This is a genomic window from Bradyrhizobium sp. Kon37 (genome assembly GCF_055807535.1).
This window is the reverse complement of record NZ_JBVVOY010000001.1, coordinates 277,299-391,587: the sequence shown is the minus strand read 5'-3', so window position 1 is coordinate 391,587 and position 114,289 is coordinate 277,299. Positions and strand designations below refer to the sequence as shown.

Sequence of the window (114,289 nt, the reverse complement as noted above, 5' to 3'; positions counted from 1 at the left end):
CATCACCGCGACGCGGTGACTGATATGGGCGACCACCGCGAGATCATGCGCGATGAAGAGGTAGGAGAAGCCGTGCTCGCGCTGCAGGTCAATGAGGAGGTTGATCACTTGCGCCTGGATCGAGACGTCGAGCGCGGAGACCGGCTCGTCGCAGACGATCAGCCGCGGCCCCAGCGCCAGCGCGCGGGCGATGCAGATGCGCTGGCGCTGGCCGCCGGAGAATTGGTGCGGGAAGTTGCGCATCTGTTCGGGGCGCAAGCCAACCTGCTCGAACAGGTTGGCGGTACGCGCCTCCAGTGCTTTGCCGGTTGCGAGCCCGTGCACGAACAGCGGCTCGCCCACGATGTCTCCGGCAGTCATCCGCGGGTTGAGCGAGGCGAACGGATCCTGGAACACGATCTGCATCGAACGACGATGTGGGCGCAGCGCGGACTTGGAGAGATGGGTGATGTCTTCGCCCTCGAGATGGATCTGGCCCGAGGTCGGCTCGACCAGCCGCAGCACGCTGCGCGCTACCGTCGACTTGCCGCAGCCGGATTCGCCGACGAGGCCCAGCGTCTCGCCGACCCCAACCGAAAACGAGACGCCGTCGACTGCATGCACTGTGCCGACTTGCCGGCGCAACACGCCGGCGCGCACCGGATAGTGTTTCTTGAGATCGGTGACTTCGAGCAGCGCCTCGGTCATGCCACCTCCGCAACTTCGGCCGCGCGCCAGCATGCAGCGAGATGGCCACCGCCCCAATCGGTGAGCGGCGGATATTCGGCCTCGCAGCGCTTGATCGCGAGCTTGCAGCGCGGCGCGAAGGCGCAACCCTTCGGCAGTCGCACCAGCGACGGCACCGTGCCGGGAATTTCGTTCAGCCGTGCCGGCGCGGCGACGCCCGGTGCCGGCACCGCCGGGATCGATGCCATCAATCCGCGCGTGTAGGGATGTTTCGGTGCGGCGAACAGTGCCTCGACGCTCGCTTCCTCGACCTTCCGTCCCGCATACATCACGATGACGCGCTGCGCGGTCTGCGCGACGACACCGAGATCATGCGTAATCAGCACGAGCCCGGTGCCGAGCTCTTTCTGAAGGTCCAGGATCAGCGCCAGGATCTGCGCCTGGATGGTGACATCGAGCGCAGTCGTAGGCTCGTCCGCGATCAGCAGCGCCGGCCGGCACGCCAGCGCCATGGCGATCATGGCGCGCTGGCGCATGCCGCCGGACAGTTGATGCGGATATTCCCGCGCGCGCCGAGCCGGTTCGGGGATGCGCACCAGGCGCAGCATCTCGATCGCGATGTCCCGGGCCTCCTTGCTCGACATGCTCCGGTGCAGCCGCACGGCCTCGACGATCTGGTCGCCGATCCGCATCACCGGATTGAGCGAGGTCATCGGCTCCTGGAAGATCATCGAGATGCGGTTGCCCCTGACGGCGCGCATCTCTGCTTCGTCCAGCGTCAGAAGATCAGTGCCTTCAAGCGTGACGGAGCCGCCGACGATGCGGCCGGGGGGATCCGGCACCAGCCGCATCAGCGACAGCGCGGTGACGCTCTTGCCGCAGCCGGATTCGCCGACGATCGCCAGCGTCTCGCCGCGCTTCACCGTGAAGGACACATCGTCGACGGCCTTGAACAGACCGGAGTTGGTGAAGAACACCGTCTTCAGGTTCTTCACCTCGAGCACGAGATCGGATTTGTCAGCCATCAGCCGCGCTGCCGTGGATCGAGGATGTCGCGCAGGGCGTCGCCGAACAGATTGGCGCCGAACACCGCGAGGCTGATGGCGATGCCCGGGAAGATCACCAGCCATGGCGCCGTGCGGACATATTCGGCCGCCGACTCAGAAAGCATGCGGCCCCACGATGGGTACGGCTCGGGAATGCCGAGGCCGAGGAACGAGAGCGAGGCTTCGGTGAGGATGGTCGAGCCGAGCTGGGCGGTCGCAAGCACGATCAGCGGCGCCAGCGTGTTCGGCAGCACGTGACGGAGCGCGATGCGCACCTCGCTCATGCCGATCGACTTGGCGGCCTCGATGAATGGCAGCTCGCGCAGCGCCAGCGTGTTGGCACGGATGACGCGCGAGACGGTCGGGATCAGCGGAATGGCGATCGCAATGATGACGTTCGGTAAGGACGGCCCAAGCGCCGCGGTCATGATCAGGGCCAACACCAGCAGCGGGAGCGCCTGCAGGACATCGGAGACGCGCTGGAACACGAGATCGACCCAGCCGGAGAGATAACCGGAGGTGAGGCCCACGATCACTCCGATCGAGCCGCCGAGCGCCGTCGAGCCGATGCCGACCGCGAGCGAGATCCGCGCGCCATGAATGATGCGGCTGAAGACATCGCGGCCGAAGGAATCCGTGCCCATCCAGTGTGCCAGGCTTGGACGCGCCAGTGCCCGGGCGGCATCGATCGTCAGCGGATCGTAACGCGCGATAAAGTCGGCGAAGATCGCGGTGAACACGAACAGGGTCATGATGACGAGCCCGGCCGCGCCCAGCACATGCCGCTGCGCCAAAAACAGCACACGCCGCCAGCCGACTGTCGCGTGCGCCCCGGCGCGCCTCAGTTCAACGTCATAGTCGATTGCGGCCATAGGTCTACCTTCCCCCTCTCCCCGCGCGCGGGGAGAGGGTCGGGGTGAGGGGGGCTCTCCGCGGGGAAGGTGGCAGTTGGACTCGCGGAAGCTCCCCCTCACCCGGATTGCTGCGCAATCCGACCTCTCCCCGCAAGCGGGGAGAGGTGAAGGAACGCGTGAGCGTAGTGTGAGTGATGGTCATCGGGCTAATCCGTGTACCTGATGCGCGGGTCGAACACGGCGTACAGCATGTCGACGATGAAGTTCGCGCTCACCACGACGATGGCAATCAGCATCACCAGGTTCTGCACGATCGGATAATCGCGCCAGCGGATCGCCTCGACCAGGAAGCGCGCGACGCCGGGGATGTTGAACACGGTCTCGGTGACGATGAGGCCGCCGATCAGGAACGCCGCCTCGATGCCGATCACGGTGATGACGGGCAAAATCGCGTTCTTGAGCGCGTGCTGATAGTTCACGGCGGCATCCGATGCGCCCTTGGCACGCGCGGTGCGGATATAGTCCTGCCGCAGCACCTCCAGCATCGAGGACCGCGTTATGCGCATGGTCAGCGCCGCGCTGCGGAAGCCGACGGCGGCGGCGGGCACGGCATAGGTCGCGAAGGCCTCCAGCCAGGTCGCCGGATTGGGATTGAAGATCGGCATCTGGTTGAACAACGCCACCGATGCGGTGAGGATGAGCAGGCCCAGCCAGAACGACGGCAGCGACAATCCGCTGAGGCTCACCACACGCAACGCGTAGTCGAGCCTCGTTCCCTGCTTCACCGCGCTGATGACACCCAGGGGAATGCCGATCGAGGCCGAGAACAACAGCGCCAGCCCGGCGAGCCGTGCGGTGATCGGGATCCGTGGCAGGATCTCCTGAAGCGCGGGCTTCTCGGAGACGTAGGAGTAGCCGAAATCGCCGCGCAGAAATCCGCTGATCCAGTGCCAATATTGCACCACCAGCGGCTGGTCGATGCCGAGCTCTTTTTCCAGATTGGCCTTGTCGGCGGGATCGACATAGCCGGCCGCCGCAAACAGGATGTCGACGATGTTGCCGGGAACGATGCGCAGCAGGAAGAAGATGACGATCGAGATCCCGAACAGGGTCACGAGCATCAGAAACAGGCGCCGCACCAGATAGGCAAACATGCATCGCCTCCCGTCGAACCCGTCAGCCGCCCGCGCTACTTGTCCATCCAGACATCCTCGTACCGATATCCATTATACGAGCTGTTCGACATCACCGTCACGCCCTTGACGTAAGGCTGCCAGCAGCTGCCGGTCCGTGCGTGGAAGATGATCGGGCGGGCGACGTCCTCCTGCAACTTCTTGTCGATGTCCCACACCAGCTTCTTGCGCTTGCTGACGTCGGTCTCCTGGGACTGCACGTCGAACAGCTTCTCGATCTCCTTGTTGCAGTAATTGGTGTAGTTGCGCTCGGAGCCGCAGGAATAGTTCTCGTAGAAGGACTGGTCAGGATCGTCGACGGCATTGCCGGTCAAATTGAGCCCGAGCATGTAGTCCTTGCGCGCGATCTTCGGGAACCAGTTCGCGGTCTCGACCACGTCGAGCTCGCCGTCGATATAGATACTCTTGAGCTGGTCGATCAGGATCACCGCGGGATCGCGATAGACCGGGATGTTGCGGGTCGAGACCTTGACCGCGAGATGCTTGTCCGGCCCATAACCGGCCTTCTGCATCAGCTTTTTTGCTTCCTCGCGGTTGGCGTTGATGTCGGGGCCGTAGCCCGGAATGGTCTCGAGCATCTCTTTCGGCATGCCCCACAGCCCGTTCGGCGGCGGCAGCAGGGTGCCGCCGATGTCGCCCTGGCCCTCGAACAAGATCGAGATGAAGGCCTTGCGGTCGAGCGACAGCGCCATGGCGCGGCGGATGTCGATATTGTCGAACGGCGGCGCGGACGAATTGACGATGATGTTGGTCGCGACATTGTTGGGCTCGACCACGCAGATCGCGTTCGGCGCCTGCGATTTGACGTCCTTGAGGAGCGGGATGCTCACCTCGGTCGGGAAGGCCATGTCGAACTTGCCGGCGACGAAGGCGAGAATGGCGGTCGAGCGGTTCGGGATGATGGTAAACTCGATGCCGTCGAGATAGGGCCGCCCCTTGCGCCAATAATCGGGATTGCGAGTCAGCTTGATCGATTCATTGGCCTTGAACTCGACGAACTTGAACGGGCCCGTGCCGATCGGGTGCGTGCGCATGTCGCCGGGTGAGACGTGGCAGGGATAGACCGGCGTGTAGCCCGAGGCGAGCAGTGCAATTAGCGAAGGCTGCGGCCGCTTCAGGTTGAAGGAGACCTCGAGATCGCCGTTGGTGGAGACATCGTTGACCTGTTCGTACCAGCTCTTGCGCGGGTTCTGCCGGAACTTCTGCTGCGACTTGCCCATCAGCATGTCGAAGGTGCATTTGACGTCCGCCGAGGTGAACGGCTTGCCGTCGTGCCACTTCACGCCCTGGCGCAGCTTGAAGGTCAGTGTCTTGTTGTCGTTGACCCAGGCCCAGCTCTCGGCGAGCTCGGGCACGATCGTGTCCATGCTGTTCTGCGCCACGTCCTGCTTGTAGATGACGAGGTTGTTGAACACCGGCATGAAGGGAACATTGAGCGAGTAGGTCGCGCCTTCGTGGATCGAGGCGTTGCCGGGACTGTCGCGGTGGTACATCCGCAAAATGCCGCCCTGCTTGGGCTCGCCGGCGAGTGCAATGGTCGAAAACGCAAGCAAAGATAGCGCCGCCGTCGCGGCGAGCGCTCGTACGCTCCGCATCCTCGTCCTCCCTGGACATTAGCCTTTTGCGGCCTGCTTGAGTGGACGATAGCGACGCGTGTGCGGGGAGGCAACCGGCAAGGACGGGCGGCCTCTCGGCAATTCGGATGACGCAAGGCCGCAGGGGATTTCTCTCACAAATTGTGAGACGACCCTCCGGCGTCGTCCTGGCGAACGCCAGGACCCATTACCCCCACGGAGGTGTTTGGCGAAGATTGGTCGTTCGGTATTGCTACCTTCTCTACTCGTGAGATCACGCGGTATGGGTCCTGGCGTTCGCCAGGACGACAGCGGTCCTCACACGATCCTGGACGCCTTGTTCCCCCAATAGCGGTCCCGCAGCAGCCGCTTGTACAGCTTCCCTGTCGGCAGCCGCGGCAACTCCTTTTCAAAATCGACCGAGCGCGGCACCTTCTGCCGCGACAGCGACGCCCCGCAGAACGCGATCAGCTCTTCGGCGAGCGCCTCGCCCGGCACGACGCCCGGCATCGGCTGTACCACCGCCTTCACCTCTTCGCCGAGGTCGGGATTGGGCACGCCGAACACCGCGGCGTCCGCAACCTTTGGATGGGTGATCAACAGATTCTCGCACTCCTGCGGATAGATGTTCACGCCGCCCGAGATGATCATGAAGGTCGCGCGGTCTGTGAGATGAAGGAAGCGGTCCTCGTCGACATAGCCGACGTCGCCGACCGTGCTCATGCTGCCGTCGGCCGAGCGCGCCTCCTTGGTCTTCTCCGGGTCGTTGAAATATTCAAAAGGCGAGGCCGTCTTGAACCAGACCTGTCCTGGCGTGCCGGTGGGGCATGGTTTCATGGTCTCGTCGAGAATGTGGAGCTCGCCGAGCAGCACCTTGCCGACGGTGCCGCGATGGGCGAGCCATTCCGCGCTGTCGCAGGCGGTGAAGCCAAGGCCTTCGGTCGCGCCGTAATATTCGTGGATGATCGGTCCCCACCATTTGATCATGTCGTCCTTCACCAGGGCCGGGCAGGGGGCGGCGGCGTGGATCGCGATTTCGAGTGACGACAGGTCATAGCGCGTGCGCACCTCCTCCGGCAGCTTGAGCATGCGCGAGAACATCGTCGGCACCAGCTGGGTATGAGTAATGCCCCATTGCTGCACGAGCTGGAGGTAACGCTCGGGATCGAAATTTTCCATGATGATGACGGTGCCGCCCATCCGGATCGTCAGGTTCACGGCGGCCTGCGGCGCCGAATGATAGAGCGGCGCAGGCGAGAGGTAGATCATGCCCTCGCGGTATTGCCAAAGCTTGGTCAGGAAATCGAACAACGGCAGATTATGCTTTGGCGGCTCCTCGGGGAGCGGCCGCAGAATCCCTTTTGGCCGTCCCGTCGTGCCCGATGAATACAGCATGGCCGTGCCGAGCCATTCGTCCGGGATCGGCGTCTTCGGCAGGTTGGCGGTCACCTCGGTGAGGCCGACGATGCGCTCACTCTCGCCGGGGCCGTCGGCGACGATGCACAGTTTGATGTCGGGGCAGACCTTGATCGCCTCGCGGGCGATATCGAGCTTCGCAACCGACGTGATCAGGATTTTCGACTGGCTGTTGACCAGGAGATAAGCCAGCTCGCCCGGCGTCAGGAACGAGTTGATGCAGGTGTAGTAGAGGCCGGAGCGCTCACCCGCGCCGCAGGCTTCGAGGTAGCGCGAATTGTTCTCCATGAAGATCGAAAAATGGTCGAGCCGCTTCAAGCCGTGCTTGCGGAACAGGTGCGCCAGTCGGTTGCTGCGCGCATCGAGCTCGCGATAGGTGACGGCCTCGCCTGTTACCGCCATGATGAAGGCGGGCTGGAGCGGGCGCAGGCGGGCATGCTGACCTGGGTACATCGGTCCTCCGGCTTTAGATCATGCGGCAAGAAGCAGGATTTCGCGCACCTGCGCGGGGCCGTCGATCTTGCGCGGGTTGCGCGGGATCCAGTTCGTGCGCATCGCAGCGTCCGCGATGGCGTCGAAATGCTCCGGCGAGACACGTACATCAGCGAGGCTGCGCGGCATGCCGAGCGAGCGGATGAAGGCATCGAGCACGTCGGCTGCAGCGTGGCCGGGAAAGCCCATTGCGGCCGCGACGATCATCTGGCGCTCGGCATTGTCGCGCGCATTCCAGCGCATCACGGCCGGCAGCATGACGCAGGAGGTGTAGCCATGCGGCACGTCGAAGGCCGCGCCCAGCACGTAGCCGATGCCGTGGCTCGCGCCCATCGGCACGCCGGCGGCGAGCGCGCCCATCGATAGCCAGGTGCCGATCTGCGCATCCATGCGTGCGTCGAGGTCAGCAGGATCAGCCTTCACCCGTGGCAGCGCGTCGGCGAGCATCGCGAGGCCCTTCACCGACTGCGCGTCGGCATAGGGGTGCGTCTCGCGCGAGCAGATCGCCTCGACGCAATGATCGATGGCGCGGATGCCGGTCGAGAGGAACAGCCATTCCGGCGTGTGCACGGTGATGGCGGGATCGAGGATGGTCGCGCGCGGCACTGCGAGCGGATGCCGTAGCATCTGTTTCACATGGGCAGTGCGGTCGGTGACGCCTGCGATCGAGCTGAACTCGCCGCCGGCAATCGTGGTCGGGACGCTGATCTGACGCACGGTCGGCGCATTCATCTCCGGCGCGACGCCCTTGTGCACGCGGATACGCTCGATGCCGTCGACATCGTCGATGCCGTTGGCGAGGCAGAGCTGCACCGCCTTGGCGGCGTCGGTGATCGAGCCGCCGCCCACGGTGACGATCAGGTCGGCGGCCGCGTCGCGCGCCGCATTGGTGGCGGCGATCACCGCCTCGCGCGGTGTGTGCGCCGGCATGGCATCGAAGACGCCCGCGCAATTTGTGCCCAGGGCCTGTTTGATCTTGGCAATTTCGTCGGTCTGGCGGTTGAGCGTCCCCGAGACCATCAGGAAGGCGCGGCGCGTCCCCAGCCGGTCCATCTGCGCGACCACGGCTTCGGCCGCGGGGTGGCCGAACACGACTTCCTCGATCGCGCCGTAAACGACACGTCCCTGGTGCACGCCTGTCCTCCCCGGACAATTCGACTTGTTTTTGTGGGGGGTAGTCTAACCGCGCTGGCGGCATTCGTCATGCGCGAAGACGCTGGGCTTTTTCTCCCCCTCTCCCCGTTCTTACGGGGAGAGGGTTGGGGTGAGGGGCTGTCTCAACAATCACGGTGGCAGTCGGACTCGCGGAGGCTCCCCTCACCCGGATCGCGTCCGCGATCCGGCCTCTCCCCGCAGGCGGGGAGAGGCGAAGAAGGACCTGTCAACCCGTCATCCGGCCAGGGCATTCCTCCGAGCATTGCGCGTGCGAAGGTCTTGAAGAGTTCATCATTGCGACCCATCTTGTGGCGCCCGCGGGTACAGGCGTACCCTGCTATTTCCGCGGTTTTTATGCGAGGACCTGGGATGACTGGACCGGACGGAAGCGAGCAGTTTGTCAAAAGGCACGATTTCGTTTCGCCTCGACCTCGCGTGATCGCGGGGCTACTCGCCGCGGTATTCGGTCTTGCGGGCTGTGGCCAGCCGACCCCGCAAGCAGCCGCGCCGCCGCCCGCGCCGGTGACCGTCGCCCAGCCGGTCAAGCGCACCGTCACCGATTGGGACGAGTTCACCGGCCGCTTCGAGGCGATGGAGGAGGTGCAGGTTCGCCCGCGCGTCGGCGGGTTCGTCAACTCTGTCGAATTCCAGGATGGCGCCATCGTGCGTCAGGGCGATCTGCTCTACGTCATCGACCCACGTCCGTTCGAGGCGGTGGCCACGCAGGCGGAGGGGCAGCTTTCCGATGCGCGTGCCAAGGTGGAGCTTGCAAAGCGGGAGCTCGATCGCGGTTTGAGCCTGGTGCAGACCAGCGCCGTCTCCGAGCAGGTTGTCGATCAGCGCCGTCAGGCCTTGCAGGCCGCGCACGCTGCCGAAACACAGGCCGAGGGTGCGCTCAAGGTCGCCAAGCTCAATATCGAATTCACGCATGTGACGGCGCCGCTGACCGGCCGCGTCAGCCGCCATCTCGTCAGCCCCGGCAATCTCGTGCAGGGCAGCGATACCGGAACGTCGACGCTGCTCACCTCGATCGTGACGCTCGACCCGATCTATATCTATTTCGACATGGATGAGGCGACCTTCATCAAATACAGCAAGCTGTGGTTCGAAGGCCGCCGCCCGAGCTCGCGCGATACGGCGAACCCGGTGCAGGTGACGCTCGCCGGCGAGACGAAACCATCCCGTGAAGGCAGCATCAACTTCCTCGACAACCGCCTCGATGTCTCCACCGGCACGCTGCGCAGCCGCGCCGTGATCAAGAACACCGATCTGTCGATCCTGCCGGGTCAGTTCGGTCGCGTCCGCCTGATCGGCAGCGCGCCCTATGAGGCGCTGCTGATTCCCGACGTCGCGGTCGCGACCGACCAGTCCCGCAAGATCGTGTTCGTGGTGAAGCCGGACGACACTGTCGAGGCCCGCCCCGTGACGCTAGGGCCGCTCGACGACGGCTTGCGCGTGATCCGCGAGGGGCTGAAGGCCGAGGATCGCGTCATCGTCAACGGCATCCAGCGCGCCCGTGTCGGCGCCAAGGTCGCCCCGCAGACTGCGCCAGCGCCGGCCGGTGGCAAGCCCGGTGACAAGTCATGAACCTTGGTCGTCTCTCCATCAACCAGCCCATTCTCGCGATGGTGTTGTCGATCGTGCTGCTGATCGTCGGCGCTCTGGCGTATACCACGCTGCCTGTCTCCGAATATCCGCAAGTGGTGCCGCCGACCGTCGTCGTCACCACGCAATATCCCGGTGCCTCCGCGCAGACCGTGTCCGACACAGTTGCAGCTCCCATCGAGCAGGAGATCAACGGTGTCGAGGACATGCTGTATCTCTACAGCCAGGCGACCTCGAACGGCCAGCTCACCATCACCGTCACTTTCAAGCTCGGCACCGATCTCGACAAGGCCCAGGTGCTGGTGCAGAACCGCGTCGCGATCGCGCAGCCGCGTTTGCCTGAAGAGGTTCAGCGCAACGGCGTCACCACACGCAAGAACTCGCCCGACATTCTGATGGTCGTGTTCATGCTGTCGCCGGACGACACTTTCGACCAGCTCTATATCTCCAACTACGCGCTGCTCCAGGTCCGCGACCAGCTGCTCCGGATCGACGGCGTCGGCGACATCCAGATCTTCGGCGCACGCGATTATTCGATGCGGCTATGGCTCGATCCTGACCGGATCGCCAATCTCGGCCTGACGTCGGCCGAAGTGCTCGCCGCGATCCGTGCGCAGAACGTGCAGATCGCGGGCGGCCAGATCGCCGAGCCGCCGATCGCCGACCGCGCTTTCCAGCCGAACCTCACCTTCACCGGGCGATTGAAAGACCAGAAGCAGTTCGAGGACATCCTGATCAAGGCCGGCTCCGACGGCCGCACGGTGCGCCTGCGTGACGTCGCCCGTATCGAGCTCGGTGCTCTCGCCTACTCCACCAACAGCTTCCTGCTGCGCAAATCGGCGGTCGCCATGCTGGTGACGCAGCGGCCGGGATCGAACGCGCTCGCGACCGCGAAGCACATTTCGGACACGATGACGAAGCTGAAGGAGAGCTTTCCGAAAGGCCTCGACTTCAATATTGGCTACAACCCGACCGAGTTCATCGCGCAGTCGGTCCATGAGCTGATCAAGACCATCTACGAGGCCATGTTGCTCGTGGTCATCGTCGTGCTGGTGTTCCTGCAAGGGTGGCGACCCGCGATCATTCCGATCATCGCGATCCCGGTGTCGCTGGTCGGCACTTTCGCGGTGATGGCGGCGCTCGGCTTCTCCATCAACAATCTCACGCTGTTCGGGCTCGTTCTCGCCGTCGGCATCGTGGTCGACGACGCCATCGTGGTGGTCGAGAATGTCGAGCGGCATCTCGAGCATGGCATGAGCCGACGCGATGCCGCGCTGAAGACCATGGAGGAGGTGGGCGGCGCACTGGTGTCGATCGCGCTGGTGCTCTGCGCGGTGTTCGTCCCGACTGCGTTTCTGGGCGGAATTTCCGGGCAATTCTTTCAGCAATTCGCCGTCACCATTGCGGTCGCGACCGCAATCTCGTGCTTCTGCTCGTTGACGCTGTCGCCGGCGCTGGCCTCGCTTCTCCTCGTCCCGCACGAGGAGAAACGGCCGCCGGCGCGCTGGAATATCCTCGCACGCGGCTGGAACGCTTTCACGGGCGTGTTTAACCGCGTGTTCGACCGTCTCGCGCATGGCTACGCCGGCCTCGCCAATTTCGTGATCCGGCATTCGGCGGTGATGATCCTGGTCTACGTCGTGCTGATCGGCAGTGCCGGCTGGCTGATCGCCACCACGTCGCAAGGCTTTATTCCGGCGCAGGACCGCGGCTACGTCATCATCTCCGTGCAATTGCCGGGAGCGGCCTCGCTGGCGCGTACCACCGAGGTCGTGCGCGAGATCGAACGAATCTCGCTGGATACGCCCGGTATCGTCCGCGTCGCCGCTTTCGCGGGCTTCTCCGGCGCGACGCGGACGCAAGCCGGCAACGCGGCGGCGCTCTTCCCGGTGTTCGACGAGCCCGAGGCGCGGATCAAGAAGGGATTGTCCGCGAACGCCATCACGGCCGAGCTGCGCAAACGCCTGGCCGCGATTCAGGGTGCCTTCATCATCGTGATTCCGCCGCCGGCCGTGCCCGGCATCGGCACCGGTGGCGGCTTCACCATCCGCATCCAGGACCGCCAGGGCCGCGGGCCTGAGCTACTCGCCTCGGCCACCGACGAGCTCGTCGCCGCGGCGCGCAAATCGCCCTCGCTGCTAGCTCCGACGGTGTTCTCGCCGTTCTCAGCCAACACGCCGCAGCTCTTCGTCGACATCGACCGTACCAAGGCGCAGAAGCTCGGCGTTCCCATCGCCGGCATCAATGACACGATCCAGACCTATTTCGGATCGACCTATGTCAACGACTTCAACCTGTTCGGCCGGACCTACCACGTCACCGCGCAGGCCGACTTCCCGTTCCGCAAAGAACCAAGCGATCTCTCGCGGTTGCGGACGCGCAACGCCTCCGGCGACATGGTGATGCTGGGCAGCGTGGTCGAGTTCAAGGACGTCTCCGGCCCCGACCGCGTCGCGCGCTACAATCTCTATGCGGCGTCCGAATTGCAGGGCGAGCCGGCGCCGGGCACCAGCTCGACCACCGCGCTCAACGCGATCAAGAAGCTCGCCGACGACACCCTGCCGAGCGGCTTCACCTTCGAATGGACCGATCTGTCGTACCAGCAGATCACGGGCGGCAATGCGGGTCTGTACGTGTTCCCGATCTGCGTGCTGTTCGTCTATCTCGTGCTCGCCGCCCAATATGGCAGCTGGACCCTGCCGTTCGCGGTGATCCTGATCGTGCCGATGTGCCTGCTGGCCGCCACCATCGGCGTGCGCATCATGGGGCAGGACGTCAACATCCTCACCCAGATCGGCTTTGTCGTGCTGGTGGGATTGGCGGCGAAGAACGCGATCCTGATCGTCGAGTTCGCCCGCGACATCGAGAAGGAAGGCAAGCCGCGGCTGGAGGCCGTGATCGACGCCTGCCGCCTGCGCCTGCGGCCGATCCTGATGACGTCCTTCGCCTTCATCCTCGGCGTGCTGCCTCTGGTGATATCGTCCGGCTCGGGCTCAGAGATGCGGCAAGCGGTCGGCGTCGCCGTGTTCTTCGGCATGATCGGCGTCACCCTGTTCGGGCTGTTGTTCACGCCGATCTTCTACGTGGTGGTGCGGAACCTGGCCGAGGGGAAGAACGAGGGGAAGCCGAAGGCGGTGGGTTGATGTTCCCCCAACGTCGTCCTGGCGAAAGCCAGGACCCATTACCCCAGGGAAAGGTTCGAGGCGAAGCTGGTAACCACGAGTCGTCGCAAAACGGCGCCCTGTGGTTATGGGTCCCGGATCTGCGCTCCGCTTCGCTGCGCTTGTCCGGGACGACGCCGTTTGCTTGGCACGCCCTTCATACTAACGACCAACATGCAATGGATGGGCAGGCTCGGGGTTCTTCACTAGTATCCGCGCGATTTCAAAACAGAAAACTGCTGGGAGCTAACACATGAAATCAGCACTTTTGGCCGCTGTCGCAATTTCGGCCTTGCTGGCGGCCGCGCCGGCCTCTGCGCAAGGCGTCAAGATCGGCATCCTCAACGACCAGTCCGGCGTCTACGCCGATTACGGCGGCAAATGGTCGGTCGAAGCCGCCAGGATGGCGATCGAAGATTTCGGCGGCGAGGTGCTCGGCCAGAAAATCGAGCTCGTCACCGCCGACCACCAGAACAAGCCGGATCTCGCGACCTCGATCGCGCGCCGCTGGTACGATGTCGAGAACGTCGACATGATCACGGAGCTGACGACCTCCTCGGTCGCGCTCGCGATCCACGAGCTTTCCAAGGAAAAGAAGAAGATCGACATCGTCGTCGGCGCTGCGACCTCGCGCCTCACCGGCGATGCCTGCCAGCCCTATGGTTTCCACTGGGCCTATGACACCCGCGCGCTCGGCGTCGGCACCGGCGGCTCGCTGACCAAGGCCGGCGGCGACAGCTGGTTCTTCCTCACCGCGGACTACGCCTTCGGCTATGCGCTCGAGAAGGACACCAGCGAGATCGTCACGGCCAATGGCGGCAAGGTGCTCGGTTCGGTGCGCGTGCCGCTCAACTCCTCGGACTTCTCCTCCTTCCTGCTCCAGGCGCAGAGCTCGAAGGCGAAGATCGTCGGCCTTGCCAATGCCGGCCTCGACACCACCAACTCGATCAAGCAGGCCTCCGAGTTCGGCATCGTCTCCGGTGGCCAGAAGCTCGCGGGCCTCTTGATGACGCTCGCCGAAGTGAACGGCCTCGGCTTGCAGGCCGCGCAAGGCCTGGTGCTGACCGAGGGCTATTACTGGGATATCAACGACCGCACCCGCAATCTCGGTGAACGCTTTCTCAAGCGCACCGGCCGGATGCCGAACATGATCCAGGCCGGCACCTATTCGGCGACGCTGAGCTATCTCAAGGCAGTCAAAGCCGCCGGCAGCAAGGATCCGGATGCGGTCGCCAAGAAGCTGAAGGAGCTGCCGGTCGACGACGACTTCGCGCAAGGCGGCAAGGTGCTCGAGAACGGCCGCATGGTCCACGACATGTATCTGTTCGAGGTCAAGAAGCCCTCGGAATCGAAGAAGCCCTGGGACTATTACAAGCAGCTCGCGGTCGTTCCCGGCGAGAAGGCGTTCTTCACTGCCAAGGAGAGCGGCTGTCCGCTGACGAAGTAGGGGTCTCTATGTCGTCCTGGCGAAAGCCAGGACCCATTACCCCAGCCGGCAATTGTTGAAACAAGCTGTGGCCATCATCGTGCCCATAACCGTGTCCTGTGGTTATGGGTCCTGGCCTTCGCCAGGACGACGGCGAGGCAAGTGGACGCATGTTGCCCCTCACACCAGCCGCAGCACTGCCGCTCCCAGCGCCCCCGCCCACAGCGCAATGGCCGCGATACCCTGAATAAAAAATCCCGGGCCGCGTTTTGCGGCGGCCTTCGAATAGCCGATGAAATAGACGATGCGGCCGACGATCCAGATCGCGCCGATCGCCGCTGCCCCCACGTCGCTGATGTAAATCGCGAACAGCCAGAGCGACGGCAGGAAGATCGGCATCCATTCCAGCGTGTTCATCTGGATCCGGAACGCGCGCTCGAAATCCGGATGGCCCGACATTGCCGGCACCTTGACGCCGGTCTTGGTGCGCGAGCGCGACACGTTGATGGTGGTGAAGAAGTAGAACAGGATCGCCAGCAGCGTGACGAGGGCGGTGAGGTGATGCATCGCTAGTCCCTTCGAAGAGGTCCCGGTTCAATACCCGGTCAGCTCGAGATAGCCAACGCCGTCATGCGTGCCGGCAAAGCTGATCGGTCCTTCCCAATAGGAAAAGCCGGTCCCCATCCACGCCTTTGGATTGAGCGGCTTGCACTCGATCGAGAACGACCGCGAGGGAATTGCGATCTGCCATTCCACCGGCAGCTTGTGTCCCGCGACCTCGGCGGTCGCCTTCGGACTCATCTGGATGTCGTCGCCCGCAATCATGTGCGTGTCGCCGGCGGCGGAAATCCAGTTGCCGAACGGATGATTATGGCCGTCCTTCTGGCGCAGCCGGTACAGCATCAGCTTGTCGCCGGACGCGAGATGCAGCGACAGCCAGTCCCAGCCGGTCTGGTCGGCGTCGAGCGGCTGGCTGCTCCATTCGCGGTCCATCCAGGCCTGGCCGGACACATCGACGGGCCTGTCGTCGATGGTGAGCGTGCCGCGGGCGCGATAGAACGGCTGGCTGTAATAATAGGAGGCCTGACCGCGCTCCGACTTGCGGCTGTAGCCGCGATCGCCTTGCAGCACCACGGGACGATCGGCCTCCAACGTCAGCGCGTAACTGAAGTCGGTGCCAGCGGCCTTCAGCGTCAGCGGCGCCAGGGTGCGATCTTCAGCGTGCTCGGATCCGTTCATCGCCCAATCGTCGATCCAGGCCGAGAACGGTTTCGCAGTGACGCCAGCCTGTCCCACACCGCCGCGGGAAAACAGCTCGTTGAAGCGGTGGGTGTCGGCGCGCGTCACCGCGGCATGCGCCATCCACACCTGTTGATTGGCCCAGCCTTCGCCTTGCGGGCCCGGCTGTGTCGCCTGCCGGAACAGTGTCCATTGCAGGCCGCACGCCGCGCCGCTGCTATCGACAAGATTCGCCGTGAGATACCACCATTCGATGCGAAACTCCGGATGCGGCCCGTGATCATCCGGAAAGGCGAACGTCTTTCCCGGTGTGACCTTCGCAAAGCCATCGGCCGTCGCGCCGAGCCCGGCATAGCCTTGCGCGCCCGCGCGGCGGACAGCCGCGAGCGCGGCGATGCCGCCGGCGAAGGTGCGTCGCGATATCCTGTCAGCGCTCATTGGCAAACACCTTGACGAGGCTCGCCGGCTGCATCCGGGCCAGCCGGATCATCGGCAGCAGCGCGGCAAGCAATGAGGCGAACAGCGCGACCGCGACCAGCTCGACCAGTTGCAGCGGAAACACATGGAACGGCAGCCGCCAGCCGAACGCCTTCACGTTGACGATCGCGATCAGGCACCACGCCACCAGCAGCCCGAGCGGCACGGCCAGGAGCGAGGTGAACAGCGCGACCGACAGCGTCTTGGTCAGCTCGATCGCGGCAAGGCGCGGCCGCGTGATGCCGATGGCCCAGAGCGGCGCGAGCTGCGGCAGGCGGGAATTCGCCAGCGTGAGAAGGCTGGTCAAAAGCGCGATCCCGGCGACGCCGAGCGTGAACGCATTCAGAGCCGACGTCACCGCAAAGGTGCGGTTGAAGATCCGGATCGACTCCGTCTTCACCGTCGCCTGGTCGGCGACGCTGCGGTCGTCGAGCGCAAACTGCTTCTGCAGCGCCACGATCAGGCCGGGGATATTCTCCTTCGCAACGATCAGACCGATGCGTGTCTGCGGCGTCTGCGGAAATTGCCGGATCAGCGCCGCGACATTCACCGCAAGCTGTCCCTTGGGGTTGCCGTAGTCGGCATAGATGCCGACGATGTCGAGCTCCCAGGTCCCGCCCGGCGCCGGGACGTCAACGACATCGCCAACGCGGACGTTTAGGCGGCGGCTCAGCTGCTCGCTGATGAACGCGGCATTGCCGGGCACGAGCCGGGTCCAGGCCCGCGGCGCGGCTTCCAGCAGCGGCCAGCGTTCGCGATAGAGCGCATGATCGGGCAGGCCGAGCAATTCCACCGGCTGCCCCTGTACCTGCGCCTCGGCACGTCCGCCCGACAGGATCGCCTCGACATCGCGGCGCTCCTTCAGCCAGTCGCGGATCGCGACGCCTTTCGCATTGTCGGAGGCACTGATGTAGACGTCGGCGGCGAGCCGCCCGTTGAGCCAGCCGATGAAGGTGCGGCTGAACGTTTCCACCATGGTGGACACCCCGACATTGACGGCGAGCGCGAGCAGCAGCGCCATCAGCGCCAGCGACAAACCCGAGAGCTGCTGCCGACTGTCCGCCCAGAACCACAGCGCGAGCGGTTTTCGCGCGAAACGCTGCCCGGTTTGCAGGATGATGTCGAGGAAGGCCGGCAGGATCAACGCGGCGCCGAGCATCAGCGCTGCCAGCACGCCAAAGCCCGCGATCAGCGATTGCCCGTACTGGAGCAGCAACAGCGCGACCGCGAACACGGCGCAGGCAGCTCCGCTTTGCAGGATCAGCCAACGGCGCTGCCGCTGTTGCCAGGCGCGCGGCTGCGCGGTCGCCAGCACCGGCATCCTGACAGCCTTGATCAGGCTGGTCGCCGCGGCCACCAGCGCGCCCACAACGCTGATGCCGATCCCGGCGAGCCACCATTCAGGTCGCAAGCTGAGCTGCCCCGGGATTTGCGCACCATAGAGTCCCCGCAGGGATGCTGCCACGTCGGGCAAGAGCGCGGCCGCAATGAAATAGCCGCAGGCAAGCCCGATCAGGCCCGCGACCAGCGACAGCGCCACGAGCTCGACAACCAGCACGGTGTTGACCAGTCGCGCCGAGGCACCGCAGGCCCGCAGCGTACGCAGCATCGGCAGCCGCTGCTCGAAGGCGAGGCCGACGGCCGAATTGACGATGAAAAGACCGACGAAGAACGACAGCAGGCCGAACGCAGTGAGGTTGAGATGAAAGCTGTCAGTGAGGCGCTCCAGCTCGGTCTCCGCATCCGGCTCAACCCGCTGCAAGCGGTCGCCGACGACGCTCGCCAATGGCGCAGGCTTGCCCTTCGGTTTGGCGATCAGAAGCCGCGAGATCTGGTCCGGCTTGTTCAGCAGCCGCTGCGCCACGCCGATATCGACCACGAGCACGTCGGGCACGAGCTGCGGCAGCACGCGCAGCGGCGGCAGTTTTGCGCCGTTGCTGATCGCTGGTGCCGCGCCCTCCTGCTCCTGCAAATCGTTCAGCGTTTCCTTCGCCACGAGTGTCTGGCCCGGCGGCGCGACGAAGCTGCTGAGATCGGCGGCGCCGAGCCGAGGTGCATTGCCGACATCGACCGGCAGCGTCACCGGCTCGATGCCGAGCAGCCGGACCGAACGCCCGTTGACCTGGACCCGTCCCTCCAGCATCGGCGAGACCGGCCAGCCGGCGCGACGGAGCTTGACGAACAATTCCTGCGGAAAGGTCGCGGCATCAGGTGCAACCAGCATCGGCGTGCGCGCGCCGCCGAAGGTTGCCGCGGCGCGGTCATAGGCGCTGCGGGCCTGCTGGTTGATCGCCTGCACGCCGCTCCACAGCGCGGTCGCCGCAATCAGCCCGATCAGGAGGGTCGCGAACTGCATCTTGTGGCGCCGCCAATGACTGAGCAGCACGGCGAGGACCCAGAGCGCGCGCCTCATGCGATCCGCCCGGCATGCAGGTTGACGTGGCGATCGAGTGTCGCGGCCAGATGCAGGCTGTGCGTCACCATCAGAAAGCCGCAGCCGGTGCGCGTGACGAGGTCGCGCGTCAGGGCAAGCACGTCCTCGGCGGTGGCCTCGTCGAGATTGCCGGTCGGCTCGTCCGCCAGCAGCAATGACGGCTTTGTCGCCAGGGCACGGCCGATCGCGACCCGTTGCTGCTGTCCGCCCGATAATTGTTCTGGATAACGCTTGAGCAGGCCGCCAAGCCCGAGACGTTCGATCAGCTCCTTGTACCAAGCCGCGTCGTACCGGCCGGCGATCCGCGCCTGAAACACCAGATTATCCCCGACCGACAGGCTCGGGATCAGATTGTACTGTTGAAACACCAGGCCGATCCGGTCGCGCCGCAGGCCGGCGCGTCCCGCATCGGACAATTTGGTGACCTCGGTGTCTTCCAGGCGGATCGTGCCGCCATCGGCGGCATCGAGCCCTGCGATCAGGTGCAACAGCGTGCTCTTGCCGCTGCCGGATTCGCCGGTCAGTGCGACGCGTTCGCCGGCCTTGAGGTCGAGATCGACGCCGCGCAGGACATGGACCGGCTCACCGGCCGAAGAGAACGTCTTGGAGAGGTTTCGGATGCTCAGCACGATGAATGGCGCCGGACGGAATTAGTGGAATTGCTGCGTAGCACACTTGCTGCGGAAATGCCGGGTTGCGTTGGTATGGAAGCCGTTGTTAGCTCCTAAGAGGACCACATCAAAAAAGTGCCAAAAGGGACGACGGGGAGAATGATGAGCGCTCAGGCAACGCAGCCCGCGGCGGGCAAGATGACAGGGATGTCCAAGGAAACGCCTAAGGGGGCCTGGACCGTTACATTTCTCCTGTTTCTTTTCATGCTGGTGAACTTCGCCGACAAGATCGTCGTCGGTCTCGCGGGCGTTCCGATCATGACCGAGCTGAAGCTCGAGCCCGAGCAGTTCGGTCTGCTCGGCTCGTCGTTCTTCTTCCTGTTCTCGATCTCGGCCATCGTGGTCGGCTTCATCGTCAACAAGGTACCGACCCGCTGGGTGCTGTTGACGCTCGCGGTGATCTGGGCGCTGACGCAGTTTCCGATGGTCGGCACCGTCTCTTTCACCACACTCCTGATCTGCCGCATCGTGCTCGGCGCCGGCGAAGGCCCGGCGGCCTCGGTGGCGATGCACGCGGTCTACAAATGGTTCCCCGACGAGAAGCGCACGATGCCGACCGCAATCCTGTCGCAGGGTTCGGCCTTCGGCGTGATCCTGGCGGTGCCGGCGCTGAACTGGATCATCGTCAACCATTCCTGGCACTATGCGTTCGGCGCGCTTGGAATCGTCGGCCTGATCTGGGTCGCCGCCTGGCTCGCGCTTGGCAAGGAAGGCCCGCTGGACACCCACGCATCGGCCGTCATCGAACCGAAAATACCCTATCTCCAGCTTCTGACATCGCGCACCTTCATCGGCTGTGTGACCGCGACCTTCGGCGCCTATTGGGCGCTGTCGCTCGGGCTCACCTGGTTCACGCCCTTCATCGTCAAGGGCCTCGGCTTCTCGCAATCTCAGGCGGGCTTCGTCTCGATCCTGCCCTGGGTGTTCGGTGCGACCATCGTCATTCTCACGGGCTGGATCTCGCAGGTGATGCTGGCACGCGGCTACACGTCGCGGATCTCCCGCGGCGTGCTCGGCTCGGTGCCGCTGATCGTCGGCGGACTGATCCTCGCGATGATGCCGCACGTCCAGGGCGCGGGCCTCCAGATCGCCCTGCTCGTGGTCGGCTCGGGCCTGTGCGGCGCGATCTACGTCGTCTGCCCGCCCATGCTCGGCGAGTTCACGCCGACGTCGCAGCGCGGCGCGGTTCTCGCGATCTACGGTGCGCTCTATACGCTCTCCGGCATCGTGGCGCCGCTGGTGATGGGCAGCGTGATCCAGCGCGCCGGCAGTATGCTCGATGGCTACATGACCGGCTTCACCATCAACGCCGCGATCATGGTCGGCTCCGGCCTGCTCGGGCTGCTCCTGCTCTGGCCGAACACGGAAAAGGCCAGGCTGACCGGTGGCGCTACGCCGCAGGCAACGCCGCTGAAGAGCGCGGTGTCACCGACGTAAGGGGCCACTTCAGTCAACCCAATCACAACTGTCATCCCGGCGAAGGCCGGGATCCATAACCATGATTTTTAGTTTGGCGAAGACTTGGAGTTGGAAGACTTGGAGTTGGCAGCTTTGCGCCACAACTCCGATTCGTGGTTATGGGCCCCGGCGTTCGCCGGGGCGACAATTGAGTTTGTTGCTCAAGCAGCGATTGGCCGCTTCCGCTCCGTGAACGGCGAGAGCACCACCGTCGCGAGCATGAAGATCACGGACGCTCCGAACACCCAATGCGGCGCGCTCTGGTCCATGATCCAGCCGAACAGCAGCGGGCTGACGATGCCGCCGAGATTGAAGCCGGTGGAGACGATGCCGAAGGCGCGCCCCGCCGCGCCGGGCGGCGCTGCATTGCGCACCAGCATGTCGCGCGAGGGCGCGATCACGCCGGAGAGGAATCCCGCGGTCGCCATCGTGGCGATCAGCGCCCAGCCCGGCAGCGTGACCAGCGCGATCAGCAGCACGATCGCCGCGTTCGCGGCAAAGCAGGCGGCGGCGACATAGCCGTGGCGCTCGGTGTGGTCGGCAAGGAAGCCGCCCGCGAGCACGCCGGCGGCGCTCGCACCGAGGAAGGCGGTGAGAGCGACATTGGCCGCGGAATAGGTCGCGCCATAGCCACTCATCAGCGCCACCACGCCGAAATTGTTGATGCCGGCGACCGACAGGCTGAGCAGCATGAACAGTGCCGTCAGCGTGATCAGCGCCGGCGTGATCACGGCTTGTTTGGGTGCGTTCTCGGTGCCCGGCTTGGTCTTGTGCGCGCCGGCATCGGGAATGTTCATGGTCACCAGCAACAGCGCGACCAGAACGCCGATGGTGCCCGATGCGATCAGCGCACCGGCACCGCCGGATACGGTGACCAGCGCGGCGACGATCGCCGGCGCCACCGCGCCGCCGAAATAGCCGGCAAAGGTATGGATCGAGAAGGCGCGGCCCATCCGCGCTTCGTCCATGTGCTCGGCAAGGATGGCGTAATCGGCGGGATGGTAGACGCTGTTGGCGAGCCCGAGCAGCACGGCGCAGGCGATCAGCGACGTGTAGCTCAGGTGCAGGCCGAGCAGGATCAGCGCGAGGCCGCCGAGCGTGAGACCGCCCAGCAAAATCCTTCGCGCGCCAAAATGGTCGACGAGATAGCCGGTCGGCGCCTGCGTCAGCCCCGACACCACGGCCGACACCGTCAGCGCGAAGCCGAGCTCGACATAGCCGACGCCGAGTTGATTCTTGAGGAAGGGAAACAGCATCGGCAGGACCAGCAGATGAAAATGGCTGACCCAATGCGCGATCGAGATTCCCGTCAGCGTGCGTAGCGCGCTGTCCACCTTGCCTTGTTGCGGTGCGGCGAGAACGTCGACCATTGCAGTTCCGTTTCACGTCCTTTGGAGGCGCGCAAACTATCGGGCAGAGCGGTTATTTGTCCATGAACGCGGGCGCATGGCAGTAGCGCGGGCGGGGGATTCCCCGCCGGTCGTCCTGGCGAAAGCCAGGACCCATTACCCCAGGAAGCAGTTTGGCGAAAACTCGTGGTCCGGTACTGCGACCATCCACGATCGAGGGATCACGCGGTATGGGTCCTGGCTTTCGCCAGGACGACAGTTGAGAGCGTGGCAAGAGCCGAGCCCCTCAAAACGGCTCGTCATCCGGCCCGTAGCGGTCGCGCTTCGGTGTCGCGATGTCGCCGTCCTCGTAATCATCGTCGTCGGTGTCGCGCGGAGGCGGAGGCTTCTTCGCCTTGTCTCTTGCTGGCGTGTCGTCCGCAATTTTGGGCGGCTCGCCCGATTTGCCGATCTTGGCCATGGCTGGTCCCGGATGGTGATGCTGCATCCGTCCTAGCCTGAATATATGGGCAGCTGCTGATTTATCTCAAGAATGGCGGCAAGGCGGTCAGTGCACCACCGGCCCGCCGGCCTTCTTCCAAGCATCGATGCCGCCGGCGATGTGGGCGGTGTTGGTGAGCCCGGCCTCCTTGGCGGCGGCGACCGCCATCGCAGAGCGTTCGCCGAAGGCGCAGAAGAACACGACGCGGCGGCCGGTGGCGGCCGCGACCTCGCGCAGCATGCCGCCGGGCTTGAGGCTATCCTCGACGGACGGATAGGGCGTATGCAGCGCGCCTTCGAGCATGCCGTGCTTCATCCGCTCATTGGTCTCGCGCAAATCGACCAGCAGGATATCGGGACGGCCGAGGCTACCGATCGCCTCGACGGCGCGGAGCGCGCGGCCCTCTTTCTCCAGCTCCTCCTGGTGCAGGCCGACATGCATGTTGGCGGGCACCGCAACGTCCATCATCTTCGGATTGGGCAGCTTCAGATTGGCCATCAGCTCGATATAGTCGTCGACCGAGCGCACCTGGAGCCGCGGATTGTAGCGCTTCTCCTCGCCGATGGTGGAGACGGTGTCGCCCTTGTAGTCATGCGCTGGGAACACCATGGTCTCGTCCGGCAGCTTGAGCAGGCGGTTGAAGATCGAATCGTACTGCGCGCGCGACGAGCCGTTCTGGAAATCGGTACGGCCGGTGCCGCGGATCAGCAGCGTGTCGCCGGTGAAGACGCGGTCGCCCATCAAATAGGAATAGGAATCGTCGGTGTGGCCGGGCGTGTACATCACGTCGAGCGCCAGGCCCTCGATCGTCACCTTGTCGCCGTCGGCAACCCGCATCGCCACCACGTCGGCCTTGGTCTGGTCGCCCATCACGGTCATGCAATGGGTGCGGTCGCGCAGCTCGCCGAGGCCGGTGACGTGGTCGGCGTGGAGATGCGTGTCCACGGCCTTGACCAGCTTGAGATCGAGCTCGCGCAGCAGCTGGCAGTAGCGGTCGACCTTCTCTAGCACGGGATCGAGGATCAGCGCCTCGCCGCCCGGGCGGCTCGCCAGGAGATAGCTGTAGGTACCCGAAACACTGTCGAAGAGCTGGCGAAAGATCATGGCAAGACCCGGCGTGAATTACCCGGAGATTCTACTACATTTCGGGCTCGCAAGAGAAGCAATTCACTGTGTAAGCAACAAAATTTGGAAGATTTTTATTCCTGTGACGGGCGAGTGGGCGTCACCTCAGCCACCGCTGTCATTCCCCGCGAAGGCGGGGAATCCAGTACGCCGCGCCCTTTCCGTATCCCTCGCCGTCTCCGAGTACTGGATCGCCCGCCTTCGCAGGCGATGACACCGGCTGTGCCGCGACGCTTTGCCCCGACAAAAGGCTCAGGGCCTCACCAATGTGTACCCGTTCTCGCTGAGAAACAGGATCTGCCCGACCCCGACCTGCACCGGGGTGGCGGCGGGGATGAACTCCGGCCGCCTGCCGGTCTCCCGCTCGATCGTGTCGACGGTGTTGAGGCAGATGTCGAAGCGTACGCCTTGCGCGATCAGGCTCTCGACCTGCTTGCGGCGCTCGCTGCCTGACAACAGGAGATCGATGCCGGGACCGAACGCCACCACCTCGATCGCGACCTTGTCGGGGTCGTAGGCCTTCAGCAAATTGTTGGCGACGCTGAGCACCAGAGCTTGCTTCCTGGCATCGCCATCAGAGAGCTGCAGCACGATCTTGTGCTCGGCGAACGGCTTGTCCTGGAGCGGCACCTGCTGCGCGAAAGCCGGCGGCATCGCCGCCCAGGCGAACAGCGCCAGCAGCATCGCGGATAAGGTTTGCGACCGCATCATCCCTGTCCTGCGATGCCCGGATTACCCTCGACGCCTTTCAGCGTGACGCCGGAGCCGAGCCGCTCCTGAAACATCCGGCCCGAGCGCAGATATTTTGCCACCACATCCCACACCGGCGCGCCTTGCTGGCCGTTGACCGAGGCCCAGCCCGCGACCTTGTAGCGGTGGCTGGCACTGAGCGCCTTGCCTCCATTGAGCTTCAGCTCCGAGATGCGGTTGCCGATCGCCGCCGTCGGCATGCAGGTGTAGCTGAGCCCGCCGGCGCGCACCATGTCGCCGCCCTGCTGGTAATAGGGATCGGTATTGAAGAGGTTGTCGCAGACGTCTTCCAGCACGTCCTTGATCTGGGCTCCCGTCATCTCCTGCACATAGGTCTCGGGATAGCTGATCGCGGTTTCCGCGAGCAAATCCTCCATCGTCAGCGCCTGGCCGGACAGCCCGGTGACGCCCCAGCGGAAGCCCGGCGACAGCGCGATCTCGGCGTTGAGCTCGGTGCGCAGCGCGCTGCAGATCAGCTCGTCGACCGGGCCGGCGAAATTGTCGCGGCGATACAGCAGGCGATCGGGCGTCGCGATCTTCTCCAACCAGTCGGTGACAAAGGGCGCCCGCAACCGGCCGATCAGTTCGGCCATCGCGGGATCAGGTTTCAACAGCTCGGAATAGACCGGCAGCAGATGATATTTGACGTCGCCGACCTTGCCCTTGTCGAGCGCGAGATCGAGCACGGCAAGGAATTTGCCGTTGGAACCGGCATTGGTGACGAGCGTCGTGCCGCTCGCATTTTTCACGGCGATGGGCTGCGGGATCGCATCATGGGTATGGCCGCCGAGGATGACGTCGATGCCGGTGACGCGGCTTGCGAGCTTGAGATCGACGTCCATACCATTGTGCGACAGCAGGATGACCGCATCGACCTTGTCGGTGCCGCGCAAGGCATCGACATGCTTCTGGAGTTCCTCCTCGCGGATGCCGAAGGTCCAGTCCGGTGTGAACCGTTTGGGATGCGCGATCGGCACGTAAGGGAAGGCCTGGCCAACGATCGCGACGCGATGGCCGCCGAGCTCCTTGATCACCGAGGGCTTGAACACGCGCCCGGTCGCCTTGTCGAAGGCGGGAGCGTCGTTGAAAGCGGCTTCCTCGGTCAGGAAAACGTTCTGCGCCAGAAACTCGCCCTTGAAGCGCGCGAGATTGTCGCGCAGCGCCTGCTCGCCGTAGGTGAATTCCCAATGTCCGGTCATCGCCTCGATACCGAGCAGGTTTGCGGCCTCGACCATGTCGCGGCCCTGCATGATGTTGGCGAGTCCCGTGCCTTGCCAGAGATCGCCGCCGTCAACGAGCATGGAGTGCTTTTCGCCGGCATCGCCGCGCAAGCGGTCGATCAGCGTCTTCAGATAGGCGAAGCCGCCGAGCTTGCCGAAGCGGCCTGCGGACTTCTCGAACTCGAAGCAGCTGAAGGCATAGGCGTCCGCGCTGTCGGGCCTGATGCCGAAACGGTCGAGGAAGGCGCGCCCGACCAGATGCGGCGGCCGTCCGGCCATCTCGCCGATCCCGATATTGACGCTGGGCTCGCGAAAATAGACCGGATTGAGTTGCGCATGCGTGTCGGTGAGGTGAAGGATCCGCGCATTGCCGAACCGCTCGAGGTCGTAAATGCTCGCGGCCTCAGCACCGCGCGCAAGCCGTGGCAGGCTGAGCGATGCGGCAGCAAGGCCTGCATTCTTCAGGAAATCGCGGCGGCGGATCGCCATCCAGAAATTCTCCGCGCCCTTCTCATGGTCGCAAGGCTGTTGCAGGAGCGAACAGTCTAGCGGATTTCCATCGCCTTCCAGGCTTCTTTTTCGGAAATCGCCTGGAAGACCGACGCCTTCGCCAGCGCCTCGGCCTCCCTGGCTGCGGCCACGGCGCGGTCGTAATCGCCGCCCTCGGCCGCCTTCTTCGCAGCGGCCAGCGTCGAGACGGTCACGGTCCACTGGTTGCGCATGCCGGCGGCCTCCTTGGAGGAGGCCTCGGCGGCGGCATAGGCCGCCTTGTAATCCGCCTCGTTTGCCGCACGCGCCGCCGGCGCGAGGCTCAGGGCGAGCGGCAAGGCAAGCATCATGGCGAGAGCAAGCGACCGCTTCATGGCCGAGCTCCCGGTCCCGATATCGGCAGGCCGTTGGCGACGTAGGACAGGAAATATTCGACGTCGCGATATTCATCGGCCTGCGGCTCCAGCGGAACAGCGCGGGTCTGGCTGTTGCAGGTGACGAAGCGGCGGCTGGTCGTGCCCATGCCGCTCCATTCAGAGCGATAGATCGGCATCGCGTTCAGAATGCCGAGCGCCGGCGCCAGGATCTCGGCGCGGATGCGCTCACCCGGGCTCTGCACATGGCAGCTCGCGCAGGAGAAATTCAATTGACCACGGCGGGTGTAGAAATAGCGCTTGCCGTTCTCGAATGCCGCGAGCGCGCGAGGATCGTCGGGGATCTTGATGTCCATCGGCTTGCCGCGCGAGGTGAAGGCCATGTACGCCGTGAGCGAGGCCATCTCGTCCTTGACGTAGGAATAGGACGCCTCGCCATTGGCCTCGCGGCAGCGGTTGAGCGCGAGCTCCAGCGTGACGACCTTGCCTTCCTTCTCGTCGAAATAAGGATAGTTCTGGCGGATGCCGATGCCGCCGTTCGGGAAGCAGTCAGCATAGGTCTTGCCGTTCTTGAACGGGGTGGCGAACATTTCCTTGCCGGCGTCGAGGGCGAACTCGTAGGGCGGGAATTCCTCCTTCTCCTGCCACTGCCGCTTCATGTCCTCGTTCATGGAATAAGGACCGTTGACGAAGTCCTCGTGCTTCACGGTTGGGAATTTCTGGAAAAAGAAGTTCTGGAACGCCTTGGCATCGGCAACGGGATCGACCTTGTCGGCCGCCACCACGCGCGGAGAGGTGAGGGCGAAGGCGACGAGCGCGGCGCTCAACGAACCAAGCAGGATGGAGGTCCGGGTCTTCATCACGAGATCTTCGCGGTGGTCGTGTCCGACGCACCCTTGTTATCGGTCCAGGAGACCTTGAGATCGTCGCCTTTCTTGGCCCCCTTGAAGCTGAACTTGACGTAGGGGTCCTTCGAGACTGCGGTGCCCCAATCGGCAACGAAGACGTCCCTGCCGTTACATTCGAATTTCAGCTGCTGGATGTAATGCGCCGGGATCAGCTCCCCCTTGGCGTCCTTGACGAAGCCGGTATCCATCGGGTGCTGGATCAGGGCCTGCACCTCGGTGATGTCGCCGTTGGCGGTGGCGCGGACGCGAATGCTGGATGCCATCTCGATCTTCCTCGCTTAGCCGCCGCAGCCGCCGACGGTGACCTTGACCTCTTTGGTGGCGCTGTAGAGCTTGCCGTCGGCCTCCACGATCGCAACCACGTTGGTGGTCTTGGCCATCTTCAGCCGGTTGGCGACAGCAGGGATCGTGCCTTCGGGAATCTTGTAGCTCGCGGCCAGCGCGCTGGGATTCTCGGCCACGAAGAACGAGATCGAGGTGACCTTGTCGAGCGTCGTCGTCACCGAGATCGGCACCACGCCGCCGTTCTCGGCGATCTCGGGGGCGTCCAGCTTGACCTTGTCGGACGGCTCGGCGGTTTTGCCGTACAGCGCCTTGATGGCGTCCGCCTCACTCTTCTGCTTGAACGCCTCTTCGGGATATTTGTCGTTGGCCGCGGCGCGCGCGGGAGCGGCGCCGAACGGCAGATTGCCGAGGCCGAGCAGCGCGACCGAGGCTGCGCCCCGAAGGATCAGGCGCCGCGTCGCGCTTGGGCCGGTGAGTGTGGTCATCTCGGGTCTCCCAACCAAATCTCGTGGCGTGCCTGAAGTCACAGGGTCTGCAGGAAATCAACGATCGCGCTGATCTCCTGTTCGGTCAAAATCCGGTTCCGGCCGAACGGCGGCATCATGGTCTGCGGATTACGCTTGGTCTCGTCGAAGATGATCGCGGCCAGCTCGTTGCGATCGGGGTACTTGGCCTTGAGGTCCTTCAGTTCCGGCCCGATCGTTCCCGGCAGGTCGCCACCCTTGATCACATGGCAGGTCAGGCAATTGCCCTTGCCGCGGTCGAAAGCGAGTTTCTGGCCGTCGGCCACAGCGGACTGCGCCCACGCCGGGCTGGCGAGGCCGGCGGCAATGGCCAGCAAGATGAACAGAACGGGCGTCCGGGAAAAGGCGGTCAAGGCGTCATTCCGAGGCGTTATATCGATGGTGTCGATCGCGAAATAGAAGCGTTCCAAAGCACAAAGGGCACCGCCTGACAATCAAGACTATGCACGCGACAAAATGAAGTTAATATCTTCCCCATTGCAACTAATGAGATTATTTGTTCAGCCGATTTGGTCCGTGGGCGCGGGCCGGCTGTTTCCCTGAGCGTTTGGGCGCTCAACCTGTTTTCATCGCGTTCTCGTTTTTTCAAGGGGACCTCACTTGGCTGAATATGTCGTCGAATTCGGCAGGGATGGCGGTCGGGTCGAGTCCGACGGGCGGCTCGACGCACCGGCATTTCATCGCAATCACGAGCCGCTCTGGGCGGCACTGGAAAAGCATCTCGCCGGCTGCACCGGCAACGTGGTCGAGCTCGGCAGCGGAACCGGCCAGCACGTGGTCTACTTCGCCCGGCACACGCCCGGCCTGATCTGGTGGCCCAGCGATCTCAACCAGCGCCACCTCAAGAGCATCGAGGCTTGGCGCGTTCATTCAGGCCTGAAAAACATCCGCTCGCCACTGCGGATCGATCTCACCGATCCCGATTGGTGTCCGGAGATGAAAAGCGGGCAGGCGCCGTCAAGTCTCGCCGCATTGTTCTGCGCCAATGTCATCCACATCGCGCCATGGAGCGTCGCCGAGGGCCTGTTCGCCGGCGCCGGCCGCTATTTGCGCGCCGACGGCAAGCTGTTCCTCTACGGCCCGTTCAAGCGCGGCGGCAAGCACATCGCGCTCAGCAACGCCGTGTTCGATACCTCCTTACGTGAAGGCAATCCCGACTGGGGCGTGCGTGACATCGCCGATGTCGAGGCGCTCGCCCGCGGCGCAGGTCTTCGCCTCGTCGATACGATCGACATGCCCGCGAACAATCTGACCTTGGTATTCGCGCGATAGAAGGTCGTCATGCCCGGGCTTGTCCCGGGCATCCACATTCTTCGTGCACCAGCCAAGGCGTGGATGGCCGGGTCAAGCCCGGCCATGACGATCCGGAGACGTCAGCGCCGCAACGCTAGCCCTCGCCGTCCTTCCACCCGATCTTGTCCTTCAAGAACCGAAAGCCAATCACCTCGAACCCCGCGCGCTCCTTGTTATCCTTGCCGTAGCCGTGGCCGCCCGCTTCAGGCTCGTAGAACCAGGCTTCATAGCCCATGGCCTGGAGCTTTGCCGCCATTTTGCGCGCATGCCCGGGATGGACACGGTCGTCGCGCCGCGTGGTGGCGATCAGGATCGGCGGATAGGGCTGGCCGGCTTTGACATTGTGATAGGCGGAGTAGGTCTTCAGCCAGTCCCACTCCTCCGGCTTGTCGGGATCGCCATATTCCGCGATCCAGCTCGCGCCCGCGAGCAGCTTCGTGTAGCGACGCATGTCGATCAGCGGGATGGTGCAGAACAGCGCGCCAAAACGCCCGGGGTAGCGCACCAGCATGTTGGTGATGAGGATGCCGCCGTTCGATCCACCCTGCGCGGCAATGCGCTTTGCCGTCGTCACGCCGCGGCGGACGAGATCGGCGGCAACGGCTGCGAAATCGTCATGCGACAGTTTCTTGCCGGCGAGCCGGCCGGCATCGTGCCAGCGCGTGCCGAATTCGCCGCCGCCGCGCAAATTCGCCTGCACCGTCGTGCCGCCGCGCTCCAGCCACAGCTTGCCGAGCGATGCGTTGTAATACGGCTTCACCGAATGGGCGAAGCCGCCATAGGCGCTCATATAGACCGGTGCATCGCCGGTCTCACCGCTGGGGCCGGTCTGCACATAGGGAATGCGCTCGCCGTCGATCGAGATCGCCTCGTGCTGGGTCACCACGAGGCCGTCGGCGTTGAATGTTTTCGGCGCCTGCTTCAGCACTGTCGGGCTCGCGACGCCGCGCTCGATGAGCAGCAGCGACGGCGGCGTCAGCGGGTCCTGCACATTCGCAAGCAGGTCGCCATTGCTCTCGGAGGGATGGCGATCCAGCGGCCAGATGTCGACGACGCCGATCTGCGGCAGGCCGCCGAGTGATTCGCGGCTCCAGCTTGTGCCAGACGGCGTGCAGATCTCGAATTGCGGCTGGAGCTCGTCGAGGATCGACAGCACCAGTTTGCCGCCGGCCCAGAACAGACCCTGCAGGGCGCGGCGAGGCTCCGGCTCGAACAGGATCGCGAACTCGCGGCTGCCGGCGAGGAACGCCGAGAGCGACATGCCGAGCACGGTGTCGGCGGCATGGGTTCTGCCCTCGATCGACCAGGCTTCGCGCAGCTTCATCGCGAACCAGTCGCCATGCGCCTGCAACCAGATGCCGGTCGGCAGGTCGAGCTTCGTCGTCGTGCCGTCTGCATCGCGCAGCCAGAGAGCATGGTTGAAGAAATCGATCTGGTCGACGATCCAGCTGCGCGGGGCCGTAGCGGTGTCGTCGACGATGCCGGAGATCGCCATGTGATCGGCCGTGGTCTCGATGATGACCTGCGCCTGATCGACAGGCTGGCCGCGCCGCCACAGGCGAACCGTCCGCGAATATCCGGAAGCAGTCGCCATGCCTTCGCCATGGGCGCTCGACAGCAGCAGCGTGTCGGTATCGAGCCAATCGGCGCCGCCCTTGGCTTCCGACAGCGCAAATCCGTCCGCGACGAAACTCTTGGTGTTGAGGTCGAATTCCCGCAAGGTGACGGCGTCGCTGCCTCCGCGCGACAGGCCCAAAATGGCGCGCGAGGATCCCTTCTGTGTGGTGATGCCGCTCAGCAGCCAGTCCTCGCCTTCGCGCGCGGCGAGCTGGTCGACATCCAGCATGATCTCCCACGTGGGATGCGGTTTGCGAAACTCCGCGAGCGAAGTCTTCCGCCACAGGCCGCGCGAGTTGGTGGCGTCCTTCCAGAGATTGTGCAGTTCGGTGCCGCGGCGGCTGACATAGGGAATGTTGTCGGGACGATCGTAGATCGCCGCGAGGATGTCGCGGTCGCGCGCGAAGGCCGCTCCGCCGAACGCGTCGAGCGTCAGGCTGTTCTGCCGCGTGACGAAATCGAGCGCCTGCTTGCCTTCGATCTCCTCCAGCCAGAGCCAGGGATCGTCGTCGGGAGCGCTGAGCGTGGGCCTGTCGTCGACGGACATGAACGAAACTCCGGAAGATTGCGGCGGATAGGATTTGATCGAGCGCAAGCCGTCAAGTGCGCCGCCTGTTATCATCGGCCCGATTGCGTCAGAGACATGGCCTGCGCCCGTTTGCGCCGGTTGCCCGCCCTCCCGCGCCCCGCCATAGTGCCGGGAATCAAGCGAGCCCCTTGAAAGCCTTTGAAAGCCCCTCGAAAGCCCGTTGGGGCGGAAATGCCGATGCTGGATGTGACTGCAGCCAATGAGATCGCCGCCGACGCCCGCGTGCGCGCCAATGTGGTGCGCCTGGCCGCCGCGCAGGCGCTGACCGGCGCCAACTCGGCGGTGATCTTCGCCACCGGCGCGATCGTCGGCGCGACGCTCGCGCCCGACGTCTCGTTCGCGACCGTGCCGATCTCGATGTATGTGCTCGGCCTCGCCGCCGGCACGCTGCCGACCGGCGCGATCTCACGCCGCTTCGGCCGCCGAATGGCTTTCATCGTCGGCGCAGGTCTGGGCGCGTTGACCGGTCTGCTCGGCTCGTTCGCGATCCTGCACGCTTCGTTTCCATTGTTCTGTCTGGCGACTTTTCTCGGCGGCCTCTACGGCGCGGTGGCGCAGTCCTATCGCTTCGCTGCCGCCGACGGCGCCAGTGCTGCGTATCGGCCCAAGGCGGTGTCCTGGGTGATGGCGGGCGGGGTGTTCGCCGGCGTGCTCGGTCCGCAGCTCGTGCAATGGACCATGGATGTCTGGCAGCCTTATCTCTTTGCCTTCAGCTTCCTGGTCCAGGCGGCCGTCGCGCTGATCGCGATGGGCATCGTCGCAGGTGTCGACATGCCGAAGCCGGCACCGGCCGATCTTCACGGCGGGCGGCCGCTGCTCGAGATCGTGACCCAGCCGCGCTTCGTCGCGGCGGCGCTGTGCGGCGTCATCTCCTACCCCATGATGAATCTGGTGATGACCTCGGCGCCGCTCGCCATGAAGCTGTGCGGCTTGAGCGTTTCCGATTCCAATTTCGGCATTCAATGGCACATCGTCGCCATGTACGGGCCGAGCTTCTTCACGGGCGCGCTGATCGCCCGCTTCGGCGCGCGGAAGGTCGTTGCCGCCGGCCTGCTGCTGGAGGCCGGCGCGGCCGGCATCGGGCTATCAGGCATCACCGCGATGCATTTCTGGGCCACGCTGGTCGTGCTCGGTGTGGGGTGGAATTTTTCCTTCATCGGCGCCTCTGCGCTGGTGCTGGAGACCCACCGGCCGCAGGAGCGCAACAAGGTGCAGGCCTTCAACGATTTCCTGGTGTTCGGCATGATGGCGATCGGTTCGTTCTCGTCCGGCCAATTGCTCGCCAGCTACGGCTGGTCCGCGGTGAACATGGTGGTGTTCCCGCCGGTGCTGCTCGGTCTCGCCGTGCTCTCGCTGGCGTCCTTTGCCCGCCGCCGCAAAGCGCGGCTGGACGCAGCGATGGGTGAGTTCCCGGACGCGATCTGAGATGGCGGGAGGCTGTCAGCAGCGTTGATAGTTCGATCCAGGTCGAAGTGATTTTCGGAGTCCGGGTTGTTACATGATGCTCGTCATGAACAGGCGAGCGTGAAGCAAGGCGCTCGCGGGGGAAACGAAGGACAAGCGCAAATGCTCGACAATCCCCGGCACGATGGATCCGTCGACGAATCCTCTCTCCGCTACGAAGGCTGGCGCATCGTCGCGGTCTGCTTCCTGCTCGCGACCTTCGGTTGGGGGCTCGGCTTCTACGGCCAGAGCGTCTATGTCGCCGAGCTCCAGCGCGCGCACGGCTGGTCGGCCTCGCTAATCTCGTCCGGCACGACGTTCTTCTATCTGTTCGGCGCGCTGCTCGTCGTCTTCGTCGGCGAGGCCGTCAACAAATACGGCCCGCGCCTCGGGCTGATCGCGGGCACGCTGGCGATGTCGGCCGCGGCGGGCGCGATCGGCGCGGTGCGCGAGCCGTGGCAGCTTTATCTCGCCAACGCCGTGCTCGCCTTCGGCTGGGCCGGTACCAGCCTGGCCATGATCACCAACACGATCAGCCTATGGTTCGACCAGAAGCGCGGCATGGCCATCAGTCTCGCGCTGAACGGCGCAAGCTTCGGCGGCATCGTCGGCGTGCCGCTGCTGGTGACCCTGATCGGCCATGTCGGCTTCGCCAGCGCGATGTTTATCGTCGCCGGCGCCATGCTCGTGCTGCTCGTGCCGGTGATCCTGATTGTCGTCGGCGGCCCGCCCGATCTCCATGGCCGGCGCGCAGCGACGAGAACGAAGCCGCAATCGTCGGCGCAGATCCGCAGCCAGGCCTTGCGCGACGTCGGCTTCCTCACGGTGACCATTGCCTTTGCTTTGGTGCTGTTCGCGCAGGTCGGCTTCATCGTCCACCTGATCTCGTTCCTCGATCCCGTGATCGGGCGCGAGCGCGCGGCCGTCGCCGTTGCGGTGCTGACCGCGATGGCGGTGATCGGCCGGGTGCTGTTCTCGCTGGTGATCGACCGCCTCGACCAGCGGCTCGCCTCGGCGCTGTCGTTCCTGAGCCAGGCCGTGGCGCTTCTCGTGGTCATCAATTTGCACAATGATTACGTGCTGATCGCCGCCTGCGCATTGTTCGGCTTCTCGGTCGGCAATCTCATCACGCTGCCGTCGCTGATCGTGCAGCAGGAATTCGATTCCGCCTCGTTCGGCGTGCTGATCAGCCTCAACACCGCGATCAACCAGGTGACCTATGCCTTCGGCCCCGGCGTGGTCGGTTTTCTGCGCGATTTCTCCGGCGGCTACGAGCTGCCGTTCTATCTGTGTATTGCGCTGGAGCTGGCAGCGGCGGCGCTGATCATGGTGCGGGGGAAGCCGCATGTGAAGACTGCGTAGAGGCGCGGCGTCGCTTCAACATCCTCCGTCATTGCGAGCGCAGCGAAGCAATCCAGACTGCTACTGCGGAAAGATTCTGGATTGCTTCGTCGCTTCGCTCCTCGCAATGACGAGGAGAGAGTGGAGTTCACGCCTCGCGCTGCTTCAGCAGCTCCTCCACGTCCAGCCGCTTCGTGAACATCGAAAGCTTCCCATCCGGCCCGAACGGCCATTGCTCCCGCGGCTTGTCCCAATACAGCTCCACGCCGTTCTGGTCCGGATCGCGCAAATACAGCGCTTCGGACACGCCATGGTCGCTGGCCCCGTCGAGCGCAATGCCGGCCGAGAGCACGCGGTGCAGCGCATCCGCCAGCGCGGGCCGCGTCGGATAGAGGATCGCGGTGTGATAGAGGCCGGTCGTGCCCGGCGGCGGGGGCGAGCCGCGCTTGCTCTCCCAGGTGTTGAGCCCGATATGGTGATGATAGCCGCCGGCCGAGATGAAGGCCGCGCCGGAGCCCATGCGTTGCATCAGCTCGAAACCGAGCACGCCGCAATAGAAGCCCAGCGCGCGATCGAGATCGGCGACCTTGAGATGGACGTGGCCGATCCTGGTGCCGGCGGCGACGGCTTGGTTCTGTGACATGCGGCTGCTCCGTTGATGGACTCCACATAAGCTCGGGCTCGGAACAGTGCTACTGACCTATCCCGAAACCCATCGTTTCCTTACGCGAAACTATGACAGCTCCCGCACCTCGCCCTCCGGCAGCTCGAACTCAAACGTGTTCAGCGTCATCGACACCAGCGTGTAATAGCCGCAGAGACCAATCACCTCGACCACGCCGCGCTCGCCGAGCAGCTTCACCGCCGCGTCATAGAGGCCCTTCTCGACGCCGTGGCCCTCATGCAGCGATCTCGCGACGTCGTAGATCATCTTGCCCTTGGGATCGTCGAAGACGGGCGTGCGGCGGTCGCGGATGGCATCGATGATGTCTGGGTCCATGCCGCCCGCAAGCGCCAGGCGCTTGTGCGCATACCATTCGTAATGCGCGGTCCAGTGCCGCGCCGTCACCAGGATCGCGATCTCCGAGAGCTTCGCAGGGAAGATCGTATCGTAGCGCAGGACCTCGCCGAGCCGCGTGGCGTGACGGGCCATGTCGGGGCTGTTCAGCCAGGCCATCATCGGCGCCGGCGGCTTGCCGCGCTTGCCGGCAATCGACTCGTCATAGGTCTGCCGCTGGCTCTCGTTCATTTCGCCAGGCGAAAGAAGTTTCAGGCGCATTGTTGTTTCCTCTTTGTTTTCAAGCTTCGCCGTCGCGGCGACTATAGCGGATGCGTGACACGGAAGTGGTTGAATTCCGCGGGAGCTTGGCCCAGAGTCGCGCTCAACAAGCCGATATAGATTGATGGAAACGATCCATGAGCGACAAAACGAGCGAGACTGAGACCGCCGATCTCGAAACATTCCGCAGCGAAACGCGCGCCTGGTTGGAAGCCAATTGCCCGGCGGAGATGCGCAAGCCCGCGACGTCCGATGCCGACGTGTTCTGGGGCGGACGCAATGCAAAGTTCTCGTCCGAGCCGCAGCGCATCTGGTTCGAGCGCATGCGCGACAAGGGCTGGACCGTACCTGATTGGCCGAAGGAGTACGGCGGCGGTGGCCTCAGCGCTGCCGAGCACAAGGTGCTGCGCGCGGAAATGGCCAGGATGGGCGCGCGTCCGCCGCTGTCGAGCTTCGGCATCTGGATGCTCGGGCCGGCGCTGCTGAAATACGGCAACGACGCCCAGAAGAAGGAGCATCTGCCGAAGATCGCGGCGGGCCTGATCCGCTGGTGCCAGGGCTATTCCGAGCCGAACGCCGGCTCCGATCTCGCCTCGCTGCAGACCCGCGCCGAGAGCGATGGCGACGATTTCGTCATCACGGGGTCGAAGATCTGGACGTCCTATGCCAACTACGCCGACTGGATCTTCTGCCTCGTCCGCACCGATCCCACCGCGAAGAAGCATGACGGCATCAGCTTCATCCTGTTCGACATGACCTCGAAGGGCGTGACGACCAAGCCGATCCTGCTGATCTCCGGCTACTCGCCGTTCTGCGAGACCTTCTTCGATAACGTCCGCGTGCCGAAATCGCATGTGGTCGGCACCGTCAACCGCGGCTGGGACGTCGCCAAATATCTGCTCCAGCACGAGCGCGCGATGATATCCGGGATGGGCGAGCGCGGCGTCGGCCGTCCGCTCGGCCAGATCGCGGCCGATTCCGTCGGCACCGATGCGCTGGGGCGGCTCGACGATTCCATGCTGCGCGGCCGGATCGCCAGCTTCGACGTCGATGAAGCCGCCCTTGCAGCCTGCGCCGAGCGCGCGGTCGATCTCGCCAAGGCGGGTCAGGCGCATCCGGCGTTCTCGTCGGCGATGAAATATTACGGCACCGAGCTCAACAAGCGCCGTTACGAGATCCTGATGTCGGCCGGCGGCGTCGATGCACTGGAATGGGAGAGTGAACGTTCGAAGCAGGGCGCGCGTCCTCGCGCCTGGCTGCGGACCAAGGCCAACTCGATCGAGGGCGGCACCACCGAGGTCATGCTCGGCATTGTCGCCAAGCGCATTTTGGATTTGCCGGGGGCGTGAGCCTTTCCGTCATTCCGGGGCGCGACGAAGTCGCGAGCCCGGAATCTATTCCTCGACCAGCGCTGCCGCACAATGGATTCCGGGCCTGCGCCTCACGGCGCATCCCGGAATGACAAGAAAATATAGAATCGGAACACGCACATGGCCCTCGTCCTCACCGAAGAACAATCGATGCTCCGCGACAGCGCGCGCGGGCTGATCAGCGACAAGGCGCCGGTGTCGCATTTGCGGCATCTGCGCGACAGCAAAGACCCCACCGGCTTTTCCAGGGAGTTTTGGCATTCCTTCGCCGAGATGGGCTTTGCCGGCTTGCTGGTGCCGGAAGAGTTCGGCGGCAGCGGCCTCGGCTATGTCGAGGCCGGCGTGGTGATGGAGGAGATCGGCCGCACGCTGATGCCGTCGCCGTTCCTCGCCACCAGCGTCGTTGCGGCCTCGGCGCTGAACCGTGGCGGCAATGCCGCGCAGAAGTCGGAATATCTGCCGAAGATCTCCAACGGCTCCCTGCTGGCGACGCTCGCGATCGACGAGAGCGCAAAACACCGCCCGCTTCAGACCAGCCTCCAGGCCGTGCGCGCCGGCAACGGTTTCAGGCTCTCCGGCGCCAAGGCGCTGGTGGTCGACGGTCACGTCGCCGATCTGCTCATCGTCGCTGCGCGCACTGCGGGTTCGGCCGGCGAGCGCGAGGGGCTGACGCTGTTCCTGGTCAACCCGAAGGCCAGGGGCGTTGCGATCGAGCGCACCATCATGGTCGACGCGCACAATGCGGCGCGGATCGAGCTCGCCAATGTCGAGGTCAACGCCGACAGCGTGCTCGGCGAAGTCGACCAGGGGGCCGGCTTGCTCGACGGCGTGCTCGATATCGGGCGCGGGGCGGTGGCCTCCGAAATGGTGGGCCTGAGCGAAGAGGTGTTCAACCGCACCGTCGAGTACCTGAAAAGCCGCAAGCAGTTCGGCAAGCTGATCGGCGAATTCCAGGCGCTGCAGCACCGCGCCGCCGAGCTCTATGTCGACATCGAGATCACCCGCGCCGCCGTGATGAAGGCGCTGCAGGCGCTCGATACGGACGTCGCCAAGGCCGCATCAAGCGTCGCAGTGGCAAAAGCCCGCGCCGGCACCACCGCCACCCGCGCGGTGCAGGAAGGCGTGCAGATGCATGGCGGCATGGGCATGACCGACCAGTTCGACATCGGCTTTTTCATGAAGCGCGCGCGCGTGTGCGAGGAATTGTTCGGCGACGCCAATTACCACACCGAGCAGCTGGCAAGGGCGCGGGGATATTGAGGCTCGTAGCCCGGATGGAGCGCAGCGAAATCCGGGTTCTGTCCACGCGGCGAGATCGCCCCGGATTGCGCTGCGCTCCATCCGGGCTACGGTCCTCGCGAGGACCGTCACCGCGGAGGGATTCTGGATTGCTTCGCTACGCTCGCAATGACGGTGGTTAGACCGTCTTATCGCACCGGCGGTGCATACTGCACGCCGCCTGCATTCCACAGCTGGTTCATGCCGCGCGGGATCTTCAGCTTCGACTTCTCGCCGATGTTGCGCTCGTACATCTCGCCGTAATTGCCGACGTGGCGGATGATGCGGACGACCCAATCCTTGGTCAGGCCGAGCTGCTCGCCGTAATTGCCCTCGGTGCCGACCAGCCGCATCACTTCCGGCTTCTTCGACTTCAGGGCCTCGTCGATGTTCTCCGAGGAGACGCCGAGCTCTTCGGCGTTGATCATCGCGTACAGCGTCCACTTCACGATCATCATCCAGTCGTCGTCGCGCTGGCGCACGACGGGCGCGAGCGGCTCCTTGGAGATCATGTCCGGCAGGATCATGTGGTCGCCGGGCTTCGACAGGTTGATCCGCAGCGCGTAGAGCTGGGAGACGTCGGCGGAGAGCGTGTCGCATTTGCCGGTGTCGTAGGCTTTCACGACGTCGTCCAGCTTGTCGAACTTCACCTCTTCATACTTCATGTTGTTGGCACGGAAGTAATCCGCGACATTGAGCGCCGTGGTGGTCCCGGTCTGGACGCAGACCTTGCTGCCGGTCAGGTCCAGCGCGGTTTCCTTGTTGCGCGCGCGCGGCAGCATGAAGCCTGCGCCGTCGTAATAGGCGACCGCGGGAAAATAGAGATCGTAGTCGAGCTCGCGCGCCATGCTCCAGGTCGAGTTGCGCGAGAGGATGTCCACCTTTCGGCTCTGCAATTCCTTGAAGCGCTCGCTGGCATCGAGCGCGACGAATTTCGCCTTGCTCGGGTCGTTGAAGATCGCGGAGGCCACCGCGCGGCAGAAATCGACGTCGAAGCCGGTCCAGTTGCCCTTGTCGTCGGGGATCGAGAAGCCCGGCAGGCCCTTGTTGACGCCGCACAGCACTTCGCCGCGGCGGACGGTGCGCTTCAGCGTGCGAGTGTCGTAAAATTCATAGATGATGGCCAGGACAGCGACCAGCACGGCGACTGCGAGCCCGATCAGCAGGCCGCCACGAAAAGTGCGCATCATGTTGCTCTCTCGAAATAATCGGGAAAAGGAATATTCGCCAGGGCGAGGAGATCAGAGCTCGGGCTTCTGCCGGATGACAACCTTGGTGCCAACAGGGACGCGATCGTAGAGATCGGCGACGTCACGGTTGACGAGCCGGAAGCAGCCCGAGGAGACCTTGGTGCCGATCGTGTCGGGCCGGTTGGTGCCGTGGATGCGGTAGACCGTGGTGCCCAGATACATGGCGCGGGCGCCGAGCGGATTGCCGGGGCCGCCGGCCATGAAGCGCGGCAGATAGGGCTGGCGCTGGATCATCTCCGGCGGCGGCGTCCAATCCGGCCATTCCTTCTTGTTGGTGATGTTCACCAGCCCCTGCCACTGAAAACCATCGCGGCCGACGCCGATGCCGTAGCGGATCGCACGACCGCCGGGCTGCACCAGATAGAGATGCCGTTCGGCGGTCGAGATGATGAGGGTGCCGGGCGCTTCGGTGGTGCGGAAGTAGACGACCTGCTTCTGCCATTCCGGATCGAGCTCGAAAGCATCGTCGGCGACCAGGCCCGGCTCGTCGCCGCGGTCGGGCTGCTGGGCGTAGGCATGGGGCGCGGACAGGATCAGGCCGATCGCAGCCACAAATATCCCGGTCAGGCGACGAAAATCCGTCATTTCAAGCTCTCCCCACTGCCACAGCGAATATCGTTCGGAACCATCTGAACCCAGCGGCAGCTTCATGGCAAGTTGATGGCGCGCCCGGCTGGTATGTCACGAGAATGCTTTGGTTTTTTGACGGACCGCGCGCAATGCCACAAATGGGGGATGGCGCGAAAAGCAGTGGTCGCGGCGTCGCCTAGGGTGGGCGACCAGATTTGCATTCACAAGCGCCGTCATGCCCGGGCTTGTCCCGGGCATCCACGTTCTTGGCGCTATGGGGGTAAAGACGTGGATGGCCGGGACAAGCCCGGCCATGACGATGTGGAAGCAGCGATATCAGATCTGGTTGTTCTCCGGCTTAATCCCGAGTCGCCGGACGATCTCCGTCCCCACGGCCCGGGCCTCAGGCCGAGACCCGATGCGAGGGCTGCGAAACCGTTGCCCGGAGAGCAATCGGATCACGACGATGCAGTGCTCGTCCTCGGAGCGGCCGCGGCGCTCGACCGTGATCGTCTTGACGTCGGGCCCTTCGATGTGGTCGGCGCGCAGCGTGCCGTCGCCCCACAGGCGTTCGACGCGGATATCGCCTTGCCGTATGATCCAGAACGCGCCGGTCACAAGATTGGCATAACGGGAAACGCCGAAAGCGGCGATCGCGCCGATTGGCAGCAGCATGATGTCGACCGGCCCGGGCGACAGGCCACGCCACAGCCTGTAGGCGTAGGGAACGGCGCACAATGCGACGACGATCAGTGCGACGATCCTGATGTCCCTTGGAGAAAACGGCTCGAGCGGGTCGCCGAGACGCATCTCGGGATTGCTGGCATCGAGCAGATTGACGGGAGATTCGACGTCGGGAACGTCGAATTGCGCGGCGATCCGCGCCACCGTGTCGTGCACGTGCGTGACGTCGCTGATCGGCGGCGATGTCAGGCGCTCACCGGAGGCCAAGGTGAAGGCGAGCTGGAAGCGGGCTTTCGCCCTCTTGCTGCCGGGAACCTGCAATCCCCTGATGTCGTCCTTGACGACGATCCGCGTCCGGAGTTTTCCGAACGGACGCTGCTCCCCGATCAGGATCTCGTCCGGCGTGATGATCCACACCACCGCCGGCGCCAGCATGATGATGGCGACGAACGCCGCTCCCACCAGCAGCGCGACCACGGAGATGATCACCTCCAGAGTGTCGTGCGTGAACAGGCCCGGCGTGAAGCACAGCGCAACGGCGGCCGCAAAGCCGGACATCACCAGCCGCTGCGCGATCGAGGCGCCTTCACGAAGGCGAATGTCAGTGTTGCTGGTGGCGTCGTCCATCGCGGGCGGCTGATTACGTGGCCCGCGAAACTCCACGGACGGGTCCATGGAGTCAAGCAACAAGGGCGAGACCCGCGCCGCTGTTAGCTGTTGGCGTTCAACAGCTTTGCCACGGTGCGGTCGATCTCGTCATAGCGGCCTTCGCCCGCGTGCTGGAACACGATCTTGCCGTTCTGGTCGATGATGTACTGCGCCGGCCAATACTGGTTGCTGTAGGCGTTCCAGGTCCTGGAATCATTGTCCTGCGCCACCGGATAGGTGATGCCGTGCCGCTTCAGCGCCGCCTGCACACTGGAGGCCGAGCGCTCGAACGGGAATTCCGGCGTGTGCACGCCGACCACGACGAGACCCCGGTCCTTGTACTTGGCGTAGAGCTCGGTGACGTGCGGCAGCGTGTTGACGCAGTTGACGCAGCCATAGGTCCAGAAGTCCACCAGCACGACCTTGCCGCGGAGGTCGGCGAGGCTGAGCGGCTTCGAGTTGAACCAGTTGTTGATGCCGGTGAAGTCGGGCGCAGTCTGCTGGCTGGCGGCAGCGGTGACGACAGGAACGGCGCGCGCGGCCTCGTCGCAGATGCCGGGGATGACGGCGCCTGTTACGGCGATGCCGACCAGTGCGGCGGAGACGGCGAGCAGTTTGAAAGTCATGGACGAGTCCTCCGGTTGAGATGCGCGATGTTCACAGGCCGATCTGGCCGGTGGGATAGAAGCCGGTGAGCCACGCCACGATCAGCGTGTCGTATTGGAAATAGGCGGCGACGGCGAAGCCGATCACGACGACGCCAAAACCCTGCTGCAGCCGCGGCGAGATGCGCGCGAGACTGCGCACCCGCGTGGTCGCGGCCTGCCCGCCATAGGCGATCGCCAGCATGGGGATCGCCGCGCCGATCGCGTAGGCGATCAGCAGCGTGCCGGCCCAGGTCGCGTTCTTAGTTGTCGCGACCAGCGTCAGGATCGAGCCGAGCACAGGGCCGGCGCAGGGCGTCCAGACCAGGCCAAGCGTGGTGCCGAGCACGAGCCCGCCGAGCGCGCCCTCGCGCTGCGTGGCGCCGGAGTTGCCGAGATCGAGCCAGCCGTTGAGCCGGATCGACAGCCATTCGAACGGCGCCGGCCACAGCATCAACAGGCCGAAGCCGAGCAGCAGGATCGATGCCACCTCGCGCAGCACATTCGGATCGAAATCGAACAGTCGCGTGATCGCACCGAGCAGCAGCGCGGTCGCGGAGAAAGACATGACGAAGCCGAGCGCGATCATCGCCGGGCGTAAGTGTCCCGCGCGCCCGATCGAGGCGCCGAGCAGGATCGGCAGCATCGGCAGCGTGCACGGCGCGGCGATGGTGAGGATGCCGGCGAGGATGGCAAAGAGAAGTTCGAGCATCGGGGCACTCGTGATGGGGTCACGAGGATGGTTCGTGGGTGATGGGCGGATTGTTACGAGTGTCACGTGCTCGTGACGGAGGAGCCGTGGCCGCATCGGCGGTGTGCCCCCTCTCCCCCTCGCGGGGGAGGGTTGGGGTGGGGGCTCTCTCCGCGAGCGAGACTCCCCAAGAGGAGAGAGCCCCACCCGCCGCGCCCGGGACGATGCTTCGCATCGCCCATGGCGCGTCGACCTCCCCCGCAAACGGGAGAGGTGCACCGTCCCCGCGGTCAGCTCTATCGCCCCACAGACCCCCAAACACAAAACGACCCGGAGGGGGGCATCCCGTCCGGGTCGCTGGAGGTCTTGGGAGGTTTAACGAAACCGTATGTGAGTTTTATAGGAGGGAAGTTTTTCCGCCTGATGTTGTGCTTTGTTTCAATTGTTTCGTCGACGGTAACACTTCCGTGTCCGGGACAGGGTCAAAACAAACTCCCTATCCCTTTGAAATATTTGAGCTTCAGGCGGCAAAGCGCTCGACGCCACAGCCCTTAAGCAATTCGGCGAGTTGCTTGCGGGCGTAGAACATCCGGGTCTTCACCGTGCTCTGGGGGATGCCGATGATCTGTCCGACCTCCTCCACCGACTTCTCATGGTAGTAGACGAGGGTGATGATTTCCCGATGCGCGGGTGACAGCTTCTGAACGCAGGCGCGCAGGATGGCGCTGGTGTCGCTGCGGTCGAGCGAGGTCTCCGGTGTGTCGCAACCGTCGGCGATCTGGCGCACGTCTTCCTGGTCGATGTCCTCGAAGCGGCGCTGGCGCATCGCGGTCAGCGCCTTGAAGCGGGCGATCGAGAGCAGCCAGGTCGAAACCTGCGAGCGGCCCTGGAATTGGCCGGCGGTCCGCCACACGTCCAGAAACACCTGGCTGACGAGGTCTTCCGCCGTGGTGGCGTCGCGCACGATCCGCAGGATGAAGCGGTAGACGCGCACATTGTGCCGGCAATAAAGGATGTGCATCGACGTCCGGTTGCCGTCGGCAATGCTTTCGAGAAGCATGTCGTCCGAGGTCGCCTGAGCGGCAATGATGCTCTGGCTGGCTTGGGCGTTGATGGCGATGACGTTCGGCATTGACTTGGCTCCCCGTAGCGCCGCAACCGAGCGGCGTTTCCTTCGACCAAAGTGTTAATGAGCCAACGTTTCGGGACGTCTGCACGAAAAGGGGAAAATGGTTTCGTGCGCCATCAAATTGTTTCGTCGGATTAGCCGCGACGAAACATTTGGGGCAAAAAAGCGTGGAATTTCAATGTACGGAAAATACGGGGTGGGGACTAGGCGACGAGCCGGAGGCGCCGGGAACGTATTTCGGGCCTTTGCGTTCGCACTCCCCGTGTCGTCCTGGCTTTCGCCAGAACGACAATGGCCCCTACGCCTTCTCGCCCGCCGGCGAGAACAGATAGCCGCCGCCGCGGATGGTGCGGATCACGGCGGGTTTTGTCGGATCGGGCTCGATCTTTCGGCGGATGCGCATGATGCGCAGGTCGACGGCGCGGTCGAAGGCTTCGGCGTCGCGCGCATTGGCCAATTCCAGCAGGCGCTCGCGCGACAGCACGCGCTTTGGATTGGCCGCGAACACTTTCAAGAGCCCGAACTCGGATGCGGTCAGCGGGTGCTCGTTGCCCTCGTCGTCGCGCAAGGCCTGCGCTTCGAGATCGAGCCACTTCGTCCCGAACCGTACCAATTGCTCCTTGTCCGATTTCGCAGCCGCCGTTTCCGCCACGGCTTTCGCCGGCGCGCTCCGGCGCAGCACCGAGCGGATGCGCGCCATCAGCTCACGCAGCTCGCACGGCTTGGCCACGTAATCGTCGGCGCCGAGCTCGAGGCCGACGACGCGGTCGATCGGGCTCGCCGTCGCCGTCAGCATGATCACCGGCACGTTGATGCGGCTCTTGAGGTCGCGGATGATCGAGAGCCCGTCTTCCTCCGGCATGTTGAGGTCGAGCACGACGAGGTCGGGCATGCTGCCGTCGATCGCCGTGCGCAACGACTTGCCGCCGTCGCACAGCGTCACGGTGAAGCCGTGCATCTTGAGGTAATCGCCGACCATCTCCCGGGCCGGGGCCTCGTCGTCGACGATCATGATGTGCTGGCTTTGGGTCATGGTCCTGAGATCACGGTATTTCGGTCGCGGGGAGGGTGATGGTGAACGTCGAGCCCTTGCCGGGGCCCTCGCTCTCGGCGGTCACCTCGCCGCCGTGCATGTCGATAATACGCTTGACGATGGACAACCCAAGCCCGGTCGAGCTCTCGCCGGCGGTCGGTTTTGCCGACAGCCGCTGGAACCGGCCGAACAAGCGGCCGAGATCCTCCGGCGACAGGCCGGCGCCCTCGTCGCTGACGCGGACGATGGTGTCGCCGCCCTCATGGCTCACGATGACGCCGATCTTGCCGCCGATCGGCGAGTATTTGATGGCGTTGCTGATCAGATTGTCGATCGCCTCGCGGATGCGGTCGGTGTCGCACATGGTGACGATGTTGACGGGCGCGGTGACGCTGATTGCCTGCTGCTTGTTGACGGCCAGCGGCTGGTTGGCCTCGGCGACTTCCTTGACCAGGGCCGCGACGTCGACCGGCTCGCGGCGGATGGTGATGTCGAAGGCATCGGCCATCGCGTCCGAGATCAGATGGTCGACCATCGAGGTCAGGCGCTTGGTCGCATCGCGGATGTGATCGACCTGGGCGACCACGCCGCCTGACGACGCGCCGGTCGAGATCAGCTCCTTCAGCATCTCGGTGCGGCCGAGGATGACGCCGAGCGGGTTCTTCAGATCGTGGGCAACCGTGCCGAGGATTTCGTTCTTGAAGCCGTTGGCGCGCTGCAGCCGCAGCCATTGCGCCGAGAGCCGGCGGTTGGCCTGCATCAGCGCGCGGGTGCGCTGGGCGACGCGGTCTTCCAGCTGGGTGTTGGCGGCCTGGAGCTGCTGGTAGAGGATGACGTTGTCGAAGGCGATCGAGAGCCGGCTGGAGAAGATCTCGACCAGCGAGCGGTCGGTCTCGGACAGCTCGCGCTCGGCCTGCAGCAGCACCACGACCTCGCGCCCGCTTCCGGTGCGCAAATAGATCACGCTGCGGTGGTCGGCGAATTCGTTCTTGCGGCCCTGGAAAGCGGCTTCCACCATCGCGCGCAGATCGGGATCGAGCGCCTTCGACGAGGTCGTGCCGATGAACCGGCTGTAGCAGCCGCTGCCGGCAAGCACCGAGAGCTCGGGGTCGATGCCGCCATTGTCGCGCAAAACCAGGATGCCGGCGCAATCGACGTTGAGCAGCGAGGCGAGCTGGGTCAGCACGCCCTCGGCGAGCCGCTGCATCGACTTGAAGTCGTACAGCGTGGAAGCCGCGTCGATGATGATCTCGAGCCCGCGCCTTGTCTGCAGCATGCGCTCGAGCTGCTGGTAGGAGCGCAGCGCCGCGGTCAGCGAGGTGAACAGCTTGTCGGCGGTGAGCTCGGTCTTGGCCTTGTAGTCGTTGATGTCGTACTGCACGATCACGCGCCGCTCGGGCGCCTGGCCGGGCTGTCCGGTGCGCAGGATGATGCGGACGGTCTCGTTCTTGAGCTCGTTGCGGATGTACTCGACCAGCTCGAGGCCGGCGACATCCGTCTCCATGATCACGTCGAGCAGCACGGCGGCGATGTCGTTATGCGCGGCCATCAGCTTGCGACCTTCGGCCGCGGAATGGGCGGAGAGGATCTCCAGGCCCTGGCCGTTGAGGGAATAGTCCGAGAGCGCAAAACGCGTGCCGTCATGCACGGCCGGATCGTCGTCGATGACGGCGATCTTCCATTTCCGGGCGTCAACATCCTCCGATGCGGTACCGGTGTCGTCGATCAGGTGGAGGACATCGTCCTGTTCGGCCATTGAGAAGTCCCGTCAGTCTCTGTGCTTTGCCCGCCGCCTTTGGCGACCCGGGGCATGATAATGCGAAATGTAGTGCCTTGTCCCAGCTTGGATTCCAGCATCATGCGACCGCCGAGCTGCTGGGTGACGAGGTTATAGACGATATGGAGGCCGAGTCCCGTGCCACCTTCATTGCGCCTGGTGGTAAAGAATGGGTCAAAGGCCTGGCGCTGCACGTCGGAGGTCATGCCGGCCCCATCATCGGTGAAGATGATCTCGACGTCGTCGGCCCCGCGGGGCCGCGCCGAGATCGTGATCGTGCCGGCGCGGCCGTCGGCAAAGGCGTGGTTGGCGGCATTGAGGAACAAATTGGTCAGGATCTGGCCGTAGGAGCCGGGATAGCCGTCGAGCAGCAGTCCCTCGGGCATGTCGACATTTAGCGTGATCGGCGAGCGCTTCAGCACCGGGCGCAGGCTCGCGATGATCTGGTCGGTGGCTTCGCTCAGTGAGAACTGCCGCCGCTCGGCATGGGAGCGGTCGACCGCGACCTGCTTGAACGACTGGATCAGTTCGCCGGCGCGCTGGAGATTGGCGACGAGCTGCTGCGAGGCGTCGCGCGAGGACTGCACGAATTCTTCCAGCTGCGAGCGGCGCAGGCCGCCGTCGCCCTTGAGCTGGGCCTCGAAGATCTCGGTGCGCCGGGCAAAGCTCGACGCAACGGTGAGGCTGATCCCGATCGGATTGTTGACCTCGTGCGCGACGCCGGCGACGAGGCCGCCGAGAGCTGCGAGCCTCTCGGCATCGATCAGATTCTGCTGCGCGGCATTGAGCTCGAGCAGCGCGCTCTCGGCCTTCTCCTTGGATGCGCGCAGCTCGTCCTCGGTCTGGCGCTTCGCGATCGCGTTTTCGCGGAATACTTCCACCGCGCGCGCCATGGCCCCGACCTCGTCGCGCGCGCGCGTGCCTTGTACCTCGCGGCCGAGGTCGCCGAGCGTGATCGCGCGCATCGCCGCCATGATCTGCTGCAGCGGCAGCCGGATCGACAGCGCGATCAGCACGCCGGCGGTGAGGATGATGCCGAGGAAGATCACGGCGATGGAGAGAACACGGCGGGAAATGTCCGCCAGCGTGCGGTCGAACGTCTCCTGCGCCTTCTGCTCGCGCTGGCGCATCTTGGTGGAGAGATCGTCGATGGCGCCGATCGCCTCGGCCTGGTTGGCGTCGATGGTGTTGCGCAGCAGCTCGGTACGGTTCGTGAGCTGCTCGGAGAGCTTTGCGAAGCCCTCGCGCAGCGCGGCAGTGCGGGCCGCGAGCCGCCGCAGCGCCATGCGCTGCAGGTCGTTGTCGGCGAGATCGATCATCACGGGGATGGTTTTCTCGATCGTCTCGGTGTTGCGGCGGGCGTCGTCGGCCGCACCCGATGACAGCGACAGATAGTAGGAATTGGCCGCAACCAGCATCGCGGTGAAGGCCTCGCGCGACTTGCCCAGCGACGGCCAGATCAGCGCGTCGCGATGGCCGGTGGCGCCTTCGATGATGGAGTAAAGGCCGGCCATGTCCCTGGCCGGTCCCTGCACCTGATCCTCATAGGTCTTCGCGATGGTGGCCTGCACGCCGCGCAGCTCGCCGAAGCCGTTGAGGAAGCGGTCGGTGGTGCGCTCCAGCTCCTCGACCGAGCCCGACAGCATCGGGTCCTTGGCGGCACGGTTGGCCAGCGTCCCCAGCACCGCCTCGCGCAGCAGCAGGATCTCGGCGAACAGATCGGGGCTCGGCTGGTTGATGTAGCGGTGGATCAGATTGTGCAGCCGCCCGGTCTCGCTTTCGAGCAGCGCCAGGATGCGGTCGGATTCGCGCACCTGGCGCACGTCGTCCCAGGCCGAGCCGAGCACCTGCGAGCCGTTCCAGATCAGCCCGACCAGCACGATGACCACGGCGGAGTTCAGCGCCGCGATCGACAGGATGCGCCAGCGGATCGGCACCGCCCGGAGCACGCCGACCAGCCGCGCGCGCAGCCGCCCCATCGGTCCGGGAGACCTGTCTGCATGCTCGCTGTGTCCAAGCCCGGGCAAGAGGCCTCACTCCACCTTGCGAATGCGTTCGATCAGCGCGGCCGCGACCGGATCCTGCCCGGCCTTGGCGTAGATCGCGACCATCGCGTCTTCGAACGGCTTGCGGTCGATATCCCTGACGATGGTGACGCCCGCTGCTTCCGCCTTGCGCTGCGACTGCTCCTCGAGGTCGCGCCATTTCTCGCGCATGAACCGGCTGGAGCGCTGCGCGGCTTCCCGGAAGATGGTCTGGTCGTCGGCCGAGAGGCTTTTCCACGCCTTCAGCGAGATCACCAGCACTTCGGGGCTCATCGTGTGCTCGGTGAGCGCGAGATAGCCGGCATGCTTGTAATGGTCCGTCGTCACGTAGGAGGGCCAGTTGTTCTCGGCGCCATCGATCAGATGGTTGGCAAGCCCGGCAAGCACCTGCCCATAGGGCATCTCGACCGGCTCCGCGCCGAGCGCGCGGATCATCTGGCTCATCAACTCCGACTGCTGCACCCGGATCCGCAATCCCTTGAGGTCCGCGACGCTTCTGACCGGGCGGGCGCCGTTGTAGATCGACCGCGCGCCGGAATCGTAGAAGGCGAGGCCAACGAAGCCATAGGGCTCGAAGCTGCCGAGAATCTCGCCGCCGATCGGCCCGTCCAGCACCTTCTGCATGTGCTCGATGGACCGGAACAGGAACGGCATCGCCAGCACGTTCATCGCCGGGACGAAATTGCCGATCAGCGCCACATTGGTCCGGTTGAGATCGATCGCGCCGACCCGGGTCTGCTCGATGGTCTCCTTCTCTTCGCCGAGCTGGCGGGAGTGGAACACCTTGACCTCGTGCCGGCCGCCGCTGCGCTCGGCGATCAGGGCGCCCATGTAGCGCAGCGCCTGCACGGTCGGATAATCCTCGGTCTGGGTGTCGGCGGCGCGGAATTCCCGCGCAGCGGCTCCCGTCGCGCAGATGGCGATCAGAAGCGCGACGAAAACCACCCCGATCCGCGAGCGTTCGGCACGGTTCAACACTGGCACACTCAACCCCTCAGTGGTGGAGTCTATGGCGGGAGCAAAAGGTTCAATGCAATCTAGCAGATGGTCGGGGGAAGGCCATCCCGCCGGGCGCCCCGGCGTGATTGTGCGGCGCGGCCGGCGCTCATTCCCGGTTGAAACCGCAAATGCCGCGCCTTAAGCAGGGACGGTCGCCGTCGTCGCGCGATACGGAAAGAGCATCGTGATTTCAGCATTGCGCTTCTTGCAGGTCGTTGCCGCCCTTGCGGCCCTCTTCTTGGCCATGCCGGTGCGGGCCGCGACCGACATCGCGTGGTGGCACGCCATGTCCGGCGAACTCGGCCGCCAGCTCGAGAAGCTCGCCTCCGACTTCAACGCCTCGCAGCCGGATTATCGCGTCGTGCCGACTTACAAGGGCAGTTACACCGAGACGGTGACGGCCGCGATCTTCGCCTTCCGCTCGCGCAGCCAGCCCGCGATCGTCCAGGTCAACGAGGTCGCCACCGCCACCATGACGGCTGCCAAGGGCGCGATCTACCCCGTGTTCAGCCTGATGCGGGACATGAACGAGCCGTTCTCGCTCAATGACTACCTTCCCGCGGTCTCCGGCTACTACACCGATGCGGCCGGCAATCTCTTGTCGTTCCCGTTCAATTCGTCGACGCCGATCCTCTATTACAACAAGACCATGTTCCGCGACGCAGGGCTCGATCCGGAGGCGCCACCGAAGACCTGGCCGGAGCTCGGTGCTGCTGCAAAACGCCTGCGCGATCGCGGCGTAGCGTGCGGCTTCACCACCTCCTGGCCGTCCTGGATCCATGTCGAAAATTTTTCCGCCTTCCATAATCTGCCGCTGGCAACGCGGATCAACGGCTTCGCCGCACTCGATGCGGAGTTGACGATCAACAATTCGTCTCTCGTGCGTCATGTCGCCGAGCTCAGCGAGTGGCAGAAAACGAAAGTGTTCGACTATAGCGGTCGCGGCCAGTCGGCCGAGCCGCGCTTTCAGAACGGCGAATGCGGCATCTTCATCGGCTCCTCGGCGACGCGCGCCGACATCAAGGCGAACTCGAAGTTCGAGATCGGCTACGGCATGATGCCGTATTGGCCCGACGTGAAAGGCGCGCCGCAGAACTCGATCATCGGCGGCGCCACGTTGTGGGTGCTGCGCGACCGGCCCCGCGAGGAATACAAGGGGGTGGCGCGATTCTTCGCCTATCTGTCGCAGCCCGGCGTGCAGGCCGCCTGGCACCAGAACACCGGCTATCTGCCTGTCACCCGCGCCGCCTTCGAGCTGACGCGCGCGCAAGGGTTCTACGAGCGCAATCCCGGCTCGGCGATGTCGTTCGAAGAGATCACGCTGCATCCGCCGACGGAGAATTCGAAGGGCATCCGGCTCGGCTCCTTCGTGCTGATCCGCGGCGCGATCGAGGACGAGCTGGAGCAGGCCTTTGCCGGCCGCAAGAGCGCGCAAGCCGCGCTCGATGCCGCGGTCGAACGCGGCAACAAGATCCTGCGCCAGTTCGAGCGCGCCAGCCCGGATCGGTAATGCGCGCCGAGCGCACGCCTCGTCCTTCGAGACGACCGCTGGCGCGGTCTCCTCAGGATGAGGCTAAGCGGCATCGGTGCCCGCCAAAATTGTTGTCGCGCACTCCGTCCTCATCCTGAGGAGCCCGCCAAAGCGGGCGTCTCGAAGGATGGGCCGCGGGGAAACTACTCTTGAAATGCATTAGGTTACGATGTCGATGTCACTCCCCCACTTTATCGACGCGGAAAGCTTTCGCGCCTTTCGCGCCGACCCATCGCGATGGCTGCCGATCGCCATCGACATCGCCCGCAGCCACGGTCTCGATGTCAGCGTGCCGCACGTGTTTGCCACCGGCACCAATCTCGTGGTCGGGCTCGGCGATCACCTGATCCTGAAAATCTTCCCGCCGCTGCTGCGTGCGCAATTCGTCTCCGAGCGCGGTTCGCTGGCCCAGCTTGCCGGCCGCCTCCATTTGCCGATCCCCGAGATCGTCGCGGAAGGCGAGCGCGACGGCTGGCCTTACCTCGTCATCACACGCCTTGCCGGCACGCTCGGCTCGGAGGTCTGGCCGCAATTACCTGAAGCGCAGAAGGAGCGCGTGCTGCGCCAGATCGGCAAGACCATCGCGTCCGTGCAGCGCGCCCCGCTCGGCGCGCTCGCGCAAATCCAGCCGCGCTGGGACGACTTCATGCGCGCCCAGATGCAGGCGTGCCGCGCGCGGCACACGCGGCTCGGTCTTGCGCCGAAATTCCTCGCCGGCCTCGACGACCTCCTGCGTGATGCGGCCGCCCTCATTCCGATGGATGCGCCGCCGGTGATCCTGATCGGCGAATACATTCCGGAGAACTTCCTGCTCGCCCGCGACGACGACCAATGGTCGCTCGCCGGCCTGTTCGACTTCGGCGACGTGCTGGCGGGCTGGCGCGACTACGATCTGCTCGGCCCCAGCGCCTTCATGGCAGCGGGCCGGCCCGGTCGCGTGCGCAACCTGCTCGAAGGTTTTGGCTATGCGAAGCCGGACTACGCGCTCAAGCGCCGCCTGATGGCACTGATGCTGCTGCATCGCGCCAGCGACCTCAACAGCCACATCTGCATCGAGGGCTGGCAGGACAAGGCCGGCGATCTGGTCGAACTTCAGGACCTGATCTGGCCGGGGTGATCGCCGGCGATCCCCCGCCGTCGTCCTGGACAAGCGCAGCGCGATTCAGGACCCATTACCCGAGGGAGGTGTTTTGCGAAGACTCGTGGTTGCCAGCTTCGCGCCGCAACTTTTCCCTGGGGTAATGGGTCCTGGCTTTCGCCAGGACGACGGCGGTTCAATAAGCCGCCTGCCAAACAAGCGAGACTTCATTCAGCTCATTTTATGAGCAAATGCGCATCTTTGTATGCAATGCCCCAAGACTTGGCGTTTGATCGACGGCCCGACCGATGGCTGTTTCCCCTAAGCATTTCAGAGGCTTATTCCGGTTTAAACTCTCATTAAGCCTTGGCACGAACCTTGCGAATCCAGTTCCAACCAGAAAACTTTGTGTTGGAGCCATTTCATGAAGCGCCGCGATTTCCTCAAGTCCGTTTCCGGATTGGCCGCAGGCGCGGCGCTTCCGGCCATGCCGTCCGTGGTCTCGTCCGCCTATGCCGATGCGCGCTCGGAGACGCTGCTGATCGTCTCGGAAGGCGGCCCCAATAATCTCGACATCCACGGCGTCGGCACCAACGTGCCCGGCTACGAGGTGTCCTGGAATTGCTACGACCGCCTGCTCAGCCACGAGATGAAGAGCGGCCCCGGCGGCGTGCCCTATTACGACCGCGACAAGTTCAAGGGCGAGCTCGCCGAGGACTTCAAGATCGACGACATGTCGGTCACCTTCAAGCTGAAGAAGAACGCCAAATTTCACGACGGCGCGCCTGTCACCGCCAAGGACGTGAAGTGGTCGCTCGACCGCGCCGTCAGCGTCGGCGGCTTCCCCACTTTCCAGATGAGCGCGGGCTCGCTGACCAAGCCCGAGCAGTTCGTCGTGATCGACGACTACACGGTGCGTGTCGATTTCCTGAAAAAGGACAAGCTGACCATTCCCGATCTCGCGGTCATCGTGCCCTGCATCATCAATTCCGAGCTGGTGAAAAAGAACGCCAGCGAGAAGGATCCCTGGGGTCTCGAATTCACCAAGCAGCAGACCGCGGGCTCGGGCGCCTACAAGGTGACGAAGTGGACCGCCGGCACTGAAGTGGTGATGGAGCGCAACGACGATTGGGTCGGCGGTCCCTTGCCGAAGATCAAGCGCGTGATCTGGCGCATGGTGCCGCAGGCCGGCAATCGCCGCGCGCTGCTGGAGCGCGGCGACGCCGACATCTCCTACGAGCTGCCGTTCAAGGATTTCCAGGAGATGAAGGCGAGCGGCAAGCTCAACGTGGTGTCGCTGCCGTTCTCCAACGGCATCCAGTACATCGGCATGAACGTGACCAAGCCGCCGTTCGACAATCCCAAAGTGCGTCAGGCGGTCGCCTACGCGATTCCCTACCAGAAGATCATGGACGCGGTGATGTTCGGGCTGGCAAACCCGATGTTCGGCGCGGCCAAGGACAAGCCGACCGAAGTCGCCTGGCCGCAGCCGCACAAATACAACACCGACATGGACAAGGCGAAGGCGCTGCTGGCCGAAGCCGGCTACGCCAACGGCTTCGAGACCACGATCTCGTTCGACCTGAACTTCGCGGGCGTCAACGAGCCGCTCTGCGTGCTGGTACAGGAGAGCCTGGCCCAGATCGGCATCAAGACCACCATCAACAAGGTGCCCGGCGCCAACTGGCGCACCGAGTTGAACAAGAAGGAGATGCCGCTGTTCACCAACGTATTCTCGGGCTGGCTCGATTACCCCGAATACTTCTTCTACTGGTGCTATCACGGCAATAATTCCGTCTTCAACACCATGAGCTACAAGTCGGCGGAGATGGACAAACTGATCGACGGCGCACGCGCAGCCGCCGCGACCGGCGACACCGCGACCTACGACGCCGACGTGAAGGGCTTCGTCGACCTCGCCTACAGCGACATCCCGCGCATCCCGCTGTACCAGCCCTTCGTCAACGTCGCGATGCAGAAGAACATCAGCGGCTACCAATACTGGTTCCACCGCAGGCTGGATTATCGCGCGATGGCGAAGGGGTGAGGGGGGATGGGTGAGGTGAGCACGCTCTTCAAGCTCCCTCCCCCCTTGTGGGGGAGGGTTGGGGAGAGGGGTAGCGACGAACTCCGACCTCTCCCGGAGCCACCCCCCGCCCTAACCCTCCCCCACAAGGGGAGAGGGAGCGCAGCGGAGCGCGCGGCGATGCTCTCGCGGATCAGCGAGAGCGTTTCATCTTCCTGGAGTGCCCCATCATGCTGACCATGATCGGCAAGCGCCTGATGTTCGCGATTCCCTCGCTGATCGGGGTCGTCATCGTCACTTTCCTGCTCACCCGCGCACTGCCGGGCGATCCCGCGGCGTATTTCGCAGGGCCCGCTGCAACGAAAGAAGCCGTCGAGCAGATCCGGAAAAAACTCGGTCTCGACAAGCCGCTGATCGAGCAGTTCTTCCGCTACACCAACGATCTCGCCCATGGCGATTTCGGCAACTCGCTCACGACGGGCCAGCCGGTCGCGGCCGAGATCCGCAACCGCCTGCCGGCCTCCGCCGAGTTGACGCTGCTCGGTCTCATCGTCTCGGTCGTGATCGCCATCCCTCTCGGCGTGCTGGCGGCGACGCGGCCGGGCTCGTGGGTCGATCATCTCTGTCGTGTGACGACGACCGCCGGCGTCTCGTTGCCGGTGTTCTTCACCGGCCTCGTGCTGGTCTATGTCTTCTATTTCCGGCTCGGCTGGTCGCCCGCGCCGCTCGGCCGGCTCGACGTGTTCTACAGCGCGCCGCCGACGGTCACAGGCTTCTATCTGATCGACACCCTGATCGCGCGCGACTTCGAGGCGTTCCGTTCGGCATCCAGCCAGCTGATCCTGCCGGCGACGACGCTTGCGATCTTCTCGCTGGCGCCAATCGCGCGCATGACGCGCGCCTCGATGCTGGCGGTGCTGTCGTCCGAATTCGTGCGTACCGCGCGCGCCAGCGGCCTGTCGCCCGCAACCGTCATCGTCACCTACGCCTTCCGCAACGCGATGCTCCCGGTCATCACCACGCTGAGCATGGTGTTCTCGTTCCTGCTCGGCGCCAACGTGCTGGTGGAAAAAGTGTTCGCCTGGCCCGGCATCGGCTCCTATGCGGTCGAAGCGCTGATCTCGTCGGACTTCGCGCCGGTGCAGGGTTTCGTGCTGACCATGGCGGTGATGTACGTGCTGCTCAATCTCGTGATCGACATTTTGTATGGCGTGATCGATCCGCGCGTCAGGCTGGAGGGCTAATCATGAGCACCGTTGCGCCTGCTGTTGAACCTGTCGGTCCCGCGCGGACGTCAGGGTTCGTCGCGCTGCTCGATCAGACCCGCTACGTGCTCGGCGAGAACAAGGTCACCGGCTTTGCCTTCGCGCTGCTGATCGTGATCCTCCTTGCCGCGATCTTCGGCCCCTACGTGGTGCCGTATGATCCGCTGGCGTCCGACACCGCGGCGTCGCTGAAGCCGCCATCGGCCGCGCACTGGTTCGGCACCGACCAATTGGGCCGCGACATCTTCAGCCGGGTCGTGGTGGCGACGCGGCTCGATACGTTCATCGCGGTCGCCTCCGTCGTGCTGGTGTTTTTGATGGGCGGGCTCGCCGGCATCGCGGCTGGCTATTTCGGCGGCTGGACCGATCGCATCGTCGGCCGCATCGCGGACACTATCATGGCGTTCCCGCTGTTCGTGCTCGCCATGGGCATCGTCGCAGCCCTTGGCAATACCGTGCAGAACATCATCCTGGCCACAGCCATCGTGAACTTCCCGCTCTATGCCCGCGTCGCGCGCGCCGAAGCGAATGTCCGCCGCAACGCCGGCTTCGTGCAGGCCGCGCGTCTGTCGGGCAACGGCGAATTCCGCATTCTTCTGGTGCATATCCTGCCGAACATCATGCCGATCATGATCGTGCAGATGTCGCTGACCATGGGCTACGCCATCCTCAACGCCGCCGGTCTCTCGTTCATCGGCCTCGGCGTGCGTCCGCCGACGGCGGAATGGGGCATCATGGTCGCCGAAGGCGCCGGCTTCATGGTGTCAGGCGAATGGTGGATCGCGCTATTCCCGGGCCTTGCTTTGATGATCGCCGTGTTCTGCTTCAATCTCCTCGGCGACGGCCTGCGCGACATCGTCGACCCCCAGCGGAGGACGTGATGGCGGGATTGTTCGAAGCTGGTGCCGTCCTTCGCCTCTCCCCGCGTGCGGGGAGAGGCCGGGCCGCGCTAGCGGACCGGGTGAGGGGGGCTCTCCGCGAACTCCTCTGGCAATCGTTTGCGCGGATAGAGGCCCCTCACCCCAACCCTCTCCCCGTAAGCACGGGGCGAGGGAGCGATAGGCTTGTGCCCGCCTCACACGCGAATTTTCGCTCGAAATTCTCTAATGAAATCAATGCCGTTCTACTGTGCATGGGGTTGTTTTCGATGTTTTTGTTTGGGAGGCACCCATGACCGCCCAGCCCCTGCTCGACGTCCAGGACCTCACCGTCGAATTCACCACCCGCCGCGGCATCGTCAAGGCGGTGCAGCACGTCAACATCTCCGTTGCCAAGGGCGAGACGCTGGCGATCGTCGGCGAGTCCGGCTCCGGCAAGTCGGTGACGTCGTATGCGGTGATGCGCATCCTCGATCGTGCCGGGCGGATCGCCGAGGGCTCGGTGATGTTCTCGGGCATCGACGTCAAGGCCGCGACCGAAGACCAGATGCGTGATTTGCGCGGTCGCGAAGTCTCGATGATCTTCCAGAACCCGCGCGCCGCGCTCAACCCGATCCGGAAAGTCGGCGACCAGATCGAGGACGTGCTGCGCACCCATGTCCAGCAGGCCATGGTTTCGGACCGCGGCGAAAAGGCGATCGAGGCGCTGGAGCAGGTCAAGATCGCCCGCCCGCGCGAGCGCTATCACGCCTATCCGTTCGAACTGTCCGGCGGCATGTGCCAGCGCGTCGTCATCGCACTCGCGCTCGCCTGCAATCCGCAGTTGCTGATCGCGGACGAGCCGACCACCGGATTGGACGTCACTACGCAGAAGGCGGTGATGGATCTGATCGTCGAGCTGACCAAGCGCAAGGCAATGTCCACCATCCTGATCACGCATGACCTCGGCCTCGCCGCCGCCTATTGCGACCGCGTCGTGGTGATGGAGAAGGGCCGGGTGGTCGAGACTGCGAAAGCCGCCGACATCTTCGCCAACCCGCAGCACCCCTACACGAAGAAGCTGATGCGCGCGACGCCGCGGCTCGGCGTGAGCCTGCGGGATCTGTTGCCGGAGGAGGAGACGCTTGCCTCTCCCAGCACCGTGTCTGCGGAAGCAGCCCCTCACCCCAACCCTCTCCCCGTGAAGGACGGGGAGAGGGAGAAGACGCCACTTCTCCTCATCGACAAGCTGGTCAAGGAATATCCCCGCCAGGGCGCCACGGCCACGCTCGGCAAATTGTTCGGCCGCAAGCCGCCTGTCGAGCCGGATGTGTTCCGCGCGGTCGACGGCATCAGCTTCTCGATCGGCCATGGCGAGAGCGTCGGCCTGGTCGGCGAGTCCGGCTGCGGCAAATCGACCACGTCTATGATGGTGATGCGGCTGCTTGACCAGACCTCGGGCCTGATCCAGTTCGACGGCGAGGACATCGGCGCCATCGCGCCCGCCGGCTTTGCGCGGCTGCCGCAGCGCAGCCGCATCCAGATGGTGTTCCAGGACCCGACCGACAGCCTCAACCCGCGCTTCACCGCCGTCCGCGCCATCGCCGACCCCATCATGCAGCTCGGCGACATCAGTGGGCGCGACGCGCTCCGCACCCGCTGCGAGGAGCTCGCCACCATGGTGGGCCTGCCGCACAATCTGCTGGATCGCTTTCCGCACCAATTGTCGGGCGGCCAGAAGGCCCGCGTCGGTATCGCCCGCGCGATCGCGCTGCACCCGAAACTCGTCATCCTGGACGAGCCGACCGCCGCGCTCGACGTTTCGGTCCAGGCCGTGGTTCTCAATCTGCTCCAGGACCTCAAGGCGCGGCTAGGTATGAGTTATCTGTTCGTCTCGCATGATTTGAACGTAGTGCGCTTGCTGTGCGATCGTGTCATTGTCATGCGGTCGGGTCGAATCGTCGAGGAAGGATCTTCCGAGAGGGTCTTGAGCGATCCGCAGGACGATTACACCAAGGAGCTGTTGACGGCGATCCCGCATCCGCCGCTGCAGACACTGGGCGCACACTGAGAGCTTGTTTGGGAGCGTGATGGCCGAACCGCTGGACGATTATATCGACGCTGTCACGAAAGCGTTGGCGTTGCCCGTCGAGGAAGCATGGAGGTCGTCCATTCGCGCCAATCTCGAGGTCTCGCTGCGGCTCGGCCGCATCGTCGACGAATTCGCGCTGCCGGACGAGACCGAGCCGGCGCCCGTGTTCACGGTCTGACGCCGCCATGACGACCAAGCCAGAGATGACGGCCTCCGAGATCGCGAGCGCGGTTGCCGGCCGCAAGATGTCCGCGCTCGATGCGACCGATGCCGCGCTTGCGCGCATCAAGCAGCACGACACCACCCTCAACGCATTCACTGACGTCACCGCCGATCGCGCCCGCGCCAAAGCGCGCGCGATCGATGCCGATATCGCCGCCGGCAAGGCCCTCGGCCCATTGGCCGGCGTGCCCTTCGCGGTCAAGAATTTGTTCGACGTCGCAGGCCTCGCCACGCGTGCAGGCTCGAAGATCAACCGCGATCGCGCACTCGCCACACGCGACGCCACGCTGATCGAGCGCATGGAAGCGGCCGGCGCCGTGCTGGTCGGTGCGCTCAACATGGGCGAATACGCCTACGACTTCACCGGCGAGAACGTCCACGACGGTCCCTCGCGCAATCCGCATGACACCACGCGGATGAGCGGCGGCTCCTCCGGCGGATCCGGCAGCGCCGTCGGTGGCGCGCTGGTGCCGATCGCGCTCGGCTCCGACACCAACGGTTCGATCCGCGTGCCGTCCTCGTTCTGCGGCATCTTCGGCCTGAAGCCGACCTATGGCCGGCTCTCGCGTGCGCGCTCTTTCCCGTTCGTCGCGAGCCTCGATCATCTCGGACCGTTCGCGCGCTCCGTCACCGATCTCGCGCTGGCCTACGACGCGATGCAGGGACCGGATGCGGACGACGCCGCCTGCACCACCACACGTGGTCTGGAGCCGACGCTGCCGCTGCTCGCCAATCCGGTGTCCGACCTGCGCATCGCGATCGCCGGCGGCTACTTCCAGCAAAATCTGTTTCCCGAGGCCGTCGAAGCCGTCGGCCGCGTCGCCAAGGCGCTGGGCGCAACGCGCGTGGTGGACGTGCCCGAAGCCGCACGCGCCCGCGCGGCGGCCTACGTCATTACCACCACCGAGGGCGCCTCGCTGCATCTCGATCGGCTGCGCAAACGCCCGAACGATTTCGATCCTGCCGTGCGTGACCGGCTGATCGCGGGCGCCATGGTGCCGGCGCCGCTGGTCGACCGCGCGCAAAAATTCCGCCGCTGGTATCGCGCGCAATTCGCGGAGATTTTCAAATCCGTCGACGTGCTGATTGCGCCCGCGACGCCATGCACCGCGCCGAAGCTCGGCCAGGTCAATTTCAACCTGGGCGGCGTCGAGCTGCCGGTGCGCGCCAATATCGGCATCCACACCCAGCCGATCTCATTCATCGGCCTGCCGGTCGTCGCCGTGCCGGTGCCGCTCGAGCCGCTGCCGATCGGCGTGCAGATCATCGCCGCACCCTGGCGCGAGGACATCGCGCTGCGCGTCGCTTACGCGTTGGAGAAGATGGGCGTCGCCGCCGCGCCCAGCCCAAAAGGATTTTGAGATGGAGATCGATCTCCCCGACGTGATCGCGGACGTCAAAGCCGCGTTCGAGCGCTATGAGCAGGCCCTGATCACCAACGACGTCGCAGTGCTCGGCGAGCTCTTCCGCAACGATCCCCGCACGCTGCGCTATGGCGTCGGCGAGAACCTCTACGGCTATGAAGCGATCTCCGGCTTTCGTGCCGGGCGCTCGCCGGTCGGCCTCAATCGCCGCACCGCGAAAACCGTGATCACCAGCTATGGCCGCGACACCGCGGTCGCCTCCACCCTGTTCTATCGCGACACGATGCCGGGCAAGGTCGGCCGGCAGATGCAGACCTGGGTAAAATTCCCGGAGGGCTGGCGCGTCGTCGCCGCCCATGTCAGCATCATCGACGAGTCGAAAGAGACCTGACCGTATGACGCTTGACGATCTTCCGCCCGGAACGCTGCCGGCCGAACCGGCGGTGCCGCGTGTCGACCGGGCGTCGCCATCAGCGCACAAGGTCACGCGCGCCGAGGAGCTGCGCCTGCAGCTCGCCGACGAGATCGTGCGCGGAGCGCTGCCGCCCGGCGCACCGCTTGACGAGACCGACATCGCGCGCCGCTTCAGCGTTTCGCGCACGCCGGTGCGGGAAGCACTGCGTCAGCTCGTGGCAAGCGGCCTCGTCGAAGCGCGCGCCCATCGCGGCGCGGTGGTGGCGCAGCCCTCGTTCGAACGGCTGACGGGCATGTTCGAGGCGATGGCGGAGCTGGAAGCGCTGTGCGCGGGCCTTGCCGCCGAACGCATGTCCGCCACTGAGCGCCACGGCCTCGAAGCCATCCACGAAGAGCTGCGGGTGTTGAGCTACGCCGGCAATCCCGATCGCTTCCACGAGGTCAACGAGCGCTTCCACAATGCGATCTATGCCGGGTCGCAGAACGGCTATATCGCCGAGATCACGCTGGCGACGCGCGTGCGCGTGCAGCCGTTCCGCCGCGCCCAGTTCCGCAACCTCGGCCGATTGGCAAAATCGCAAGCCGAGCACGACCGCGTCGTCGTCGCCATCATGCGCGGCGACAAGCAGGGCGCCGCCGCCGCGATGCGCGCGCATATCGAGCTGGTGCGCGGGGAGTACGAGATCTACGCGGTCTCGGTTTAAGTAGGGTGGGTTAGCGCAGCGTAACCCACCACTGTTCGCGGCCGCACAGACAGAAGAGGTGGGTTACGCTGCGCTAACCCACCCTACGAGACCTACGCTGTCGCAGCTTCCGCCATATACTTCCGCCAGCCGCCATACGCCGTGATATCTCGCGCGTCGCCCAGCACTTCGGGCTCGACGAGAAATCCCTTCACGCTGCGGCCATCCGCCAGCCGCACGGTGCCGATCGCCATCGGCGCGGGAATCGCGTTGACGAACTTGCCGAAGGCGGACGACGACAGCGACCAGATCTCCAGCTCGATCGACGCGCCCTTGCCGGCTTCGACGCGCAGCATGCCCGGCTTCGGCGGCGTGGTCTTCAATGCGTAGAGCTTGTAGTCCGCCGCGGTCCTGGTCGCCTCGATCAGCTGGCCGTTCAGCACTTTCAGTTCGCCGTTCAGCGCCATGCCGGACAGATGCGCGCCGACCACGGCGATGGGAATCTCGTCGATGCCGCTTGCGGCAAGCGGCGCCAGCGCAGCTTGCGCCACGCCCTTTGCGCCAAGCGTCAGCTTGGTATCCGCGTGGAACACGCGGCCGATGCTCGCGAGCAGCGCGTCATGGCCGGTGGGCGCAAGCAGCGTGATGCCGAACGGGATGCCGTCGGCGCGCATCGCCGCCGGCAGCGCGAGACCGCAGAGGTCGAGCAGATTGACAAAATTGGTATAGGTGCCGAGCCGGCTGTTGAGCTCGACCGGATTGGCCAGCACCTGCGCGGTCGTATAGGTCGTCGGCGCCGTCGGCAGCACCAGCGCGTCGATATTGGTGAAGGTGCGTTCGGCGATCTTGCGCAGGCCCTGCAGACGATAGAGCGCGGAGAAGGTGTCCGCGGCCGTCAGCCGCGCGCCGGCCGCGGTGATCTCGCGCGTCACGGGATGGATCGCATCCGGCGCGGACGCCAGCAGGTCGCGGATCACGAGATAGCGCTCGGTGACCCACGGTCCTTCGTAGAGCAGTCGGGCCGTCTCATAGAACGGCTCGAGGTCGAACTCGACGAGCGTTGCGCCAAGCGCGGTCCAGCGCTTCAGCGCCTCGGCGTAAGCCGCTTCCGCCTTCTTGTCGCCGAAGAAGATCAGCTGTCCGCTGCGCGGCACGCCCAGGCGCAGGTTTGCCGGGAGCGGGGTGATCGCGCCAAGCGGCCGGTCGCGCGAGAACGGATCGGCCTGATCGGGACCTACCATCACCGACAGTGCGAGCGCGGCGTCGTCGACCGTCAAAGCGAATACCGAGATGCAGTCGAGCGTCCGGCAGGCCGGCACCAGGCCGGCGGTCGAGATCATGCCGAGGCTCGGCTTGAGACCGACGATGTTGTTGAGCATCGCCGGCACGCGGCCGCTGCCGGCGGTATCGGTGCCGAGCGACAGCGGCACCAGCCCGGCGCCGACGGCGGTGGCCGATCCCGAGCTCGATCCGCCGGGAATGAGGTCATCGCGGATCGCGTTTCTGGGGATGCCGTAGGGCGAGCGCACACCGACAAGGCCGGTCGCGAACTGGTCGAGATTGGTCTTGCCGATGATGATGGCGCCGGCGGCGCGCAGCCGCTGCACCGCCGTCGAATCATGTGTCGGGATGTACGAGAAGGCCGGGCACGCGGCGGTGGTCGGAAATCCCAGCGCGTCGATATTGTCCTTCACCACCACCGGCACGCCATAGAGCGGCAGGCTGGCGGCATCCTTGGTGGCGAGCTTCTCGGCCTCGGCGATCGCGTCCTTCTCGTCACGCAGGCTGATGAAGACGGCGGGATCATTGTGGTCGCGGATGCGCTGATAGGTGCGTGCGACCGTCTGCGCCGGCGTGAGCGTGCCCGCGCGATGCGCGGCCACGATCGCGGCGATCGTTTCAGGCTGCTCAGCCCCCATTTCAGCCCTCATGGCGACAAATCTCCGGCTACGTCTCTTCACCCCGATCGAAGCAAGCGATGTGCCATTGTGTACAGAATCCGGGCAGGACAAGTGCTCCGGATATTACCGAGAGATCAGTGGCTTGTGGGATTTTTCGAGCGCCGGCGGAGCTTCGTGTCAGCGCCCTGTTACGAGCATTTGCGCAAATAATGGGCAGCTCACCGGGCCCGAGCTTGCGCCCCAACAATTGTCATGGCCAACATGCCGGCCAACGCGGTCCGTGACGAGGCTGCGGCCGATCCCGGCTTCCGGGCGAGGAGGAAACCATGACAGCCGCCCCACGCGGTGATGCTTCAATCTTGTTTGCGACACCCCAAACCGTTGCCGAGCATCGCGCCGACGGCAGCATCGTGCTGCGCTCGCCCGACCCCTTGCGCGATGGCGCGCGCTGTGTCGGCGACTGGCTGGAGCAATGGGCCCGGCAAAAGCCCGACACGGTCTTCCTCGCTGAGCGTGACAGCGCCGATATGCCCTGGGCCACCATGACCTACGCGGGGGCCTTGCGGAGAGTCCGCGCGGCGGCGTCGTGGATTTTGGCGCAAGGACTCGGCGCCGAACGCCCGCTCGTGATCCTATCCGATAACAGTATCGACCATGCGCTGCTTGCGCTCGCGGCCCAGCATGTCGGCGTGCCCTCGGCCGCGATCTCGCCAGCCTATTCGCTGATGTCGAAGGATTTTGACAAGCTCAGGAGCATGATCTCTTTGCTGGAGCCCGGCGCGATCTATGTCTCCGCGACCAAGCCGTTTGCGGCGGCGCTGGCCGCGATCAAGCCGCTGCATCGTGCGCAGGTCATCAGCGGCAACGCGAGCGACGCCGATGCGCTCGCCTTTCGTACCGTTGCGGCGACGCCTGAAACTGCGGACGTCGCAAGAGCCTTCGCCGCTGTCACACCGGACACCATCGCAAAATTCCTGTTCACCTCGGGCTCGACCGGCACGCCGAAAGCCGTGATCAACACCCAGCGCATGCTGACGTCCAGCCAGCAGGCCAAGGCCCAGACCTGGACCTTTCTCGAACAGGCGCGCGAGGATCTCGTCATTCTCGACTGGCTGCCCTGGAGCCACACGTTCGGCGCCAACCACAATTTCAATCTCGTGCTGCGCAATGGCGGCTCGCTCTATATCGACGGCGGCAAGCCGGCGCCCGGCCTGTTTGCGACGTCGCTCGCCAATCTCAGAAGCGTGATGCCGACGGTCTATTTCAACGTGCCGCGCGGCTTCGACATGTTGATCACGGCGCTGCGCGCAGACGAGGAGCTGTGTCGCCGCTTCTTCAGCGAGGTGAAATTCGCCTTCTACGCAGGGGCCGCGCTGCCGCAGAATCTCTGGGACGCACTGGAAGAACTTTCCGTCAAGACCGTTGGCCGCGCGATGCCGATGGTCTCGGCTTGGGGCTCGACCGAGACGTCGCCGCTGGCCACCGACTGCCATTTTCTCGCGGAACGCTCGGGCAATATCGGCGTGCCCATACCCGGCACCGAATTGAAACTCGTCACCTCCGGCGACAAGCTGGAGGTGCGCGTGCGCGGCCCCAACGTCACGCCGGGTTACTGGAAGGCGCCGGAGCTGACCAGGCAGGCTTTTGACGACGAGGGCTTTTATCTCATTGGTGATGCCGTGAAGTTCGCCGACGCGAACCGGCCCGAGCGCGGTCTGTTCTTCGACGGCCGCGTCGCGGAGGATTTCAAGCTCAATTCCGGCACCTGGGTCAATGTCGGTACGCTGCGCCTCGCAGGCATCGCCGCGCTGGCGCCGCTCGCGCAGGACATCGTCGTCACCGGCCATGGCGGCGACGAGGTGCGTTTCCTGGTGTTCCCGAACATCGCCGCATGCCGCGCGCATGCCGGCCTGCCCGAGACCGCGGACGTGAACGAATTGCTCGCGCATCACAAGGTCAGAGCCGCGATCGCGCAGGGTTTGGCGAAGCTCAAGCAACACGGCGCCAACTCCTCCGGCCACGCCACGCGCGCCCTGCTGCTCGTCGAGCCGCCGTCGGTGGACGGCGGCGAGATCACCGACAAGGGCTACATCAACCAGCGCGCCGTGCTGACGCGGCGCGCCGATGCGCTGGCGCGGTTGGATGACGATACGCCGGGTGAGTGGATCGGTTGCTACTGATTGCGCGCCGCTGCTCCTAACCTCTCCCCGCTTGCGGGGAGAGGTCGGATCGCCCCGGCGATGCGGAGCATCGTCCGGCGCGATCCGGGTGAGGGGGTACAGGTCTCGCGATCATCTCATCTGCGGAAACAGCCGCTCACCCCGCCCTCCCCCGTGAAGGACGGGGGGAGGGAGAGAGACAGCTCGCGATACGCCAGCCGCCCTGCCGTATTATCCTGCACGATTCCTTTGTTGCCTAAGCAACTAATTTGTGCGAACCGTTCCAGACAGGGATGACGGCGGAAGGAACCGCCGCGTCGGATCGGAGGGAGCAATGCTCGGCAGAGAGGGTGCCGCGGGCGAATGCCGGCGTATGCCTGGACATGATAGAGGTCCGCGTACCGCGCGTGCCCCGTCAGGTCTCGGTGCTGCCGGTCACCGCGCCGAGATTTTCGTGCAGGCGGCGCAACAAATCGATCAGCACCTCGCGCTCGTCCTTGTCCAGGCAGGACAACAGGCGCCGTTCGCGCTCGAATGCCGCGACGATCACCTTGTCATGGATGGCGCGGCCCTTCGCCGACAACGAGATCGAATGGGTGCGCCCGTCGTTGGGATCGGTGCGGATCGAGATCAGCCCCCGCTTTTCCAGGCCGGCCAGCGTCCGGCTCACCGGGCCCTTGTCGAAACCAATGACGTGGCAGATGCGCGAGGCGGGAATGCCGGGCTCGATCGCCAGCAGCGACATGATCCGCCATTCGGTGACGTTGACGCCGAACTGCCGCTGATAGAACGCAGTGGCGCTGTTCGAGAGCTTGTTGGCGATGAAGGTGATGAACGCGGGGACGTAGCGGTCGAGATCGAGCGTCGGTCCCATCTCGGCGGGCGCAGGTTTTTGGCGGGCTCTGGTCGAAGACGGCGGCATATCGGGATTCTGTCTCGCGGCGTGTCCGAAGACCTAAGGGTAAGCGCCGCCCTTTCACAAGATCAAAATGAGGGAGGACATCCATGAGCGCTTCCAGCTCCCCGGAAATTAGCGGTTCGTCGGCCGTCCCGCATCTCGACGTCGATCCCTTCGCAATGGATTTTTTCGCCGATCCCTATCCCACGCATGAGCTGCTGCGGGAGGCGGGACCTGTCGTCTATCTCGACAAGTGGGGCGTTTATGGCGTGGCGCGCTATGCCGAGGTCCATGCCGTCCTGAATGATCCCGCGACGTTCTGCTCCAGCCGCGGCGTCGGCCTTTCCGACTTCAAGAAGGAGACGCCGTGGCGGCCGCCGAGCCTGATCCTCGAAGCCGATCCGCCCGCGCATTCGCGGACCCGCGCGGTGCTGTCGAAAGTGCTGTCCCCGACCGTGATGAAAGGGCTCCGCGACCGCTTTGCCGCCGCGGCCGAGCAGCGGGTTGACGTGCTGCTGGAGAAGCGCAGTTTTGACGCGGTCACGGACCTCGCCGAAGCCTATCCGCTGTCGATCTTCCCGGATGCGCTCGGGCTGAAGCCGGAGGGCCGCGAACATCTGATTCCCTACGCGAGTGTCGTGTTCAACGCCTTCGGCCCGCCGAACGAGCTGCGCCAGGAAGCGATCGCGCGTTCGGCGCCGCACCAGGCTTACGTCACCGATCAGTGCCAGCGCGACAACCTCACGCCCGGCGGCATCGGCGCCTGCATCCACGCCCATGTCGACGAGGGTGCCATCACCGCCACCGAAGCGCCGCTGCTGGTGCGTTCGCTGCTGTCGGCCGGCCTCGACACCACCGTCAACGGCATCGGTGCAGCGGTCTACTGTCTCGCGCGCTTTCCGGAGCAGTGGCAGCGCCTGCGTGGCGATCCCACACTGGCGCGCAACGCTTTCGAGGAGGCCGTTCGTTTTGAAAGCCCGGTGCAGACCTTCTTCCGCACGACAACGCGCGAGGTTGAACTGTCGGGCGCGACCATCGGCGAGGGCGAGAAGGTGTTGATGTTTTTGGCGGCTGCCAATCGCGATCCGCGGCGCTGGGACAAGCCTGACAGCTACGACATCACCCGCCGCACCTCCGGCCATGTTGGCTATGGCTCGGGTATTCACATGTGCGTCGGCCAGCTGGTCGCACGGCTCGAAGGCGAGACAATGCTCGCGGCGTTGGCCCGCCGGATCGCGAAGATCGAGATCACGGGCAAGCCGCAGCGCCGCTTCAACAACACGCTGCGCGGGCTCGACAGCCTGCCTGTGAGCATCACGCCGGCCTGACGCTACCGGCATCGAAAACAACAAATACGACAGGGGAGGGAACAATGAAGAACTTGAAATGGACGCTTGCGCTGGCCGCGAGCCTGATTGGCGGCGCGGCAAATGCCGAGATATCGGACAATGTCGTGCGCGTCGGCGTGCTCAACGACATCTCCGGCATTTTCCAGGACACCAACGGCATGGGCTCGGTCGAGGCCGCGCGCATGGCCGCTGAGGATTTCAACGGCGGCGGCAAAGACATCAAGGTCGAGATCGTCTATGCCGATCACCAGAACAAGGCCGACGTCGGCAATGCCATCGCGCGCAAATGGCTCGATGTCGAGGGCGTCGATGCCATCGTCGACGTGCCGAACTCGGCCGTTGGCCTCTCCATCAACACGCTGCTGCGCGACAGCCGCATGACGTTCCTGGCGTCGTCCACCGCGAGCTCCGACCTCACCGGCAAGGCTTGCTCGCCCAACACCATCCAATGGGTCAACGACGTCTGGGCGACCGGCAACACCACGGCAGCCGCGATGATGTCGCGTGGCGGTAAGGAGTGGTACTTCCTCACGGTCGATTTCGCGCTCGGCAAGGGCATCGAGGCCGAGGCCCAGAAATACATCGAGGCCCATGGCGGCAAGGTGATCGGATCAAGCAAACATCCGCTCGGTACCTCCGACTTCGCCTCGTTCCTGTTGCAGGCGCAAGGCTCGAAGGCGCAGGTGATCGGACTTGCCAATGCCGGTGGCGACACCATCAATGCCGTGAAGCAGGCCGCCGAGTTCGGCATCCAGCAGGGCGGGCAGAGGCTCGTCGCCTTCCTGCTCTTCATCAACGACGTCCACGGTATGGGTATCAAGGTCGCGCAAGGGCTTCAGCTCATGGAAGCCTTCTATTGGGACATGAACGACGACACCCGCGCCTTCGCCAAGCGCTTCGCGGCGCGGCCCGGCATGAACGGCAAGATGCCGAGCGGCAACCAGGCCGGCGTCTATGCGTCCACGCTCGCTTATCTCAACGCGGTCGCCGCCACCGGCAGCGACAATGCCAAGGACGCCGTGCCCGAGATGAAGAAGTTCAAGGGCAAGGACAAGCTTTTCGGCGACACCGCGATCCGCCAGGACGGCCGCGTCGTGCATCCCATGTATCTGTTCGAGGTGAAGAAGCCGGAGGAGTCGAAATATCCGTATGACTATTACAAGCTGATTTCGACGATCTCTGCGGAGCAGGCGTTCCGCCCGCTGGCGGAAGGTGGGTGTGAGTTGGTTAAGTAGTGATGTAGCCGCGAGCGCCGCTGCACCCTCTCCCCCTGTGGGAGAGGGTGGCTTCGCAAAGCGAAGCCGGGTGAGGGGTCTCTCTCCTCACGAATGGTATTGCGAGCGGAGAGAACCCCTCATCCGGCGCCATAGCCGATGCGAAGCATCGGCGTCCTTTTAAGGACGGCGGCTGAAGGCCGCCTACGCCACCTTCTCCCACAAGGGGAGAAGGCAAGGAGAGCTACACCACCTTACTACTCCCCTGCGTGATCAGCCGCGCTGCCCGCTGGTCGCGGGCGTAGATCCAGAGCCAGCTCAGTGCGACGCTGAGGCGGTGGCGCAGGCCGATCAGGAAGTAGATGTGGGCGATACCCCAGATCCACCACGCGATGGTGCCGCGCAACTTGATGCGGCCGAAGTCGATCACCGCCAGCCGCTTGCCGATCTGCGCGAGGCTGCCGGAGTGCTTGTAGCGGAACGGGCCGGTCGGCTCCTGGCGCAGCCGGGCCTTGATGGTCTCGGCCGCGTGACGGCCCTGCTGCTTGGCGGCCGGCGCGATGCCGGGCACGGGCTTGCCCTCCCAAGCGTTGATCAGAACGGTATCCCCGATCGCAAAGATTTCGGGATGACCGGGGATCGTAAGATCGTCTTCGACCTGCACGCGCCCGGCACGATCGGCCGGTGCGCCCAGCCACTCGGCGGCGGGCGATGCGCGCACGCCGGCGGCCCAGATTCTCGTCTTGGCTTCGAGCAGCTTGCCGCCGAACACCACGCCCTCGCGATTGATCTCGGTGACGGCCTGTCCGAGCACGACCTCGACGCCGATTTTCTCCAGCGAGGCCTGCGCATAGGCCGAGAGGTCGTCGGGGAAGCCTGCGAGCACGCGCGGACCCGCCTCGATCAGCACCACGCGCGCCTTGTTGGTGTCGATGTTGCGGAAGTCGGCCGGCAAGGTGTGGTGCGCCATCTCGGCGATGGTGCCGGCGAGCTCCACGCCGGTGGGGCCGGCGCCGACGATGACGAAAGTCAACCGTGCCGCGCGTTTGGCCGGATCGGTCTCGCGCTCGGCGCGCTCGAACGCCACCAGGATATGACGGCGCAAAGTGGTCGCGTCCTCCAGCGTCTTCAGGCCCGGCGCGAACTGTTCCCATTCGTCGTGGCCGAAATAGGCGTGCCGCGCGCCGGTGGCGAGCACCAGCGTGTCGTAAGGCACCTCACTGCCGTCGTCGATCAGCACGCAGCGCCTGTCGGCGTCGATGCCGCTGACGGTCGCAAACAGCGTCGTCACGTCGCGCCGGTCGCGCATCAGGTGCCGGACCGGCCAGGCGATCTCGCTGGTGGCGAGCGAGGCGGTCGCGACCTGGTAGAGCAGCGGCTGGAACAAATGATGGTTGCGGCGGTCGATCAGCGTGATCTCGACCGGGCTGCCGGCGAGCCGGTAGGTCGTCTCCAGCCCGCCGAAGCCTGCTCCGACGATGACGACGCGGTGCGGTGTCGTGGTCATGATGCGCCCCTCCGAATCTCGCGGCTCTATCCTCATCTAAACGCCGATCAGGCGCCGCGGTCCAATAGCCGTCATCAATCGCTGAATAGGCTTGGCGTATCGATATCCCGCGAAATAGCGCCGCGGCCCTCGCCGAAGTGAGTAGAACTATATTTCTTGCCATTAACGATCGGGGCGAAATATGGTGCAGGGCGGGCGCTGAGCCATTGGCGGCGCGACAGATTTTGCGTTCAATAGAGATGACCCGGGGCGGCAATCACCCCGCTTCCGGGCATAATAATATGGAGGGGAGTGGTTATGAGGACGGCATTCTGGCTGGCGGGCGCAGCGGCGCTGGTGCTGGCAGGCCCGGCATCCGCCGGCGATACCATCAAGATCGGGTTCGTTTCGACCTTCAGCGGCCCGACCGCCGTGATCGGCAACGACATGCGCAACTCGTTCGAGCTCGCGCTGGACCACATCGGCCGCAAGATGGACGGGAAGCCGGTCGAGGTGATTTACGAGGACGACGGGCAGAAGCCCGACGTCGGCAAGCAGAAGACCGAGAAGCTGGTGCAGTCCGACAAGGTCGATTTCATCGTCGGCTACATCTGGTCGAACGTGCTGCTGGCCTCGCTCAAGACCGCCGTGGATTCGCAGACCATCCTGATCTCGGCCAATGCCGGTCCGTCGCAGCTCGCCGGCGAGCTCTGCTCGCCTTACGTGTTCTCGACCTCCTGGCAGAACGACCAGACGCCGGCCGCCATGGGCCTCTACATGAACCAGAAGGGCGTCAAGAGCGTGTTCCTGATCGGCCCGAACTACGCCGCCGGCAAGGACATGCTCGCGGGCGTGAAGAGCACGTTCAAGGGCGAGGTCAAGGGCGAGGAATACACGGTCTGGCCGAGCCAGCTCGACTTCTCCGCCGAGCTCTCCAAGGCGCGCGCCTCGGGCGCCGAGTCGATCTTCGTGTTCTATCCCGGTGCAGCCGGCGTGCAGTTCCTCAACCAATATGCGCAGGCCGGGCTGAAGAGCACGATGCCGCTCTACACGGCGTTCACCGTCGACGAGCTGTCGCTGCCGCTGCAAAAGGAGAACGCGCTCGGCGTTCCCGGCGCGCAGGAATGGGTGAATGATCTGCCCAACGAGCAGAACAAGCGCTTCGTCGCCGACTATCGCAAGAAGTACCCCGGCCTGCGCCCGACCTATTACGGCGCGCAAGCCTACGACGCGGCCCAGCTCATCAACAGCGCCGTGGTCGCGGTGAAGGGCGACACCAGCAAGAAGGACGCGATGAAGGCCGAGATGGAGAAGGCCAACTTCAAGTCGCTGCGCGGCCCCTTCAAGTACGGCAAGAACCACATCCCGGTGCAGAACTTCTACCTCCAGGACGTGGTCAAGGACGGCGAAGGCCAGCTCTCGCTGAAGACGGTCGCGACCATCGTCGAAAACGACCAGGATCGCTTCCACGACAAATGCGCGATGAAGTGAGCCTAGGCGAGCTCTCTCTCCTCCCTCGCCCCGTTCTTACGGGGAGAGGGTTGGGGTGAGGGGCTGCTTCCGCGAGCAGCCCTGTCGCCGCACTCTCATGCTCTCTCGACGTCATTGCGAGCGCAGCGAAGCAATCCAGAGTCTTTCCGTGGAAAGACTCTGGATTGCTTCGTCGCTTCGCTCCTCGCAATGACGGCCTCGATAGAGACTACACCCGCGGCATGCTCGCAGGTCGCACTTCGCGTGACTGCGCGGCAAGCCTGATCCCGGCGTTGGCCGCACCAAACCCCTGATAGTCCCTTCGCTCCACGATCTCGAAGAAGAAGCGCTCGTCGAAGATGTGGGTGTAGACCTGGAAGAACTCCCCGTCACCTTCGCGGTCGTAGAGAATGTGGTTGGCGCGCAGCTGCGCCATCAGGTCGGGCGCGAGGTCGTATTTGGCTTCGATGTCGTCGTAGTAATTGTCAGGGATATCCAAAAAATCCGCGCCGCGCTTGCGCATCTCCGCGACCGCCGCAAAAATGTCCCGGCACGTGAACGCGACGTGCTGCACGCCCGAGCCAAAGAATTCCGAGATGAAACGGGCCGGCAGCGTGCGGTTGGCGGATGAGCCGTTGAGCACGAAGCGCAGGCTTTGGTCGCCGTTGACGACGGCCTGGCTTTGCACGAGGCCCCTGGGATCGGCGATCTCCATCTGCGGCAGCCGCTTGAGGTCGAGGATGCCAGTATAGAACAGCAGCCAGGACAGCATCTCGTCATAGGGCATCGACTGCGCGATGTGATCGACGGCCAGCAGGGCGTCCGCGCGAGCGTCGCTCGGGACTTGTTCGAAATCGGTGTCCCAGTTCTTGCCGGCTTGGTCGAGGAAGTAAAGCAGGCTGCCGCCGACGCCGTGGATTGCGGGAATCTCCAGCTCGCCCGGTCCGACCGGCTGGTAGAAGGTGCGCGCTTTCAGTGTTTCGGCGCGCTGCATGACGAGGCCGGCATTGTCGACGTCGAGCGCGATAGCGCAGACGCCGGGGCCATGCGTCACGTAGTGCGAATGCGCAAAGCCGTCGGTCTCGGAGTTGACGACGAGCTCGACCTTGCCTTGCGACCAGCGCTCCACCGCCTTGCTGCGATGCTTGCCGGTTTTGCGGAAACCGAGCTGCGCGAGCAGGCGGGCGAGTTCGCCGGCCTTGGTCTCGTTGACGGCAAACTCGATGAATCCCGTGCCTCCACTTTTGGGCTTGGGCGCCAAGGGTTCGCTGACGAGCTTTGGCCAAGCCGGTGCAAGCTGGTCCTCCAGCAGGATCAGCGAACGCAGGCCGTCGACCGCGGTCTGTATGGCCGAGCCGGCGCGGAACTGGTCGTTGAAGATCTCCAGCGACAGCGGTCCGGCATAGCCGGTCGCCGCGATCGCCGCCATGAATTCGCCGACCGGCAGGTCGCCCTGGCCGGGAAAGGAGCGGAAGTGCCGGCTCCACGACAAGATGTCGAGCTCGAGCTTCGGCGCGTCCGCAAGCTGGACCAGGAAGATCTTGTCGCCGGGGATCGAGGCCATCGCGCGGACCGGAAAGCCGGGGGCCAGTGCGTGAAAGCTGTCGAGGATGATTCCGATCGCGGGGTGATCGGCGCGCCGCACGATTTCCCATGCATCGCGGTAATCGTTGACGTGACGTCCCCAGGCCAATGCCTCGTAGCCGACGCGCAAAGATCGTTTGGCCGCGCGCTCGCCAAGCTCGCGAAAATCATCCGCGGCGCGGTCGATGCCGCCGAGCGCGGCCGGCGACACGTTCGAGCAGATCAGCAGCAGGTCAGTGCCGAGCTCCTGCATCAGGTCGAACTTGCGTTCGGCGCGGGCAAAGTTGCGCGCACGCTGCGGCTCCGGCATGCCCTCAAAATCGCGGAACGGCTGAAATGCGCAAATCTCGAGATTGAGGTCCCCGCAGAGCTTTGCGATGTCGCGCGGGCCGGCGCCGAACGACAGCAGATCGTTCTCGAAAATCTCGACGGCGTCGAAGCCTGCGGACGCGATGGCGCGGAGCTTTTCGTCGAGGGCGCCGGAGAGTGAGACGGTTGCGATCGAGCGTTTGGTCATGCTGCGTTGTCCTCCATCGCTCCGCCGAGGAACAATTGTCCGATGCGGGGATCATTCAAAATGCGCTTCGCGCCGTCGATCATGCGGGTCTGGCCGAGCTCGAGCACGATGCCGATGTCGGATATCTCCAGCGCCGAGCGTGCGTTCTGCTCGATCATCAGAATGGTGACGCCGCGGTCGCGCAAGCTCTTCAGGATGTCGAAAGTCTGCTGCACCATCAGCGGCGACAGGCCGATCGAGGGCTCGTCGATCAGCACGAGCTTCGGCTCGAGCAGCAGCGAGCGGGCGATTTCGAGCTGTTTCTGCTCGCCGCCAGATAGCGTGGAGGCCTGCTGCGTCGATTTCCGGCGCAGCGCCGGGAACAGGTCGAGCGCTGCCTCGATCCGGCTCTGCAGGTCGATGCCCTTGCCCGCGGAAACGCCGCCGAGCTCGATATTGTGGCGGACCGACAGCTCGGGAAAGATGTTGCGGCCCTGCGGCACGTAGCAAATGCCGGCATTGAGCAGCGCGCGCTGGCTCAGATTGGTGACGTCGCGGCCGGCGAAGTTGATCTTGCCCTCGCGCAGCTTGAGCAGGCCGAAGATCGCCTTGAACACGGTGGACTTGCCGGCGCCGTTCGGGCCGATGATGGTGGTGATGGTGGCCTGCGGCACGGCGAAGGTGGTGCCGTTCAGGATCGTCATCTTGCCGTAACCGCCGACGAGATTGTGAACCGAGAGGATCGGATCGCTCATGATGGCTCTCCCTAGTGTCCGAGATAGGCTTCGATCACCGCGGGGTTTTTTCGCACCTCGTCCGGTCGTCCCATCGCCAGCACCTTGCCTTCCGCCATCACCATCACGCGCGAGCACAGCGACATCACGAATTCCATGTTGTGCTCGATCACGACGAAGGTGGCGTTCTTCTCGCGGTTGATCGCGACCAGCCGCTCCTTCAAACCCGTCAGCATCGATGGGTTGACGCCGCCGGCGGGCTCGTCGAGCAGCACCAGCCGCGGTCCGCCCATGAAGGCCATGGCGGCGTCGAGCAGTTTTTGCTGGCCATAGGAGAGCCCGCCGGCAGGTTCATCCGCGAGATGGTCGAGCTTGAAGAAACCGATCATCTGGTTGGCGGCCTGCGTCAGTCCGGCATCGGAGCGGCCGACCAGGCGCGAGGCCATGCTGCCCTGGTGCTCCTGTCCTGCGAGGATCAGGTTCTCGCGCACCGAGAGTTTTGGGAACACTTGCAGGAGCTGGAAGGTGCGGCTGACCCCGAGCTTGTTGAGCTCGGCGGGTCGCAAGCCCGTGACGACCTTGCCGTCGAGCTTGACCTCGCCGCCGCTCGGCGTGAGCTGGCCGAGGATGCAGTTGAACAGGGTCGACTTGCCGCAGCCGTTCGGTCCGATCAGGCCGAGGATCTCGCCCTCGCGGACGTCGAAAGAGACGCCGCCGACGGCGCTGATGCCGCCAAAATTCTTCTTGATGTCGGTGACTTCGAGAACCGCGCTCATTGCACCGTCTCCAGCCGGGACTTTGCGACGGCGCGCTGGGCCGAGGCCACCTTGGTACGGCGTTCGGCGAGATAGCGGTCGAGGATTCCCAAGATTCCGGTCGGCGACCAGATCAGCAGCCCCATCACCGCGATCGCGTACAGCATCAGATAATAGCCCTCGGTGAAGCGCAGCCATTCCGGCAGCAGCACCGCGATCATCGCGCCGAGGAACGGACCCAGGAAGAATCCGGCGCCGCCGACGATCACCATCATCAGGAGGTCGAGCGAGAGCGACAGGTTGAACGGCACGGGATCGATATACTGCGTCAGCGGCGCATAAAGCGCGCCAGCGACGCCGCCGAGCGCCGAGCCGATCGCGAACGCCATCAGCGTATAGCGTCGCGTGTCGACGCCGAGCGACTGCGCCCGCAGCGGGTTTTCGCGCAGCGCCATGAAGGCGCGGCCCCAGGGCGAGCGGATCAGCCACCACACCGCGAGCGACACGATCGCGAGCGAGCCGAGACAGACATAATAGAACGGCAGCGGCTTGTTGGTCGCGAGGCCGAAAATATGGGGGCGCGGAATGTTGGAGATGCCGTAGATGCCGCCGGTGAGCCAGCTCTCGTTGCGAAACACCAGGAAGGCCAGTGTGGAGAAGGCGAGCGTGACAAAGGCGAGATAGTGGTGCTGCACCCGTAGCGCGGGATAGCCGAGCACCCAGCCGACCGCGAAGCTCAAGGTGATCGCGACGACGATCGCCGCCGGGAGCGGCCAGCCATGCGTGGTCATGATTGCCGCGGCGTAGGCGCCGATGCCGACGAAGGCGCCCTGTGCCAGCGAGACCTGGCCGGCATAACCGAGCGTAAGGTTGAGGCCCATTGCGGCGATGGCCATCACCGCCCACTGGCTCAAGATGAACAGGCCATAGCGGTTGAAGTTCATGGGGACGACGATCAGCGCAGCGAGGACGATGAGGCCGAACGCGATCTTGAGAGGTTTGGCGAAGCCGCTCATACGGTGCGCTCCTCGGCGCGGCCGAGCAGGCCCTGCGGTCGGAACAGGATGACGGCGATCAGGAAGATCATCGGCACGGCGGCGCGGTATTGCGTCGAGACATAGGCGGCCGCGAGATTGTCGAGCACGCCGATCAGGAGGCCGCCTGCGATCGCGCCGCGCACCTGATTGAACCCGCCGACGATCGCGGCGATGAAGGCGGCCTGGCCCAGCACCTCGCCGGACGTGAATTTCGCGAGATAGATCGGCGTGATCAACAGCGATGCGAGCGCGACCAGGAACGCGTTGATCAGGAAGGTCAGGAGAATCATGCGCTCGACCGGAACGCCGATGATGCGCGCCACCGTCGGGTTCTGCGCCGCCGCCTGCATCTGGTGGCCGAGCGAGGTGCGGTTGAGAAGCGCGGTCAAGCCGAAGACGGCAACGATAGCGAGGACGAGGACGCCGATGCTTTGCAGCGAGACGGCATGGCCGAGGACGGAGACGTCCCCGGTCGGCACGATCGAGGGGAAGAGTGAGGCTTCGGCGCTGAAGAACTGTTTTACGGCCTCCTTGAGGCCGATCGCGAGCGCCATGGTCGCGATCGCGAGCGGCAGCACGCCATGGCGCATCATCGGATCCACCAGCAGCATCTTGAAGGCGAGGCCGAGCAGGAGCATCGAGAGCAGGATACCGAGGATGATCGCGAGCCAGAACGGCGCGCCGGCATGCATCGCCGCCAGCATCAGGAACGCCGGCAGCATCACGAACTCGCCTTGCGCGAAATTGATGGTCTGCGAGGTCTGCCACAGCAGCGTGAAGCCGACCGCGACCAACGCATAGATCGCGCCGGTGGCAAGTCCCGCGACCAGAAGATCGAACAGACTGGACATTTTCCCCTCTCGGCGCTCTGCCTTCTTCCCTCGCCCCGCTCTTCCTTTTCTCCCTCTCCCCGTTCTTACGGGGAGAGGGTCAGGGTGAGGGGCTGTCTCCGCGAACTCGATTGTCACCGTATCCGCGGAAGCAGCCCCTCACCCCGCCCTCTCCCCGCGAAGGGCGGGGAGAGGGAGACGAAAGATCTCGCTCCGCATCCGCCTTCGCTAAACCTTCGGCGGACAGGCGCGGCGAGAGGCAAAGACTCACTTCACCTTCGGCAGCACCTGCTTCACCACCTGCTTGCCTTCGACCACTTCGACCAGGAAGCTCTGGCGGTCGATGTCACCGGTGTCGCTGAAGGTGACGTCCATCAAGATGCCCGGCTCGTCCGCGGCCTTGATGGTCAGGCCATGCAGATTGTCGGCGAACGCCTTGGAATCGACCTTGCCCATCTTGTCGGTGGTGGCCTTCACCATGTAGACCGCGAGATAGCCTTTCAGCCCGTTATGGTCGGGCACGTAATTGTACTTCTTCGCGAACTTGTCGCGAAACGCCTTGATCAGATCGACCGGCGCATCGGTGGTGAGGCCGACATGGCCGCGCGCGCCGTTGGCGGCATCGCCCGCAAGCTCGATCACCTTCTGCCCGATCAGCGTGGTCTCTCCCATCAGCGGCGCGGTGACGCCCTGGCGCTTGAGCTCCTTGAGGATGCGCGCGCTCTCTTCCTCGTTCAAATAGACGAACACGGCGTCGGGATTGGCGGCCTTGATCTTGCCGACGTCGGCGGCGAAATCGGCCTGGCCCGCCTCGGTGGAGAGATCGGCGACCACCTTGGAGCCGAGCCGGTCGAGCTCCTTGACGACGACATCGCGACCGCCGCGGCCAAAGTCATTGTTGACCCAGACGACGGCGACCGACTTCGCCTTCATGTCGTCGTGAATGTATTTGGCGACCTTCGGCATCGACGATTGCTGACCGAACGAGGTGCGGAACAGGAATTTGTTTCCGCCTTGCGTCAGTTCGGCGGCTTCGCCGCCCATGATCTGCGCGATGCCGGCCTCGGCCGCCAGCGGCGCCGTCACCTTCACCGACCCGGAATAGCCGGGTCCGAGCAGCACATAGGGCTCGGCGTCAAGCGCCTTTTGCACCTGCGCGCGCGCGACGCCCGGATTGGATTGGGAGTCCGCATGAGTGACTTCGAGCTTGCGGCCGAGCACGCCGCCCTTGGCGTTGATCTCCTCGATCGCGAGGTCGATGCCGTTCTTCCAGTTGGTGCCGACGGTGGCGCCGCCGCCGGACAACTCGGCGACGTCGGCAAGCTTGATCGCCTGTGCGTGGACGCTGGTTGCAGCCGCGAAGGCAAGCAGGGCGCCCACCATAATGGTCGATTTCATGGTCTCTCCTCCCATTTTTCGTTGATGTTGTGCACGGCCTTGTCTCCGGCCGCTTCGGTTACGCTGCGTGATAGGCCGGGCTTCGTGCCGCCATCACCTCGTCGAATGCCTCTCCCATGATCTCGGTGGATGGGGCAAGGCCAGTGAACAGTTCGAAAGCGTCGGCGGCCTGATAGATCGCAAGCTCCCGCCCGGTCATGATCCGCGCGCCCTTGGCCTGGGCGGCCGCCAGCAGCGGGGTGATCAGCGGTGAGTAGACGGCATCGGCGACCCACAGGTTTTGACGCAACAGCGTCGGCGCGACCGGCGTTTCCCGGTTCGGCAGCATGCCGACTGGCGTGCCGTTGACGAGGCCGGTTGCGCCGTCGAGCGCGTCCTCGACGCTTGCGGCGACCCTGGCGCCGCCCTGCTTGACGAGCAGCGCGGCGAGTTTTTCGGCGCGTGCCGGCTCGCTGTCGAAGATGCGGATGTCGGCCACGTCAAGGCTCGCCAGCGCGAAGGCGATCGCCTTGCCGACGCCGCCGGTGCCGATCACGGCGACCGCGTTTCCAGAGGCCGCCAGCAGCGGCGCGACGGCGCGCGCAAAGCCCGTCGTGTCGGTGTTGTGGCCGATCAGCCGGCCGTTGCTGACGACGACGGTGTTGACCGCCCCCATCGCGGCCGCACCCGGTGCCAGTTCATCGAGCAGCGGGACCACGGCCTCCTTGTAAGGAAAAGTGACATTGACGCCGGCAAAGCCGAGCCGCCGCACGCCTTCCAGCATCAGCCGGAGCCCGGCCGCATCGGCGCCGGCCACTTCGATGAGCTGATAATGTCCGCGCAGGCCAAGCCCCTCCGCGGCGCGCTCATGCATGGCGGGGGAGGCGGAATGCGCGATGGGTGCGCCGATCAGGCCGGTCAGGAGCTTTTTGGATGCGGCAGGTCCGCGCTTTGACATGGTTCGCTATCGTCTCGTTGGGAGCGTTCCGTCCCGGCCATTAGCGGGGAAATCCGCCCAATTCCAAGGGGCTTCCCCTAAGAACGATAGCCTTTCCTCGGCCTAACACAATTACCCTCTTGTCCTGCAAACCTAACATAATGTTATCTCTTCCGCCCCCGTGCCGCCGCGGCCCTGCCTTTGCCCTGCGACGGCTCGACTGCGCGCATCTCCGCGCGCAGGGACTCGATGAAATATTCGACATGAAGCGACAGCGGCGCGCCGCGCTTCACCGCGATATAGGTCTCGAATCGCGTTGGCTCGGTGATCTTGATCAGCTCGATGCCAGGATAGCCGCCATGGGCCACCGTGAACTGGTCGATGATGGCGATGCCGAGCCCCGCCTTCACCAGCGCGCAGACCGTGGTGCCGAAGCGGGCGCGAATGGTGATGTTGTACGCGAGGCGGTGGCGCGCGAAGATCTCGGCCATGATCCGCCCGTAGGGATCGTTGGGATCGATGCCGATCAGCGGATAGCGCGTGATCTCGGCGGCGGAGACCTGCTTGCGGCCGGCGAGCTCGTGGCCCGGCGGCACGATGCAATAGAGCTCGCCGGAGGCGAGCGGCATGAAGTCGAGCCCGGAATGCTCCAGGCGGTAGCTCATCGCCACGCATTCGCCGCGGCCGAGCATGAGATAGTCGATGGCTTCCTCGAGCTTGAGGATGTTGATGTCGATGCCCAAATCCGGATAGCGCCGCCGGACCCGCTCGATTGCGCGCGGTACCATGACTTGCGAAATGCTCGGCACCGAGCCGATGCGTAATTCCGACAATCCGCCGCGTCCGATCTTGGAGATGATCTCGGAGAGGTCGTCGACCTTCTTGTAGACGCCGTTGATCTGCTCGAAGATGTTCTCGGCTTCCGGCGTCGGGAAATAGCGGCCGTTCTGGCGCTGAAAGAAGCGGATGCCGAGCGAGCGCTCGGTGTATTTGACGAGGCGGCTGATGCCCGGCGCCGAAACGTTCAGCAGCTTCGCTGCGCCGCCGATCGTGCCCGTCACCATCACGGCACGGATCACTTCAACCTGGCGCAGCGTCATCATGTCCTGGGCATCCGAAAGATAATCGTGGTCGGCGCTGCCTTTCCCTCTCCCCTTGTGGGGAGGAGGGTGGACCGCCGCGATAGCGCGAGACGGGTGAGGGGTTCTCTCCCCGCGCGAGCCTCGCGCATTTGAACGCGTGGAAACAACCCCTCATCCGGCGCCATAGCCGATGCGAAGCATCGGCGTTTTGTTTTAAGAACGGCGGCCGAAAGCCCCCTATGCCACTTCTCCCACAAGGGGGGAAGGAAGGAAACATTCGCGTTCGGTTGTTCGGTTCAGATCAGAGCAGAGCAAGCTCAGATCAGAGCAAGGCATGGCACCGAACGGACCGTTCGTGCGCTCACAGCAATTGCGTGCTAGCTCGCCGGTCCGTCCGGCGTGGCGCTCTCTGCCGGCTTGCTGCGCTCGCTTTGCAGCACCCCGCGTGCGAACTCGATGATCTTCTGCTTGTTTGCCGTTTCGCGGACGGCGAAAAATACGCGGTTGAGTTCCAGGCCGAGCACGCTGTTGAGGGCGATGTCCTCGTCTTCCATCGTGGTTTCCCCGCTTCAGACATTATAGGTGTATCTTGACGTCACTTCTTCCACAAGTAGATTAAACCTTCAGGGTCAATGGGATACCGGGAAACTACGGAAGCGGCGAATTGAGGCAGTCGCCAGGAGGTGCTATAGCGATAGCGAGGGTCAGGAAACGCACCGATGTCCGCCGTGGATTATGGCCGGGAAGCGCTCGACTTCATTGAGGGGCTAGGAGCCTATACCAAGGTTCCGGACGCCATGGATGCGCTTGCGACCGCGTTCGGGCGCTACGGCTTCGAGCATATCATCGTAACCGGCTTGCCAAATCCCGATCAGCGTTTTTCCCAGATGGTGCTCGCCAAGAAGTGGCCGGCGGAGTGGTTCAGCCTCTATACCCAAAAAGGCTACGACCGTGTCGATCCCGTGATCCGCAAATGCCGGCAGACGGTGAACCCTTTCGAGTGGTCCGAGGCGCCGTATGATCCAGAGCTGGAGCCGGGCGCGGTGGAGGTGATGCGGCGCGCAGCCGATTTCCGCATGTCGCGCGGCTTCGTCGTACCGATCCACGGATTGACCGGCTACGAGGCCGGCGTCTCGCTTGGTGGCGTTCACCTCGATCTCAATGCGCGCAGCAAGCCGGCGCTGCACCTGATCGGCATGTACGGCTTCGATCACATTCGCCGCTTGCTCGATCCGGCGCCGCATCGATCGATGCGCCTTACCCCGCGCGAGCGCGAGGTGCTCGCCTGGGCCTCGCAGGGCAAGTCGGCTTGGGAAATCGGCGAGATCCTGCACATCACGCAGCGCACCGCCGAAGAGCATCTTGCAACTGCCGCGCGCAAACTTGGTGCCGTCAACCGGACGCATGCGGTTGCGATCGCAATCCGCCACAGAATCATCACCCCCTGAAATCCGCGCCTACTGGGAAATTTCCCAATAGTCGCTTTGGCCGTTTTCCGTGAGTGTTCCCCTTATTTCGAACAATGGGGGAATAAATGATTCATGTGATTTCTGCCGCCAACCGGCACCTCTACGAGGACGTTCTCGAGCAACATTTCAGGGTGCGTCACGAGATTTTTGTCGAGGAGCGGAAATGGGAGGCGCTGCGCAAGCCCGATGGCCGCGAGGTCGATACCTACGACAATGAAGACGCGGTCTATCTGCTGGCGCTCGAAAATCGCCGGGTGCTCGGCGGCTCCCGCCTCTATCCTACCACCAAGCCGACGATGATGAGCGAGGTCTTCCCGCATCTCGCCGCGGTGCGCGGCTGCCCCTCGAACCCGCTGGTATGGGAGTGGTCACGTTTCTTCGTTTCGCGCGAGCGCCGCGACGGCGCGTTCAATTGGCAATTGATGGCAGCGGCGCAGGAGTTCTGTCTCGATCAGGGCATCGAGCGTCTCTGTCTTGTCATGGAGACCTGGTGGCTGCCGCGCTTCCACGAAATCGGATTCATCGTCACGCCGCTGGGATTGCCGGCGCTGGTCGAGAATTCCTGGACGATGGCGGCCACGATCGAGATTCGTCAAGAGTCGCTGGATGCCGTGTGTGACCGTATCGGGATGACAAACGTCGTGCATCAGGACGGTCCGCGTATCGATTGCATCGCCCGTGCCAACCTCTGCGGCCTCGCTGCCGCGCAACGAAAGAGCGCCTGAGATGTCGAACATGATGCGGGACAGCCAGATCATGGCGCAGATCAAGGACGAAAATCTCGGCTACATGTCCGACATGGCGCTCGAACTCGCGCAGATGGCGGAAGACACCGGATTGGCGACGCTCGCCTATCTGTTCCGGATGGCGGCGCTGGAGGCCTCGACGGCCGATAGCGTGCTTGCCGAGCCGGATGACCTTCCCCGGCAGATGACGTCGCACTAGGCGTCTCCTTCCCAACGTTGCGACGAATTTCACACCTCTCCTCGGCAACGGGGGGAGGGTGATCCGTTTGGGTGCGGCAGGTTGACCCATCCTGCGCGGCAGTCTTCTTGCAAGGCCGATTGCAGGGGCCGGGATCGATCGGATGCATCGGCATGCAACAAAGTGCATGTTGGGTGTCGAATCGCTCTTGCCTCGGAACGATACTGCCATTACCCATTTTTCCGCCTTGTACAGGCAGGGGGAGCTCTTTCACTGATGGCGACCGTGTTCGAACATCGGCGCGAACCTGCGTGCGCCTGAAAGAGTTTTGATGCTGCTCGTCGTCGAACAGTTCTTGAACGGATTGCAGTTCGGCCTGCTGCTGTTCCTGCTCGCCGCCGGCCTGACGCTGGTGTTCGGGATCATGGATCTCGTCAACCTCGCGCACGGCTCGCTCTACATGATGGGCGCCTATTTCGCCGCCACCTTCGCAGCCTGGACCGGCAGCTTCCTGCTCGGTGCGCTGCTAGCGCTCGGTGCAACCCTCGTGCTCGGCATCGTGCTCGAGATGACCGCGCTGCGGCACCTCTACGGACGCGACCATCTCGACCACGTGCTCGCGACCTTCGGCCTGATCCTGTTCTTCAATGAAGCCGTGCGGCTGATCTGGGGGCCGGCCGGGCTTGCGCTGCCGCTGCCGGCCTGGCTCACCGTGCCGGTGCCGATCCTGCCCGGCATTCACTATCCGGCCTATCGCCTCGCCATCATCGTCGTGGCGCTGCTGGTTGCGCTGCTGCTCTATCTCGGCGTGATGCGCACCCGCATCGGCATGCTCATCCGGGCCGGCGCCTCCAATCGCGAGATGATCGGCGCGCTCGGCATCAACATCAAGCTGCTCTACACCCTGGTGTTCGGCCTCGGTGCCGCGCTCGCCGGTCTTGCAGGGTTGATGCAGGCGCCGATCCTCACCGTGCAGATCGGCATGGGCGAGAACATCCTGATCCTCGCCTTCGTCATCATCGTGATCGGCGGCATCGGTTCGATCCGCGGCGCGTTCCTGGCCGCGATCTTCGTCGGCATGATCGACACGCTCGGCCGCGCTTTCCTGCCCAATTTGTTGCGGCAGGTGCTGAGCGGCGCCGCGGCCTCGACCGCCGCGCCCGCGTTGTCGTCCATGCTGATCTATCTGCTGATGGCGGTCGTGCTGGTGGTGCGTCCGGAGGGGCTGTTTCCGGCCAACCGCCGATGAAGTCATTCACTGTGAGCAAGGCCGTCACGGCCCTGATGCTGGCGGGCCTCGTGCTACTGCCGCTCTATTCGCAACTCTCCGGCAACATCTTCATCCTGACGCTATTCACGCGCATCGTCATCCTGGCGCTGGCGGCCGCGAGCCTCAACCTCATCATGGGTTTTGGCGGCATGATGAGTTTTGGCCATGCCGCCTATCTCGGCATCGGCGGTTACGCGGTCGGCATGCTGGCGCAGGAAGGCGTGGGAAGCGGCTTCATCCAATTTCCGGTTGCGCTTGCGGCCTCCGCGACTTACGCCGTCGTGATCGGCGCGCTCTCGCTTCGCACGCGTGGCGTTTACTTCATCATGATCACGCTCGCTTTCGCGCAGATGGCCTATTACGTCGCCTCGGGGCTGGCGCGTTACGGCGGCGATGACGGCCTCACCGTCTACAAGCGCAGCGATTTCTCCGGGCTGATCAACCTGTCGAACCGCACGCAGTTTTATTATCTCTGCCTCGCCTGCCTGTTCGGCGTGGTCTTCCTGATCTGGCGCATCGCCAATTCGCGCTTTGGCCTCGTCCTGCAGGGCCTGCGCTCCAACGAGCAACGCATGCAGGCGATCGGCTTTCCCTCGAAACGCTACCAGCTGGTCTGCTTCGTCATCTCGGGCATGATGTGCGGCCTTGCCGGCGCGCTGCTCGCCAACAACACCGATTTCGTCAGCCCGGCCGCGATGTACTGGACGCGTTCCGGCGACCTCATGGTGATGGTGATCCTCGGGGGCATGGGCACGCTGTTCGGTCCGGTCATCGGCGCGGTGGTGTATTTGCTGCTGGAAGAGTTCTTGTCGCAGCTCACCGAATACTGGGCGCTCATCATGGGGCCGATGCTGCTGCTGATCGTGCTGTTCGGCCGCGGCGGCATCATGGGCCTGCTCGGGAGGCTCAATCGTGGCTGAGCCGCTGCTCCGTGTCGACAGGCTGGTGCGCCGCTTCGGCGGCATCGTTGCGACGGACAACGTCTCGCTCGACGTCGCGGCAGGCGAGCTGCACGCCATCATCGGCCCGAACGGCGCCGGCAAAACCACGCTGATCAGCCAGCTCACCGGGCATCTGGAGCCGCATTCCGGCAGCGTCTCGCTGGCGGGGCGCGACATCACCTATCTGCCGGCCTATCGCCGCTGCGCGCTGGGCCTGGCACGTTCGTTCCAGATCACCTCGCTGCTGCTCGATTTCACCGCCGCCGACAATGTCGCGCTCGCGGCGCAGGCGCATGCCGGCACCTCGTTTCGCTTCTTCGCCGATGCACGCAAGGAGAAGGGCCTGCGCGATGCCGCGCATGCCGCGCTCGAGCGCGTCGGTCTCGCCCATCGTGCCGATGTGCTGGTGTCCAGACTCAGCCATGGCGAGCGTCGCCAGATCGAGCTGGCGGTTGCGCTGGCAAGCAAGCCGAAACTTTTACTGCTCGACGAGCCGATGGCGGGCCTCGGTGTCACCGAGTCCCAGCGCATGGTGCAGCTGCTCCAGGAGCTGCGCAAAGAGGTCTCGATCGTGCTGGTCGAGCACGACATGCCGGCGGTGTTTGCGCTCGCCGACCGCATCTCGGTGCTGGTCTATGGCCGCGTCATCGCCTCCGGCGATCCGGCCGCGATCCGGGCGAACGAGGACGTCAAGCGCGCCTATCTCGGCGAGGCGCATGTGGTGACGCACCATGTCTGAAAAAGGGATGGGTGACACGCTGCTCGAGGTCAACGGCATCGAGACCTGCTACGGCCTGTCCCAGGTGCTGTTCGGCCTGTCGCTGTCGGTCAAATCAGGCGAGATGGTCTCGCTGATGGGCCGCAACGGCATGGGCAAGACCACGACCATCCGCTCCATCATGGGCCTGACGCCGGCGCGCGCAGGCAGCATCCGCTTTGCGGGCTCGGAGGTGCGGACGCAGCCGTCCTACAGGATCGCGCAACTCGGTGTCGGCCTCGTCCCCGAGGGGCGGCAGATCTTCCCGAACCTCACCGTGCGCGAAAACCTGGTCGCGGCCGCCGCCGATCGTTTCGACAGCAGCAATCCCTGGACGCTGGCGGCGATCTACGTGATGTTTCCGCGCCTCGCCGAGCGCGCCTCCAACATGGGCAACCAGCTCTCCGGCGGCGAGCAGCAGATGCTCGCCATCGGCCGCGCACTGATGACCAACCCGAAGCTCCTCATTCTGGATGAAGCGACCGAAGGCCTGGCGCCCCTGATCCGCGAAGAGATCTGGAGCTGTCTGTCGCTGCTCAAGAGCCGGGGACAGTCGATCCTGGTCGTCGACAAGAACGTCGACCACCTCGCCCGCATCTGCGACCGCCACACCATCATCGAGCGCGGCAAGACGGTGTGGAGCGGCACCTCGGACGAGCTGTTGGCCGAGCCGGATCTGCAGCACAAATATCTGGGGATTTGAGGCTGTGAGGGCGCGATGCTGGCGCCGCTCATACGGTGTCGTCCTGGCGAAAGCCAGGACCCATAACCACCGAATTCAGTTTGGCAAAGATTTGTGGTTGGCAGTCGCGTGCGACAACTTTTCCCTGCGGTAATGGGTCCTGGCTTTCGCCAGGACGACGTTGGCAATCACCAGTAAATCCCGTGCCGATGCAGTTCCCGGATCACGCGGGCCTCCGTGGATGGCTGGCGACGTTTCGGCTTTGTCGTTTCTCTCGTGCTGGCAATCGGCGCGAGACCGGACTGGGTCGCGGCCGGAGCGATCGCGGATGTCGTGGCAGTCGCTGCCGGAGACGTTGAAGCTGGGGCGGTGGTCGCCGTCTGGACATTCGTGGGCCCTGCCGCTGGAGCTTGTGGCGGCGTGGCTGCTGTCGTTGCCGGCTCGGCGGTCTGCGGGTTCACATTTGTCGCCGCAAGGCTGAGGCTCCGTGGTCCGCCGGCATAGGCCTGGCTTGCCAGCAGCGACATTGCCGCGATCAGGATCAGCTTTCGCATGACACCCTCCGTTACCTGGTCAATCCGTCTTACCTGGATTCGCTGGGCCTCTATCGCGACGAGCGGCCCATTCCGATTTCGATCAAGGTGGCACGGCAGGACAGGCGATAGATCAAGCTGAACAAATGACCCCACATGACCGAACTCCATTGTTGATCAATGCCGTCATTGTGACCCTCCATCGTTTCCGGCGATCTTCGCGGGGGCGGAAAAATGACTTCGTCGGCAAGGTCAAAGGTTTCGTAGGAAGCACCGGCGCGAAACCGGCTCACGCCGGCGTGAGGGCCTGTCGGTAACGATCGTGGGCTCGGCCCGCGGCGATCCTAATCGTGGACCAACATCAGCCGGCCATCCTCGAGCCCGAACACGAGTGCGGGACGATCGCGGTATTTCATGCCGCCGATATTCGTCGCGATCCTTGCCGGAAGCCTGATGCGCGCGATGTCATGCGGGCCAGCGACGAACCCGATGAGCCGCAGCGTTCGCCGTTCGAGGTCCGGTACCGCGAGATCTGGATGGCCGTCGCCATCAAAATCGGCCGTAAAGCTCATGTGCAGCGATCGCGAGCCGATGAAATGGTTCGATACGTCGGAAATTTCCGCCGATTTTTCCAAACGATCATGCCGCCACGACCACATTTCGAGAATCCCGACCACATGAGGCTGGCGGACAAGCACAATATCCGTGGTGCCATCGCCGTCGAAATCGGCGATACCGGCCGGATTGAGCCAAGCATGGGCGTGGCCGATCGGAGGCGTCTCCGCAACGATGGCCGCCGAGGCGGGATCGATGACAGCCAGCGCGGAGCCGCGCTTCAGATAGGATTTGACCAGCACAATCCTTTCGCGGCCGCCGATCGCAGCGACGCGCGGCTCGAGGTCTTCGAACACGGCGTCACCATCCAGGCGCAGCGTGCGTTGTCCGCCCCCGCGCGGCTCGATCACCAGGCTGCCGGCCTCGATGGCATCGCCGAGGACGCCGTGGTGATAGCGTTCGGTCGGCTCAGCGAGCCAGGCACGCGCGACGGTATCGCGGCCTGTCGCGACGCGCCCATCCGCAAGGGCCCCGGGCGGCGGCGCCGGACGTTCGAGCGCGGGGGTCGGCACCATGCGCATCCCTTTCGCGTCGAACTGATACCAATTCGTGCCGATTGCAATTCGGACGTCGCTATCCGCTAAATCAATTTCGCTGACGCGGCCGGGGGCCCGCACGGTGCTCGCCTGCCAGTCGGCCAGGGCTGGCGCGGACAGGGCTGGCGCGGACAGGGTCAGGGAAAAGAGCAGGACCGCCGGGCGCAACCGCATCATGGTACTCCTGGAAAATCCGGCCGTGTTGCGGGGATCAGCGGCCGGTTGGCGGCGGCTCAAAACACCTCGAAATATTCGCGGTGCTCCCAATCGGTCACCTCGGACAGGAAGCGGTCGATCTCGGCATTCTTGATGTGGGTGTAGTAGTCGACGAACTCAGCCCCGAGCTTTTCGCGGAAGAACGGATCGTCCTTCAGCGCGCTGACCGCATCGCGCAGCGACTTCGGCAACAGCGGCGCCTTGGTTTCGTAGGGCGTATCGGCCGACGGGCCGGGATCGAGCTTGCGGTCGACGCCGTCGAGGCCGGAAAGAATCTGCGAGGCTATGTAGAGATAGGGATTGGCGGCGGGCTCGCCGATGCGGTTTTCCAGGCGCGTGGCGGCATCGCCGGCCGCGCCGAGCACGCGGATCATCACGCCGCGATTGTCGCGGCCCCAGATCGCGCGGTCCGGCGCCAGCGAATAGGAGCGGTAGCGCTTGTAGCCATTGATGGTCGGGGTTGTGAACACGGTCGACGCGCGGGCGTGGTCGAGCAGGCCCGCAAGCCAGGCGCGGCCGAACGCGCTGAGCGGCTCGCCGCCGTCTTTCGCCATGAACTGGTTCTCGCCGCTCGCGCGTGAGACCACCGATTGGTGCAGATGCCAGCCGCTCGCAAACAAATTCGGCAGCTTCGGCCGGCACATGAAGGTGGCGTGATAGCCGTGGCGGTGCGCGATCTGCTTCACGGCGGAGCGAAACAGCACCATGTTGTCGGCGGGCTCGAGGCCCTTCTTCGGGGCGAAGGTGAATTCGCACTGGCTCGGCCCAAATTCGACCTCGACGGAGCGCAAGGGCAGACCGAGCGCGACGATGTCACGGCGCAAAATCTCCAGCACCGGCTCCATCTGATCGAAGCGCTGCTCGGTGAGATATTGATAGCCGTGGCTGAGCAGGCTCACCGAAGGCGGCGTGCCGGGCTGGCCAGCGTCCTCGGGCCGCATATGCGGATCGTCGAGCTTGAAGATGTGGAATTCAACCTCGAGGCCCGCGACGAAATCGTGGCCGCGGCTTGCGAGCTCGCCGAGCACCTTGCGATAGAGCCCGCGTGTCGCGAACGGGACAGGACGGCCGTCGTTGAAATAGAGGTCGCAGAGAACCCAGCCCGTGGCCGGCGCCCAGGGCAAAACGCGAAACGTGGTGGGATCGGCGACCATCAGCACGTCGGCCGCGCCCTCCATCTCCTTCATGCCAAAGCCGCCGCCCGACGTGAACACCGGAAACACCGTGCGGTGCGAGGTGTCCTTGGCGAGCATGGTGGTGGTGATGGAGCAACCGCTCTCCAGCGAAGCGATCGCCTCGGCCGCGACGATGGTCTTGCCGCGCAAGATGCCGTGCTGGTCCGGGAAGGCGAGGCGGATGACCTCGAGGTTCTTCTCCTCGACGATGCGGCGCATGCGCAATGCAGCGTCCTTCTGCTCATCCGACCACAGCGCATGACGCGCGACGAAAGTCACTTTGGCAGTTCCTTCTTGCTCCGCGAGAGTATAGCGCACACTGTCATCGTCCGCGAAGGCGGACGATCCAGTATTCCAGAGACGTCCGTGTGTCCACGAGAGGCCGCGGCGTACTGGATGCCCCGCTTTCGCGGAGCATGACAGCGGAGAATGTGGAGCCGCCGTCTCGCCCCGCCAGCGGCGAACTGCATTATCACTCCGCCGCCGTCAGCCGATGCACGTTGTCCGCAATCTCCTTCGGCACCGGCGCCGTCCATGGCGCGCTGCGGCGGCGCTTCACGTCGACTTCCATCCAGTATATCTCCCAGCCTCGGGTCGGCCCGATGCCGTCCATGGTCGCCGGGCCCTGGATCGAACGTGCGGTGGCCTCGTCGAGATGCAGCATCGGCTTCTCGCCGCCTGCGACCTTCTCGATCTCCTGCCGCAGCAGGCGGCGGTACTGCACGATCGCCTTGTCGCTCGTGCCGAGGTGCTCCCTGGTGCGGTCCTGGATCGCGCCCATCGATTCCACCGCCCACTGGTCGTGGACGTTGATGTCGGTGCCCATGCCGGTATAGGTCGCCGTCTGCTGCTCGTGCGGATCGAAACCGTAATCGTTGGTCCTGTTCTTGCGCGATTTGTAGTCCGGCAGCTCATAGAGCTCGAGCCGCTGGTCGCGCATCTTCTTCTTGTCGACGGGGTTCGAATAGCTGGTGAAGATCGCGTACCAGTAGCAGTTCTCGTCGTCGACCGGCACGTGCCACTGCGTGATCGTCATCTCCGTGCTCATGGGGATGACGAAGCCGTGCGGGAAGAGCTGGTTGGTGACGCGCACGTGGGTGCGCTCCTCGTCGATCTCGCGCAGCGCGATCAGCCGCAGGCCGTATTCGGTGTGCTCGACATTGATGATCGGGCGGTCGTATTCGCGCAAAATCTTCGTCATCGGCAGGTCGCTGCCGGCGGAGGCGCCGCGGAATTGCTTACCGTAGGCCGTCGACGTGTCCTCGTCCTCGAAGAAGCGATGCAGGTAGGAGGCGTGCGCGGGATCGATGCCGACTTCGAGCGCCTGGAGCCAGTTGCAGGCCATGTGGCCTTTGAACGCGAAAGTGTGGGTGCCGGGGGCGACGAAGCAGTCGAGTTCGGGAAATGCCGGCGGCTCGCCCTCGCCGAGATAAGCCCAGAGGATGCCGCTCTTCTCCACCACGGGATAAGAGCGCTGGCGGATGTTCTGGCAGAGTTTTGAATCCTTCGGCTCGGCCGGGGTTTCGATGCATTGCCCGGTGGCGTCGAACAGCCAGCCATGAAAGGCGCAGCGCAGGCCGCCATGCTCGAGCCGTCCGAAGGCGAGATCGGCGCCGCGATGCGCACAGTGCCGATCGATCAGGCCGTAGCGCCCGGTCTCGTCGCGGAACAGCACCAGGTTTTCGCCGAGCAATCTGACGGGGCGGATCGGTCGATCGCCGTCGAGCTCGTCCACCAGCGCCGCCGGCTGCCAGTAGCTCCGCATTAGCTTTCCGCAGGGGTCCTTCGGACCGGTGCGGGTGATCAGGTCGTTCTGCTCCTGGCTCATCATGGCGAGTGCATCCTTTGTGGAGTGGCGTTTGTTCGCCTATTGAACGAATGGGCGAATTATGACATGCCTTGATCCGGCAGCAAGCACTATTTTGCAGGAATGACCCGACACCATGCCCAAGCTGAAGCGAAGCGAGAGCGACGAACGCGCGACGGATTTCGTCGAGAGCCTCGATCGCGGGCTGCGCCTGCTGCAATGCTTCGGAGCGACGGCGGGTCCGATGACACTCAGCGATCTCGCCCGCGCCGCGGATCTGCCGCGCGCGACTGCGCGACGCATGCTGTTCACGCTTCAGCGCGGCGGCTTCGTCAGCGGCGACGGCAAACTGTTCTCACTGACGCCACATGTGCTGACACTGGCCGCGTCGTATCTGCGGTCGAGCCAACTCGTCACGGTCCTGCAACCGGTGCTCGACCGCGTTGCGATAGCGGCCAACGAAATCTCCTCGCTCGCGGTTCTCGACGGCGATGAGGTCGTGTTCATCGCGCGCAGCAGTCCGGCGCGGATGTTTTCAGGTGGGCTGGACATCGGTTACCGCCTGCCGGCCTTCTGCACCTCGGTCGGCCGCGCCATGCTCGGCCAACTCACCGATGCCGAGCTGGCTGCGCGTCTAAAAGCGATGAAGCGCGAGGCGTTGACGCCGCAGACGGTGACCGATCCCAAGGCGCTGCTCGCGCGCATTGTCGCCGATCGCGCGCAGGGTTACGCGCTGGTCGATCGCGAGGCCGAGCCGCATTTCCGCTCGATCTCAGTCCCGGTGCGTCGTTATGATGGCGTGATCGTCGCCGCCATCAACATGGGCGCCCATGTCGACCGCGTGCCGGCGCAGGAATTGATCGAGCGATTTTTGCCGCTGTTGCGTGAGGGCGCTGAAGCGGTGCGGTCGCAACTCTTGTAGCCCGGGTGAGCGAAGCGATACCCGGGAAAGTCATCGTGAAGACCCGGATGTCGCTTCGCTCATCCGGGCTACGCGCCTGTGCAAAAATCACTGCCGGTTGCGCATCCAGTCGGCGAGGCCGGACAACGCCTTGTCGAGGTCCTGCCGCGCGGCAGCGTCCATAACCGTCTCCTCGAGCGCGCCGCGCATGCAGAGCATCCACGCGTCGCGCTCGGCATCGCCGATGGCAAAGCCGATGTGGCGCTGGCGCAGCCGTGGATGGCCCTTCTCGACCGAGTAGAGTTTCGGGCCGCCGGTCCATTCGGTGAGATAGCGCTTCAGCACGTCCCTGATCAGGCCGAGGTCGTCCGCATGCATCGCGCGGATGATCTTCGCCTCCGGCAGCGTATCCATCCGTTCATAAAAGCGATCGACCAGTCGATTGATCGTGGCGCTGCCGCCGATCCGCGCGAACATGGAGATTGCAACGTCGCTGTCGGTCATGGGAGTTCGGACCTACAGCGCCACGCTGCGCAGCCCGAAGCTGCGCGCTTCGTTCTGCAGCACCGGTCGCACCGCATCAACCAGGCGCGCCGCGGCGGCATCGACGGACAGTCCCGCCGTGTCCACCACCGCCGTCGCGCGCGCATACAGCGGCTCGCGGCTCAAGAGGATGTTGCGCAGCTCCGCCATAGCTGAGCGGTCGTCGGCCATCGGGCGCAAATCGCCCTGGCGGCGGACGCGGGCCATGTGCTCCTCGGGCTCGGCCTTCAGCCAGATCGTGTAGAACGACGACAGGATCTGGTCGAACGTCAAGGGCTCCGAGACAATGCCGCCGCCAGTCGCCAGCACCATCAGCTCGTTGCGCGCGAGCAGCTGTTGCAGCGCCGCCTGCTCCATGCGGCGAAAACCTTCCTGGCCGTAGAGCGCGATGATCTCGGCGACCGAGAGGCCGTTCTGCTGCTCGACCTCCTTGTTGAGTTCGACAAAACTCCAGCCGACCTTCTTCGCCAGCATTCGCCCAAGCGTCGATTTGCCGGCGCCGCGCAGGCCGATCAGCGCGATGCCGCAGAACGGCGCGCGCCGCGGCGCGGAAGCGCTGCCGCCTGCCAGCAGATCCTTGGCTTGCGCGAGCTGCGCCGGCGTCGCCTTGCGCAAGAGATCGCGAAACATCTGCCAGTCCGGGGTCGGATCGGCCGAGGGAAGCAGGTCTTCGAGATGCGCGCCCATCGCGTCGGAGACGCGGCGGAGCAGCACGATGGAGACGTTGCCCTTGCCGCTTTCGAGCTGCGCGATGTAGCGCTCCGATATTCCTGATACCTTGGCGAGCACCTTGCGCGACATGCCGCGTAGCGCGCGCATTGTGCGCACGCGCTGGCCGAGCTGTTCGAGAAATCGGGATTCGGCGTCGGGACTGTCAGTCATGGACTACGGATCATGGGCCTGCTTGAGCGGATGTCTTCTTTTAAAGAGGTCCTGCGGCGCGTATTAATGAAACATAGTGCCTGCTGGCATTGACAGCAAGCCAATGCGGTGTCTTTCTATGAATTATAATTCTAAATTCAGGGGAGAAGTCCGTGAGCGAGGGATCCTATAACGCGGTGACCTGGCTGCTCGACCGGAATGTCGAGGAGGGACGCGGCAACAAGCTCGCCTTCGACGACACCGTCTCACGGCTCGCCTATGGCGAGCTCCAGCGCGAAACGCGGCGCGCCGCCAACGTGCTGCGCCGGCTCGGCGTCCGCCGCGAAGAGCGCGTGGCCATGATCATGCTGGATACGGTCGACTTCCCGATCGTGTTTCTGGGCGCGATCCGCGCCGGCATCGTGCCGGTGCCGCTCAACACGCTGCTGACATCAGATCAATACGCCTACATCCTCGCCGATTGCCGCGCACGCGTGCTGTTCGTCTCGGAAGCGCTCTATCCCGTCATCAAGGACGTCGTCGGCCGCATGCCGGACCTCGAGCATGTCGTGGTGTCCGGCGCCAAGCAGAACGGTCACAAGCAGCTTGCCGAGGAGATTGCGGACGAGAGCGACCGGTTCACCACCGCCGCGACGCATCCGGATGAGCCGGCGTTCTGGCTCTATTCGTCAGGCTCAACCGGCATGCCCAAGGGCGTACGCCACATCCATTCGAACATGCAGGCGACCGCGGACACTTATGCGAAGCAGGTGCTCGGCATTCGCGAGAACGACGTTTGTCTTTCTGCGGCAAAGCTGTTCTTCGCCTATGGCCTCGGCAATGCCCTGACCTTTCCGATGTCGGTCGGCGCCACCGTGGTGCTCAACAGCGAACGGCCGACGCCGGCGCGCATGTTCGACCTGATGAACCGCTATAATCCCTCCATCTTCTACGGCGTGCCGACCCTGTTCGCGGCGATGCTCAATGACGAGGCGATGAAGAGCGAACGCGGCGGCCGCGCCTTGCGCATCTGCACCTCGGCCGGCGAGGCGCTGCCGGAATCCGTCGGCAACAGCTGGAAAGCGCGCTTCAACGTCGACATCCTCGACGGCGTCGGCTCGACCGAGCTGTTGCACATCTTCCTGTCGAACGCGCCCGGGGATATCAAATACGGCTGCTCCGGCAAGCCGGTGCCGGGCTATGCGGTGCGGCTTGTCAACGAGGCGGGACAGGATGTCGCCGACGGCGAGGTCGGCGAACTCCTGGTCGATGCGCCTTCCGCCGGCGAGGGCTACTGGAACCAGCGCCACAAGAGTCGCCGCACGTTCGAGGGACCATGGACCCGCACCGGCGACAAATATGTCAGGGATGCCGAGGGCCGCTACACCTTCTGCGGCCGCGCCGACGACATGTTCAAGGTCTCGGGCATCTGGGTCTCGCCGTTCGAGGTCGAGAGCGCGCTGATTACGCATCCAGCCGTGCTGGAAGCCGCGGTCGTGCCCGAGGCCGATCCGGAGGGCCTGCTGAAGCCGAAGGCCTTCGTCGTGCTGCGCCAGGGAGCGACGACGACGGGCCTGCAGGAGATGCTCAAGGACCACGTCAAGCAGAAGATCGGCCCATGGAAATATCCGCGCTGGATCGACGTGGTGGACTCGCTGCCGAAGACGGCAACGGGAAAGATCCAGCGGTTCAAGTTGCGGGACGGGGCGAATTGACAACAAGTCGTCATGGCCGGGCTTGACGACCGAGAGAAGAGCGACAGAACATGACCAACCTCTCCCCCACCGGCTTTCTCAGCATCGGCAACGTCAGTCTCGAGTACAAATGGCTCGCGCCGCAGAGTGCCGATGCACCCACCATCGTCATGCTGCATGAAGGCCTCGGCTCGGTCGGGCTCTGGGGTGACTTCCCGGAAAAGCTGCAGCAGGCAACCTCCGCCGGCATCTTTGCCTATTCGCGTGCAGGCTATGGCCAATCGAGCAAGGTCGCGTTGCCGCGGCCGCTCGACTACATGCACCGCGAGGCACTGGACGTGCTGCCGAATATTCTCGATGCGATCGGCTTCAGGCGCGGCCTGCTGCTCGGCCATTCCGACGGCGCCTCGATTGCGACGATCTATGCCGGCGCACACCAGGATCATCGCCTCAACGGCGTCGTGCTGATCGCGCCGCATTTCATCGTCGAGGACATCTCGGTGAAGTCGATTGCGGACATCAAGACCACCTTCGAGACCACCGATCTCAAGTCCAAGCTCGCGCGCTGGCACAAGGACGTCGACAACGCCTTCTACGGCTGGAACGCCGCCTGGCTCGATCCGAAATTCCGCGATTGGGACATCTCGGAATATCTCGCCTACATCCGCATTCCGGTGCTGGTCCTTCAAGGCGTGGACGACCAATACGGGACGCTGCGTCAGGTCGAGATCGCGCAGCAAGAATGCTATTGCCCGGTCGATTTGAAAGTCATTTCGGGCGCGGCGCATTCTCCCCACCGCGAAGCTCCGGGACAGACGCTTGACGCGATTGAGCAATTTGCAGCAGCCGCCTTGCGCGAAGACATGAAGCAAAATGCATATTCGGTCGCTTAAAGGGTAGACGCGCGCAAAAATGTGCACTATTGTGCATCTAACGCGATAGCCAAAACGCATAATCAAGCTCAAGGGTGGCCCATGGCCGGGGAAGATCGGCGCCTCGCAGGCGGCGCGACATTCATCGATTTCCAGACCGAGCCGTCCCGCTACCGGCACTGGAAGCTCGCGGTCGACGGTGACGTCGCCACCCTCACCATGGACGTCGACGAGAATGGCGGCCTGTTCGAGGGCTATCTGCTCAAGCTCAATTCCTACGATCTCGGCGTCGACATCGAGCTTGCCGACGCGGTCCAGCGCCTGCGCTTCGAGCACCCCGAGGTGAAGGTCGTGGTGATGCGCTCGGCCAAGAACCGCGTGTTCTGCGCCGGCGCCAACATCCGCATGCTCGCGGGCTCGACGCATGCCCACAAGGTCAATTTCTGCAAGTTCACCAACGAGACTCGCAACGGCATGGAAGATTCGTCGGAGAATTCCGGCCAGCGCTTCATCACCGTCGTGAACGGCTCGGCCGCCGGCGGCGGCTATGAGCTCGCGCTCGCCACCGACTACATCATGCTCGCCGATGACGGCGCGTCCGCCGTCGCCTTGCCCGAAGTGCCGCTGCTCGCGGTGCTGCCGGGCACCGGCGGCCTCACGCGTGTGGTCGACAAGCGCAAGGTGCGCCGCGATCACGCCGATTTCTTCTGCACCATCGAAGAGGGCGTGAAGGGCAAGCGCGCCGTGCAATGGCGCCTGGTCGACGAGATCGCGCCGAACAGCAAGCTCGAAGGCAAGGTTGTCGAGCGCGCCAGGGAATTCGCCGACAGCTCGAAGCGCAAGGGCAGCGGCAAGGGCATCGCGCTGACGCCGCTCAAGCGCATCATCGACGAGACCAGCATCCGCTACGGCTTTGTCAGCGTCGATATCGACCGCGCGGCGCGGATCGCCACGATCTCGATCAAGGCGCCTGAAGCCGCGCCGCCCGCCGACATCGACGGCATGATGGCGCAGGGTGTCGCGTTCTGGCCGCTCCAGGTCGCGCGCGAACTCGACGACGCAATCCTGCATCTGCGTATCAACGAGCTCGAGATCGCGATGCTGGTGTTCAAGAGCCATGGCGACCGCGCCCATGTGCTCGCCTGCGACGCCTTCCTCGAGGCCAACAAGGCGCACTGGCTGGTCAACGAAATCAGGCATTACTGGAAGCGCGTCTTGAAGCGCATCGACGTCACCTCGCGCACGCTGGTGACGCTGGTCGAGCCCGGCTCCTGTTTTGCCGGCACGCTCGCCGAGCTCGTCTTCGCCGCGGACCGCTCCTACATGCTGATCGGCACGCGCCAGGGTGACAACCGCCCGCCGCCGTCGATCGAGCTGTCAGCGTTGAATTTCGGTCCGTATCAGATGAGCCATGGCCTGACGCGGCTTCAGTCGCGCTTTCAGGCCGATCCGGCCGATGTGGAACGCGCGGAAGCCACGATGGGCACGGCGCTGGACGCCGAGCAGGCGGAAGAGCTCGGTCTCGTCACCTTCGCACTCGACGACATCGACTGGGACGACGAGGTCCGCGTGTTCCTGGAGGAACGCGCCAGCTTCTCGCCCGACAGCCTCACCGGCATGGAAGCGAGCCTGCGCTTCGTCGGCCCCGAGACGATGGAATCGAAAATCTTCTCGCGCCTCACCGCGTGGCAGAACTGGATCTTCCAGCGCCCCAATGCGGTCGGCGAGGAAGGCGCGCTGCGCCGCTACGGCAGCGGCCAGAAGCCGAAATTCGATATGACGCGAGTGTAGAGCGCGAATGGGGAGTTGCGAATAGAGACGCCATTCGCCACTCGCGATTCGCGATCCCACAATTCGATGCCCGCGATTTAATGAACTAGTCCCACACGGGAGGTCCTCCATGAACATCATGAACGTCGACTACTCGACCAAGATTCCGAACAACGTCAATCTGGCCGAAGACCGCCAGGTGCTCAAGGCGCTGGAGGGCTGGCATCCCGGCTACATGGACTGGTGGAAAGACATGGGGCCGGAAGGCTTCCAGGAATCGCTGGTGTACTTGCGCACCGCCTATTCGGTCGATCCGCGCGGCTGGGCCAAGTTCGACTACGTGCGGATGCCTGAGTATCGCTGGGGCATTCTCCTTGCTCCCCAGGAGGAGAACCGCGTCGTGCCGTTCGGCGAGCATTTTGGCGAGCCGGCCTGGCAGGAAGTCCCGGGCGAATATCGCGCCATGCTGCGCCGTCTGATCGTGATCCAGGGCGACACCGAGCCTGCCTCGGTCGAGCAGCAGCGCCACCTCGGCAAGACCGCGCCCTCGCTGTACGACATGCGCAATCTGTTCCAGGTCAATGTCGAGGAAGGCCGTCACCTCTGGGCGATGGTGTACCTGCTGCAAAAGTACTTTGGGCGCGACGGACGTGAAGAGGCTGACGATTTGTTGCGCCGCCGCTCGGGTGACGCCGACTCGCCACGCATGCTGGGCGCCTTCAACGAGGCGACGCCGGACTGGCTGTCCTTCTTCATGTTCACCTATTTCACCGACCGCGACGGCAAGATGCAGCTGCACTCGCTGGCGCAGTCCGGCTTCGATCCCCTGTCGCGCACCTGCCGCTTCATGCTGACGGAAGAAGCGCACCACATGTTCGTCGGCGAGACCGGCATCACGCGTGTCGTGCAGCGCACCTGCGATGCGATGCGGGAAGCCGGCATCACCGATCCCACCGACATCGCGAAGGTCCGAGCGCTTGGTGTGATCGACCTGCCGACCATCCAGAAGAAGCTGAACCTGCACTATACGCTGTCGCTCGATCTGTTTGGCTCGGAAGTCTCGACCAACGCGGCGAACGCCTTCAACACCGGCATCAAGGGCCGCTATCACGAGACCCAGATCGACGACGATCATCAGCTCAAGAACGCGACCTATCCGGTGCTGAAGTTCATCGACGGCGAGATCAAGCTGGTGGACGAGCCGGCGCTGACCGCGCTCAACATGCGCCTGCGCGACGATTACAGCCAGGATTGCGTCAAGGGCATGCTGCGCTGGAACAAGGTGATCTCGACCGCGGGCTACCAGTTTCAGCTCAAGCTGCCCAACGTCGCCTTCCATCGCCATATCGGCGAGTTCAAGGGCATCCACGCGACGCCGGATGGTCTGTTGATCGACGACGCAACCTGGGCGAAGCGCAAGGACGAATGGCTGCCATCGACCGCCGACGGCGACTTCATCAGCTCGCTGATGCAGCCCGTCACCGAGACCGGCCAGTTCGCCTCCTGGATCTCGCCGCCGAAAGTCGGCATCGACAACAAGCCCGGCGATTTCGAGTATGTGAGGATCGAGTCGTAACTTCTTTACCTCTCCCCGCTTGCGGGGAGAGGTCGGATCGCCCTTGCGATCCGGGTGAGGGGGTACAGGTGCGGCGACAATCTCACGTGTGGAGAGAAGCCCCTCACCCCAACCCTCTCCCCGCAAGAGCGGGGCGAGGGAGCGTGACGCCGCGAGCAGCGCGATGCCTCAACTATCCCAGCCGCTCCCCTTGATTCCCGGGTTCGCATAGACAATGCCGCCGTCCACCGCGATGGTCGCGCCCACCACATAATCTCCCGCGCGCGAGGCGAGATAGATCGCAGCGCCCGCCATGTCCTCGTCGGTGCCGACGCGGCCCGCGGGCACGCGCGTCGAGACCTCGTCGGCATGATCGCGTGCGGCCCGGTTCATGTCGGATTTGAACGGGCCCGGCGCGATCGCGGTGACCACGACGTGGTCGCCGATCAGCTTGACGGCCATGCGCCGCGTCAAATGGATCAGCCCCGCCTTGCTCGCGGCGTAAGAATAGGTCTCGCCCGGATTGACGAAGATGCCGTCGATCGAGGCGATGTTGATCACTTTCGCTGGCCGCTCTGCTGATGCCGCCGCGCGCAACGTGGGCGCCAGCGCCTTGGTCAGGAAGAACGGCGCCTTGACGTTGAGGTTCATCACCTTGTCCCAGCCGCTCTCCGGAAACTCGTCGAACTCCGCGCCCCAGGCCGCGCCCGCATTGTTGACGAGGATGTCGAGTTTGGGCTCGCGCTTGGCGAATTCGCTCGCGAGCAGCTCGGCGCCGGCGAGTGTCGAGATGTCGATCGGCAGCGCGATGCATTCGCCGTCATATTGCGCGGAGAGCTCTTTCGCGGTCGCCTCGCAAGGACCAGCCTTGCGCGCGGTGATGTAGACCTTCGCGGCCCCTGCGCTGAGAAATCCCGCCGCGATCATCTTGCCGATGCCGCGCGAACCGCCGGTCACCAGCGCGACGCGGCCTTTGAGCGAGAACAGATCGTTGAACATGGTGCCTCCCTTTGTTTGCGTCGGTTGTGAGCGGGGCAGGGAGGGGAGTCAAGGAAAGCGCCGCATCGTCATCCTGGCGAAAGCCAGGACCCATTACCCCAGGATAGAGTTGTTTGAATGAGCTGTGGCCCGAGCGCGTCGCAAAATGGACAGCGGTGGCAATGGGTCCTGGCTTTCGCCAGGACGACGGCTGAATTCGGGACGACAGAGGAGATTCGAAACTACGCCGCCGCGATCCTGCGGAAGCCGTTCCACATCGCGGTCGCGGCGCCCGAGGTCAGCACCGGCAGAATCCGCGTGTCCTGGTAATTTCCGTTGAGCGAGACCCGTGGCAGCGCGGTCATGTGGCCGGCGTTTTCGGCGAACAGCATGCCGGGTCGCGTCGTCACCGCGGTCTTGAAACCGGCGGATGCAGCGAGCGCGAATTCACGCTCGCCCGCCGCCTCGCGATCACCATAGGGATAGGCAAGATGCTGGACATTGCGGCCGAGCGCCTGCTCGATCCGGGCGCGGCTCACGGCCATCTCCTGCGTGGCGATCGCTTCGCTTTGCTTGGCGAGATTGCAATGGCTGACCGAATGTGCGCCGATCGTGACCAGGGGATCGGCGGCAAATGTCTTCACCTCGTCCCAGGACAGGCAGAGGCTGCGGCACAGCGCGGCCATGTCGACACCGTACTTCGTGCAGAGCGCCTCGATCTCGCGCTTGAGATCGTGCTCGCCGGGCAATGCGCGCAACCAGTCGTGCAGGCGGTCGAACGCCGCCTGCTTGGCGGCTGGTGTCGTGGCATCGAGCCGCAGCGCGGCATTGCCGATCGTCACCTCGATCTGCTCGGCCTTGGCGATCACGGCCTCCAGCGCCTCCCACCACAGCCGACCCGTGCCCTCCGCGAAGTCGCTGGCGACATAGACCGCCAGAGGCGCGTCAAATTCGCGCAGAACCGGCAGCGCAAAATCGAGATTGTCGCGATAGCCATCGTCGAGCGTGAAGGCGGCGAAGCGCCGGTCGAACCGGCGCCGCACCAGCCGCTCATGCAGCTCGTCCATGCTGACGATGTCGATCTCGCGCGAGCGCAGATGGCACAGTGTCGCGTGCAGGAATTCGGGGGTGACTTCGAGATGCCGGTTCGGCTGAAACACCGCGGCGCGGGCCGGCCGCACGTGATGCAGCATGAAAATGGCGCCGACGCCCGACAAAAGCGGGCGCAACAGGTGGTGGGCGCCGCTGAAATAGAGTGCTTCCAGCCCGGCGCGGATGACGTTGTTACGAAGTTGTTTCATGACCCGCTGGCGGACTTTGGCATTCCGCCTTCAACTTACGGAAGAACCCTTGAAGAAAAAGTTATTCCAATTGTCACGCCCGGCCTTCGGAAGGGCGTCATTTCCGGTTTGACAGCCCGCCAAGGGTTTGTTTTGTCTCCGGTTCCAGAGTTCGGGTCGTCGAATGCAGAAGCTTTTCAGGTGGGCCAGCAAATGGTGGCCGGGGCTCATCCCCCTGGCCGTCATGTGGGGATTTGCGGCCTGGAATAACACTTTGCCGGTCGAGGCGGATCTTTCCGCCCGCAGCTCGGCGGCGCTAAAGGATACCGTTCTGGACAAGACCCGGATCGCGGTGGACGGCCGCGACGTCAGCCTGGCTGCCGAGGCCTTTTCCGAGGAGGGTCGCCGCGACGCTGTTGTGGCGGTCGAGACCGTGCCCGGCGTCCGCCTGGTCGACGACCGGACCCGCCTCGTTCCCGAGGCAAAGCCCTTCGTCTGGAACGCCGAACGCGACGTGGTGCGGGTGACGCTGTCAGGCTCCGCGCCCCTGCCGTCGATGAAGGGCCGCCTGACCGAGGCGGCCCGCAAGGAGGTCGCCGGTACCGAGGTGGCCGATCAGATGGGTTTGGCCCGCGGCGCACCGCCGCGGTTCGAGGCGGCTGCGATGCTACTGCTCGACCAGATCGGCAAGCTCAAGGACGGCAAGATCACGATCACGGACACCAAAGTCACGCTGTCGGGCATGGCGCGCGATCTCGGCGGCCGCGAAGCCGTCGCAGCGGCGCTGAAAAACCTGCCCGAGGGCTTTTCGATCGCCGCCAACGACGTCAAGGCGCCGCCTTACGTCTTCCAGGCCTACAAGGATCCGGTGGCCGCGACGGTGACGCTGACCGGCTATGTTCCCGACAACAATGTCCACGCGGCCATCGCCACCAGCGCGTCGCGGAAATTCTTCAACGAAAAGGTCGTCGACAATCTCAAGGCCAGCGTCGGCGCGCCCGGTGCCTTCAGTCCCGCCGTGGTCGCAGCGCTCGGCGCGCTGTCGCGACTGTCGACCGGCACGCTCGTCGTGTCCGACCGCGAGGTGAAGCTGTCGGGCGATGCGCTCTATGAAGGTGCCGCCAACGACATCCGCGCAGGCCTTGGCAAGGACTTTCCGAAAAACTGGCAATACAAGCCGGAAATCACGGTGAAACCCGCAGCCGGGCCGGTCGATGGCACCGTGTGCCAGCAGTTGTTCTCGGAGCTTTTGGCCAAGGCCAAGATTCGCTTCGGGGCGAAGCGCGCCGACATCGATCCGGATTCCGCCGGTATTCTCGATCATCTGATCGAGACGGCATTGCGATGCCCCACCACCAATATCGAGGTCGCCGGGCATACCGATGCCGACGGCGAGGATTCCTTCAACCAGGCACTCTCGGAGAAGCGCGCGCAGGCGGTGATCGACTATCTGGTCAAGGCCGGCCTGCCTGCCAGCCGCTTCACCGCGGTCGGCTACGGCAGCACGCAGCCCGTCGCCGGCAACGACAGCGAAGACGCCAAGGCGCAGAACCGCCGCATCGAATTTCTGGTGAGGTGACGATGCCCTATCTCGTCTCGTTCCATCTGGGCTGGCTGATCGGCTCGTTGCTGCTCGGCTTCTGCATGGGCTGGATCTCGGTGGTCCAACGCGGCAACGGCACCTCGAAGGTGACCGCGCGCTGGCTCGCCGTGCTTGTTGCCGGCCTGGTCGCGGCCTCGCTCGCGCATGTGGTCCCCGGTCGCTTCGGCTACTGGCTCGACCTCGGCCTGATCATGTTCGCCTGCTACCTCGTCGGCGGCGCCATCGGCGCCTGGCTGCGCGACCGGGTGGTCGCGCGCAGCATGCCGCCTGCCGCTCTGTGATGTTGCCCTGCACCCTGACTGCGGACGTCATGAGCGCGGCTGCGCGGCCTTCCCGGCCCATCGAAAACCGCGAACAAACGCGCCGGCCACCCCTCTTTCAACAGGCGGGGGCGACCCATAGATTGATTTCGGCTTAAGTCGTGACGGAACATTGTGCGGTCGAAATCATCAAAACTTCATGGCCACTGCGCAGGATTGCCACGGAGATTCGCGTCAGTCTTGCCGCCGAAAGCGCCAAACCGTGCATCAGGAGCCCGCAACCCTGCCTAAAATATTGAAGGCACGAGTTTTTGTTCGAATTGCCGAATTCCACTCCGCCCTGAAACGCGCTAGTGGAGGGATGGCGGGTATGCGCGATGCCGGGACCGGCAGCGGGGGTTCGTCGGGTGCCTGCGTGTCGTCCGCCTGTTCGCCGGCCACCCTGGCCGCTGAAGCGTTGTTCGAGGTTTAGATGCTGGAAGCCATACGCAGGGCGATGTCGTTTCTGCGCCAGAAGCAAATCCTGCATAAGCTTGGAGTTGTGATCAGCGTCGCGGTCATCGGCATCGCTTGCTATGTGCTTTACCACATGCTGCGCGGCATCGATGTCAACGAGGTCCTCGAAGCGATCAAGAGCACCGAGCCGAGCCAGATTGCGCTGGCGGCTTTGTTCGTCGCCGCGGGCTATTTCACGCTGACCTTCTACGACCTGTTCGCCGTGCGCGCGATCGGCCATCCCCACGTGCCCTATCGGATCAACGCGCTCGCTGCCTTCACCAGCTATTCGATCGGCCATAATGTCGGCGCCAGCGTCTTCACTGGCGGCGCGGTGCGCTACCGCATCTATTCGGCCTATGGGCTGAACGCGATCGACGTCGCAAAAATCTGCTTCCTCGCCGGCCTGACCTTCTGGCTCGGCAACGCCGCGGTGCTGGGCCTCGGCATCTCCTATCATCCGGAGGCTGCGGCCTCGATCGACATGCTTCCGCCCTGGCTGAACCGGACGCTGGCGATGATGATCATCGTCGGGCTGGTCGCTTACGTGGTCTGGGTCTGGACCCAGCCGCGGATGGTTGGCCGCGGGCCCTGGACCGTGATGCTGCCGGGCGGCCCGCTGACGCTGCTCCAGATCGCGATCGGCATCATCGATCTCGGCTTCTGCGCGCTGGCGATGTACGTGCTGGTCCCGGACGAGCCCAATCTCGGCTTCGTGGTGGTCGCGGTGATCTTTGTCTCGGCCACGCTGCTCGGCTTTGCCAGCCATTCGCCCGGAGGTCTTGGTGTGTTCGACGCGGCCATGCTGGTCGGGCTCTGGCAGATGGACCGGGAGGAGCTGCTGGGCGGGATGCTGCTGTTCCGCGTCCTCTATTATCTGTCCCCTTTCGTCATTTCTGTAATCTTGCTGACGTTTCGCGAAGTTATCATCGGCGCACGATCGAAACGCCTGCAGCAGGCCGCGCTCAAGCTCGACCCCGGCCCCGCACCTGAAGCCGCTTACGTGAGAAAGCGCAGCGACAGCGGCGCCTGACCGGCGCAAGGTCCTTTGGAGAAGCCCGCCCCGATGGCGATCGACGCCCCATCTTCTCCCTCCTCCCAGCCCTGGTCCGACCGGCTGCGGCACTCGACCGTCATCCTGATCGCCGCGGCGCTGGCACTGTCGGTGGTGGTCTCGCTGGGCGAATTGTCGGCACTGCATGCGATCGCGGTGTTGCTCTGCATCGCGGCCGCAGCGCTGATCCCGTGGCGCCTGCACGATACCGCCGCCTCGCGCGAAGAGACCCGCCGCGTCAACCCGGTCGAGAGCGCGGCGGTCGCCGCTGTTGTCGCCGGCATGCCCGATCCCGCGGTGCTGCTCGACCGCGCCGGCCGCGTCATCCATCTCAACGCCGCGGCCGCCCAGCTCGCGCCGGCGCTGCGTCGGAATGAGCTTGCCCAGTTCGCGCTGCGCTCGCCCGAGATCATCACGGCGCTGCGCGAGTCGATCGCGACCACCGAGCCGCGGCGCGCGACCTATCTCGACCATGTCCCGGTCGATCGCTGGATGGAGCTGACCATCACGCCGGTGCCGGTGCCGACCACCTTCGGCGGCGCCGACAAATGCATGCTGATGACCTTCCACGACCAGACGCCGCTGCGCCGGGTTGAGGAGATGCGGGCCGATTTCGTCGCCAATGCCAGTCACGAGCTGCGCACGCCGCTGGCCGCGCTGTCCGGCTTCATCGACACGCTCCAGGGCCAGGCCAAGGACGATCCCAAGGCGCGCGAGCGCTTCCTCGGCATCATGCACAACCAGGCCACCCGGATGGCCCGCCTGATCGACGATCTCTTGTCGCTGTCGCGGGTGGAGCTGTCGGCCCATGTGCGGCCCGACACCCTGGTCGACCTTCTTCCGATCATCTTGCAGGTCGCCGATGGGCTCGAGCCGCTGGCGCGGGAACGTCAGGTCGAGGTCGAGACCCAGCTGCCTGAGACCCCGGTGCTGATCGCAGGCGACCGCGAGGAGCTGCTCCGCCTGTTCGAGAATTTGATCGAGAACGCGCTCAAATACGGCGCCGCGGGCGGTCGCGTCATCGTGTCGCTGACGTCCAGTTCCGCCCCTGATGGAACTCAGGAAATCCGGGTCCTGGTCCGGGATTTCGGCCCCGGCATCGCGCCGGAACATTTGCCGCGGCTGACCGAGCGGTTCTACCGGGTCGATGTCGGCGACAGCCGCTCGCAGGGCGGCACCGGCCTCGGATTATCGCTGGTGAAACATATTGTTAACCGGCACCGCGGCCGGCTTCTGATCGAAAGCGTGCCCAAACAGGGCGCCACTTTCACCGCTTGTTTTCCCCAGGGCAAGCCTGCGGCTTTGAGCTAAACACAAGCATTTTCAAATGCTTAAGACTGTCATCCGACTGTCACCAAACCTTCGTAAAAGCTCAGCTGTCCGCTCCTAAAGGGGCGGCACGGGGAGCGCGATCGGGCGCTGATGGCGCTTCGCTCCCCTGTATGGAGACCAGCATGAATTTCCTCAAAACACTCGTCGCTGCTGGCATCGTCGCCGCATCGACGACGGCGGCCTTTGCTGCCGACATCACGGGTGCCGGTGCGACGTTCCCGTTCCCGATCTATTCCAAATGGGCTGACGCCTACAAGAAGGAGACCGGCAACGGTCTGAACTACCAGTCGATCGGCTCCGGCGGCGGCATCAAGCAGATCCAGGCCAAGACCGTGACCTTCGGCGCCAGCGATGCGCCGCTCAAGGCCGAGCAGCTCGAGAAGGACGGCCTCGTCCAGTGGCCGATGGTGATGGGCGCCATCGTTCCCGTCGTCAACATCGAGGGCGTGAAGCCCGGTGAGATGGTGTTCGACGGCGAGACGCTGGCCAGCATCTATCTCGGCAAGATCACCAAATGGGACGACGCCGCGATCAAGAAGCTCAACCCGAACGTGAAGCTGCCCTCGGAAGCCATCACCGTGGTCCGCCGTTCGGACGGTTCGGGCACCACCTTCAACTTCACCAACTACCTCGCCAAGGCCAGCGCAGACTGGAAGAGCAAGGTCGGTGAAGGTACCGCCGTCGAGTGGCCGGTCGGCGTCGGCGCCAAGGGCAATGAAGGCGTGTCCGGCAACATCAGCCAGACCAAGAACTCGATCGGCTATGTCGAGTACGCCTATGCCAAGCAGAACAAGCTGACCTACACCGGTCTCGTCAACAAGGCCGGCAAGCCGGTGCAGCCCACCGTCGAAGCCTTCCAGGCGGCCGCCGCCAACGCCGACTGGGCCAAGGCTCCCGGCTACTACGTCATCCTGACCGACCAGCCCGGCGAGAAGTCCTGGCCGATCACGGCGGCGACCTTCATCCTCATGCACAAGGACGCCACCGACAAGGCGGCCTCGCAGGAAGCCCTCAAGTTCTTCCGCTGGGCCTTCAAGAGCGGCGGCAAGGCGGCTGAAGAGCTCGACTACATCCCGATGCCGGACCCGGTCGTTCAGCTGATCGAGAAGACCTGGGCTGCCGAAATCAAGAGCTAGGCTCGCGACGCTCGTGCCCCGGATGCGCTGCGCCGCGTCCGGGGCGCGGGACCAACAAAAAACGTATACTATTTAGTACAGGGGATCGGCGTGGCAGAGATGGCCGTTCAGAGCGATGTAATCGACGACGCCGGACCGTATGATCGCGCCAAGGCCTTGAGCGCGTTCAAGCTCGGGGACGTCACCTTCTACTGGATCACGCGGCTTTCCGCGATCTCGGTGCTTCTGATCCTCGGCGGCATCATCATTTCGCTGATCGTCGGCGCCTTCCCGGCGATGAAGGAATTCGGGATCTCGTTCCTGTGGACGCAGCGCTGGGCGCCGTCCGCCGATCCGCCGGTGCTCGGCGCGCTCGGGCCGATGTACGGCACGCTCGTCACCTCCTTCATCGCGATGCTGATCGCCATTCCCGTGGGTCTCGGCATTGCGATCTTCCTCACCGAGCTCTGCCCGCAATGGCTGCGCCGCCCGATCGGAATGGCGATCGAGCTGCTCGCCGGCATCCCCTCGATCATCTACGGCATGTGGGGCTTCTTCGTGTTGGGTCCGTTCCTCGCCAACACGTTCCAGCCCTTCATGATCAAGATCTTCGACGGCGTGCCCGTGCTGGGCGCGATCTTCGCAGGACCGCCGTCCTATCTCAGCCTGTTCAATGCCGCGCTGATCCTCGCCATCATGGTGCTGCCCTTCATCACCTCGATCTCGGTCGACGTGTTCAAGACGGTGCCTCCGGTGCTGAAGGAAGCCGCTTACGGCGTCGGCTGCACCACCTGGGAAGTCGTCCGCAGCGTGGTGATCCCCTACACCCGCGTCGGCGTCATCGGCGGCGTCATGTTGGCGCTGGGCCGCGCGCTCGGCGAGACCATGGCGGTGACCTTCATCATCGGCAACTCGTTCCGGATCTCGTCGTCGATCTTCGCGCCGGGTACCACGATCTCGGCGGCGATCGCATCCGAGTTCGCCGAGAGCGACGGCCTGCACCAGTCCGGCCTGATCCTGCTCGGCCTCCTGCTGTTCGTGCTGACCTTCTTCGTGCTCGCGGCGGCGCGGCTGATGCTGATGCGGCTGGAAAAGAAGGCGGGGAACTAGCGCCATGAATCCGATCTACTCACGCCGCCGCCGCAAGGACATCGTCGTCCGCGGGCTCTGCATCGCCGCAACCGCCTTCGGCGTCACCTGGCTCGCGCTGATCCTGATTACGCTGCTCTACAATGGCGTAGCGGGACTCAATGTCCAGCTGTTCACCGAGAACACGCCGCCACCGGGATCGAACGAGGGCGGTCTGCTCAACGCCATCGTCGGCTCGCTGATCATGACGGTGATCGGCGTCGGCATCGGCGCGCCGCTCGGCATGTTCGCCGGCACCTATCTCGCCGAATACGGCCGCAACGACCGGCTGACCTCGGTGATCCGCTTCATCAACGACATCCTGCTCTCGGCGCCCTCGATCATCATCGGCCTGTTCATCTACGGTGCGGTGGTGGTGCCGATGCGCGGCTTCTCGGCGATCGCAGGCTCGCTCGCGCTCGCGGTCATCGTGATCCCGGTGGTGCTGCGCACGACCGAGGACATGCTGCTGCTGGTGCCGAACGCGTTGCGGGAGGCGGCCTCGGCGCTCGGCCTGCCGCGCTCGCTGGTGATCAAGCGGATCGCTTATCGGGCTGCCCGATCGGGTCTCATCACCGGCGTGCTGCTCGCGACCGCTCGCGTCGCCGGTGAAACCGCGCCGCTGCTGTTCACCGCGCTGTCGAACCAGTTCTTCAGCCTCGGCCTGAACAAGACGATGGCGAACCTGCCTGTCACCATCAACAACTTCGTGCAGAGCCCCTATGCCTACTGGAAGCAGTTGGCCTGGAGCGGAGCGCTGCTCATCACCCTGACCGTTCTTGCCCTTAATATTGGCGCGCGCATCCTTGGCGCCGAGAGGACTGCAAAATGAGTGATCTTTCCGTATCGATGAGCGCGTCCGGTGGCCTGCCGCACGCGCCGGTGCTGCCGGAGGCGCCCCCCAAGGTGACCGTGCGCAACTTGAACTTCTATTACGGCGAGCACCACGCGCTGAAGAACATCAACCTGACGCTCGGCGCCAACCGTGTCACCGCGTTCATCGGTCCGTCGGGTTGCGGCAAGTCGACCCTGCTGCGCATCTTCAACCGGATGTACGACCTCTATCCCGGCCAGCGCGCCACCGGTCAGCTCATGCTCGATCAGACCAACATCCTCGACGGCAAGCTGGACCTCAATTTGCTGCGCGCCCGCGTCGGCATGGTGTTCCAGAAGCCGACGCCGTTCCCGATGACGATCTACGAGAACATCGCGTTCGGTATCCGTCTCTATGAGAAGATCTCGAAGTCCGAGATGGACGGCCGCGTCGAGAAGGCGCTGCGCGGCGGCGCGCTGTGGAACGAGGTCAAGGACAAGCTCAACGCCTCTGGCCTGTCGCTCTCCGGCGGCCAGCAGCAACGCCTCTGCATCGCCCGCACCGTCGCGGTGCGGCCCGAGGTGATCCTGTTCGACGAACCCTGTTCGGCGCTCGACCCGATCTCGACCGCCAAGGTCGAGGAGCTGATCCAGGAGCTGTCCGAGGATTACACGATCGCGATCGTCACCCACAACATGCAGCAGGCGGCGCGCGTCTCCGACAAGACCGCGTTCATGTATCTCGGCGAGCTGATCGAGTTCGACGACACCAGCAAGATCTTCACGTCGCCGACCGACCGGCGCACGCAGGATTACATCACCGGCCGGTTCGGCTAGGAGACGCGACATGGGTTCTGAACATACCGCAAAGGCCTTCGACACCGACCTCCAGGAACTCACGCGCCTGGTCGCCGAGATGGGTGGCATCGCCGAGCGCATGATCGTCGAGTCCGTCGACGCGCTGATCCGCCGCGACGTCCCGCTCGGCCAGCGCGTCGTCGCCATCGACACCGAGCTCGACGCGCTGCAGAAGCGCATCGAGGAGCGCGCGGTGCTCACCATCGCACGTCGCCAGCCGATGGCGGTCGATCTGCGCGAAATCGTCGGCGCCATGCGCGTCGCGACCGATCTCGAGCGCATCGGCGACCTCGCCAAGAACATGGGCAAGCGCGTCGCAGCGCTGGAGACGGACTTCCATCCGCTCAAGCTGTTCCGCGGCCTCGAGCACATGACCGACCTCGTCCAGCAGCAGGTCAAGTCGGTGCTGGACGCTTATGCCGCGCATGATTTGCCGGCGGCGATGGCGGTGTGGAAGGGCGACGAGGAGGTCGACGCCATCTGCACCTCGCTGTTCCGCGAGCTCCTCACCTACATGATGGAGGATCCGCGCAACATCTCGTTCTGCATCCATCTGATGTTCTGCGCCAAGAACATCGAGCGGATCGGCGATCACGCCACTAACATCGCCGAGACCGTGTTCTACATGATCGAGGGCCAGGCGATCACCGACAAGCGGCCGAAGGGCGACATGACGACCTTTGCCAACACGGTACCGAACACCTGAAAGACTTAAGGAGCGACGACCCGATGGGCGCACGCATTATGGTGGTTGAGGACGAGGAAGCCCTGACCGAGCTTCTCCGCTACAACCTCGAAGGCGACGGCTATGACGTCGAGACGGTGATGCGCGGCGACGACGCCGACACCCGCCTCAAGGAGCACATTCCCGATCTGATCGTGCTCGACTGGATGCTGCCGGGCCTGTCAGGCATCGAATTGTGCCGTCGGCTTCGCACCCGTCCCGAGACCAAGCAGCTCCCGATCATCATGCTCACCGCGCGCGGCGAGGAGAGCGAGCGGGTGCGGGGTCTTGCGACCGGCGCCGACGATTACATCGTCAAGCCGTTCTCGGTGCCGGAGCTGCTGGCGCGCGTGAAAGGCCTGCTGCGGCGCGCAAGCCCCGAGCGGCTCGCCACCGTGCTTGCTTTTGGCGACATCGAGCTCGACCGCGACAAGCGCCGCGTGGCGCGCTCGGGCCGGCCGATCGATCTAGGTCCGACCGAATATCGCCTGCTGGAGTTCTTCCTGGAGCACCCGGGGCGGGTGTTCTCGCGCGAGCAGCTGCTCGACAGCGTCTGGGGCCGCGACATCTATATCGACGAGCGCACCGTCGACGTCCATATCGGCCGACTGCGCAAGCTGCTCAATCTCGGCCGCGAGCAGGATCCGATCCGCACCGTCCGCGGCGCAGGCTACGCGCTGGATGATCGTTTTGCCAAGGCGGAGCAGGTGTAGGGTTGCAGGCTTGAGGTTCTCAGCCGTCGTCCCGGACAAGCGAGCGAAGCGAGCGCTGATCCGGGACCCATAACCACCGAACGTGGTTTGGCGAAGACTCGGAGTGACCCTTTCGCACGACTACTGCGTGCTCGGAGTATGGGTCCTGGCTTTCGCCAGGACGACACTGAAATTGAACCTTCGCGCGACGACTTGCCGTGATTACCGCGGACCCGGCTTCACCGGTGCGCGGCGCCGATCTGACGCCGGCTGGTACGCAACGCGCGAGTGCTGGGCGCAATAGGGCAGGCCGGACAGCGCCCGTCCACCGCAGAAGAAGAAGTCAGGGCTCGAGGGATCGCCGACCGGCCAGTGGCAGGTCGCCTCGTTCAATTCCAGCAGCGACAGGCGCTGGCTCATCGGCACCACGTTGTCGTAGGTGACCGGATCCGGCTCAGCCTCGACCTCGAAGGCCTGCGCCAGCGCGGTGTTGCCGCGCGAGATCGGGCGGCTCACCCGCATCATGTGCTGCGCGGGGCGCGCCTTGCGCGGCCGCGGCGCTGCCGACGATGGGCTCTTGGCGCGGCCCGAAAGGCCGAGCCTGTGCACTTTGCCGATCACGGCATTGCGGGTCACATTGCCGAGCTCCGCCGCGATCTGGCTGGCCGAAAGTCCGGCCTCCCAGAGCTTTTTCAGCTGCTCGACGCGATCATCGGACCAGGTCAAAACCGTCATTGCACCCTTTCCCTCGCTGCGCGCCAGCCATCCTGGGGCCTCGCAGCGAATGCCTAAGCCTTCAAAAACCCGTGCCGTCAGAATCCCTTAAGGCTCGCCGGGCGCGTCTTGAACGCCCGAACGTTTACGCCGGTACATAAGGACTTAAAGATCAGAACCACTGCACGAGATGTCGTATCTGACAATCCAAACGCTACAATATGGCGTGACTCCCGCGCAAGAGTCCGCCGACTCGCTTCCACATGTTCCGTGGCTAAATCCCGCAAAATCGGCACCGCAAGACTACGGATTCAGCGTTTCGCGAGGCTTTCCGGGCGGCATTGACACCCGTTTCACCAGGCCTAAGATAGTCGTGCGTGCCGCCCTCAAGAGGCGGCACGTTTCGTTTTCCGGGCCGGTCGATGGTGCGTTGCGCAATGCACGCACACACCGTCCGCAACATTCAAGTGACCGTCATGACTAACAGCGCAGCGCCGCATTTGCTCCCCGTTTTCGCCAGGTCCGACCTCGGTTTCGAGCGTGGCGAAGGCTGCTGGCTGATCGCGACCAATGGCGAGCGCTATCTCGATTTCACCTCCGGGGTGGCGGTGAATGCGCTCGGCCATGCCCATCCGGCGCTGGTCGCGGCGTTGCAGGAGCAGGCCACGAAGCTCTGGCACATGTCGAACCTGTTCCAGAGCCCGGACGGCGAAAAGCTCGCCGCGCGCCTGTGCAATGAGAGTTTCGCGGACTTCGTGTTCTTCTGCAATTCCGGCGCCGAAGCGCTGGAATGCGTGATCAAGGTCGTGCGCCGTTATCACGCCGCGAAGGGCCATCCCGACCGCTATCGCATGATCACCTTCGAAGGCGCCTTCCATGGCCGCACGCTGGCGACGCTGGCTGCGACGGGTTCGGCAAAATATCTCGAAGGTTTCGGACCCCCGATGGAGGGCTTCGACCAGGTTGCTCATGGCGATCTCGACGCGGTGAAAAAGGCGATCGGTCCGCAGACCGCCGGCATCCTGATCGAGCCGATCCAGGGCGAAGGCGGTGTGCGTTCGGCAACGCCCGCCTTCCTGAGGGCGTTGCGCCAGCTCTGCGACGAGAAGGGTCTGTTGCTCGCCTTCGACGAGGTGCAGACCGGCATGGGCCGCACCGGCGATCTGTTCGCATACCGCCGCCTTGGCGTCGAACCCGACGTGATGTCGCTGGCCAAGGCGCTCGGTGGC

Annotated in this window: 101 protein-coding genes (2 of these 101 only partly in view); 46 read left to right on the top strand and 55 right to left on the bottom strand. The window is 64.5% G+C overall.

Annotated elements, in window-relative coordinates; genetic code table 11:
- The 7 genes from AC0L3J_RS01935 to AC0L3J_RS01905 form a co-directional block, all read right to left on the bottom strand.
- Positions 1-687 carry the 5' portion of an ABC transporter ATP-binding protein gene (locus AC0L3J_RS01935; RefSeq protein ID WP_473345702.1) on the bottom strand. 300 nt of this gene lie to the left of the window's left edge, so the window shows 687 of its 987 coding nt (coding positions 1-687); the start codon lies at positions 685-687; the stop codon falls past the left edge of the window.
- Positions 684-1,691 carry an ABC transporter ATP-binding protein gene (locus AC0L3J_RS01930; protein ID WP_473345701.1) on the bottom strand — a complete coding sequence of 336 codons (1,008 nt, stop codon included), beginning with the start codon at positions 1,689-1,691 and terminating at the stop codon, positions 684-686. Before AC0L3J_RS01930 ends, AC0L3J_RS01935 begins: the two co-directional genes overlap by 4 nt.
- Positions 1,691-2,584 (bottom strand): ABC transporter permease, encoded by an 894-nt coding sequence (locus AC0L3J_RS01925; protein ID WP_018455966.1) that lies wholly within the window; start codon positions 2,582-2,584, stop codon positions 1,691-1,693. Before AC0L3J_RS01925 ends, AC0L3J_RS01930 begins: the two co-directional genes overlap by 1 nt.
- 188 nt (positions 2,585-2,772) lie before the next feature.
- Positions 2,773-3,720: an ABC transporter permease gene (locus tag AC0L3J_RS01920; RefSeq protein ID WP_473345700.1), complete on the bottom strand. Its 948-nt coding sequence runs from the start codon at positions 3,718-3,720 to the stop codon at positions 2,773-2,775.
- 35 nt (positions 3,721-3,755) lie between these two features.
- Positions 3,756-5,354, bottom strand: a complete 1,599-nt coding sequence (locus AC0L3J_RS01915) for an ABC transporter substrate-binding protein (RefSeq protein ID WP_473345699.1) — start codon at positions 5,352-5,354, stop codon at positions 3,756-3,758.
- A gap of 297 nt (positions 5,355-5,651) precedes the next feature.
- A complete protein-coding gene (locus tag AC0L3J_RS01910; protein ID WP_473345698.1) occupies positions 5,652-7,202 on the bottom strand; it encodes an AMP-binding protein in 1,551 nt (516 codons plus the stop codon).
- Between the two features lie 18 nt (positions 7,203-7,220).
- Positions 7,221-8,375 (bottom strand): iron-containing alcohol dehydrogenase, encoded by a 1,155-nt coding sequence (locus AC0L3J_RS01905; RefSeq protein ID WP_473345697.1) that lies wholly within the window; start codon positions 8,373-8,375, stop codon positions 7,221-7,223.
- 390 nt (positions 8,376-8,765) lie between these two features.
- On the opposite strand from AC0L3J_RS01905, the gene AC0L3J_RS01900 reads away from it, so the two are divergent.
- The 3 genes from AC0L3J_RS01900 (at position 8,766) to AC0L3J_RS01890 (ending at position 14,609) form a co-directional block, all read left to right on the top strand.
- Positions 8,766-9,983 (top strand): efflux RND transporter periplasmic adaptor subunit, encoded by a 1,218-nt coding sequence (locus AC0L3J_RS01900; protein WP_473345696.1) that lies wholly within the window; start codon positions 8,766-8,768, stop codon positions 9,981-9,983.
- The gene (locus AC0L3J_RS01895) at positions 9,980-13,144 is read left to right on the top strand and encodes an efflux RND transporter permease subunit (RefSeq protein ID WP_473345695.1); all 3,165 of its coding nucleotides are present in this window, start codon (positions 9,980-9,982) and stop codon (positions 13,142-13,144) included. The genes AC0L3J_RS01900 and AC0L3J_RS01895 overlap by 4 nt, the downstream gene beginning before the upstream one ends.
- A gap of 271 nt (positions 13,145-13,415) precedes the next feature.
- Positions 13,416-14,609, top strand: coding sequence for an ABC transporter substrate-binding protein (locus AC0L3J_RS01890; protein WP_473345694.1), 1,194 nt, complete (start codon positions 13,416-13,418; stop codon positions 14,607-14,609).
- A 159-nt stretch (positions 14,610-14,768) separates the two neighbouring features.
- On the opposite strand, the gene AC0L3J_RS01885 is transcribed toward AC0L3J_RS01890, so the two are convergent.
- The 4 genes from AC0L3J_RS01885 to AC0L3J_RS01870 are packed head-to-tail and all read right to left on the bottom strand — an operon-like array spanning position 14,769 to position 19,367.
- Positions 14,769-15,155: an MAPEG family protein gene (locus tag AC0L3J_RS01885; RefSeq protein WP_473345693.1), complete on the bottom strand. Its 387-nt coding sequence runs from the start codon at positions 15,153-15,155 to the stop codon at positions 14,769-14,771.
- Between the two features lie 27 nt (positions 15,156-15,182).
- Entirely contained in the window at positions 15,183-16,265 is a 1,083-nt protein-coding gene (locus AC0L3J_RS01880; protein ID WP_473345692.1) for a lipocalin-like domain-containing protein, read from the bottom strand.
- Entirely contained in the window at positions 16,255-18,717 is a 2,463-nt protein-coding gene (locus AC0L3J_RS01875; RefSeq protein WP_473345691.1) for an FtsX-like permease family protein, read from the bottom strand. The genes AC0L3J_RS01880 and AC0L3J_RS01875 overlap by 11 nt, the downstream gene beginning before the upstream one ends.
- On the bottom strand, positions 18,714-19,367 hold the full coding sequence (locus AC0L3J_RS01870; RefSeq protein ID WP_247426723.1) for an ABC transporter ATP-binding protein: 654 nt from the start codon (positions 19,365-19,367) through the stop codon (positions 18,714-18,716). The genes AC0L3J_RS01875 and AC0L3J_RS01870 overlap by 4 nt, the downstream gene beginning before the upstream one ends.
- A gap of 144 nt (positions 19,368-19,511) precedes the next feature.
- Between AC0L3J_RS01870 and AC0L3J_RS01865 the strand changes: the two genes are divergently transcribed.
- Complete coding sequence (locus tag AC0L3J_RS01865; protein WP_473346060.1) at positions 19,512-20,846, top strand: MFS transporter; 1,335 nt, start codon at positions 19,512-19,514, stop codon at positions 20,844-20,846.
- Positions 20,847-21,028: 182 nt separating this feature from the next.
- On the opposite strand, the gene AC0L3J_RS01860 is transcribed toward AC0L3J_RS01865, so the two are convergent.
- The 10 genes from AC0L3J_RS01860 to soxX form a co-directional block, all read right to left on the bottom strand.
- The gene (locus AC0L3J_RS01860; RefSeq protein ID WP_473345690.1) at positions 21,029-22,237 is read right to left on the bottom strand and encodes an MFS transporter; all 1,209 of its coding nucleotides are present in this window, start codon (positions 22,235-22,237) and stop codon (positions 21,029-21,031) included.
- Between the two features lie 265 nt (positions 22,238-22,502).
- Positions 22,503-22,676, bottom strand: coding sequence for a hypothetical protein (locus AC0L3J_RS01855; protein WP_473345689.1), 174 nt, complete (start codon positions 22,674-22,676; stop codon positions 22,503-22,505).
- An 87-nt stretch (positions 22,677-22,763) separates the two neighbouring features.
- Positions 22,764-23,801 (bottom strand): MBL fold metallo-hydrolase, encoded by a 1,038-nt coding sequence (locus AC0L3J_RS01850; RefSeq protein ID WP_473345688.1) that lies wholly within the window; start codon positions 23,799-23,801, stop codon positions 22,764-22,766.
- Between the two features lie 273 nt (positions 23,802-24,074).
- A complete protein-coding gene (locus AC0L3J_RS01845; protein WP_473345687.1) occupies positions 24,075-24,533 on the bottom strand; it encodes a DsrE family protein in 459 nt (152 codons plus the stop codon).
- On the bottom strand, positions 24,530-26,281 hold the full coding sequence (gene soxB, locus AC0L3J_RS01840) for a thiosulfohydrolase SoxB (RefSeq protein ID WP_473345686.1): 1,752 nt from the start codon (positions 26,279-26,281) through the stop codon (positions 24,530-24,532). Before soxB ends, AC0L3J_RS01845 begins: the two co-directional genes overlap by 4 nt.
- 56 nt (positions 26,282-26,337) lie before the next feature.
- Positions 26,338-26,655, bottom strand: coding sequence for a hypothetical protein (locus AC0L3J_RS01835; protein WP_473345685.1), 318 nt, complete (start codon positions 26,653-26,655; stop codon positions 26,338-26,340).
- Complete coding sequence (gene soxA / locus AC0L3J_RS01830; RefSeq protein WP_473345684.1) at positions 26,652-27,515, bottom strand: sulfur oxidation c-type cytochrome SoxA; 864 nt, start codon at positions 27,513-27,515, stop codon at positions 26,652-26,654. The genes AC0L3J_RS01835 and soxA overlap by 4 nt, the downstream gene beginning before the upstream one ends.
- On the bottom strand, positions 27,515-27,826 hold the full coding sequence (soxZ, locus tag AC0L3J_RS01825; RefSeq protein WP_473345683.1) for a thiosulfate oxidation carrier complex protein SoxZ: 312 nt from the start codon (positions 27,824-27,826) through the stop codon (positions 27,515-27,517). The genes soxA and soxZ overlap by 1 nt, the downstream gene beginning before the upstream one ends.
- Positions 27,827-27,841: 15 nt before the next feature.
- Positions 27,842-28,333, bottom strand: coding sequence for a thiosulfate oxidation carrier protein SoxY (gene soxY, locus AC0L3J_RS01820; RefSeq protein WP_473345682.1), 492 nt, complete (start codon positions 28,331-28,333; stop codon positions 27,842-27,844).
- A 38-nt stretch (positions 28,334-28,371) separates the two neighbouring features.
- Positions 28,372-28,725, bottom strand: coding sequence for a sulfur oxidation c-type cytochrome SoxX (gene soxX / locus AC0L3J_RS01815; RefSeq protein ID WP_219682792.1), 354 nt, complete (start codon positions 28,723-28,725; stop codon positions 28,372-28,374).
- A 247-nt stretch (positions 28,726-28,972) separates the two neighbouring features.
- Between soxX and AC0L3J_RS01810 the strand changes: the two genes are divergently transcribed.
- A complete protein-coding gene (locus AC0L3J_RS01810) occupies positions 28,973-29,644 on the top strand; it encodes a DUF938 domain-containing protein (protein ID WP_027565954.1) in 672 nt (223 codons plus the stop codon).
- A gap of 115 nt (positions 29,645-29,759) precedes the next feature.
- On the opposite strand, the gene AC0L3J_RS01805 is transcribed toward AC0L3J_RS01810, so the two are convergent.
- Positions 29,760-31,829 carry a prolyl oligopeptidase family serine peptidase gene (locus AC0L3J_RS01805; protein WP_473345681.1) on the bottom strand — a complete coding sequence of 690 codons (2,070 nt, stop codon included), beginning with the start codon at positions 31,827-31,829 and terminating at the stop codon, positions 29,760-29,762.
- Between the two features lie 219 nt (positions 31,830-32,048).
- On the opposite strand from AC0L3J_RS01805, the gene AC0L3J_RS01800 reads away from it, so the two are divergent.
- Together AC0L3J_RS01800 and AC0L3J_RS01795 are read left to right on the top strand one after the other, a co-directional pair.
- Positions 32,049-33,296, top strand: a complete 1,248-nt coding sequence (locus tag AC0L3J_RS01800; protein ID WP_473345680.1) for an MFS transporter — start codon at positions 32,049-32,051, stop codon at positions 33,294-33,296.
- Between the two features lie 141 nt (positions 33,297-33,437).
- Positions 33,438-34,676 (top strand): MFS transporter, encoded by a 1,239-nt coding sequence (locus AC0L3J_RS01795; protein WP_473345679.1) that lies wholly within the window; start codon positions 33,438-33,440, stop codon positions 34,674-34,676.
- A 127-nt stretch (positions 34,677-34,803) separates the two neighbouring features.
- On the opposite strand, the gene AC0L3J_RS01790 is transcribed toward AC0L3J_RS01795, so the two are convergent.
- Both AC0L3J_RS01790 and AC0L3J_RS01785 read right to left on the bottom strand, forming a co-directional pair.
- Positions 34,804-35,298: a VOC family protein gene (locus tag AC0L3J_RS01790; RefSeq protein ID WP_473345678.1), complete on the bottom strand. Its 495-nt coding sequence runs from the start codon at positions 35,296-35,298 to the stop codon at positions 34,804-34,806.
- Between the two features lie 90 nt (positions 35,299-35,388).
- Entirely contained in the window at positions 35,389-35,934 is a 546-nt protein-coding gene (locus tag AC0L3J_RS01785) for a carboxymuconolactone decarboxylase family protein (protein ID WP_473345677.1), read from the bottom strand.
- 137 nt (positions 35,935-36,071) lie between these two features.
- Here AC0L3J_RS01785 and AC0L3J_RS01780 point away from each other — a divergent pair, with 137 nt between their 5' ends.
- Together AC0L3J_RS01780 and AC0L3J_RS01775 are read left to right on the top strand one after the other, a co-directional pair.
- A complete protein-coding gene (locus AC0L3J_RS01780; RefSeq protein ID WP_473345676.1) occupies positions 36,072-37,283 on the top strand; it encodes an acyl-CoA dehydrogenase family protein in 1,212 nt (403 codons plus the stop codon).
- Positions 37,284-37,424: 141 nt separating this feature from the next.
- A complete protein-coding gene (locus tag AC0L3J_RS01775; protein WP_473345675.1) occupies positions 37,425-38,564 on the top strand; it encodes an acyl-CoA dehydrogenase family protein in 1,140 nt (379 codons plus the stop codon).
- A gap of 167 nt (positions 38,565-38,731) precedes the next feature.
- On the opposite strand, the gene AC0L3J_RS01770 is transcribed toward AC0L3J_RS01775, so the two are convergent.
- The 10 genes from AC0L3J_RS01770 to AC0L3J_RS01725 all read right to left on the bottom strand — a co-directional run bounded on the left by AC0L3J_RS01770 (position 38,732) and on the right by AC0L3J_RS01725 (position 50,037).
- Positions 38,732-39,769: an amino acid ABC transporter substrate-binding protein gene (locus tag AC0L3J_RS01770; RefSeq protein ID WP_027514482.1), complete on the bottom strand. Its 1,038-nt coding sequence runs from the start codon at positions 39,767-39,769 to the stop codon at positions 38,732-38,734.
- Positions 39,770-39,823: 54 nt separating this feature from the next.
- Positions 39,824-40,417, bottom strand: a complete 594-nt coding sequence (locus AC0L3J_RS01765; RefSeq protein ID WP_354206045.1) for a L,D-transpeptidase — start codon at positions 40,415-40,417, stop codon at positions 39,824-39,826.
- A 321-nt stretch (positions 40,418-40,738) separates the two neighbouring features.
- Positions 40,739-41,713, bottom strand: a complete 975-nt coding sequence (locus AC0L3J_RS01760; protein ID WP_473345674.1) for a hypothetical protein — start codon at positions 41,711-41,713, stop codon at positions 40,739-40,741.
- Between the two features lie 83 nt (positions 41,714-41,796).
- Positions 41,797-42,360, bottom strand: a complete 564-nt coding sequence (locus tag AC0L3J_RS01755; protein ID WP_473345673.1) for a thioredoxin family protein — start codon at positions 42,358-42,360, stop codon at positions 41,797-41,799.
- A 31-nt stretch (positions 42,361-42,391) separates the two neighbouring features.
- On the bottom strand, positions 42,392-43,090 hold the full coding sequence (locus tag AC0L3J_RS01750) for a cytochrome c biogenesis CcdA family protein (RefSeq protein ID WP_473345672.1): 699 nt from the start codon (positions 43,088-43,090) through the stop codon (positions 42,392-42,394).
- 499 nt (positions 43,091-43,589) lie between these two features.
- Entirely contained in the window at positions 43,590-44,201 is a 612-nt protein-coding gene (locus AC0L3J_RS01745; RefSeq protein WP_018456005.1) for a sigma-70 family RNA polymerase sigma factor, read from the bottom strand.
- 295 nt (positions 44,202-44,496) lie between these two features.
- Positions 44,497-45,231, bottom strand: coding sequence for a response regulator (locus tag AC0L3J_RS01740; protein ID WP_473345671.1), 735 nt, complete (start codon positions 45,229-45,231; stop codon positions 44,497-44,499).
- 10 nt (positions 45,232-45,241) lie between these two features.
- Positions 45,242-46,987: an ATP-binding response regulator gene (locus AC0L3J_RS01735; protein WP_473345670.1), complete on the bottom strand. Its 1,746-nt coding sequence runs from the start codon at positions 46,985-46,987 to the stop codon at positions 45,242-45,244.
- On the bottom strand, positions 46,957-48,987 hold the full coding sequence (locus tag AC0L3J_RS01730) for a sensor histidine kinase (RefSeq protein WP_473345669.1): 2,031 nt from the start codon (positions 48,985-48,987) through the stop codon (positions 46,957-46,959). Before AC0L3J_RS01730 ends, AC0L3J_RS01735 begins: the two co-directional genes overlap by 31 nt.
- Before the next feature lie 54 nt (positions 48,988-49,041).
- A complete protein-coding gene (locus AC0L3J_RS01725; RefSeq protein WP_473345668.1) occupies positions 49,042-50,037 on the bottom strand; it encodes a TRAP transporter substrate-binding protein in 996 nt (331 codons plus the stop codon).
- A gap of 202 nt (positions 50,038-50,239) precedes the next feature.
- On the opposite strand from AC0L3J_RS01725, the gene ugpB reads away from it, so the two are divergent.
- The 10 genes from ugpB (at position 50,240) to AC0L3J_RS01675 (ending at position 61,605) form a co-directional block, all read left to right on the top strand.
- Entirely contained in the window at positions 50,240-51,562 is a 1,323-nt protein-coding gene (ugpB, locus tag AC0L3J_RS01720) for a sn-glycerol-3-phosphate ABC transporter substrate-binding protein UgpB (protein WP_473346059.1), read from the top strand.
- A gap of 190 nt (positions 51,563-51,752) precedes the next feature.
- On the top strand, positions 51,753-52,700 hold the full coding sequence (locus tag AC0L3J_RS01715) for an aminoglycoside phosphotransferase family protein (protein WP_473345667.1): 948 nt from the start codon (positions 51,753-51,755) through the stop codon (positions 52,698-52,700).
- Positions 52,701-53,085: 385 nt separating this feature from the next.
- Positions 53,086-54,708 carry an ABC transporter substrate-binding protein gene (locus tag AC0L3J_RS01710; RefSeq protein ID WP_473345666.1) on the top strand — a complete coding sequence of 541 codons (1,623 nt, stop codon included), beginning with the start codon at positions 53,086-53,088 and terminating at the stop codon, positions 54,706-54,708.
- Between the two features lie 209 nt (positions 54,709-54,917).
- Positions 54,918-55,931, top strand: a complete 1,014-nt coding sequence (locus AC0L3J_RS01705; protein WP_473345665.1) for an ABC transporter permease — start codon at positions 54,918-54,920, stop codon at positions 55,929-55,931.
- 2 nt (positions 55,932-55,933) lie between these two features.
- Entirely contained in the window at positions 55,934-56,833 is a 900-nt protein-coding gene (locus tag AC0L3J_RS01700; protein ID WP_354127039.1) for an ABC transporter permease, read from the top strand.
- A gap of 289 nt (positions 56,834-57,122) precedes the next feature.
- Positions 57,123-58,880, top strand: a complete 1,758-nt coding sequence (locus AC0L3J_RS01695; RefSeq protein WP_473345664.1) for a dipeptide ABC transporter ATP-binding protein — start codon at positions 57,123-57,125, stop codon at positions 58,878-58,880.
- Between the two features lie 19 nt (positions 58,881-58,899).
- Positions 58,900-59,079 (top strand): DUF4089 domain-containing protein, encoded by a 180-nt coding sequence (locus AC0L3J_RS01690; protein ID WP_473345663.1) that lies wholly within the window; start codon positions 58,900-58,902, stop codon positions 59,077-59,079.
- Positions 59,080-59,086: 7 nt separating this feature from the next.
- Entirely contained in the window at positions 59,087-60,484 is a 1,398-nt protein-coding gene (locus AC0L3J_RS01685) for an AtzE family amidohydrolase (RefSeq protein ID WP_473345662.1), read from the top strand.
- Between the two features lies 1 nt (position 60,485).
- Positions 60,486-60,878 carry an oxalurate catabolism protein HpxZ gene (hpxZ, locus tag AC0L3J_RS01680; protein ID WP_473345661.1) on the top strand — a complete coding sequence of 131 codons (393 nt, stop codon included), beginning with the start codon at positions 60,486-60,488 and terminating at the stop codon, positions 60,876-60,878.
- Positions 60,879-60,882: 4 nt separating this feature from the next.
- A complete protein-coding gene (locus AC0L3J_RS01675) occupies positions 60,883-61,605 on the top strand; it encodes a GntR family transcriptional regulator (protein WP_456767193.1) in 723 nt (240 codons plus the stop codon).
- Positions 61,606-61,697: 92 nt separating this feature from the next.
- Here AC0L3J_RS01675 and atzF read toward each other — a convergent pair whose 3' ends face one another.
- Positions 61,698-63,503 (bottom strand): allophanate hydrolase, encoded by a 1,806-nt coding sequence (gene atzF, locus AC0L3J_RS01670; RefSeq protein ID WP_473346058.1) that lies wholly within the window; start codon positions 63,501-63,503, stop codon positions 61,698-61,700.
- Positions 63,504-63,811: 308 nt separating this feature from the next.
- Between atzF and AC0L3J_RS01665 the strand changes: the two genes are divergently transcribed.
- A complete protein-coding gene (locus AC0L3J_RS01665; protein ID WP_473345660.1) occupies positions 63,812-65,665 on the top strand; it encodes a feruloyl-CoA synthase in 1,854 nt (617 codons plus the stop codon).
- 394 nt (positions 65,666-66,059) lie between these two features.
- On the opposite strand, the gene AC0L3J_RS01660 is transcribed toward AC0L3J_RS01665, so the two are convergent.
- Positions 66,060-66,566: a MarR family winged helix-turn-helix transcriptional regulator gene (locus AC0L3J_RS01660; protein ID WP_473345658.1), complete on the bottom strand. Its 507-nt coding sequence runs from the start codon at positions 66,564-66,566 to the stop codon at positions 66,060-66,062.
- An 83-nt stretch (positions 66,567-66,649) separates the two neighbouring features.
- Between AC0L3J_RS01660 and AC0L3J_RS01655 the strand changes: the two genes are divergently transcribed.
- Positions 66,650-67,870: a cytochrome P450 gene (locus tag AC0L3J_RS01655; RefSeq protein WP_473345657.1), complete on the top strand. Its 1,221-nt coding sequence runs from the start codon at positions 66,650-66,652 to the stop codon at positions 67,868-67,870.
- A gap of 44 nt (positions 67,871-67,914) precedes the next feature.
- Complete coding sequence (locus AC0L3J_RS01650) at positions 67,915-69,126, top strand: ABC transporter substrate-binding protein (protein ID WP_473345656.1); 1,212 nt, start codon at positions 67,915-67,917, stop codon at positions 69,124-69,126.
- Positions 69,127-69,349: 223 nt separating this feature from the next.
- On the opposite strand, the gene AC0L3J_RS01645 is transcribed toward AC0L3J_RS01650, so the two are convergent.
- Positions 69,350-70,612: an NAD(P)/FAD-dependent oxidoreductase gene (locus tag AC0L3J_RS01645; RefSeq protein WP_473345655.1), complete on the bottom strand. Its 1,263-nt coding sequence runs from the start codon at positions 70,610-70,612 to the stop codon at positions 69,350-69,352.
- 297 nt (positions 70,613-70,909) lie between these two features.
- Here AC0L3J_RS01645 and AC0L3J_RS01640 point away from each other — a divergent pair, with 297 nt between their 5' ends.
- Positions 70,910-72,082 (top strand): ABC transporter substrate-binding protein, encoded by a 1,173-nt coding sequence (locus AC0L3J_RS01640; RefSeq protein WP_027514457.1) that lies wholly within the window; start codon positions 70,910-70,912, stop codon positions 72,080-72,082.
- 208 nt (positions 72,083-72,290) lie between these two features.
- Here AC0L3J_RS01640 and AC0L3J_RS01635 read toward each other — a convergent pair whose 3' ends face one another.
- The 9 genes from AC0L3J_RS01635 to AC0L3J_RS01595 all read right to left on the bottom strand — a co-directional run bounded on the left by AC0L3J_RS01635 (position 72,291) and on the right by AC0L3J_RS01595 (position 81,447).
- Positions 72,291-74,162, bottom strand: coding sequence for a bifunctional sugar phosphate isomerase/epimerase/4-hydroxyphenylpyruvate dioxygenase family protein (locus tag AC0L3J_RS01635; protein WP_473345653.1), 1,872 nt, complete (start codon positions 74,160-74,162; stop codon positions 72,291-72,293).
- Positions 74,159-74,896 (bottom strand): ABC transporter ATP-binding protein, encoded by a 738-nt coding sequence (locus AC0L3J_RS01630; RefSeq protein WP_473345652.1) that lies wholly within the window; start codon positions 74,894-74,896, stop codon positions 74,159-74,161. The genes AC0L3J_RS01635 and AC0L3J_RS01630 overlap by 4 nt, the downstream gene beginning before the upstream one ends.
- Before the next feature lie 11 nt (positions 74,897-74,907).
- Positions 74,908-75,651 (bottom strand): ABC transporter ATP-binding protein, encoded by a 744-nt coding sequence (locus AC0L3J_RS01625; RefSeq protein WP_473345651.1) that lies wholly within the window; start codon positions 75,649-75,651, stop codon positions 74,908-74,910.
- Positions 75,648-76,646, bottom strand: a complete 999-nt coding sequence (locus AC0L3J_RS01620) for a branched-chain amino acid ABC transporter permease (protein ID WP_473345650.1) — start codon at positions 76,644-76,646, stop codon at positions 75,648-75,650. The genes AC0L3J_RS01625 and AC0L3J_RS01620 overlap by 4 nt, the downstream gene beginning before the upstream one ends.
- Positions 76,643-77,518, bottom strand: coding sequence for a branched-chain amino acid ABC transporter permease (locus AC0L3J_RS01615; RefSeq protein ID WP_473345649.1), 876 nt, complete (start codon positions 77,516-77,518; stop codon positions 76,643-76,645). Before AC0L3J_RS01615 ends, AC0L3J_RS01620 begins: the two co-directional genes overlap by 4 nt.
- A gap of 246 nt (positions 77,519-77,764) precedes the next feature.
- The gene (locus AC0L3J_RS01610) at positions 77,765-78,895 is read right to left on the bottom strand and encodes an ABC transporter substrate-binding protein (protein WP_473345648.1); all 1,131 of its coding nucleotides are present in this window, start codon (positions 78,893-78,895) and stop codon (positions 77,765-77,767) included.
- Between the two features lie 58 nt (positions 78,896-78,953).
- The gene (locus AC0L3J_RS01605) at positions 78,954-79,832 is read right to left on the bottom strand and encodes a shikimate dehydrogenase (RefSeq protein ID WP_247285295.1); all 879 of its coding nucleotides are present in this window, start codon (positions 79,830-79,832) and stop codon (positions 78,954-78,956) included.
- 143 nt (positions 79,833-79,975) lie between these two features.
- Positions 79,976-80,914, bottom strand: coding sequence for a LysR family transcriptional regulator (locus tag AC0L3J_RS01600; protein ID WP_473288503.1), 939 nt, complete (start codon positions 80,912-80,914; stop codon positions 79,976-79,978).
- A 356-nt stretch (positions 80,915-81,270) separates the two neighbouring features.
- Positions 81,271-81,447, bottom strand: a complete 177-nt coding sequence (locus AC0L3J_RS01595) for a hypothetical protein (protein WP_018456036.1) — start codon at positions 81,445-81,447, stop codon at positions 81,271-81,273.
- 165 nt (positions 81,448-81,612) lie between these two features.
- On the opposite strand from AC0L3J_RS01595, the gene AC0L3J_RS01590 reads away from it, so the two are divergent.
- The 7 genes from AC0L3J_RS01590 to AC0L3J_RS01560 all read left to right on the top strand — a co-directional run bounded on the left by AC0L3J_RS01590 (position 81,613) and on the right by AC0L3J_RS01560 (position 86,957).
- Positions 81,613-82,341, top strand: a complete 729-nt coding sequence (locus AC0L3J_RS01590) for a helix-turn-helix transcriptional regulator (RefSeq protein ID WP_247404527.1) — start codon at positions 81,613-81,615, stop codon at positions 82,339-82,341.
- 86 nt (positions 82,342-82,427) lie between these two features.
- The gene (locus AC0L3J_RS01585) at positions 82,428-83,087 is read left to right on the top strand and encodes an acyl-homoserine-lactone synthase (protein WP_473345646.1); all 660 of its coding nucleotides are present in this window, start codon (positions 82,428-82,430) and stop codon (positions 83,085-83,087) included.
- Position 83,088: 1 nt separating this feature from the next.
- The gene (locus AC0L3J_RS01580) at positions 83,089-83,307 is read left to right on the top strand and encodes a hypothetical protein (protein WP_473345645.1); all 219 of its coding nucleotides are present in this window, start codon (positions 83,089-83,091) and stop codon (positions 83,305-83,307) included.
- 310 nt (positions 83,308-83,617) lie between these two features.
- Positions 83,618-84,535, top strand: a complete 918-nt coding sequence (locus tag AC0L3J_RS01575) for a branched-chain amino acid ABC transporter permease (protein WP_247285300.1) — start codon at positions 83,618-83,620, stop codon at positions 84,533-84,535.
- On the top strand, positions 84,532-85,476 hold the full coding sequence (locus tag AC0L3J_RS01570) for a branched-chain amino acid ABC transporter permease (RefSeq protein WP_473345644.1): 945 nt from the start codon (positions 84,532-84,534) through the stop codon (positions 85,474-85,476). Before AC0L3J_RS01575 ends, AC0L3J_RS01570 begins: the two co-directional genes overlap by 4 nt.
- A complete protein-coding gene (locus AC0L3J_RS01565) occupies positions 85,469-86,236 on the top strand; it encodes an ABC transporter ATP-binding protein (protein WP_473345643.1) in 768 nt (255 codons plus the stop codon). Before AC0L3J_RS01570 ends, AC0L3J_RS01565 begins: the two co-directional genes overlap by 8 nt.
- On the top strand, positions 86,229-86,957 hold the full coding sequence (locus tag AC0L3J_RS01560) for an ABC transporter ATP-binding protein (protein ID WP_473345642.1): 729 nt from the start codon (positions 86,229-86,231) through the stop codon (positions 86,955-86,957). Before AC0L3J_RS01565 ends, AC0L3J_RS01560 begins: the two co-directional genes overlap by 8 nt.
- Before the next feature lie 167 nt (positions 86,958-87,124).
- On the opposite strand, the gene AC0L3J_RS01555 is transcribed toward AC0L3J_RS01560, so the two are convergent.
- The 4 genes from AC0L3J_RS01555 to AC0L3J_RS01540 form a co-directional block, all read right to left on the bottom strand.
- On the bottom strand, positions 87,125-87,490 hold the full coding sequence (locus tag AC0L3J_RS01555) for a hypothetical protein (protein ID WP_473345640.1): 366 nt from the start codon (positions 87,488-87,490) through the stop codon (positions 87,125-87,127).
- Positions 87,491-87,813: 323 nt separating this feature from the next.
- Positions 87,814-88,797, bottom strand: coding sequence for an FG-GAP repeat domain-containing protein (locus AC0L3J_RS01550; protein WP_456767210.1), 984 nt, complete (start codon positions 88,795-88,797; stop codon positions 87,814-87,816).
- 56 nt (positions 88,798-88,853) lie between these two features.
- Positions 88,854-90,290, bottom strand: coding sequence for a glutamine synthetase family protein (locus AC0L3J_RS01545; protein WP_473345639.1), 1,437 nt, complete (start codon positions 90,288-90,290; stop codon positions 88,854-88,856).
- A 193-nt stretch (positions 90,291-90,483) separates the two neighbouring features.
- The gene (locus AC0L3J_RS01540) at positions 90,484-91,842 is read right to left on the bottom strand and encodes an aromatic ring-hydroxylating dioxygenase subunit alpha (protein ID WP_473345638.1); all 1,359 of its coding nucleotides are present in this window, start codon (positions 91,840-91,842) and stop codon (positions 90,484-90,486) included.
- A 112-nt stretch (positions 91,843-91,954) separates the two neighbouring features.
- Between AC0L3J_RS01540 and AC0L3J_RS01535 the strand changes: the two genes are divergently transcribed.
- Positions 91,955-92,740: an IclR family transcriptional regulator domain-containing protein gene (locus AC0L3J_RS01535; protein ID WP_473345637.1), complete on the top strand. Its 786-nt coding sequence runs from the start codon at positions 91,955-91,957 to the stop codon at positions 92,738-92,740.
- Positions 92,741-92,827: 87 nt separating this feature from the next.
- Here AC0L3J_RS01535 and AC0L3J_RS01530 read toward each other — a convergent pair whose 3' ends face one another.
- Together AC0L3J_RS01530 and AC0L3J_RS01525 are read right to left on the bottom strand one after the other, a co-directional pair.
- Positions 92,828-93,223 (bottom strand): group II truncated hemoglobin, encoded by a 396-nt coding sequence (locus AC0L3J_RS01530; protein ID WP_473345636.1) that lies wholly within the window; start codon positions 93,221-93,223, stop codon positions 92,828-92,830.
- Positions 93,224-93,235: 12 nt separating this feature from the next.
- The gene (locus tag AC0L3J_RS01525) at positions 93,236-94,144 is read right to left on the bottom strand and encodes a helix-turn-helix transcriptional regulator (RefSeq protein ID WP_473345635.1); all 909 of its coding nucleotides are present in this window, start codon (positions 94,142-94,144) and stop codon (positions 93,236-93,238) included.
- 152 nt (positions 94,145-94,296) lie between these two features.
- On the opposite strand from AC0L3J_RS01525, the gene AC0L3J_RS01520 reads away from it, so the two are divergent.
- The 4 genes from AC0L3J_RS01520 to boxB all read left to right on the top strand — a co-directional run bounded on the left by AC0L3J_RS01520 (position 94,297) and on the right by boxB (position 100,035).
- A complete protein-coding gene (locus tag AC0L3J_RS01520; RefSeq protein ID WP_473345634.1) occupies positions 94,297-95,838 on the top strand; it encodes a benzoate-CoA ligase family protein in 1,542 nt (513 codons plus the stop codon).
- Between the two features lie 50 nt (positions 95,839-95,888).
- Complete coding sequence (locus AC0L3J_RS01515) at positions 95,889-96,710, top strand: alpha/beta fold hydrolase (RefSeq protein ID WP_473345633.1); 822 nt, start codon at positions 95,889-95,891, stop codon at positions 96,708-96,710.
- A gap of 81 nt (positions 96,711-96,791) precedes the next feature.
- Positions 96,792-98,480 (top strand): 2,3-epoxybenzoyl-CoA dihydrolase, encoded by a 1,689-nt coding sequence (gene boxC, locus AC0L3J_RS01510; RefSeq protein ID WP_473345632.1) that lies wholly within the window; start codon positions 96,792-96,794, stop codon positions 98,478-98,480.
- Between the two features lie 118 nt (positions 98,481-98,598).
- The gene (boxB, locus tag AC0L3J_RS01505) at positions 98,599-100,035 is read left to right on the top strand and encodes a benzoyl-CoA 2,3-epoxidase subunit BoxB (protein WP_473346056.1); all 1,437 of its coding nucleotides are present in this window, start codon (positions 98,599-98,601) and stop codon (positions 100,033-100,035) included.
- Positions 100,036-100,203: 168 nt separating this feature from the next.
- Here boxB and AC0L3J_RS01500 read toward each other — a convergent pair whose 3' ends face one another.
- On the bottom strand, positions 100,204-101,013 hold the full coding sequence (locus AC0L3J_RS01500) for an SDR family oxidoreductase (protein ID WP_473345630.1): 810 nt from the start codon (positions 101,011-101,013) through the stop codon (positions 100,204-100,206).
- 221 nt (positions 101,014-101,234) lie between these two features.
- Complete coding sequence (locus AC0L3J_RS01495) at positions 101,235-102,293, bottom strand: polysaccharide deacetylase family protein (protein WP_473345628.1); 1,059 nt, start codon at positions 102,291-102,293, stop codon at positions 101,235-101,237.
- Positions 102,294-102,456: 163 nt separating this feature from the next.
- Between AC0L3J_RS01495 and AC0L3J_RS01490 the strand changes: the two genes are divergently transcribed.
- From AC0L3J_RS01490 to phoB, 10 genes are all read left to right on the top strand, one after another.
- Positions 102,457-103,851 carry an OmpA family protein gene (locus AC0L3J_RS01490; protein ID WP_473292898.1) on the top strand — a complete coding sequence of 465 codons (1,395 nt, stop codon included), beginning with the start codon at positions 102,457-102,459 and terminating at the stop codon, positions 103,849-103,851.
- A 2-nt stretch (positions 103,852-103,853) separates the two neighbouring features.
- Complete coding sequence (locus tag AC0L3J_RS01485; protein WP_473292900.1) at positions 103,854-104,156, top strand: hypothetical protein; 303 nt, start codon at positions 103,854-103,856, stop codon at positions 104,154-104,156.
- Positions 104,157-104,607: 451 nt separating this feature from the next.
- Entirely contained in the window at positions 104,608-105,663 is a 1,056-nt protein-coding gene (locus AC0L3J_RS01480; RefSeq protein WP_456767223.1) for a putative bifunctional lysylphosphatidylglycerol flippase/synthetase, read from the top strand.
- A 33-nt stretch (positions 105,664-105,696) separates the two neighbouring features.
- Positions 105,697-106,995 (top strand): ATP-binding protein, encoded by a 1,299-nt coding sequence (locus AC0L3J_RS01475; RefSeq protein WP_473345627.1) that lies wholly within the window; start codon positions 105,697-105,699, stop codon positions 106,993-106,995.
- 143 nt (positions 106,996-107,138) lie between these two features.
- Complete coding sequence (gene pstS / locus AC0L3J_RS01470) at positions 107,139-108,152, top strand: phosphate ABC transporter substrate-binding protein PstS (RefSeq protein WP_473345625.1); 1,014 nt, start codon at positions 107,139-107,141, stop codon at positions 108,150-108,152.
- A gap of 99 nt (positions 108,153-108,251) precedes the next feature.
- Entirely contained in the window at positions 108,252-109,241 is a 990-nt protein-coding gene (gene pstC, locus AC0L3J_RS01465; protein ID WP_027565897.1) for a phosphate ABC transporter permease subunit PstC, read from the top strand.
- A 4-nt stretch (positions 109,242-109,245) separates the two neighbouring features.
- Entirely contained in the window at positions 109,246-110,091 is an 846-nt protein-coding gene (pstA, locus tag AC0L3J_RS01460) for a phosphate ABC transporter permease PstA (RefSeq protein WP_106941291.1), read from the top strand.
- A complete protein-coding gene (gene pstB, locus AC0L3J_RS01455) occupies positions 110,088-110,909 on the top strand; it encodes a phosphate ABC transporter ATP-binding protein PstB (protein WP_456767225.1) in 822 nt (273 codons plus the stop codon). Before pstA ends, pstB begins: the two co-directional genes overlap by 4 nt.
- A 10-nt stretch (positions 110,910-110,919) precedes the next feature.
- On the top strand, positions 110,920-111,636 hold the full coding sequence (phoU, locus tag AC0L3J_RS01450) for a phosphate signaling complex protein PhoU (RefSeq protein WP_018456067.1): 717 nt from the start codon (positions 110,920-110,922) through the stop codon (positions 111,634-111,636).
- Positions 111,637-111,659: 23 nt separating this feature from the next.
- A complete protein-coding gene (gene phoB, locus AC0L3J_RS01445) occupies positions 111,660-112,367 on the top strand; it encodes a phosphate regulon transcriptional regulator PhoB (protein ID WP_007597871.1) in 708 nt (235 codons plus the stop codon).
- Positions 112,368-112,568: 201 nt separating this feature from the next.
- On the opposite strand, the gene AC0L3J_RS01440 is transcribed toward phoB, so the two are convergent.
- On the bottom strand, positions 112,569-113,081 hold the full coding sequence (locus tag AC0L3J_RS01440; RefSeq protein WP_007597869.1) for a GcrA family cell cycle regulator: 513 nt from the start codon (positions 113,079-113,081) through the stop codon (positions 112,569-112,571).
- 455 nt (positions 113,082-113,536) lie between these two features.
- Between AC0L3J_RS01440 and AC0L3J_RS01435 the strand changes: the two genes are divergently transcribed.
- Positions 113,537-114,289, top strand: partial view of an acetylornithine transaminase gene (locus AC0L3J_RS01435; RefSeq protein ID WP_473345623.1) — the 5' portion only. Its footprint extends 450 nt past the window's final position; only the first 753 of its 1,203 coding nucleotides appear in the window; the start codon lies at positions 113,537-113,539; its stop codon lies beyond the right edge, outside the window.

Coding starts and splice junctions, on each gene's coding strand:
- AC0L3J_RS01625 (WP_473345651.1), bottom strand. CDS start 75,651: ATGAGCGCGGTTCTCGAAGTCACCGACATCAAGAAGAATTTTGGCGGC.
- AC0L3J_RS01480 (WP_456767223.1), top strand. CDS start 104,608: ATGCTGGAAGCCATACGCAGGGCGATGTCGTTTCTGCGCCAGAAGCAA.
- AC0L3J_RS01850 (WP_473345688.1), bottom strand. CDS start 23,801: ATGATCTTTCGCCAGCTCTTCGACAGTGTTTCGGGTACCTACAGCTAT.
- AC0L3J_RS01765 (WP_354206045.1), bottom strand. CDS start 40,417: ATGACGGATTTTCGTCGCCTGACCGGGATATTTGTGGCTGCGATCGGC.
- AC0L3J_RS01535 (WP_473345637.1), top strand. CDS start 91,955: ATGCCCAAGCTGAAGCGAAGCGAGAGCGACGAACGCGCGACGGATTTC.
- AC0L3J_RS01475 (WP_473345627.1), top strand. CDS start 105,697: ATGGCGATCGACGCCCCATCTTCTCCCTCCTCCCAGCCCTGGTCCGAC.
- AC0L3J_RS01620 (WP_473345650.1), bottom strand. CDS start 76,646: ATGAGCGGCTTCGCCAAACCTCTCAAGATCGCGTTCGGCCTCATCGTC.
- soxY (WP_473345682.1), bottom strand. CDS start 28,333: ATGACCACACTCACCGGCCCAAGCGCGACGCGGCGCCTGATCCTTCGG.
- AC0L3J_RS01675 (WP_456767193.1), top strand. CDS start 60,883: ATGACGCTTGACGATCTTCCGCCCGGAACGCTGCCGGCCGAACCGGCG.
- AC0L3J_RS01925 (WP_018455966.1), bottom strand. CDS start 2,584: ATGGCCGCAATCGACTATGACGTTGAACTGAGGCGCGCCGGGGCGCAC.
- pstC (WP_027565897.1), top strand. CDS start 108,252: ATGGCCGTTCAGAGCGATGTAATCGACGACGCCGGACCGTATGATCGC.
- AC0L3J_RS01695 (WP_473345664.1), top strand. CDS start 57,123: ATGACCGCCCAGCCCCTGCTCGACGTCCAGGACCTCACCGTCGAATTC.
- AC0L3J_RS01540 (WP_473345638.1), bottom strand. CDS start 91,842: ATGATGAGCCAGGAGCAGAACGACCTGATCACCCGCACCGGTCCGAAG.
- AC0L3J_RS01650 (WP_473345656.1), top strand. CDS start 67,915: ATGAAGAACTTGAAATGGACGCTTGCGCTGGCCGCGAGCCTGATTGGC.
- AC0L3J_RS01760 (WP_473345674.1), bottom strand. CDS start 41,713: ATGGACGACGCCACCAGCAACACTGACATTCGCCTTCGTGAAGGCGCC.
- AC0L3J_RS01705 (WP_473345665.1), top strand. CDS start 54,918: ATGCTGACCATGATCGGCAAGCGCCTGATGTTCGCGATTCCCTCGCTG.
- AC0L3J_RS01875 (WP_473345691.1), bottom strand. CDS start 18,717: ATGAGGCGCGCGCTCTGGGTCCTCGCCGTGCTGCTCAGTCATTGGCGG.
- AC0L3J_RS01800 (WP_473345680.1), top strand. CDS start 32,049: ATGCTGGATGTGACTGCAGCCAATGAGATCGCCGCCGACGCCCGCGTG.
- AC0L3J_RS01805 (WP_473345681.1), bottom strand. CDS start 31,829: ATGTCCGTCGACGACAGGCCCACGCTCAGCGCTCCCGACGACGATCCC.
- AC0L3J_RS01690 (WP_473345663.1), top strand. CDS start 58,900: ATGGCCGAACCGCTGGACGATTATATCGACGCTGTCACGAAAGCGTTG.
- AC0L3J_RS01665 (WP_473345660.1), top strand. CDS start 63,812: ATGACAGCCGCCCCACGCGGTGATGCTTCAATCTTGTTTGCGACACCC.
- AC0L3J_RS01685 (WP_473345662.1), top strand. CDS start 59,087: ATGACGACCAAGCCAGAGATGACGGCCTCCGAGATCGCGAGCGCGGTT.
- AC0L3J_RS01645 (WP_473345655.1), bottom strand. CDS start 70,612: ATGACCACGACACCGCACCGCGTCGTCATCGTCGGAGCAGGCTTCGGC.
- AC0L3J_RS01440 (WP_007597869.1), bottom strand. CDS start 113,081: ATGACGGTTTTGACCTGGTCCGATGATCGCGTCGAGCAGCTGAAAAAG.
- boxC (WP_473345632.1), top strand. CDS start 96,792: ATGGCCGGGGAAGATCGGCGCCTCGCAGGCGGCGCGACATTCATCGAT.
- soxZ (WP_473345683.1), bottom strand. CDS start 27,826: ATGGCATCCAGCATTCGCGTCCGCGCCACCGCCAACGGCGACATCACC.
- hpxZ (WP_473345661.1), top strand. CDS start 60,486: ATGGAGATCGATCTCCCCGACGTGATCGCGGACGTCAAAGCCGCGTTC.
- AC0L3J_RS01880 (WP_473345692.1), bottom strand. CDS start 16,265: ATGAGCGCTGACAGGATATCGCGACGCACCTTCGCCGGCGGCATCGCC.
- AC0L3J_RS01530 (WP_473345636.1), bottom strand. CDS start 93,223: ATGACCGACAGCGACGTTGCAATCTCCATGTTCGCGCGGATCGGCGGC.
- AC0L3J_RS01575 (WP_247285300.1), top strand. CDS start 83,618: ATGCTGCTCGTCGTCGAACAGTTCTTGAACGGATTGCAGTTCGGCCTG.
- AC0L3J_RS01610 (WP_473345648.1), bottom strand. CDS start 78,895: ATGAAATCGACCATTATGGTGGGCGCCCTGCTTGCCTTCGCGGCTGCA.
- AC0L3J_RS01570 (WP_473345644.1), top strand. CDS start 84,532: ATGAAGTCATTCACTGTGAGCAAGGCCGTCACGGCCCTGATGCTGGCG.
- AC0L3J_RS01485 (WP_473292900.1), top strand. CDS start 103,854: ATGCCCTATCTCGTCTCGTTCCATCTGGGCTGGCTGATCGGCTCGTTG.
- AC0L3J_RS01790 (WP_473345678.1), bottom strand. CDS start 35,298: ATGTCACAGAACCAAGCCGTCGCCGCCGGCACCAGGATCGGCCACGTC.
- AC0L3J_RS01580 (WP_473345645.1), top strand. CDS start 83,089: ATGTCGAACATGATGCGGGACAGCCAGATCATGGCGCAGATCAAGGAC.
- AC0L3J_RS01515 (WP_473345633.1), top strand. CDS start 95,889: ATGACCAACCTCTCCCCCACCGGCTTTCTCAGCATCGGCAACGTCAGT.
- AC0L3J_RS01590 (WP_247404527.1), top strand. CDS start 81,613: ATGTCCGCCGTGGATTATGGCCGGGAAGCGCTCGACTTCATTGAGGGG.
- AC0L3J_RS01740 (WP_473345671.1), bottom strand. CDS start 45,231: ATGACCCAAAGCCAGCACATCATGATCGTCGACGACGAGGCCCCGGCC.
- AC0L3J_RS01780 (WP_473345676.1), top strand. CDS start 36,072: ATGAGCGACAAAACGAGCGAGACTGAGACCGCCGATCTCGAAACATTC.
- AC0L3J_RS01700 (WP_354127039.1), top strand. CDS start 55,934: ATGAGCACCGTTGCGCCTGCTGTTGAACCTGTCGGTCCCGCGCGGACG.
- AC0L3J_RS01895 (WP_473345695.1), top strand. CDS start 9,980: ATGAACCTTGGTCGTCTCTCCATCAACCAGCCCATTCTCGCGATGGTG.
- AC0L3J_RS01730 (WP_473345669.1), bottom strand. CDS start 48,987: ATGGGGCGGCTGCGCGCGCGGCTGGTCGGCGTGCTCCGGGCGGTGCCG.
- AC0L3J_RS01915 (WP_473345699.1), bottom strand. CDS start 5,354: ATGCGGAGCGTACGAGCGCTCGCCGCGACGGCGGCGCTATCTTTGCTT.
- AC0L3J_RS01715 (WP_473345667.1), top strand. CDS start 51,753: ATGTCGATGTCACTCCCCCACTTTATCGACGCGGAAAGCTTTCGCGCC.
- AC0L3J_RS01600 (WP_473288503.1), bottom strand. CDS start 80,914: ATGATGACGCTGCGCCAGGTTGAAGTGATCCGTGCCGTGATGGTGACG.
- AC0L3J_RS01615 (WP_473345649.1), bottom strand. CDS start 77,518: ATGTCCAGTCTGTTCGATCTTCTGGTCGCGGGACTTGCCACCGGCGCG.
- AC0L3J_RS01495 (WP_473345628.1), bottom strand. CDS start 102,293: ATGAAACAACTTCGTAACAACGTCATCCGCGCCGGGCTGGAAGCACTC.
- AC0L3J_RS01735 (WP_473345670.1), bottom strand. CDS start 46,987: ATGGCCGAACAGGACGATGTCCTCCACCTGATCGACGACACCGGTACC.
- soxA (WP_473345684.1), bottom strand. CDS start 27,515: ATGAAGACCCGGACCTCCATCCTGCTTGGTTCGTTGAGCGCCGCGCTC.
- AC0L3J_RS01640 (WP_027514457.1), top strand. CDS start 70,910: ATGAGGACGGCATTCTGGCTGGCGGGCGCAGCGGCGCTGGTGCTGGCA.
- AC0L3J_RS01835 (WP_473345685.1), bottom strand. CDS start 26,655: ATGAAGCGGTCGCTTGCTCTCGCCATGATGCTTGCCTTGCCGCTCGCC.
- phoB (WP_007597871.1), top strand. CDS start 111,660: ATGGGCGCACGCATTATGGTGGTTGAGGACGAGGAAGCCCTGACCGAG.
- soxB (WP_473345686.1), bottom strand. CDS start 26,281: ATGGCGATCCGCCGCCGCGATTTCCTGAAGAATGCAGGCCTTGCTGCC.
- AC0L3J_RS01855 (WP_473345689.1), bottom strand. CDS start 22,676: ATGGCCAAGATCGGCAAATCGGGCGAGCCGCCCAAAATTGCGGACGAC.
- AC0L3J_RS01890 (WP_473345694.1), top strand. CDS start 13,416: ATGAAATCAGCACTTTTGGCCGCTGTCGCAATTTCGGCCTTGCTGGCG.
- pstS (WP_473345625.1), top strand. CDS start 107,139: ATGAATTTCCTCAAAACACTCGTCGCTGCTGGCATCGTCGCCGCATCG.
- AC0L3J_RS01745 (WP_018456005.1), bottom strand. CDS start 44,201: ATGCCGAACGTCATCGCCATCAACGCCCAAGCCAGCCAGAGCATCATT.
- AC0L3J_RS01660 (WP_473345658.1), bottom strand. CDS start 66,566: ATGCCGCCGTCTTCGACCAGAGCCCGCCAAAAACCTGCGCCCGCCGAG.
- AC0L3J_RS01755 (WP_473345673.1), bottom strand. CDS start 42,360: ATGACTTTCAAACTGCTCGCCGTCTCCGCCGCACTGGTCGGCATCGCC.
- AC0L3J_RS01555 (WP_473345640.1), bottom strand. CDS start 87,490: ATGCGAAAGCTGATCCTGATCGCGGCAATGTCGCTGCTGGCAAGCCAG.
- AC0L3J_RS01605 (WP_247285295.1), bottom strand. CDS start 79,832: ATGTCAAAGCGCGGACCTGCCGCATCCAAAAAGCTCCTGACCGGCCTG.
- AC0L3J_RS01750 (WP_473345672.1), bottom strand. CDS start 43,090: ATGCTCGAACTTCTCTTTGCCATCCTCGCCGGCATCCTCACCATCGCC.
- AC0L3J_RS01920 (WP_473345700.1), bottom strand. CDS start 3,720: ATGTTTGCCTATCTGGTGCGGCGCCTGTTTCTGATGCTCGTGACCCTG.
- AC0L3J_RS01775 (WP_473345675.1), top strand. CDS start 37,425: ATGGCCCTCGTCCTCACCGAAGAACAATCGATGCTCCGCGACAGCGCG.
- AC0L3J_RS01585 (WP_473345646.1), top strand. CDS start 82,428: ATGATTCATGTGATTTCTGCCGCCAACCGGCACCTCTACGAGGACGTT.
- AC0L3J_RS01930 (WP_473345701.1), bottom strand. CDS start 1,691: ATGGCTGACAAATCCGATCTCGTGCTCGAGGTGAAGAACCTGAAGACG.
- AC0L3J_RS01910 (WP_473345698.1), bottom strand. CDS start 7,202: ATGTACCCAGGTCAGCATGCCCGCCTGCGCCCGCTCCAGCCCGCCTTC.
- AC0L3J_RS01845 (WP_473345687.1), bottom strand. CDS start 24,533: ATGATGCGGTCGCAAACCTTATCCGCGATGCTGCTGGCGCTGTTCGCC.
- atzF (WP_473346058.1), bottom strand. CDS start 63,503: ATGGGGGCTGAGCAGCCTGAAACGATCGCCGCGATCGTGGCCGCGCAT.
- boxB (WP_473346056.1), top strand. CDS start 98,599: ATGAACGTCGACTACTCGACCAAGATTCCGAACAACGTCAATCTGGCC.
- AC0L3J_RS01885 (WP_473345693.1), bottom strand. CDS start 15,155: ATGCATCACCTCACCGCCCTCGTCACGCTGCTGGCGATCCTGTTCTAC.
- AC0L3J_RS01860 (WP_473345690.1), bottom strand. CDS start 22,237: ATGGTCGACGTTCTCGCCGCACCGCAACAAGGCAAGGTGGACAGCGCG.
- AC0L3J_RS01525 (WP_473345635.1), bottom strand. CDS start 94,144: ATGACTGACAGTCCCGACGCCGAATCCCGATTTCTCGAACAGCTCGGC.
- AC0L3J_RS01630 (WP_473345652.1), bottom strand. CDS start 74,896: ATGAGCGATCCGATCCTCTCGGTTCACAATCTCGTCGGCGGTTACGGC.
- AC0L3J_RS01795 (WP_473345679.1), top strand. CDS start 33,438: ATGCTCGACAATCCCCGGCACGATGGATCCGTCGACGAATCCTCTCTC.
- pstB (WP_456767225.1), top strand. CDS start 110,088: ATGAGTGATCTTTCCGTATCGATGAGCGCGTCCGGTGGCCTGCCGCAC.
- AC0L3J_RS01770 (WP_027514482.1), bottom strand. CDS start 39,769: ATGCGCACTTTTCGTGGCGGCCTGCTGATCGGGCTCGCAGTCGCCGTG.
- AC0L3J_RS01595 (WP_018456036.1), bottom strand. CDS start 81,447: ATGGAAGACGAGGACATCGCCCTCAACAGCGTGCTCGGCCTGGAACTC.
- AC0L3J_RS01900 (WP_473345696.1), top strand. CDS start 8,766: ATGACTGGACCGGACGGAAGCGAGCAGTTTGTCAAAAGGCACGATTTC.
- AC0L3J_RS01655 (WP_473345657.1), top strand. CDS start 66,650: ATGAGCGCTTCCAGCTCCCCGGAAATTAGCGGTTCGTCGGCCGTCCCG.
- AC0L3J_RS01635 (WP_473345653.1), bottom strand. CDS start 74,162: ATGACCAAACGCTCGATCGCAACCGTCTCACTCTCCGGCGCCCTCGAC.
- AC0L3J_RS01490 (WP_473292898.1), top strand. CDS start 102,457: ATGCAGAAGCTTTTCAGGTGGGCCAGCAAATGGTGGCCGGGGCTCATC.
- AC0L3J_RS01865 (WP_473346060.1), top strand. CDS start 19,512: ATGAGCGCTCAGGCAACGCAGCCCGCGGCGGGCAAGATGACAGGGATG.
- pstA (WP_106941291.1), top strand. CDS start 109,246: ATGAATCCGATCTACTCACGCCGCCGCCGCAAGGACATCGTCGTCCGC.
- AC0L3J_RS01550 (WP_456767210.1), bottom strand. CDS start 88,797: ATGATGCGGTTGCGCCCGGCGGTCCTGCTCTTTTCCCTGACCCTGTCC.
- AC0L3J_RS01710 (WP_473345666.1), top strand. CDS start 53,086: ATGAAGCGCCGCGATTTCCTCAAGTCCGTTTCCGGATTGGCCGCAGGC.
- phoU (WP_018456067.1), top strand. CDS start 110,920: ATGGGTTCTGAACATACCGCAAAGGCCTTCGACACCGACCTCCAGGAA.
- AC0L3J_RS01500 (WP_473345630.1), bottom strand. CDS start 101,013: ATGTTCAACGATCTGTTCTCGCTCAAAGGCCGCGTCGCGCTGGTGACC.
- AC0L3J_RS01785 (WP_473345677.1), bottom strand. CDS start 35,934: ATGCGCCTGAAACTTCTTTCGCCTGGCGAAATGAACGAGAGCCAGCGG.
- AC0L3J_RS01560 (WP_473345642.1), top strand. CDS start 86,229: ATGTCTGAAAAAGGGATGGGTGACACGCTGCTCGAGGTCAACGGCATC.